This window comes from Pseudomonas sp. PSB18, from assembly GCF_014596565.1.
Taxonomy (GTDB): Bacteria; Pseudomonadota; Gammaproteobacteria; order Pseudomonadales; family Pseudomonadaceae; genus Aquipseudomonas.
Genome location: NZ_NOIN01000002.1, coordinates 282,911 through 395,098, shown reverse-complemented (window position 1 = coordinate 395,098; position 112,188 = coordinate 282,911). Strand labels below are relative to the sequence as shown.

The following is a 112,188-nucleotide window of genomic DNA, read 5'->3' as shown; positions in this document are numbered from 1 at the left end:
GCATTGTTCCACTTCCGAACCGTCGGCGTTGAAGATCCGATAACGAAAGTCCACGTCCGGGTTATTGGGCGCCTCGACGATCAGCAACTGGTCGAAACCGATACCGGTGTGCCGGTCGCCCCATTGCTTGGCGTGCTTGGGCAGAATGTGCGCGTGCTGGCTGACCAGGTCGAGAACCATGAAGTCATTGCCCAGGCCGTGCATCTTGGTAAAACGCAGCAGCATGGTTTTACTCCGGTAGCAGGCTTTCGCCGGCAAACAACTCGGCTACCGTCTCGCGGCGACGCACTTCGAATGCTTGATCACCGTCCACCAGCACCTCGGCGCAGCGGCCGCGGGTGTTGTAGTTGGAACTCATGACAAACCCGTAGGCACCGGCGGAATGCACCGCCAGCAGGTCGCCTTCTTCCAGTGCCAGCTCCCGGCCCTTGGCCAGGAAGTCACCGGTTTCGCAGATCGGACCAACGATGTCATAGCTGCGGGCGGCGGTATCGCGGGGGCGCACGGCGGTCACATCCATCCACGCCTGGTACAGCGCCGGGCGGATCAGGTCGTTCATGGCCGCGTCGACGATGGCGAAGTCCTTGTGCTCGGTGTGCTTGAGGTATTCGACCTGGGTCAGCAGCACGCCGGCATTGGCCACGATGTAGCGGCCCGGCTCGAACATCAGTGCCAGGTCGCGCCCGGCGAGACGCTCACGAACGGTCTTGATGTAGTCGGCTACCAATGGCGGCTCTTCATCGCGGTAACGCACGCCGACACCGCCACCCAGGTCGATATGACGCAGGTAGATGCCGCAATCGCCGAGGCGGTCGACCAGCGCCAGCAGGCGGTCAAGGGCATCGATGAAGGGGTCGAGGGTGGTCAGTTGCGAGCCGATGTGGCAATCGACGCCCAGCACTTCCAGGTTCGGCAGTTGGGCGGCACGCACATAGACGTCTTCGGCGTCGGCGATGGCGATGCCGAACTTGTTTTCCTTGAGACCGGTGGAAATGTACGGGTGGGTGCCGGCGTCGACATCCGGGTTCACGCGCAGGGACACCGGTGCGCGCACGCCCAGCTCGGCGGCGACGACCTGCAGGCGCTCCAGTTCGTCGGTGGATTCGATGTTGAAGCAATGCACGCCGACTTCGAGGGCGCGGCGCATGTCCTCGCGGGTCTTGCCCACACCGGAGAAGACGATCTTGTCGGGACTGCCGCCCGCCGCCAGTACACGTTCGAGCTCGCCGCCGGAGACGATGTCGAAACCGGCACCCAGGCGTGCCAGGATATTGAGCACACCCAGGTTGGAGTTGGCTTTCACGGCGAAGCACACCAGGTGCGGCATGCCGTCGAGTGCGTCGGCGAAGGTCCGGTATTGGGCTTCGATGTGGGCACGGGAGTAGACGTAGGTCGGAGTGCCGAAGCGTTCGGCAATGGCGGACAGGGCAACCCCTTCCGCGAACAGCTCCCCGCCACGGTAGTTAAAAGCGTCCATGGCGTTCCCTTAGTAGGTGGTGTGGGTGTCGTGCGAGTGGGACTTGGATTGCGACGACTTGGCCTGCTCTTCAGGGGACTTGCTGTCATCAGGCAGGTACAGCGGACCTTTTTGACCACAGGCTGTCACAAGGCAGGCAACCGCGACGAGCGCAGCAAGGGAAGAGATCAGGCGCTTCATGGCGAAATCCTTGAAAATGCGTTAATTGCGCCGGAGTATACCGGCCACCCGGCGGCTTGCCTATGCAACGGGGCTCCCGTCCGGCGGGGCTGGTGGCCTGTGTGGTCAGTTCCCGGGACATTTCGCGGCCCTCGGAAGTGGTTGTCGGTATATCCTTTGCAATCGTCGGGAAGCGCCCGTATCTTGCGGCGCTTGAGCATGAGCAGACATTTTCGAGGTTGTCGCAATGAGTTTGACTGAAGCCCGTTTTCACGATCTGGTCGATACCGCCCAGCAAATGCTGGAGGATATCTTCGATGAGAGCGAACTGGACATTGATCTGGAAAGCTCCGCCGGCGTGCTCACCGTCAAGTTCGAAAACGGCAGCCAGTTGATCTTCAGTCGCCAGGAGCCGCTGCGGCAGTTGTGGCTGGCGGCGGTGTCCGGTGGCTTCCACTTCGACTACGACGAGGAAAGCGAGCGCTGGATGTGCGACAAGAGCGAGGAGCAGTTGGGCGAAATGCTTGAGCGTATCGTCAAGCAGCAGGCCGGTGTGGAACTCGAGTTCGAAGGCCTGTGACAGCGTGAGCCAGACCGCCCCGGCGCGGCCCCCCAAGCCGCTCTACAGCAACGTCAGCCCTGCCGTGCCGTCGCCGTGTACCAGCGTGTGCAAGCTGGACGAGCAGAAGGTCTGCCTCGGCTGTTTCCGCCATGTGGAGGATATCCGTGAATGGCGCTCGGCCGATGACGAGCGGCGGCGGGAGATCCGGGCTGAGGCTCTCAAGCGCCAGAATCGAAAGTGAATGCATACACGTGGGAGCGAGCCTGCTCGCGATGGCGGCGTGTCAGTCACATCAATGCTGATTGATCGGACGCCATCGCGAGCAGGCTCGCTCCCACAGGAACTGTCTGGACCTGGCAATCGTGTATCTGTCTGGCCCGGGTTGTATATTTTTTGAGCTGTGATAGTGTCCGGCTACGCCTCGACTCACCGAGGCCTGTGAAAAACCCCGTCTTCCTGTGGCGGGGTTTTGCTTTTTTCGTGCAGAAGAAAGGAGTCTGCCTGGATCATGACCGCACCTTCCATCACTCTTACCCGCCTGGACGTACAGCGTCTGGAGCGCCTGATCGACAGTCTCGACGAAACGCTGCCGGGCGTGATTGCGTTGCAAACCGAACTGGACCGCGCCGAGACCCTGGTGAGCCACGAAGAAGTGCCCGCCGATGTCGTGACCATGAACGCGCGGGTGCATTGCCGCGAGGAAGGCATCGGCAAGGACTATCACCTGACCCTGGTTTATCCACAGGACGCGAATGCCGACGAAGGCAAGGTCTCGATCCTGGCGCCAGTGGGCAGCGCCTTGCTGGGGCTGAAGGTCGGCCAGCACATCGATTGGCCGGCACCGGGCGGCAAGACGTTGAAGCTGACGTTGCTGGCGGTGGAATACCAGCCCGAAGCGGGCGGCGACTTCCACCTCTGAGGGCTTCAGACCAGGGCCAGCGCTTCGTTCAGGGCGCGCTCCAGATCGGCCTTGTAGCGCAGGTACAGATTGCTTGAGCAAGCGCTATCACCCACCAGGCCCGAGAGGTCCAGGTCGGTGATGTAGCAGCGATAGCGTTCGGCCTCGCGGCGCTGCCCGACGATCTCGCTGGCGACCACACGGAACAGTTGGTCGCCATGCTCCAGTTCCGAAAACTCCTGTTGATTGCAATACAGGGTGACGTGTACCTGCCCATGGGTCGCCTTGCCGATGATGGCCTGCACGTCATAGAACGGCTTGTTCTCGGGTGTCTGCGGCGCCGGGCGCATGTCGATTCGGCGTGCGCGTCCGTTACCCGAGGGCAGGAGCTGGTAGTACAGGGTTTCCAGGCTCGACGGCGGATCGGTGTCCATCGACAGCAAGGCGTCCCGACGGTACAGCACCGATTGCAGGAAGCGCTGCAGCGGCACCAGCAGGCTGTGCTCGTCGTGATAAGGCAGGCGCTGTTGCCACAGGGCATTGAGTTCATCGAGCACATACAGCTCGGCGTCGTCCTCATTGACCCGGTAGAACACCTGGATGCATTCCGGCTGGCCCATGGGCAGGATCAGCGCCAGGTCGTGGTCTTCCAAGGCCATCGGGTCCAGGTGCAGCGGGCTGTAGCCGCTCAGCTCTTCGCCCAGGTAGTCCAGCAGCGCCGACAGGCTGCCCAGCGCCACGTGCCTGACCTGGCCAGGGACCAGCTCCAACACGTGATAATACTGCTGCACTTGCAGCAAGTAGCGGTGATTGAGTCTGCTCAGCAGCAGGGTCTGGGCCGTTCTGATGACTTCTTCGACCCTCCGCGCAATGAACTGCGCCCGGTTGTGGCAGAAACAGCGCACCTGCAAGCGCGGCGGGTGCTGCGTGGCGGGCAGATCGTTGAGGTAGTCGCGCAGGCAATCGAGCAACGCGTGCTCGCCGTCAAAACGGTTGACCAGCACTTCATTCCAGCTGTTGAGCGTGACCTGGTCGAGGGTCAGCACCAGGTTTTCCCGGACCCCTGAGTAGCTCAGGGAGTCGGTGCGCTCGGTGGTCATCAGGATGTTCAGGTCGCGGTGATGCTTGAGTGGGTCGACGCCGACGTTCACCAGGATCAGCACTTCACTGGGGACGCTGGCGTGCAGCAGCTGTTCTTCCTCGACCGTGACCAGGGGCAGGGCGATGGCTTGTTGCAGGCTGCCCAGCAGGTTGAATAGCTCGAACTCACTCAAGTCGCTGTCGCCTGGGTGCAGCGCCAAGTGCGTGCTGCTGTCGATCACGCCGTTGCGATGGCACCAGGTCAGCAGCTCCAGCAGTTCGCGGCTGCGCTTGATCGGTGCGAAGTTCTCCCACTCCAGGGCGTTGAGGCTGCCGTTGTAGAGCCCCCACTGATTCTGCCCAGGCTCTTTTTTGTTGGGTGACTGGACCAGCGTCAGGGTGTCCTCGGCCAGGTCCGGGGCGATGCCGGGATTGATGAACTCGACCTTGTCGGCTTTGCGTTCGAAGGCTGCATACAGGCGTCGGCCAAGGACGTTGAGGTCGCGCTTGTTGATCAGGCTGACGGTTTTTTCGGTACGGGCGAACTGGGTCAGGAAGCGGTAGCTGTAGGTCAGTTCGTTGACCAGCGCGCGACGTTCGTTGCTGACCTGGCGCACTTTCCACTGGCTGCGGCTGTCCAGCAGCGCCAGTTGGCGCGGGTCCCAGCCCCATTCCCCGGCCAGGCGTTCGAGCAGCCTGCGCTGCCAGCCGCTGCTGCGGCCTTGGCCGGTGAGCTTGCGATTGACCTTCAGGTACAGCGCGCGTCGGATCAGCTCCAGGCGCTCGGGTTCGCCGCGAGCGTTGAGGTACTCCTCGATGCGGCGATAGACCAGCATGTACGGGTCCAGCTCCTCCAGATCCAGGCGATTGGCGAACACGGCTTGCTTGAAGCGCAAGCTCAGGCACCGGACATTGGGGTGTTCGCTGGCGTAGACCTCGGTCAGCAGGAGTTTGAGCACGGACTTGTAGGGCGACTCGATGCCTTTGAACAATTGCCAGAGCCCGGCGCCAATGAACTCCCCCGGCGGGATGTAGGCCAGGTGCCCGAGGTCCAGGGTTTCATCGGCGCGGATGAAGCGCTTGGAAAGCAACGTATGGGTGTACGCCTCATAGTTGTCTTCCTCATAGACCGGCACCAGCCACCAGATCGGTGTACGCCCGGCCAACCAGATCGCAGTGCGATAGAACTCGTCCAGCAGCAGGTAGTGCTGAGTCGTGCCGCAATCGTCGGAACTGAGTTGATTGTCCCGTTCACCCAGTACGAACCGGGCCGGATCGATCAGGAAGAAATGGGCTTCGGCGCCCTGGGTCGCGGCCCAGGCTTCGAGCAATTGGCATTTTTTGCGCAGCTCGGCCAGTTCGTCGTCGCTCAGATCCGGCCCATGGCAGACCCACACATCCATGTCGCTCTGGTCCGCCTGGGCGAGCGTGCCCAGGCTGCCCATCAGATACAACCCCTGGATGGGACGCGGCGGGTTGCTGCCATGGCGTGGCTTGTAGGAAAACGAGCGGGTCAGTCGCTGGGCGTCGGCGAGGACGCTGGCGTCGGGCTCGTAGTTTGACAGCCCGGCCGGTGTACTGCCGGAGACGTAGCCTGGCAGCAGCGGATGGTTGACGTGGAAAAACAGCGGAAGCAGCGTCAGCACGCCTTGCTGGCGAGGCGACAGGCCCTCCAGGGCGCGATTCATCCGGACGGTGTTGAGCTTGAGAAAACGTGCGCGCAGCTGGCTGAGGACCTTACGGTCAATTCCCTCGTCCAGATCGGGGCGTATTTCGTGATTGCGGGTCATGTCGGCTCAAACCGGCTCGCGGCGTCGAACGTGGAAATCAGAGGTGATGGCAGTTTAGCGTCCGGGTTGGTGAATTCTTAAGCTGAAAGTAGGGTGTGGACGTCAGATTTTTCACGCAAGGCGCCTGCGCCTGCGGAAATCCGGCGAAGCAGATTTCCGTGGGCGACAGGGGGAGTCAGGCGGCTTCTTGGACGCTGAGTATCGTCAGAACGGTTTGTACATTTTGCGCGGCGTCACGACCCAGGCTGGTCAGGTAACCGCCGTCGGGTTGGGTGATCAGTTCTTTCTCGTACAGGCGTTGGGCAGCGGCAATGGCTTTAGGGGCAGCGGTCTGATGGATTTTCAGGCCTTCCTGGGAACTGTCCAGGTTGAAGAGTGCAAGGATTTCCAGTTCGGCAACCAGCTCAGGGGTAAGCGACATAAGGACTCCAGACTTTCTAGGAATATGGTCGATAGCGTCACTAAGGTGAGCGCACTCGGTCGAGCTGTCCAGTGTCAGAGGCAGGCTTTTTTGTTTTTGTGCGATGGAGCGTTTGTGGGAGCAAAGCTTGCTCGCGATGCAGGCGCCTCGATTCGTGGGCGATCGCATCGCTTTCATCGCGGTCAATCCTTGCTCCCACAGTGTTTGAGGCAGGCCCTCCCGGCGCAGCGGGTTCAGTTCTTTTCCGGTGGCAGCTCAGGTAGCTTGCGCAACGCCTCTTCATACCATTGGGTATTGAACGGGCGGTCTTCATCGAGCATGGCGTCGATCTCGAAGGCCAGCACATGGGCCATGAGGTTCAAGATGTCTTCGCGCTCGTAATTGACCAGGGTCAGTTTGTTGAAGGTGGCCTTGGCTGCTGGCGGGTTACCGCTTTCGATCTGGTTTTCAATGGCTTCGATCAGCGTCGACTCGACGAATTCTTCTTCGTCATTGTCGATGTCGGTTGGCTCGCTCATGGCAGGCTCCTGTGGGAAAGACGCCAGTTTACCTGCATTCAGCGGCGTGATGCGCCTGGCGCGAAACCTCCCGACAGTCTATAACGCAAGGCTGCCCACCCCACACGGACTGGAGGTATTTGCAATGCTCAAGCTTTATGGTTTCTGCGCCAGTAACTACTACAACATGGTCAAGCTGGCATTGCTGGAGAAGGGCGTGCCCTTCGAAGAAGTGCCGTTCTATGGCAAGCAGACCCCGGAAATACTCGCCATCAGCCCACGGGGCAAAGTGCCGGTGCTGAAAACCGACCAGGGCTTCATCAGCGAAACCAGCGTGATCCTCGAGTACATTGAGCAAACCCAACCCGGCAAGGCCCTGCTGCCCGCCGATCCGTTCGAACGTGCCCAGGTCCTGGCCCTGTGCCGGGAGATCGAGCTGTACATCGAGCTGCCTGGGCGCGCTTGCTATGCCGAGACATTCTTCGGCATGACGGTACCGGACGCCATCAAGGAAAAGAGCAGGGCTGAACTGCTGCTGGGGTTCGCCTCGCTGGGTCGGCACGGAAAGTTCTCACCTTATGTCGCGGGCGACAGCTTGAGCATTGCCGACTTGTACTTTCTCTACGGTGTTTCGCCAGCCTTACAGGTAGGCAAGAAGTTGTTCGATATCGACCTGTTCGCAGACATGCCGGCAGCCAAAGCGCTGATGGAACAGTTGGGGGCGAATCCGAATGTGCAGCGGATCGCGGCGGACAGGGAAGCGGGGATGCCAGAGTTTTTGGCGATGATCGCTGCCAAGAAGTGAATTTTATACTGTTCTAGCGATTGCTTTCGCGAGCAGGCTCGCTACCACAATGGATCTTCAGTGAACACAAACTTGTGAACATGTGGAGATCCCCTGTGGGAGCGAGCCTGCTCGCGATGCTTTTAGCTCTTAGCGACTGGCCAGGAGCGCCTGGCCACGTACCACGGCAGCCTTGACCTGCGCCGGCGCTGTGCCGCCTATGTGGTCACGGGCGTTGACCGAGCCTTCCAGGGTCAGTACCGCAAACACGTCCTGCTCGATCTGGTCGCTGAACTGACGCAGTTCGTCCAGGCTCATCTCCGCCAGATCCTTGCCGTTGTCCACGCCATATTTCACGGCATGACCTACGATTTCATGGCAGTCGCGGAATGGCAGGCCACGGCGCACCAGGTAGTCGGCCAGGTCTGTCGCCGTGGAGAAGCCGCGCAGGGCCGCTTCACGCATCACCGCGTGCTTGGGCTTGATGGCCGGGATCATGTCGGCAAAGGCGCGCAGTGAGTCGCGCAGGGTGTCCGCAGCGTCGAACAGCGGCTCCTTGTCTTCCTGGTTGTCCTTGTTGTAGGCCAGCGGTTGGCCTTTCATCAGGGTCAGCAGGCCCATCAGCGCGCCGAACACCCGGCCGCTCTTGCCCCGTACCAGCTCCGGCACGTCGGGGTTTTTCTTTTGCGGCATGATCGAGCTGCCGGTGCAGAAGCGATCCGGCAGATCAATGAACTGGAATTGCGCGCTGGTCCACAGCACCAGCTCTTCGGAGAAGCGCGACAGGTGCATCATCGCGATGCTCGCGGCGGCGCAGAATTCGATGGCGAAATCGCGGTCCGAGACGTTATCCAGCGAGTTGCCGCCCACGGCGTCGAAGCCCAGCAGTTGGGCGGTGTATTCGCGATCGATCGGGTAGGTGGTGCCGGCCAGCGCGGCGCTGCCCAGGGGCATGCGGTTGGTGCGCTTGCGACAGTCAACCAGGCGCTCATAGTCGCGGCTGAGCATTTCGAACCAGGCCAGCATGTGATGCCCAAACGTTACAGGTTGGGCGGTCTGCAAGTGCGTAAAGCCGGGCATGATGCTTTCGGCCTCACGCTCGGCCTGTTCCAGCAGGCCTTTCTGCAAACGGGTGATCTCGGCCAGGATCAGGTCGATTTCATCACGCAGCCACAGGCGGATGTCGGTGGCGACCTGGTCGTTGCGACTGCGGCCGGTGTGCAGTTTCTTGCCGGTCACGCCGATGCGATCGGTCAGGCGAGCTTCGATGTTCATGTGCACGTCTTCCAGATCGACACGCCAGTCGAACTGGCCGGCTTCGATTTCACCCTGGATGGTCTTCAGGCCATCAATGATGCTGTCGCGCTCGGCATCGGTCAGCACGCCGACCTTGGCCAGCATGGTGGCGTGGGCGATCGAGCCCATGATGTCGTGGCGATACAGGCGCTGGTCAAAATTGACGGAGGCGGTGAAGCGGGCGACGAAGGCGTCGACGGGTTCACTGAAGCGGCCGCCCCAGGACTGATTGGTCTTGTCAGTGCTCATGAATTCGCTCGTGATCGGCTGTGGAAAAAGTAGCGGTTAAAGGCTGCGGCGGATGATAGCAGGGTTGCCGGGGCTGGCGCTGGCACTGGTCGGCAGGTTTTTTGCGCACGAGCCGGGCGTTCAGGCAGGTTTTGCGCACAACGATATTTTCCGATTGAGCAATATCGTCTCGGCAACCGTCTACAGTGGACGATAGGAGTTTTGCTTTTCCATCATGGCGCATGGGTCGAATCAACCAGGGGGTGCTCAATATTGATCAGATCGAAAATGAACAATCCCTACGGCAACGCCGTGCGACAACGGGCCTCGAGCATCGGTCGGCAAGCGCTGGTAAAGATAGGCAACCGCCTCGCGGCACTTTTTGGCCCTCGAGCGAGTCTTAGCGTGGATCGCGGTGACGGATGTCACTTCCCCTGTCTACGCTATCCTTGTGCGAGACTCACGCAGGAATCCAGCGCAATATGAATGTCCTGATCGTTGATGACGAACCACTGGCCCGCGAGCGCCTGAGCCGAATGGTTGGCGAACTCGAGGGTTACAGTGTCCTGGAGCCGAGCGCCACCAATGGCGAAGAGGCATTGGCCCTTATCGACAGCCACAAGCCGGACATTGTGCTGCTCGACATTCGCATGCCTGGCCTGGATGGTCTGCAGGTCGCGGCGAAGTTGTGCGAGCGCGAGTCGCCCCCCGCCGTGGTGTTCTGCACCACCCGGGACGACTTCCCGCCCGAGGTATTGCAGGCCGGTGCCGTGGGCTATCTGGTCAAACCGGTGGCATCCGAGGCGTTGGTCGACGCCTTGCGCAAGGCCGAGCGACCCAACCGTGTGCAACTGGCGGCGCTGACCCGTCCGGCAGCGGAAAGTGGCAGCGGCCCGCGCAGCCACATCAGTGCGCGAACCCGCAAGGGCATCGAACTGATCCCGTTGAACCAGGTGGTCTACTTCATTGCCGACCATAAATACGTGACCTTGCGCCATGAGAGTGGCGAGGTGCTGCTGGACGAGCCCCTCAAGGCCCTTGAAGATGAGTTCGGCGAGCGGTTCGTGCGTATCCACCGCAATGCCCTGGTGGCCCGCGAGCGCATCGAGCGTCTGCAGCGCACGCCCCTTGGGCATTTCCAGCTGTTTCTCAAAGGCCTCAATGGCGACGCGCTGATTGTCAGTCGGCGACATGTGGCGGGCGTGCGCAAGATGATGCAGCAGCTTTAGTGGCCTGTGTGGCTAATTCGTGCAGGCCGCAAGCGCAATGCCCAACGGTATTGCACTTTTATTTTCCAGGACATTGACGGCCAGGGAGGCCTTGGGGTCGTGATTCAAGTCAAAGCGGATTTGGCTGAGCTGTTATTATCCGCCGTATCTTTTAAGTACGGATTGATCCATGTCCCCTCGCGAGATCCGCATCGCCACCCGCAAAAGTGCCCTGGCCCTCTGGCAGGCCGAATACGTCAAAGCCCGTCTGGAAGCCGCCCATCCCGGCCTGATCGTGACGCTGGTGCCCATGGTCAGTCGCGGTGACAAGCTGCTGGATTCGCCGCTGTCGAAAATCGGTGGCAAGGGTCTGTTCGTCAAGGAGCTGGAAACCGCGCTGCTGGACAACGAAGCCGACATCGCCGTGCATTCGATGAAAGACGTGCCCATGGACTTCCCCGAAGGCCTGGGCCTGTTTTGCATCTGCGAGCGGGAAGACCCGCGCGATGCGTTCGTTTCCAACGCTTTTGCCAGCCTTGAGGCGTTGCCTGCCGGGAGCGTGGTCGGCACGTCCAGCCTGCGTCGCCAGGCGCAACTGCTGGCCCGGCGTCCTGACCTGCAAATCCGCTTTCTGCGCGGCAACGTCAACACTCGCCTGGCCAAGCTCGACGCTGGCGAGTACGACGCCATCATCCTTGCCGCCGCCGGCCTGATCCGCCTGGGCTTCGAGGATCGCATCACCTCGGCCATCAGCGTCGACGACAGCCTGCCGGCCGGTGGGCAAGGCGCGGTAGGCATCGAATGCCGCAGCGCCGACAGTGAAATTCACGCGCTGCTGGCTCCTCTGCATCACGAAGACACCGCGACCCGGGTTTTCGCCGAGCGCGCCCTCAACAAACACCTCAACGGCGGCTGTCAGGTACCGATTGCCTGCTACGCCGTGCTGGAAGGCGAACAGGTCTGGTTGCGTGGCCTGGTGGGTGATCCGGACGGCGGCACGCTGCTCAGCTCCGAAGCCCGGGCGCCCCGGGGCGATGCCGAAGCGCTGGGGGTGCGGGTCGCTGAAGACCTGCTGAGCCAGGGCGCTGGCGACATCCTCAAGAAGGTCTACGGCGAGGCTGGCCACGCGTGATGGGCTGGCGGTTGCTGCTGACCCGACCGCAGGACGAGGCGTCGGCCCTGGCGGCTGTCCTGGCCGAGGCCGGCGTATTCAGCAGCAGCCTGCCGTTGCTGGATATCCAACCGATCCCCGTGTCCGATTCCGGCCGGGCGATGCTCCAGCGGCTCGACCAGTACTGCGCCGTGATCGTCGTCAGCAAGCCGGCCGCCCGGCTGTGCCTGGAACAACTGCGCGAACATTGGCCCGAGCCCCCGGAGCAACCCTGGTTCAGCGTGGGGGCGGCCACCGGGCAGATCCTGGCCGATGCGGGCCTCACGGTGTTTTATCCGGACGATGGCGACGACAGTGAAGCCTTGCTGGAGCACCCGGCGTTGCGTCAGGCTCTGACCCGGACCAATCCCCAGGTTCTGATCGTGCGTGGCGAGGGTGGCCGTGGCCTGTTGGCAGAGCGCTTGCGCGAGCAAGGTGCTAGGGTCGACTATCTGGAATTGTACCGGCGCGGCCTGCCGGAGTATCGCGAAGGCGAATTGCCGGCGAAGGTCGAAGCGGAACGCTTGAACGCACTGATGGTCAGCAGTGGGCAGAGCTTCGAGCAGCTTCACCGCCTGGCCGGCGCCGCGTGGCCCGATCTGGCGCGGTTGCCGTTGTTTGTTCCAAGCCCCAGGGTTGCCGAGATGGCGCGGGCCGCCGGGGCCCGATCAGTTGTGGATTGTCGTGGCGCCAGTGCCGCGGCTTTGCTGGCGGCGTTACGGGAACAATCCGTGCCGTTTTCTAATGCAAAGGATGGATACGTGAGCGAAACAGCCTTGCCAAAAGATCAAGACCAACCCGTGATCGATGCACCGGTGGAAACGCCGGCTCCGGTGGCGCCGCGTCGCGGTAACGGGTTGGCCATTGTCGCATTGCTGCTGGGGGCCGCTGGCGTGGCCGTTGGCGGCTGGGGTGTCTGGCAGGTGCGTCACCTGCAGGCCAACAACCAGCAACAATCCGCCCAGGTCCAGGCACTGAATGATCAGGCCCAGGACCTCAAGCTCAATGAGCAACGCCTCAGCGAGCGCCTCGCGCAGATGCCGGCGGCCGAAGAGCTGGAGGAGCGACGGCGTCAGGTCGCCCAGTTGCAAGGCGACCAGCAACACCTGAGCCAGCGTCTGGAAACCGTACTCGGTGCCAGCCGCAAGGATTGGCGATTGGCCGAGGCCGAGCATCTGTTGCGCCTTGCCAGCCTGCGTCTTTCCGCCCTGCAAGACATCAGCAGTGCTCAGGCCCTGGTCCAGGGCGCCGACGAAATCCTGCGGGAACAGAACGATCCGGGCTCGTTCGCGGCCCGCGAGCAACTGGCCAAGACTCTCGCGGCGTTGCGCAGCACCGAGCAGCCGGATCGCACCGGCCTGTTCCTGCAGCTGGGAGCCCTGCGTGAGCAAGTGCTGCAACTCACGGAGCTGGCGCCCGAGTACAAGGATCGTGGTGAATCCCTGCTCGGCCTGACGGCCGATGGCGATGGTGCCAGCCGCTGGGCCCAGTGGTGGGATCAGATCTCGCGCTATATCCGCATCGACTTCAATGCCGACGAGAATGTCCGTCCGCTGCTGGCCGGGCAGAGTCTGATGCAGGTGCGCCTGGCCTTGAGCCTGGCGCTGGAGCAGGCGCAGTGGGCGGCCCTCAACGGGCAGGCACCGGTGTATACCCAGGCGTTGGTCGAGGCCCGCGATGTACTGAAGAACAACTTCAACCAGGACAACCCACAGAGCAAAGTCATGCTCGAGCGAGTGGCTGAACTGGCCAGGCAGCCGGTGACGGTGGTCACGCCGGACCTGACCGCCACCCTGAGCAGCGTCCAGGCTTACCTAGAACGCCGCAACCTGAATGCCGAGGAATCGGTCAAGCCGCTGGCCAAGCCTGCTGGGCAGGAGGCTACGCCATGAAGCGTCTCTACGTGATTCTGTTCGTGGTCATCGCTGCCGCCGCCCTGTTGGGCGTGGCGATTTCCGAGCATTCGGGTTACGTGCTGGTGGCGTACAAGAACTTCCGCTACGAAGCCGGTCTGTGGGTCACCCTGGCGTTGGTGGCGGTACTCTGGCTATTGTGGCGGGGAGTGCGTGCCTTGATCGGCCTGGTGACCACCTCCGGCGGCGTGGTCAACCCGTGGTCGCGGCGCAATCGCAGCCGACGCGTGCAAGTGGCGATCGAACACGGTCAACTGGACCTTGCCGAAGGTCGCTGGGCCAGTGCCCAGCGGCATTTGCATCGCGCCGCGGAAGCCGAGCGCCAGCCGTTGCTGTATTACCTCGGCGCAGCCCGTGCGGCCAATGAACAAGGACTTTACGAACAGAGCGACAACCTGCTGGAGCGTGCCCTGGAACGCCAGCCCCAGGCGGAGCTGGCCATTGCGCTGAGCCACGCGCAGTTGCAGATGGACCGGGGCGACACCGATGGCGCCCTGGTCACGCTGCAAGCCATGCATGATCGTCATCCCCATAACGTCCAGGTCCTGCGCCAGATGCAACGGCTGCATCAGCAGCGCGGTGATTGGTCGGCGGTGATTCGCCTGTTGCCGGAACTGCGCAAGGACAAGGTCTTGCCGGCGGCGGAGCTGGCTGAACTGGAGCGTCGGGCCTGGGGGGAAAATCTCTCCCTGGCGGCCCATCGCGAAGAAGACGGCAGCGTCGGTTTGCAGTCGCTCAACCGCGCCTGGCAACAGCTGACTTCCGCGCAGCGCCAGGAACCGGCGCTGGTGTTGGCCTATGCCGAGCAACTGCGACAGCTGGGCGCACAGGGCGAGGCCGAGGAGGTATTGCGGGCCGCGCTCAAGCGTCACTATGACAGCCACTTGGCACGGCTGTACGGGTTGGTTCGCGGCAATGATCCGGCTCGACAGCTGCAAGCAGCCGAAGGCTGGCTCAAGGATCATCCGGCCGATTCCAGCCTGCTGTTGACGTTGGGTCGTCTGTGTCTGCAGAACAGCCTATGGGGCAAGGCGCGGGATTATCTGGAAGGCAGCCTGCGGATCCAGCGCAATCCCGAAGCCTGTGCCGAACTGGCGAGATTACTGGCACAACTGGGCGATGCCGAGCGCAGCAACCAGCTGTTCCAGGAAGGCTTGGGGCTGTTGGATGAGCGCCTGCTCGCTGCGCCGTTGCCGGTTCCGGCCCAGGCACTGTCCAGTTAAGGAATACTGATGAAACCCTGTGGTTCGAGTGGGTTTTGCCAAGAGGACGGTCGCCGATCGCTGCCCGATTCAAGGTCCAAATGACGTATTCGGGAAAGTCCTACAGGGGATTGCGCTGAATCCCCTCGTCTCTGTCGGGAATTCCCTACACCCTTGGTGAAGTGTCTGCGCGGGCCTGCCTTGAAAGGCCCGAGGGCTTTCCTCTACCGTACCTGCTTGTCTCTTCTGTTACGGAACCGCCATGTCTTTGGCTTGCTCTCGCTTCTTGTTTTTCATGGCTTCCGCCGCCGCGGCCCTGGCTTTGGGCATCGCCAGTTATCTGGAGTACGCAGTCGGTCTGACGCCTTGCAGCCTGTGTGTCTTGCAGCGTTTGTGTCTGGTGCTGTTCCTGGTGAACGGTCTCGCGGCCTGCATGCATGGCCCAGGGCGAAAGGGCAGCATCCTCTACGGGATGGCGGGACTGGTTTTCGTATCGGGAGGACTGGCGCTGGCATGGCGTCAGGTTCTATTGCAAAGCCATTCGCCCGATTGCCTGGCTCAAATGAAGGGCGTGGGCTCATGGTGGAGCGCCATGCAGCGTGTCCTCGACGGCGTGGTCGATTGTGCTGGCGTCACCTGGACATTGTTCGACCTGAGCATCCCCGAATGGAGCCTGCTGTTTTTTCTCGCCGTATCCATTGCGATGACCTACCTGCTGCTTCGCCTTGTCTGGAACGCTCTGATCCGACCGCTGGGCGACAAGACGTCGCAATTCGTCCGGGTAGCGGATTAAACACTTGTATGAACTTTGTCGCCTGCGTACCTTGAAGCGGCTGTCGTGCGGGCATAATCTGGCCCGCACGTATCATTGGAATTATGCCGCTCGATCATGTTGTGTCCGGCTTGCCATGAATCATCAAGGTGTATGCAGGCTGCGAGGGGCATGACTCACAAGGGAAGAAATCGCCATGCTCGAAAGTTGTCAGAATGCTCAGGAACGTTGGGGTGGGGTGCATCTGCTGATCGACCGCTGGTTGCAGGAGCGTCACGAACTGGTTCGGGCCTATGATGCTCTCGGTGATAAACCTGAAGCGTTGGGTGAAAGCCGTAAGCCGTTGCAGGAATTCTGCGGTGTGCTGGTGGACTACGTCTCTGCCGGGCATTTCGAGATCTACGAGCAGCTCACCGGCGAGGCCAAGGCCTTCAACGACAAGCGTGGCCTGGAGCTCGCCGAACAGATCTACCCGCGCATCGACGTCATCACCGAAAAACTGCTGGCGTTCAATGACCTGTGTGATGAAGGCAAATGCGTAGCGGAAAAATTCAAGGAACTGGGTGGCCTGCTGCACGAGCGGTTCGAGCTGGAGGACTGTCTGATCGAAGTGCTGCACAACGCCCATAAGGAAGAGGCTGCGGTCCAGGCCTGACGGTTCTGCTGCAAAAAAAAACGGTGCGCACTGCGCACCGTTTTTCGTTGGGGCAATATCAGCTCGTCGCACCCAGCAACTCGATCTCGAACACCAGCGGGGTGAAGGGTGGAATCACATCCCCGGCACCTTCGGCACCGTAGGCCTGGGTCGAAGGAATCACCAGTCGCCATTTCGCGCCTACGGGCATCTGCGGTAACGCGCTGCGCCAGCCATCAATCACGCTGTCGAGACTGAACCACTGCGCCTGGTGGTTGGAGTCGAACACGGTGCCATCGGGCAGTCGACCGGTATACAGCACCTGGACCTTGCCGTGGGGACCGGCTTTCGTGCCATGGCCTGGTTTGAGTTCAGTCAGCAGGATGCCGTCTTCCAACTGTTTTACACCTGGCCGGTTTCTTTCCTCGTTGAGAAATTTCTGCTCCGTCTTCAGTGCCACTTCAATCTGTGGGGGCGTCGATTGCGCAGTCAGTTGTGCCTGATGCTTGGCCAGGATCTGCTCGATGCGTTCATCCTTGAGCGCCAGTGGCTTGCCCAGGTAGGCCTGTTGCAGACCTTCCACCAACGCCTGGATCTGCAGGTCGGGCACGTCCTGGCGCAGGCGTTCACCCAGGCTCGCGCCCAGGCTGTAGGCCAGGTCGTGGGCATCGTTTGCGCTGGTTTTTTCAACGGCCTGGACCATGGAGCAAACCACGCACAGGAGGAAAAACAGGTGACGCGACATGTGTGCTCTCCGGGCTCGAATGGAGGAATTATGCCAGCGCCGATTGCTGTGAAGTGAGATTGCTCCGGCAATGGCGCAGAAGATTTTTTGTCTCTTGCAACGCAACGTCTTGTGTACTGTCAACATGCCCTAGCGGCGGTTGCAGCAGAGGTCTAGTATGAGCCGCACTCACGTCAGTCAGGAGGTAAACCATGTCGGCCCCCAAGAAGCCTGTAAACACTCCGTTGCACTTGCTCCAACAACTCTCGGGCGCCTTGCTCGAGCATTTGGAAAACGCCTGCTCCCAAGCCCTGGCTGATGCTGAAAAACTGCTCGCCAAACTGGAAAAACAACGCGGCAAGGCGCAGGAAAAACTGCACAAGTCGCGCACCAAACTGCAAGACGCAGCCACCGCCGGCAAGGCCAAGGCACAAGCCAAGGCCAAGGACGTCGTGAAAGAACTCGAAGACCTGCTCGATGCGTTGAAGGATCGTCAGTCCGAAACCCGCGCCTACATTCTGCAACTCAAGCGTGATGCCCAGGAGAGCCTGAAGCTGGCCCAGGGTGTGGGTCGCGTGCAAGAGGCGGCCGGCAAGGCGCTGACGCTTCGTGCTGCCAAGCCTGCCGCTGTATCGGCCAAGAAACCGGTAGCTAAACCCGTTGTGGCAAAAGCACCGGCCAAGGCAACTGCCAAGCCTGCCGCGAAAGCACCGGCCAAAGCGGCGAGCAAGCCTGCGGCTAAATCGGTCGCTGCCAGCGCTGCTAAACCAGCGGCTAAAAAACCGGCTGTCAAAGCTGCCGCCAAGCCAGTTGCAAAAACAGCGGCCGCCAAGCCTGCTGCGAAAGCTGCTGTGAAACCGGCCGCCAAAAAAGCCGCCGCCAAACCCGCCGCGGCGAAAACAGCGGCTGCTAAGCCCGCTGCCAAAGCCCCTGCAAAAGCTGTCGCGGCGAAGCCAGCTGCCAAACCAGCGGCGACAAAAACGGCTGCTGCCAAGCCTGCAGCGGCGAAAACCGCTGCCGCCAAACCTGCTGTAGCTGCCAAGCCAGCCGCTGCCAAAGCGCCTGCCAAGGCTGCAGCTAAACCGGCTGCCAAACCGGCTGCGGCCAAATCCGCCGCCAAGCCAGCTGCCGCCAAGCCAGCCGCTGCAAAACCTGCTGCTGCAAAACCGGCAGCGAAACCTGCTGCAGCCAAACCCGCTGCCAAGCCAGCCGCCAAACCCGCTGTGAAAAAGCCAGCCGCTGCAAAACCCGCGACTGCGCCAGCCGCCAAGCCTGCATCGTCGGCCTCGACAGCGACCCCTGCGCCAGCCGCCAGCACTCCGGCTTCGACGGTCAGCCCATCCGCTTCCGTTGCGCCGAGCACCAGCACCCCAACCAGCGCTTCCTAAGTGCTGGAGACCGCGACGCGCAGCTGATGCAGCGCGTCGTGGTTCGCTGGTTCGGCACTCGCCGCCAGCCCTTGCAGCCATCGCGCTGAATCGTTCTGTTGGCCCTCGGGCCAATCTGCAGCCACGGCCTCCAGTCGCTCCAACAAACACCGTTCGGCTTCCAGCTCCAGTTTCTTGACCTGCTCGCGCAAGTGCGTGAGGTCCGGGTCTTGAACGGCATCCGCTTTCCATTGGGTGCGAAGCGTCCGCAGTGGCTGGACCACCTGTTTATCCCAAGGCTCCGCCAGCCGCTGAAGTTGTTGCAGCCTTTGTTCATCGCACGCCACACCGCGCTGTTCCAGCCACAGGCCGCAAAGCAGCAGGCAGACGCTTGCGCCGGCCTCCTGCAATGCCAGGCAGCTCTGCTCCACGCCGGGCCGGGCATAGAGGTCGAGGGAGAAATTCCACAGGTCAGAGGACATCGTGCTACTCGCGCCAGTTGCGAGCGAAGCTGGTAGACTCCGCCGCCATTATGATCCGACTTCAGAACCTGACTTTACAACGTGGCCCGCAACGTCTGCTAGAAGACGCCGAGCTGACCCTGCACGCCGGTCACAAAGCTGGCCTCATCGGTGCCAACGGCGCTGGCAAATCGAGCCTGTTCGCCTTGTTGCGCGGCGAGCTTCATCCGGACTCCGGTGATTGCTCGCTGCCCGCTGACTGGCGTATCGCCCACATGCGCCAGGAGGTCGATACCCTCGAACGCCTGGCTGTGGACTACGTGCTCGACGGCGATATACGCCTGCGTCAGGTTCAGCGCGATCTGGCTGTCGCCGAAGCGGCTCATGACGGCGCCGCCCTGGCCCGGTTGCATTCGGAGCTCGACAGCGCCGACGGCTATACCGCCGATGCCCGCGCTCGCAAATTGCTCGCCGGGCTGGGGTTTACCAATGAACAGATGGACCGCCAGGTCGGGGATTTCTCCGGCGGCTGGCGGATGCGGCTGAACCTGGCCCAGGCCTTGATGTGTCCCTCGGACCTGCTGTTGCTCGACGAGCCGACCAACCACTTGGACCTCGACGCCATCATCTGGCTCGAGGACTGGCTCAAGAGCTACCCGGGTACGCTGCTGCTGATTTCCCACGACCGTGATTTTCTCGACGCGGTGGTGGACCATGTGGCCCACGTCGATCAGCGCAAGCTCGTCCTGTATCGCGGCGGCTACACGGCTTTCGAACGCGCCCGTGCCGAGCGCCTGGCCCAGCAACAGCAGGCCTACGAGAAGCAGCAGGCGCAACGTGCGCACATGGAAAGCTACATCGCCCGCTTCAAGGCCCAGGCCACCAAGGCCCGTCAGGCCCAGAGCCGGATCAAGGCGCTGGAGCGGATGGAGGAGTTGTCCGCGGCCCACGTCGATTCGCCGTTCGATTTCGTCTTCCGCGAGTCGACCAAGATCTCCAGCCCGTTGATCGACCTGTCCGACGCGCGACTGGGTTATGGCGACAAGACCGTACTGGAGAAGGTCAAGCTGCAGCTGACGCCCGGTGCGCGGATCGGTCTGCTGGGACCCAACGGTGCCGGTAAATCGACCCTCATCAAGAACCTCTCCGGTGAACTCCAGCCCCTGGCCGGGCGCCTGACCCGCGGCGAGAACACTGTGGTCGGCTACTTCGCCCAGCACCAGCTGGACTCCCTCGATGCCAAGGCCAGCCCGTTGTTGCACTTGCAGCGCCTGGCGCCGACCGAACGCGAACAGACCTTGCGTGACTTCCTCGGCGGTTTCGACTTCCGTGGCGCGCGCATCGACGAGCCGGTGCTGAATTTCTCCGGCGGCGAGAAGGCGCGCCTGGCGCTGGCCTTGATCGCGTGGGAAAGGCCGAACCTGCTCTTGCTCGACGAACCGACCAACCACCTGGACCTGGAGATGCGTCTGGCCCTGACCATGGCCTTGCAGGAGTTCAGTGGTGCGGTGCTGGTGGTGTCTCACGATCGGCATCTGCTCAAGAGCACCACGGACAATTTCTTCCTGGTGGCCGACGGCAAGGTCGAGGAGTTCGACGGCGACCTCGAAGACTATGCCCGTTGGCTGGTGGAGTACCGCCAGCGCAATGCGCCGGTCAGTACTGCATCAGTGAACCCGGACAAGACCGACAAGAAAGCCCAGCGTCAAGCCGCCGCGGCCCTGCGTCAGCAGCTGGCGCCGCACAAGCGTGAGGCCGACAAGCTCGAATCCGAGTTGGGCAAGCTGCATGAAAAACTGCATGAAATCGAAACCAGCCTCGGGGACAGTGGTCTCTACGAGGCAGCGCGCAAGGATGAACTGCGCGATCTGTTGGCCGAACAGGCCCGGTTGAAGGTTCGAGAAGCGGAGCTTGAGGAGGCGTGGATGCAGGCCCTGGAGTTGCTGGAAACCCTGCAAGCGGAGCTGGAGGCGCTGTCCTGATGGAAGCGTTGACCTTGCCCATCCCGGTCATGTGGATCGAGCCGCTCTGGCTCGGTGTGCAAGTCCTGCTGATCCTGCTGGTCGGTTATGTGATGCAGCGTGTCGTGGCGCGTGCGCTCACAGGACTCGGCGAGCGCTACCCGTTTCCGCCCCACCTGCTGATTGTCCTGCGGGGCGTGCTGCGCTGGCTGATCATGGGCAGCGCGGTGCTGGTGGTGCTCGAGCGCCTGGGGGTGTCGGCCACGGTATTGTGGACTGCGATTTCAGGCTTTGTCGCGGTGGCGGCCGTGGCCTTTTTCGCCATCTGGAGCGTGTTGTCGAACCTGCTGTGCGCCGTCCTGATCTACACCGTCGGGCCATTCCGCCTGGGCGATGTGGTCGAGCTGGTAGAGGCGACCGACAAGCCCGGCATCAAGGGGCGCGTGGTCGCGATCAACCTGCTTTACACCACCTTGATCGAGCCCGAGGAACTCGGCACCGGCAGTTCCATGGTGCAAGTGCCCAACAGCCTGTTCTTCCAGCGTTCGGTCCGGCGTTGGCGCGGCAGCGAGGCTTTTCCGGTGGGTGGTTTCGTCGAATAGCCAGCCCCCGGTACGCCATGGTTCTTTGAAAAATAACGATGGTCAGTTGCTCGGCGGCGCATTAGCTTAGTCGTCTAGATGAATCTCGGCCGAGGTGTGCAATGGTGCTGGAAACATGGCTGGCGTTTTTCGCCGCTTGTTGGGTGATCAGTCTTTCGCCGGGCGCCGGTGCCATCGCATCGATGTCCAGCGGTCTGCAGTACGGTTTCTGGCGTGGCTACTGGAATGCCCTGGGCCTGCAATTGGGCCTGGCATTGCAGATCGTGATTGTCGCCGCAGGCGTCGGCGCGATCCTCTCCACCTCAGCCACGGCGTTCTATGCGATCAAATGGTTCGGGGTCGCCTACCTGGTGTTCCTGGGCATCAAGCAGTGGCGAGCCATCCCCGGCGAGATCAGTGACGACGCCACCCCGCGGCCCATCGGCAAGCCCTTGGCGCTGATGTTCCGTGGCTTCCTGGTGAACATCAGCAACCCCAAGGCACTGGTGTTCATGCTGGCGGTGCTGCCGCAGTTCATCGACCCCCATGCACCTCTGCTCAAGCAATACCTGATCCTGGGCGTGACCATGATTTGCGTCGACCTCATCGTCATGGCCGGCTACACCGGGCTGGCCTCCAAAGTCCTGCGCCTGTTGCGCACGCCCAAGCAGCAACGGCGGATGAACCGGACCTTCGCCGGGTTGTTCATTGGCGCGGCGGGTCTGCTGGCGACGATCCGCAAAGCTGCCGTGTAAAGCTTTGCGGCAGCTTGAAACCCTGTGGGAGCGAGTAGGTATCAGCCTACAAATCCACCTTCTGACAGACCGAACTGGGGGTAAGCGCGGAATTTACTTATGCGGTGTTCGGATCGAGGCGGCATACGGCCCGCGTCGATTTTTCGATCATGGGGGCTCTCTCGTTCATCCGGTGACCGCCAATGCCCGCTCCCTCCACAGCCCAGTTCAGGTTCATGATCGACAGCCTGCCCGATGAGCTCGGTGTGCTCGCCTTCGAGGGCACGGAGGCCATCAGTCGGCCTTTCGAATTCAGGATCAGGCTCGTCAGCGAGCATGCCGGCCTGGCGCTTGAACGGTTTCTGCATCGTCCCGCCTTCCTGGCTTTCGATACGCTGGGCAATGGCATCCACGGACAAATCGCGGATTTCGCCGTGGGTGAGTCCGGGCAGCGGCTGACCCATTATCACGCGACGCTGGTACCGCGCCTGAGCAGTCTCGACCTGGCTTTCAATCGGCGAATCTTCCAGCGGCAGACCGTTCGCCAGATCATCACCGAGGTGCTCAAGCTGCATGGTCTGCTGGAAGATGCCTTTCGTTTTCAACTGGGTCCCACGGAGTATCCGCCCAGGGACTATTGCACCCAGTACGAAGAAAGCGATCTGGCCTTTATCCAGCGCCTGTGCGAAGAGGAGGGTTGGCATTACCACTTCGAACATGGGCCGCAGCAGCATGTTCTGGTGGTGGGTGATGACCAGTCCCGGTTCAGGACTCTGCCATCTACACCGTTCGTGCCTGACGGTGCGATGGTCGCCGAGGAGCCCACGATCAGGACCTTTTCCGTTCGGGTACGAGGTGCCACCAGCCGGGTCACCCGGCGTGCCCATGATTTCGAAAAGCCTCGCCTGACCCTGGAGGGTGCCGCTCGACATAACCCGTCTGGCGAAGTGGTGGCACAGCTGGATCGCGAGGATTATGCCTACGCATCAGGGCGTTTCCTGACATTGGCCCAGGGCCGACAGACGGCCCTGCGGGCCCTGCAGCGTCGGCAAAGAGACACCTGCGTTGCCGAAGGCACCAGCAACCAGCCAGTCTTGGTGAGCGGGCACTTCATGAGGTTGAAGAGTCATGTTCGGGCTTGCTGGAACCAACGCTGGTTGCTCACCTGGCTCAGGCATGAAGGCTCGCAACCCCAGGTCCTTGAAGAAGCCATTGGCAATGTGAGGGAGGGGGTGCCGGAGCAGGGCTATGGCAACCGGTTCAAGGCGATTCCGTGGGACGTGTTCTATCGCCCCTCCGTGAGGCATCGGCGACCGCTGCTGGTCAGTGAAACGGCCATGGTCAGCGGCCCGCAAGGCAGCGAGATTCATTGCGACGAGTATGGCCGGGTGAAGGTCCGATTCCATTGGGATCGCGCCGAAGGCAACCCGGAACGGAGCAGTTGCTGGGTGCGGGTCGCCACGGGGTGGGCGGGGGATGGCTTCGGCACCCAGTTGATCCCTCGGGTCGGCATGGAGGTCGTGGTCACCTTCCTGGCGGGCGATCCCGATCAACCGCTGATCACCGGCTGCGTGCCGAACAAGACCAACCCGGTTCCCCATGGATTACCCGTCAACGACACCCGCAGTGTCTTCAAGAGCCGGAGCTCGCCGGGAGGGGGCGGCAGCAACGAATTGCACATCGAAGACCGCAAGGGGGCTGAACGGATCTATCTGCGGGCCGAACGCGACCTGTTCGCCAAAGTGCGCAATGACCACACGTTGGAGATCGGCCGCGACCAGCGCATTACCCTGGTCGGGCAGCGCTACAGCGAAGTACGGGGCGAGGAGCATCACACCGTTGCAGGGCATCGCGTGACGCAATTGCATGCCGACGACTTTCTCAACATCAACGGCAGTCTCCATGCACAGGCCGGCGAGACTCTGGTGATTCGCGCCGGACAGGTCCTGCAGCTCGAATGCGCGGGTGCTCTGACAGTCAAGTCCGGATCGCAACTGACCCTGGAGGGCGGTGGGCATTTCCTGCGCATTGGGGCCGACGGCATTTTCAGCAGCACTCCCATCGAGCAGGGAGGTGGTCCGGGGCCCGGAGCAGCGCTGCGGTACAAACCTGCTCGCCTGCCGGGTGAAACCGATGAGCCAGCGGCCGGACGCGCAGGCACATCGACTGGCGTCGTCGCGATAAGCGAAGACGCCACCGGGCCGCCGCCAGGTAACTCGCCCTCGTCAACCGGCGTGTTGTGCAGACGTTGCTTTCAACAGGCCCAAGCTCAGGCCAGAGGTTTGGCCACCCGCCTCTGAGCGGATCAATTCTCAAGGATGATCATGTCTTCGACTGCCCTGCAATGGCTGCAACATCTATACGCTCAGGCCAAGGCCTGCGGCCTCACTCATGTGGATCTGCTGATCAACTGCGCGCTGTTCAATTACCCCTTGCTGCGACAGTTGAACGAGCTCGCACCGTCGCCGCGCTACCGGCTTCTGCTCCAGGACTCCCCCGAGCGGGCCTTCGCTGACCAGGGACCTGTGCTGGTGCGGGTGCTGCTTTTCAACACCGTGCAGAAGGCCTGGCTGACGGACTTTATCCAGGTGTGCTATCGCCATTCGCGGGTCCTGGCGCTGTTCAGCCGCTGGTCGTTCGATGCCCTTGGCGAGCGCCTGGGACGGTGTACCCAGGCCGAATGGGACCAAGGCCACAAAAGCGGTGTGCTGCGCTACTACGACACCCGCTTGTTCAGGCTCTTGTGTGAACTGCTCGATCCCGACCAGCTCAAGATGCTCCATGAGGGTGTCATCAGTTGGCAATGGATCGACCGCGATGGACAGGTCTGCCAGATGGCGGGGTTCGATGTCCGGCAGAGGGACGTGGGGCGGGGCGCGCCGGTGTTGCGGTTGAGCGATGAGCAGGTCACCGAAGTGGGCGCCCTCGGCGACGCGCAACAATGGTGTGTCCGGCAGGGAATCCTTCCGAGCACCTACGGTTTCGATTCGTTGGAGACGTTTATCTACCAGGCCTTTCGCGTTCATGTCGATGCAGACCACCAGCAGCTATTGGGGATGGCGCGGGAGCAGTTTCTTCAGGGATGGCTCGTGAAGTGTGCCGCACAAGCGAAGGGTGAACGAGGTATTGGCCAGTGATGCGCATGGGGACATGGGGGCTGCCGGTCTTCACCGCTCTGTGCGGTTGCATGCCTGCGCAAACCAGCCAGATCGGTGCGCCCATCGAAGGCTATAACCACACTTCGGCGGCTATCCATCACTTCAGCGTCAACGGCAACGGTGGGCCGGACATCGGGCCTTATAGCGGTGGAGGCAAGCAGAACTGCTGCGTTGCGATGCCTGCCCAATGGCGTCCGGGACTGAAGGTGTTGGTGGCGTGGGAAAAGGACCCGGCGCCCCACGCTTATGGCCGTTGGCCGGAGCGACGGCACACCGATGAATGGCGGGCGCGGATGAACGCACATCGGGCCGGCTACAGCCGACACAGCGTCTGGGCTGAGGTGGTGCCCTACGAGCGGCTCGGTGTGGTTGACGTGCACTTCCTGCCTTGTGATCGAGTGATCGTGGCCGCGGTGGCGATATTGCCAGGCAAGCCCGGCTATCCCTTCGATTTTCCCCGCAGGATGGAGGCGCCGTCGCCATGCCCAGTACACTGAGAAGCGGGCCGCAGGCCCTGGCCGTCACACCGTTCTTTACGAATCAGGGCATGTTGCCGCGAACGCCCCAAGACGTGGCGCGCAATCAGCTTGAACAGCAGCGAGCCCTGATCGAGGCCGCGAACATTTCCAGAGCGGCTTGCAGGGCGGCGAACGTTCCCTATTCCGGCCCACCCTGCATGGACGTGTTGCATATCACGTTGTGTTTTGACGGCACCAATAACCACGAACCCACAGACAAGCGGAACCACCCGCCGACCACCAGCAACGTGGCGCGGCTGTATCACGCCAGCCTGGGTGGGGGCACCGGTCCGGAGCAAAGCCGGGCTAATGAGGCAGGTTTCTATGCCTATTACATGCAGGGTGTCGGCACCGAGTTCCCGGAAGTGGGTGAGTTTGAACCTGATGCCATGGGGCTGGTGGCGGCCCGTGGTGGTGAAAACCGCATCAACTGGGGCCTGACGCGGCTGATCGATGCTTTGCGTCGACACTGTGGCGAGCCACGCCCGGAACCGGCGCAAGCCTTTGCGTGGGTCCGGCAGATGAGCAGTGGCTTCGGTGATGCATTCAACCCCGGACGAGAGCGTCGACGTGCCGCGCTGGAGGAACCGTTGAACGCCTTGCGCGGGACCGTCGAGCGCTTGCACGCCAGTCGTTCGATCCCACGGATCAAGGCCCTGCGCCTGTATCTTTATGGTTTCTCCCGTGGCGCCGCCCAGGCCCGGACGTTCACCCAGTGGTTACATCAGCTGACCGAAGTCGAGGAGAACGGCGAAACCTGCCACCTGTTTGCCGGTATCCCCATCAGCATCGGTTTCCTCGGTCTGTTCGACACGGTGGCGTCGGTGGGCATGGCGTACCTGGCGCCCTTTGTCAGCGGCCACATGGGGTGGGCGGACGGTTCGCTACGCTTGCCCGAGTCGCCGGTGTTCCTGGAGCGTTGTGTGCACCTGGTCGCAGCCCATGAGCAGCGTGGCAGTTTTCCCCTGGATTCGATCCGTCGAAAAGCCAACCCCGACGATCCCGATTGTCCATCCACCTATCGCGTGGGCACATTTGAATTCCTCTATCCGGGTGTGCATTCGGATGTTGGCGGGGGGTATCCGCCGGGAGACCAGGGCAAGGCGCTGGGAGGCAATCACGAGCTGCTGTCCCAATTGCCCCTGCAGCACATGTTCCATGAGGCCTACCAGGTCGGTGCTCCCTTACAGGCCCCTGCCGATGCCCTCAGCGATGAGCAGAAAGAGCGCTGGCCGTGGTTGGTCATGGATGGTGCGACGTACGATGCTTTCGACATCTCCCCCACGCTGATCCGTCGCTTCAACATCTGGCTCGATGCCCAGGACAATGGGCCGCTCGAAGAGGTGATGGCCCGGGAAGCGGGATTGATCACCGGTTGGCGCATCAGCCGCTATGCCAATTTTCTCTTTCGCACGACCTCGGCCTGGGCCCATGTGCAGGGCAAGGACATGAGCGAAGAGGAGCGCTCGGCCTTCGCCGCGCTGCACCGGCGACTACGGGAGGAGGATACTGCCCTGCGTGCCGGCAAGGAGCCTCCCGCTGCATCCGTCGATCATGAAAAACACCTGGCCCTGAAGCGTGCTTATGAACAACGGACCGGTGCGCACGAGATCGTGCTCAATCCGGCAAAAACGTTCGAGCCGAGCCTGGATCAGCGTCAGCTACACGACGCCATGCTGGAATTTCGCCGCGACTACATGCCTGAGTGGAGCCTGAATCCCTTCGGTTCGGGCCTGAGCCAAGGTCGCCTCATCAATGCGTCGGTAGGCGGCTTGGTGTACCTGCTCAACGAGCAGGATGAAGCCGAGGAATACCGTGACCTGCGCCGGGCTGGCAATCGGGAGGTCATGCGCTGGTTCGATGGAGATCTGGCGCCTCGCGATGATGAAGCGTGGGAATTGGTGCGGTTGTTCGATGAACATGTCCACGATTCTCGCGCCTGGTTCATGAATGCGGCGCTGGACGAGCGGGAAGTGTTCAGTGACTACTTTCGATATCGGGCGATTTTTTTCGATGACGCGTCCAATAAACGCCTGTCGCTGTTGGCAACGGCCGGCCAGGTCATTGGTGTGGGCGTGGCGCTCGCCAGCGTTGGCCTGAGTGTCAGCCGCCGCGATCCACGGGTGTTGGTAGGCCTGCTGATGCCGGGGCTCGGTATTCCGGTGTTCCGTGGCAAGCTCGGCATCGTTCCGACGATCGAGGCCTTTGATAGCGACACCGGCATCGCCCTGCCATTGGTCGAGGGGCTCGATGAGATTCGTGCCTACACGCGGCAAATCGCCAATGTCATGAAGCTGGTCCAGGCCTTGCCGTCCCCAACACCGCTGAGCGAACAAACGATGAGAAAGCCCGAGAGTGGCTGGTTGGGGCGGCTCGGGCAAACGCTTGATGACGCCACCAGGGCCCCTGTCCCCGACCTGGAGAGCAGAGGCCCTGATGCTTAGCGCAAGATCACCGGTGCGGTGTCCCGTGGCAGGTTATTGCGTGGTACCGGCTCGCCGGGTAGCTCATGGCTTGGACCGCCGAGCTGCTCGCTCAGTTGTCGTGCCACATCCTCGCCCAAGGCCTTGGACACGTCGCGTACCACGCGGGGACGATTGAGGCTGATGCGCGCGTCCCGGTGGTTCAGCAATTTGGTGTCCTGGCCTTCACCCATGGCGGTGAAGGCCGAGGTGATTTCGAAGGTCCGGGTGTTGATCAGGCTGAAGTCGGCCACCAGGGTCAGCCCAAGCACCGCCGAGTAGCTGTCGGTATTGGCCAGTTCATTGATGTCGCGGGTGAAGTCGATGTCCGATACCGTGCCGAACAACACGTAGTCGGCGCCTTTGAAGCGTCCGGCCTTGATGCGCTTGATCACGTCGTAGACGTCACCGGTGGAGGACTCGGTGTGAGGCGTGCCCTGTACCAGCTGGAACATGCCGCTGCGCAGGATTTCACCCTTGATGTCTCCGGTGAACTTGCGCAATTCGCCCTGCTCGATGTAGCTGCTGGTGGCTTCCATCTCATCGTAGCTCGACGACGCGCTGGCGCTGTAGGTGTTCGCCTGGAAGTTGCTCTGGGCCGAAACGGTGTGGATGTATTCCTCCACTCGTTGCTGGTAAGCCAGGTCAGTAACGGCGACTTTGGGGGCCGCCTGCGCACCGAATGCGCAGGCCAGGGCCATGATGCCTATCCATGTGCGCATGGCTTAGCGCTCCGTGGTCTTGCGGATTTCTTTTTCGTCCATCCACTCGGCCAGACCGCTTTCGACGTCGATCAATTGCAGGCTGAATTTGTAGAAGACGTCCTTGTAGTCGCTGCTGCGCTTGACGATCGAGCTGATGGAGCCCTCGAGGCGGTATTTGGCGGCGATCATGTTGCCGGTCTTGGCCACGGTGCTCTTCTTGTACAGGCCGCTCTGGTTCTGCAGCTTGAGCTGGTCGACCTGGCTGTCCATGGCGGTGTTGTCGCTGGCGAAGCGCGCCGCGCCGGTCTTCATCAATTGGGTCTTGATGCTGGTGGTGATCTCGCGGGTATCGATGTACTCGCTGGTCTTGTTCTTCACGTCATAGACCTGAACCACCGGGCGACCGTGCAGAATGCCGGACTGGGCCAGGGAACGGGTCATGGACTCGGCGATCATCTGCAGGTCGGTGGAGCCGAACTCGTTGGTCACGGTCTCCACGGCCTTGGTGTCGCCATAGGTGATGTTCTTGTTGCCCAGTACCGGGGAATTGTTGGCGCAGCCGCTGACCAGCAGGGCGGCGAGGGTAAGAAATGCAACGCGTGTGAACATGGAAGAACTCTCTAAAGCTGAAAGGGTTAACGCAAGTTGCCGGTCAGTCAAAGAACCTTGTGAGAGCGAGCCTGCTCGCGATAGCGATTTTCCAGCCACCGCTTCGCGAGCGGGCTCGCTCCCACAGGATATGTATCCGACTGTCGGTCATCAGGCTCAAGGCGTATTGATTTCCAACCGGAAGTCCACGGCCTTGGGTGTCGGCGCGATGGCCGGCAGGAAGCTGGTCTGTTCGCCGTACAGTGTCAGGCTTTTCCAGGTTTCCTCTTCGGCGATCGGAAAGCCTTCAGGCCCCAGCCAGGCAAAGCGGTAGTACATCGTCTTGTTGTTGTAGCTGGTGTTGCTCAGCTGCACGTTGACGGTCATGTAGCCGTTTTCCCGGGCCACGCGCATGGCACCGACCACGATGTTCTTTGTCTTGCCCATCGCCACGACCTTGCTGGCGGCGCTGCCCGGCTCAGGGGCGGGCGGGGTGGCGCAACCGGCCAGCAAGGCCAGGGCGCCGATGGCGATCAGTTTTAAACGCATGGGTACAAGACTCCGTTCTTAAGGTTGTTTGAGGCTGGCGACGGCGGTCGGGTTGGCACTCGGCATCACCTGGGCGGCCAGGCCACCGGCGAAGACCTGATTGCCCACGGCCCGCAGGGTGACAACCTGGTAGCGCTGGTCGACGACCACCTTGACCACCGAGCCGCCTACGGCGTTTGGCAAGGTGACCTGGTGTTCGCCCTTCTTCAGGCGCAGGCGCACCACTTGGGTGTAATCCGGCAGGGTGCGCCAGGTCCGGGTATCGGCGCCTTCGAGCACGGCCGAGGTGAGGCCCACGGCCAGGCCGGCCAACGGGTTGGTGTCGTTGATCTGTTTTTGCGCCACGCCACGGGTGACGGCTCGCACGGTGGTGCGCAGGATGATGCCGGGCATGTCGTCGCGAAGGGCGCGGCGGGACATGGCGGTGGTGCTGTTGAGCTGGGTCAGATCCATCTGGCGGCCATCGACACCGATCTGGGCGAAGGCGGCGGTGGAGGTGTCAGGCTTGATCACCGGGAACGACAGCGGCGTGATGACGAGATGGCCGCTGATAGGCAAGGGCAGGGGAATGCGGATCGAGTCACGGGACGGCGCCAGGCCGCTTTGCACCACGATCAGGATATCGCTGTCATCGTTCTTGGCGACAGGCTTGTCCAGGTTGAGCAGTGCCTGTTCCAGCAAGGGGGTGTTGGGACGCAGCTCGGCAGCCTTGCGATAACCCGGTGCGGCCAGGTCTTTTTCCCCCAGGGCTTCGTAGACGAAACCGGCCAGATAGTGGCTGAACGCGCTCTGGTAGCTGTTTTTCAGGCCCACCACTTCCGGTGCGTCGAGGCTGGCCACCGGGTAACCCTGAAGGTCTTTGTACTCGGTCTTGACCCCTTGCTGCTCGGCTTCTTCCTCGCGCTTGAGGTATTCCTTGTCGCGCAGATCGGCAATCACCGCTTCGCGTTCATGGGTCTTCTTGATCTGGGTCCGGGCACCGTCGAAGTCGTTCACCGCCAGCAGGTTCAGGGCCATCTGCGTGGTCAGCATGACCTTTTCGTAATCGTAGCCCTCGTAGCGCCGTACTTTATCGTTGACCAGGAAACTGCCGAACTGCGCCACGTACTTGGCGGTGTCCAGCTTGACCGCATCTTCCCACTGTCCGACCTGCCGATCGGCGTTGGTCCAGGCCGCCTGGCTGCCGGACAGATCGCCTTTGGCCCGCAGCAGCTCACCTTTTTCGAAGTAATACAGCAGATCCCGGTCTTGACTGGTGTTGTTCTTGTCCAACAGGGTCAACGCGGCGTCGACGTTACCGGACGCCAGCTGTTGATTGGTCTGGGTCAGTTCGCTGTCGTAGTTGCGAAAAACCGAACAGCCGGACAGTAAGGTGATCGCACCGAGGGCGACCGGAAAAGCGGCACGGGAGGCCATGAACATTTCTTCCCTGAGTAGCAGCCAGGTGGGCGGTTCGGGCTGGGTCGATCCACGGACGGCGTCGGGACGCTATCGGTTCCTCATAAGCGGAGGAGCTTTTATGCCAAGTTCTTATAAAAAGGCGGCGCGATTATAGACATGGCTGTTGGCTATGTAATGGCTTTTCAATCTCGAAACGCTGTTTTTGTGACATCACTTCCAAACCATGAAAATCCGATGAAAATGCGCCACCGGAGCACATTCGCTCTTGAGCCAAAGTCTATGTAAGTGAACAATGTGTTACTTCTTATTTCCAATTGAGAGTCATTCATGATTGCCCCGCTTCGTTTTCTGGCCTGGCTTGCACTGCCGTTGCTTGCCCTGTGCAGCAATCCATTGCTGGCCAACACCGTTGAGGGCGCTCCCCAGGCGCTGCACTTGCTGGATTACATCGGGGCGGATTACCCGGAGACCGTCGAAGCGGGCAAAGTCATCGACGAGTCCGAGTATCGTGAGCAATTGGAATTCACCCAGGTGCTGGAAGGGCTGATCGTTGCGCTGCCGGCCAAGCCGGAAAAGGCTGAGCTCACACAGGGCATCGGTGCCTTGCGCCAGGCGATCACCCAGCATCAGGACGGCGGCGATGTTGCCCGCCTGGCGCGTCAATTGGGGGCAAAGCTGGCAGTGGCCTATGAAGTCAGCCAGGCGCCGGTCATTACCCCGGACCCGACTCGCGGTGCGCCGCTGTACGCCCAGAACTGCTCGGTGTGCCACGGTGACAGTGGCGCTGGCGACGGCCCTGCCGGTGTCGGTCTGGTGCCGGCGCCTTCCAACCTGCGCGACGGTCGGCGTCTCGATCACCTGAGTCTCTACGCGATCTACAACACCCTTGGCATGGGCATTGAAGGCACCGACATGCCGGCCTTCGCCGACCAGCTCGATGAGCGTCAGCGCTGGGACCTGGCCACCTACATCGCCGGTTTCAGTGCGGACCCGGCGGCGGCCAAAAGCGAGCAGACCTTCAACCTTGCCGACCTGGCCCGCCAGACCCCGGCTGAAGTGCTGGCGGCCCAAGGCCCCGCCGCGGCTGCAACGTTCCGTGCCCAGCGTGCCCAGCCGCCGCAGGTGCAGCGTGGCCCGGCGCAGTTGCTCGACTACACCGCCGCCACCCTGGACAAGAGCATCGCGGCCTATCGCGCCGGTGATCACGACCAGGCCTATGACTTGTCGGTAGCGGCTTATCTGGAAGGCTTCGAGCTGGTGGAAAGCTCGTTGGACAATGTCGATGCCACTGTGCGCAAGGACACTGAAAAGGCCCTGATGGCTTACCGTCAGTCTCTGCAGGACGGCTTGCCGGTGGAGCAGGCCGAGCAGCGTCTGGCCACGGCGAAGGCCAAGCTGAAGATGTCGGCGGGGCTGTTGGGCGGCGATGGCCTGAGCTGGTCGCTGAGCTACCTTTCGGGCTTGCTGATCCTGTTGCGCGAAGGGCTGGAAGCAATCCTGGTGCTGGCGGCGATTCTGGCGTTCCTGCGCAACACCGGTCAGGAGTCGGCGGCTCGCAGTGTCAACGTAGGTTGGGGCCTGGCGTTGTTGGCCGGTCTGGCGACCTGGGGCCTGGCTGCCTATGTGATCGACGTCAGCGGTGCCCAGCGGGAATTGCTTGAAGGCGCAACGGCGTTGTTCGCCAGCGTGATGGTGCTGTGGTTGGGGGTGTGGATGCACGATCGCCGTCACGCGGCGGCCTGGCAGGATTACATCAAGAGCAGCCTGGTCGGTGGTGGTGGCCGTTTCGGCTTCGCCGTCCTGGCGTTCTTCTCGGTGTATCGCGAACTGTTCGAAGTGATCCTGTTCTACGAAACCCTGTGGCTGCAAGCCGGTCCCGCCGGACATAACGCCGTGCTGGCCGGTGGCGCCACGGCGCTGGTGCTGCTGGTAGGACTGGCCTGGATAATCCTGCGCGGGTCGGCACGACTGCCGTTGGCGCTGTTCTTCAGCATCAACGCCGCGTTGCTGTGCGCGCTGTCGGTGGTCTTCGCCGGACATGGCGTGAAGGCCTTGCAGGAAGCCGGGATCTTCGGCACCCGTCCAGTGGCGTTCTTCGATTTCGATTGGCTGGGTATTCACGCCGATGCCTATTCGCTGACCGCTCAAGTGATCGCGATCCTGGCGATCGTGGTGCTGTACGGTCGTAGCTGGGTGGCGGAGAAGCGCAGGGTGCAAGTCTCCTGATGCGTGTCTGGATCGATGCTGACGCCTGCCCCAAGGCGGCGAAGGAACTGGTGGTCAAGTTCGCCTTGAAGCGCCAGTTCGAGGTGGTGTTGGTGGCCGGGCAACCGCAGATCAAGCCAGGTCTGGCCTGCGTCAAGTTGATCGTGGTCCCCAGCGGCCCTGACGCGGCGGACGATTATCTGGTGGAGCACGCGGGACCGGGTGAGCTGGTGATCTGCAGCGACGTGCCCCTGGCCGACCGGTTGGTGAAGAAGGGTGTCGCCGCCCTGGACCCGCGGGGCAAGGAGTTCAACGCGCAGAACATGGGGGACCGGCTGGCGGTGCGCAACCTGTTCACCGATTTGCGTGAGCAGGGCCAGATGGGCGGCGGTCCTGCGGCCTACAGTGAGCGGGACAAGCAGGGGTTCGCCAATGCGTTGGATCGGATCCTTACGCGCTTGAGCCGGATGTCCTGAGCCTGACAGTTCCCCTGTGGGAGCGAGCCTGCTCGCGATGACGGTGTGTCAGCCAACCAAAGTATCAACTGAACCGACGCTATCGCGAGCAGGCTCGCTCCCACATTGGCTGGGTGCTGCTCAGGCGTCGTTCTCGTGGGTCAGTTCGAGTACCCGATCCACCAGTTTGTTGATCCCCGAGGCTGCTTCGCTGATGTTCTGCGCCAGCATGTAGGCTGGAGTGCTGACCAATCTGCGTGCGCGGTCTTCGACGATGTCGGTGACGGCGCAGTCTTCATGCGTGCCGCCCATCTTGGTCACAGCGGCAGCGGTGTCGACATCCGTGCCAATGGTGCAGGTCACGCCAGGGCCATAGATTTTCGCCGCCAGGGCCGGGGAAATGCAGATCAGGCCCACCGGCTTGCCGGCCTCGGCGAAGGCCTCGGTCAGCGCCAGGAGTTCGGGCTGGACGGTGCAGTCCGCGCCTTCGACGGCAAAGTTTGAGAGGTTTTTCGCCGAACCAAAGCCACCCGGTACGATCAGGGCGTCGAAGTCCTCGGCCCTGGCTTCGCGCAAGTCCTTCACGTTACCGCGGGCGATCCGCGCCGACTCCACCAGCACGTTGCGGCTTTCGGGCATTTCTTCGCCGGTGAGGTGATTGATCACATGCAGTTGGGCGATGTTGGGGGCGAAGCACTGGACCTGCGCCCCCCGTTGGTCCAGGCGCAGTAGGGTGATCACGCTTTCGTGGATCTCGGCGCCGTCGTACACGCCACAGCCGGAAAGGATCACTGCAACTTTTTTGCTCATGGGTTTTTCTCCAGATTCATGGCGTTAAATGTCCACTAATTTGTCACTCGTTGCCATAGGGTTATCCGGCGGCTAAACCTAATCTGCCGACTATCTCCTGCCCGGGTCGCATCATGAATTTCATTCTGTATGCCGTGCCGTTCTTCTTCGTGCTGATCGCCGTCGAGCTGTTGGCCGACCGCTGGCGCGGTGTGAGTCATTACCGCCTGGCCGATGCGATCAACAGCCTGAGCACCGGTGTGTTGTCGACCACTACGGGCCTGCTGACCAAGGGCGTGGGGCTGGTGACTTACGCCTTTGCCTTGAAACATCTTGCGCTTGTCCGGTTGCCTGCCGAACAGGCCTGGGTCTGGGTGTTTGCCTTTGTGTTCTATGACTTCTGCTACTACTGGCTGCATCGCATGGGCCATGAGCGCAACATCCTCTGGGCGGCTCATTCGGTGCATCACCAGAGCGAGGACTACAATCTCTCCACGGCGCTGCGCCAGACCAGCACCGGATTCCTGTTGAGCTGGGTGTTCTACCTGCCGCTGGCCGTACTGGGCGTGCCGCTGACGGTGTTCGTCAGCGTCGCGGCGCTGAACCTGCTCTACCAATTCTGGGTACACACCCAGCACATTCCCAAGCTGGGCTGGCTGGAGTGGTGCTTCGTCACGCCGTCCAATCATCGTGCCCACCATGCGCAGAACCCTCTCTACATGGATCGCAACTACGGCGGGGTGTTCATTATTTGGGACCGTCTGTTTGGCACCTTCCAAGAGGAAGATGACCGCGAACCGGTGATTTTTGGCGTCACCACGCCGCTGTCGAGCTGGAACCCGTTATGGGCCAACCTGCAGTTCTATGTGCAGCTATGGACAGATGCCCGACGGGCCGGACGGCGGTGGGACAAGCTGCGGATCTGGTTCATGCCCACCGGTTGGCGACCCGCAGACGTGGCGGCGAGGTACCCACTGAACAAACCGGACCTGGGCTGTTTCCGCAAATTCGAAGTGCCGCTGGATGGACGTCAGCAAGGCTACGTGGCGCTGCAGTTCTGCGTCTACATCGCGCTGGGCAGTTACTTGATGAACCTGGAGAACAGTCTGCCCATCGCCGCCCTGGTACTGGGGTGGGGGGCGGTGGCGTTCGGGCTGTTCGTATTGGGCATGACCCTGGAGAATCGCCCGTGGGCGCTGAGGCTGGAGCTGCTGCGACTGGTTTCGAACCTGCCGCTGGTGTGGCTGGCGCCGCTGGCCGGATTGTGGCCGGCGGGCCCTGTGGCCTGGGTCGGTTTACTCAGCTACAGCCTGCTCAGCGTCATGGGGCTCTATTGCTGTCGCAACCGGCTTGCTCGGTTGGCGTCGTAGGTTCGTCGGACTTGGTTCGCTCCAGCCGCTCGGCTTCGAGGACTTTTTTCGCCAGTCGCGCGTTCTTGATGCGTCGACGCAACCACAGGCACAAGCCCAGCAACAGCAATGCGCCGAGTACCCACAACTCATATTTCTTGATACTGCCCAGCATGCCTTCGAGTACGGCGCCGAAGTGATAGGCGGCGGCAGCCAGGGCGGTCGCCCAGATCGCCGCGCCAATGCCGTTGAGCAGTAGGTAACGCCCCGGTGGATAGCCTGACAGGCCGATAGCCACCGGCATCACTGTGCGTAGGCCGTAGACGAAGCGAAAGCTCAGGACCCAGATGTCCGGGTGCTTGCGGATGTGCTCCAGCGCACGATCACCCATCAGTTGCCAGCGAGGTTTGCGCGCCAGCAGCTTGCGCCCGTGCTTGCGTCCCAGGAAATACCACAGCTGATCCCCCGCGTAGCTGCCGCAGAATGCCACGACCACTACGAGATTGATGTCCATGTAGCCACGGAACGCCAGGAAACCTGCGAGCACGAGGATGGTTTCGCCTTCGAAGAACGTGCCGATAAAAAGGGCCAGATAGCCGAAGTCATGTAGAAATTGTTGGAGCATTGTCTGGGTGCTGGCGAAATGAACGCGCAGCCTAACCCTTCGGGCACATTCAGGAAAGTGTCGAAATGTGTCTCGACGTGAACATTTCCTACAACGACAATGACTGAGACGAAAGGTCACAGGTGCACATAACTGTCATACGTTGGTCATAATGGCCGCTTATAACTGTCACGCTCGCCCGTCAGTGGGCTCAGGAGTCTGCCGTGAGCTTTACCCCCGCCAATCGTCTGTTCCCTGCTACCCGTCTGCGTCGCAATCGCCGTGACGAGTTCTCTCGTCGGCTGGTGCGTGAGAATGTGCTGACCACCGACGACCTGATCCTGCCGGTGTTCGTGCTGGACGGTGAGAACCGGCGCGAAGCGGTGGCATCGATGCCCGGAGTGGAACGCCTGACTATCGACCTGCTGCTCGAAGAAGCCGCCCAATGGGTGGAACTGGGCATTCCGGCGCTGGCGCTGTTCCCGGTGACGCCGCCGGGTCTCAAGTCCCTGGACGCCGCCGAAGCCTGGAACCCGGACGGCATTGCCCAGCGCGCGACCCGTGCCCTGCGGGCACGCTTCCCGGAATTGGGGGTGATCACCGACGTGGCGCTGGATCCGTTCACCACCCACGGGCAGGATGGCATCCTCGACGAAGACGGCTATGTGCAGAACGACATCACCGTCGACGCCTTGGTCAAGCAGGCGCTGTCCCATGCCGAGGCCGGTGCCCAGGTGGTGGCGCCGTCGGACATGATGGACGGTCGTATCCAGGCGATCCGCGAAGCCCTCGAGGTGGCCGGTCACGTCAACGTGCGGATCATGGCCTATTCGGCCAAGTACGCCAGCGCTTACTACGGCCCGTTCCGCGATGCGGTCGGCTCGGCCCTGAACCTGGGCAAGGCCAACAAGGCCTCTTATCAGATGGACCCGGCCAACAGTCAGGAAGCCTTGCACGAAGTGGCGGCCGACTTGTCAGAAGGGGCAGATATGGTCATGGTCAAGCCTGGCATGCCTTACCTCGACATTCTTTGCCGGGTCAAAGACGAATTCAAAGTGCCGACCTTTGTTTATCAGGTCAGCGGCGAGTACGCCATGCACATGGCCGCGATCCAGAACGGCTGGTTGAGCGAAGGGGTCATCCTCGAATCCCTCACCGCTTTCAAGCGCGCAGGCGCTGATGGAATCCTGACTTACTTTGCCGTGCGCGCCGCCCAATTGCTACGAGAGCAGAAATAGCCTCCCAGGAACTTGCGATGAATACCGAAGGACTTTCTGAAGTTGCCGTAAAAGACGCTCAGCCCGTGGTCGAGCAGATCGCTGAAACGCCACCGGAGCTGGAGCCCGCTCCCCCGGTGGTGGTCGCCGAACCCGCCCCGGCCCCGGCGATTGCGATCCCCAGCCTGGATGACAGCAGCCTGTACATCCATCGCGAGCTGTCGCAACTGCAGTTCAACATCCGCGTGCTGGAGCAGGCGCTGGACGAGTCCTATCCCTTGTTGGAGCGCTTGAAGTTCCTGTTGATCTTCTCCAGCAACCTGGATGAGTTCTTTGAAATCCGCGTCGCCGGCCTGAAGAAACAGATCACCTTCGCCCGTGAGCAAGCCGGTGCGGATGGCCTGCAACCCCATCAGGCCCTGGCGCGCATCAGCGAGCTGGTCCATGGGCATGTCGACCGCCAATACGCGATCCTCAACGACATCCTGTTGCCGGAACTGGAAAAACATCAGGTCCGCTTTATCCGTCGTCGCCACTGGACCACCAAGCTCAAGACTTGGGTACGCCGCTATTTCCGCGACGAGATCGCGCCGATCATCACGCCGATCGGCCTCGACCCGACGCACCCGTTCCCGCTGCTGGTCAACAAGAGCCTGAACTTCATCGTCGAGCTGGAAGGCATCGACGCCTTCGGCCGCGATTCCGGCCTGGCGATCATTCCCGCGCCACGCCTGCTGCCGCGCATTATCCGCGTACCGGAAGACGTCGGCGGACCTGGCGACAACTATGTGTTCCTGTCATCGATGATCCACGCCCACGCCGATGACCTGTTCCAGGGCATGAAGGTGAAGGGGTGCTACCAGTTCCGCCTGACGCGTAACGCCGACCTGTCGGTGGACACCGAGGACGTCGAAGACCTGGCCCGTGCCCTTCGTGGCGAGCTGTTCTCCCGTCGCTACGGCGATGCGGTGCGCCTGGAAGTGGCCGACACTTGCCCGAAACACTTGTCCGATTACTTGCTCAAGCAGTTCAACCTGCATGAGACCGAGCTGTATCAGGTCAACGGTCCGGTCAACCTGACCCGGCTCTTCAGCATCACCGGCCTGGACAGCCATCCGGAGCTGCAATATTCGCCGTTCACGCCGCAGATCCCGAAGCTGCTCCAGAACAGCGAGAACATTTTCAACGTGATCAGCAAGCAGGACATCCTGTTGTTGCACCCGTTCGAGTCGTTCACGCCGGTGGTCGATCTGCTGCGCCAGGCTGCCAAGGACCCTCATGTCCTGGCGGTGCGCCAGACCCTGTACCGCAGCGGCGCCAACTCGGAAATCGTCGACGCCCTGGTGGATGCGGCGCGAAACGGCAAGGAGGTCACGGCGGTGATCGAATTGCGTGCGCGCTTCGATGAGGAGTCCAACCTGCAACTGGCAAGCCGTCTGCAAGCGGCCGGCGCGGTAGTGATCTATGGCGTGGTCGGCTTCAAGACCCACGCCAAGATGATGCTCATCCTGCGGCGCGAGGCCGGCGAGATCGTGCGTTATGCGCACCTGGGCACGGGTAACTACCACGCTGCCAACGCCCGCCTGTACACCGACTACAGCCTGCTGACCTCCGACGATGCCTTGTGTGAAGACGTCGGCAAGCTGTTCAGCCAGTTGATCGGCATGGGCAAGACGCTGCGCATGAAGAAACTGCTGCATGCGCCGTTCACCCTGAAAAAGGGCATGCTCGACATGATCACCCGGGAGACCCAGTTCGCCCTGGACGGCAAACCGGCGCACATCATTGCCAAGTTCAACTCGCTGACCGATCCGAAGATCATCCGCGCGCTGTACAAGGCCAGCCAGTCGGGCGTGCGGATCGACCTGGTGGTGCGCGGCATGTGCTGCCTGCGGCCAGGTATTCCGGGGGTTTCCCATAATATCCACGTGCGTTCGATCATCGGGCGCTTCTTGGAGCACACGCGGGTGTTCTACTTCCTCAACGGCGGCGAGGAGCAGATGTTCCTGTCCAGCGCCGACTGGATGGAGCGCAACCTCGACAAGCGCGTCGAGACCTGCTTCCCGGTGGAGGGCAAGAAGCTGATCCTGCGAGTCAAGAAAGAGCTGGAAAGCTACCTCACCGATAACACCCACAGCTGGAGCCTGCAGTCGGATGGCCGTTACATCCGCAACACGCCGACCGGCAACCAGAACCCACGCAGCGCCCAGGCGACGTTGCTGGATCGCCTGAGCAGCCCGGTGTTGGCGGTCAATTAAGGGGAGGGTGGAGTGGGCTTTTTGTGGCGAGGGGATAAATCCCCTCACCACAAAAGATCTCTATTGCTGTCCGATCAGTGGATGTTCAGCACAATCCCGACCCGGGTCAGCCATTCCGCTTCCTGGGCAAAGTCGGCCTGGGTCAGTTGGTTTTCTTCCAGCCAGCCCTCGGGGAACATGACGTCAAGTTGATCGCCATCGGCGTGCAATGCCACCTGGGGCATTTCCTGGGTGCCGCGGATGTGGTGGAACAGGATCGCGAACCGTAGCAGCACGCACAGGCGGATCAGCTTGATGCCTTCATTGCCGAATTCGGCAAATTTATCCTTGGGAATGTTGCGTCGGTGGCCGCGCACCAACAGGGCGAGCATCTGCTGGTCTTCCCGGGAGAAGCCCGCCAGGTCCGAGTGCTCGATCAGATAGGCGCCGTGCTTGTGGTAGTGATAGTGGGCGATGTCCAGGCCCACTTCATGGACCTTGGCGGCCCAGCCCAGCAATTCGCGCCAGACGCCGTCGTTGAGGTCCCAGTCGTCGGCCACCTGGTCGAAGGCATGCAGCGCCTTGCGCTCGACCCGCACCGCCTGTTCCTGATCGACGTGATAGCGCTCCATGAGCGAGCCGAGGGTGCGTTCGCGGACGTCTTCGTGATGATGGCGTCCCAGCAGGTCGTACAGCACACCTTCGCGCAGGGCGCCTTCGCAGTGGTCCATGCGTTGCAGCTCGAGGGCGTCGAAAATGGCTTCGAGGATCGCCAGGCCCGCAGGGAAAATCGCCCGACGGTCGGGTTTGATGCCTTCGAAATCGATCTTGTCCGATTCACCGAGCTTGAACACCTTGCGCTTGAGCCAGGCCAGGCCCTCGGCGTTGACCTCGCCGCTGCCATGGCCGCCAGCCTTGAGGGCCAGGCCGATGGCGCGAATGGTGCCTGAGGAGCCGATGGCTTCGTCCCAGGTCAGGCGGTGCAGGGCGTGCTCGATGCTCATGATTTCCAGCCGCGCCGCGGTATAGGCCTGGGCATAGCGGGCCGGGGTGATCTTGCCGTCGCGGAAATAGCGCTGGGTGTAGCTGACGCAGCCCATCTGCAGGCTTTCGCGCAACAGCGGCTCGAAGCGCTGGCCGATGATGAATTCGGTACTGCCGCCGCCGATGTCCGCCACCAGCCGCTTGCCCGGGGTATCGGCCAGGGTATGGGAGACGCCGAGGTAGATCAGGCGGGCCTCTTCCCGGCCGGAGATGACTTCCACCGGATGACCGAGGATCTCTTCGGCGCGGCGGATGAACTCGCCACGGTTGCGCGCCTCGCGCAGGGCGTTGGTACCGACGATCCGCACGGCGCCCAGCGGCATGCCGTTGATCAGTTGGGCGAATCGCTTGAGGCAGTCGAGCCCGCGCTGGATGGACTCTTCGCTCAGTTTGCGCTCTTCATCGATGCCGGCGGCCAGCTGGACCTTTTCACCGAGTCGCTCAAGAATGCGGATTTCCCCGTTCTGGGCCTTGGCGACAACCATGTGAAAACTGTTGGAGCCCAGGTCAATGGCGGCAATCAGGGACAGATTCTTGGCTTGGGATGGCGGCATGTCGGAAGGTCTCGGTCGATAACCCTGCCATCCTGCCACGATCAACCGCTTACGCCAACGAGCCTGAACCAAACCCTTGAGCCAGAGCAGGTTCGTTGTGGCGAGGGAGCTTGCTCCCGCTGGGCTGCGAAGCGGCCCCAAAGCCATTCAATTCGGCTCATCAGGAAATCCCGGTTTTACGACTGCTGCGCAGCCGAGCGGGAGCGAGCTCCCTCGCCACGGGACCTCTTCTGGCAGCGTGGATCAGGCAGGCTCGACCATCCCAATAAAGTTCGCCAATTCCGTGGTCTGCGGCTCGGCGAACAGGACCTTCGGATCCCCCACCTCATGCACCTTGCCCTGGTGCATGAACACCAGTTTGTCCCCCACCTCGCGGGCGAAGCGCATCTCGTGGGTGACCATGATCAGCGTCATGCCTTCCCTGGCCAGTTGCCGCACCACGCCGAGCACTTCATTGACCAGCTCCGGGTCCAGGGCCGAGGTGATCTCATCGCAGAGCAATACCTTGGGTGACATCGCCAGGGCCCGGGCAATCGCCACCCGTTGCTGCTGGCCGCCGGACAGACGGTCGGGGAACGCGTCAAATTTTTCACCGAGCCCGACCCGCTCCAGCATCTGCCGCGCCAGTTCGGTTGCCTTGGCCTTGGATACTTTTTGTACAACCTGAGGCGCGAGCATCACGTTTTCGCCAACGGTCAGGTGTGGGAAGAGGTTGAACTGCTGGAACACCATCCCGACTTTCTGTCGCAGGCTGCGCAGATCGGCGCGAGCGGCATCGAGGTACTCGCCGTCCACTTCGATCACGCCATCGTTGATCGACTCCAGGCCATTGAGCGTGCGCAGCAAGGTGGACTTGCCCGAGCCGCTGCGCCCGATGATCGCGACCACCTGGCCTTCTTCGACGGTCAGGTCGATACCTTTGAGCACGTGATGATCGCCGTAGTATTTATGCAGGGCGGAAATTCTAAGCAGAGGCATGCAGTCTCCTTTCCAGGTAGCGCGCGCTGAGGGACAGGGGGTAGCAGAGGAGGAAGTAGCCCAGGGCAACCAGGCCATAGACCATGAAGGGTTCGAACGTGGCGTTGGCAAGCATGCCGCCGGTCTTGGTCAGTTCGGTAAAGCCGATGATCGAGGTGACGGCCGTGCCCTTGACCACTTGCACCGAGAAGCCCACGGTCGGCGCCACGGCGATGCGCAGGGCCTGGGGCAGGATCACGTAGCGCAACTGCTCCAGACGATTCAGTGCCAGGCTCGAGGACGCCTCCCATTGGCCATTGGAGATCGCTTCGACGCAACCGCGCCAGATCTCCGCCAGATAGGCACTGGTAAACAGCGTCAGGGCAATGGCCGCCGCCATCCACGGCGAAATCTCCACCCCGGCCAGGGCCACGCCAAAGAACACCAGAAACAGCTGCATCAACAAAGGCGTGCCCTGGAACAACTCGATGTAGGTGCGGGCGACATGGCGGGGCAGGGGGCCTCTGGCGATGCGCATCACCATGACCAGCAACCCGATCACGCCGCCACCGATAAACGCCACCAGCGACAGTGCCAAGGTCCATTGCAGGCCCGTGAGCAGGTTGCGCACCACATCCCAGAAAGTGAAGTCGCTCATCGGTCGCTCCTGGCGCTGCTCTTGTACAGGCAACGACGACCCACCCAGTTCAGTAGCTGGCGGATCAACAGCGCCATGCACAAATAGATCAGCGTGGTCAGTGCATAGGTTTCAAAGGCGCGGAAATTGCGCGACTGAATGAAGTTGGCGGCAAAGCTCAGTTCTTCGGTGGCAATCTGCGAACAGACTGCCGAGCCGAGCATCACGATGATGATCTGACTGCTCAGGGCCGGCCAGACTTTGCCCAGTGCCGGTAGCAGCACCACGTGGCGAAAGGCCTCGAAGCGACTCATCGCCAGGGCCGCGGCGGCTTCCAGCTGCCCATGGGGGACAGCCTGGATGCCGGCGCGAATGATTTCGGTAGAGTAGGCGCCGAGGTTGATCACCATGGCCAGGACCGCCGCCTGCCATTCGGAAATCTGCACGCCCAGGGACGGCAGGCCGAAGAAGATGAAAAACAGCTGCACCAGGAACGGCGTATTGCGGATCAGCTCCACATACACCCCGAATATCGCCGCGAACGGCCGGATCTTCCACGCCCGCACCACGGCGCCGACGATGCCCAGCGCAACCCCGAGCAACGCGCCGATGGCCGTCAGTTCCAAGGTGAACAGCGCACCGCGCAACAGCAGCTCGGTGTTTTGCATCACCGGCAGAAAATCGAACTGATAAGCCATGCTCAGCCTCTCGAATGGCGGTCAGAGATCGGCCGGCAGCGGCTGCTTGAGCCAGGTCTGGGCGTTTTTCTCCAGGCTGCCATCGGTCTTGGCTGTGGCAAGGATCTGGTTGACCTTGTCCAGCAGCGCGGGCTCGTTCTTGTTCACGCCGACGTACACCGGCGAGTCCTTGAGTTTCACTTTCAGCGCCGGGACACGCTTGGGATTGCGCTCACTGATGGCGACCATCACCACGTTGCCGCTGGCGATCAGGTCCACCTGGCCGGCGAGGTAGGCCGCGATGGTCGAGTTATTGTCTTCGAAACGCTTGATGGTGGTGCCTTCCGGGGCGACCTTGGTCAGTTCGATGTCTTCGATGGCGCCCCGGGTGACGCTGATGGTCTTGCCCTTGAGATCGTCCAGGCCATTGATTGCGGCCTCGGGTGGGCCGAACACGGCGAGGTAGAACGGTGCGTAGGCACTGGAAAAATCGATGACCTTCTCGCGCTCCGGGTTCTTGCCCAGGCTGGAGATCACCAGGTCGACCTTGCCGGTGGTCAGAAACGGAATGCGATTGGTACTGTTGACCGGCGTAAGCTCAAGCTTGACCTTAAGCTGGTCGGCCAGCAGCTTCGCAGTATCGATGTCCAGGCCGCGGGGCTTCATGTCCGGGCCTACCGAGCCGAACGGCGGGAAGTCCTGGGGCACCGCGACTTTGAGGGTGCCGCGCTTGACCACGTCTTCCAGCCCATCGGCGTGGGCGGGTAACTGGCAGAGTATCAGGCTGGCAAACAGGACGGTGAGCAGGGCGCTGCAACGCTGGATCATGGCGAATCTCCGCGGTCGGTAATGTGATTTCTGCGTTCGGACAGAGCACAGGCCATGCCAACGCGATTTCAAACCCTCCCAGGCCGCGGATTTGCTGGTGGGGCTCGGTCTGACTGGTCTGAACAGTTGGGCCGCGTTTCGCACCTTTATCGGGCGTCGGTATTGGCCGCCGAACCCTGCTGGGGCACGACTTGCCGGGCGCGGCGAATAGTTTTACAACTAGTCGCTCACTGGCCTGATATACCCGAAAAAACATGAATTCCATCTCCCGTGCAGTTCCCGAAGTGGCCTTGCAAGGCATCCGTAAACTGATCGCCGATGAAGGCTTCGGCCCGGGGGATGCGTTGCCGTCGCAACGGGATCTGGCACTGCAACTGGGCGTGAGTCGGGCGTCCTTGCGCGAGGCCCTGTCGTCGTTGAGTGCGCTGGGGATGATCAGCGTGCAGCCAGGCAAAGGGGTATTCGTACAATCGTCGGTGGAGGTTACGCCCAATGAGTCGACAGCGGGCTGGCCGTTCGCGGCCCAGGTCTCGCCGCTGGATATCTTCCAGTTGCGCTATGCCCTGGAAGGCTTCGCCGCCGGAATGGCCGCGGCGACGCTGAGCCCCGATGAGCTCGACGCGTTGGGTGACAACGTCGAGGCCATGCGCCGGGAACTGAAATCAGGGGATTTCGATGCGGCGGCACGGCTGGATTTCGAGTTTCATCGGCGAATTCTGCAGGCCGGCGGCAACCAGGCGATGCTGAACATCCTCACCGCCAGCGCCGAGATTTTCCTGGAGAGCCAGAAATTACCGTTCATCAGGGCCGAACGGGCCATGGAAACCTGGCAGGAACATCGAAAAATCCTGCGGGCGTTGTCCCGGCGCTCCTCGGGCTCCGCCCAGAAAGCCATGCAGGAACATGTCCGTAACGCTGCGCTGCGCACCGGAATCTGCTTCGTCGCCCCGGCCGCCCCATGACCCGGGTCATGTCCAAATGCATCCGTCGCCATAGCAAGACTCAATCGACAGTGACTTCCTGAACCCGGGAAGGGCAGCTATGATGGGCCACGTTTTTTGCTGACAACCCCGGAGATTTCCATGAGCAGCGATCTGATCAAACACGTTACCGACGCTAGCTTCGACGACGAAGTACTCAAGTCCGAAGGCGCGGTACTGGTCGACTATTGGGCTGAGTGGTGCGGTCCCTGCAAGATGATCGCTCCGGTTCTGGACGAAATTGCCGAGACCTACAAGGGCAAGCTGACCGTCGCCAAGCTGAACATCGACGAAAACCAGGAAACCCCGGCCAAGCACGGCGTGCGTGGTATCCCGACGCTGATGCTGTTCAAGAACGGCAACGTCGAAGCCACCAAGGTCGGTGCGCTGTCGAAGTCGCAACTGGCTGCTTTCCTCGACGCCAACATCTAAGCGCCGAATGCCAGTGAAAAAGCCCCGCCAATCGCGGGGCTTTTTCGTTATTCGGGGCTAGACGCTCGCAAATCCAGGTGGTACATTCGGCCCCGCACTGGTTTCTCCATTGCCCCCTGCAAGCCGTCGCCGACGCACTCCTTTCGAATAAGTACGCGATCCTGTCGCCTTCTCTGCGGCGCGGCCTCATTAAGCCAAAAGCTTAATTTCCCCTCCATAAATGATTACGTCATTCCTATATGAATCTGACTGAACTCAAGCAAAAGCCGATTACCGAACTGCTCGAATTGGCCGAACAGATGGGCATAGAAAATATGGCCCGTTCGCGCAAGCAGGACGTGATTTTCTCCCTGCTCAAGAAGCACGCGAAGAGCGGCGAGGAAATCTCCGGTGATGGCGTGCTGGAGATTCTCCAGGACGGCTTCGGCTTCCTCCGTTCCGCGGACGCTTCCTATCTCGCCGGCCCGGACGATATCTACGTCTCGCCGAGCCAGATCCGTCGCTTCAACTTGCGCACCGGTGACACCATCGTTGGCAAGATCCGCCCTCCAAAGGAAGGCGAGCGTTACTTCGCGCTGCTCAAGGTCGACACGATCAACTTCGACCGTCCGGAAAACGCGAAGAACAAGATTCTTTTCGAAAACCTGACTCCGCTGTTCCCGACTGTGCGTATGAAGATGGAAGCCGGCAACGGCTCCACCGAAGACCTCACCGGTCGTGTCATCGACCTGTGCGCACCTATCGGCAAAGGCCAGCGTGGTCTGATCGTGGCGCCGCCGAAAGCGGGCAAGACGATCATGCTGCAGAACATCGCGGCCAACATCGCTCGCAACAACCCTGAAGTTCATCTGATCGTGCTGCTGATCGACGAGCGTCCGGAAGAAGTGACCGAGATGCAGCGTACCGTGCGCGGCGAAGTAGTTGCCTCCACCTTCGACGAGCCGCCGACCCGCCACGTGCAGGTTGCCGAAATGGTGATCGAGAAGGCCAAGCGCCTGGTCGAGCACAAGAAGGACGTGGTCATCCTGCTGGACTCAATCACCCGTCTGGCCCGTGCCTACAACACCGTGATTCCGAGCTCCGGCAAGGTACTGACCGGTGGTGTCGATGCCCACGCCCTGGAAAAACCGAAGCGTTTCTTCGGTGCCGCGCGCAACATCGAAGAAGGCGGCTCGCTGACCATCATCGCCACCGCACTGGTTGAAACCGGTTCGAAGATGGACGAAGTGATCTACGAGGAATTCAAGGGTACCGGCAACATGGAACTGCCCCTGGACCGTCGCATCGCCGAGAAGCGCGTGTTCCCGGCCATCAACATCAACCGCTCCGGCACTCGTCGTGAAGAGCTGCTGACGGCCGATGACGAGCTGCAGCGCATGTGGATCCTGCGCAAGCTGCTGCATCCGATGGACGAAGTGGCTGCCATCGAGTTCCTGGTCGACAAGTTGAAGACGACCAAGACCAACGATGAGTTCTTCCTGTCGATGAAGCGCAAGTAACACGAAGTCAGATTGTAGAAAAAAGGGCGCCTCAGATTAGGCGCTCTTTTTTTTGCGAATTTTTGTATCAAAATAGACAACTTTCGTAGGCCGGCTGTGTCCGTGTTCATCATGGGTCTTCAAAGCGACAAGGAGCGTTATGCATACGTTTGGCAACCGCCGTGACATTGACGGCTTAAGGGCGCTGGCCGTTATTCCGGTGGTTCTGTTTCACTTCGGTTTTGGCGCGTTTAGTGGCGGTTTCGTCGGCGTCGACATCTTCTTCGTCATTTCCGGGTTCCTGATCACCAGCATCCTGTTCCGCGATATCAGTGCGCAGCGTTTCAGCTTCGTCGATTTCTGGGCGCGTCGGGCGCGCCGTATCCTCCCGGCCTTGAGCGTGGTACTGCTGGCTTCGTTGGCCGTGGGCTGGTTGCTGCTGACGGCCAAGGACTTTTCAGAGCTGGGCAGGACGGTTCGTTATCAGTCGTTGTTCATCTCGAACATCTTGTTCATGCGTGAAGATGGCTATTTCGCGCCTGCCTCGGACCTGAAGCCGCTGCTTCACACGTGGTCCCTGGCTGTCGAGGAGCAGTACTACATCTTTTTTCCACTGCTGATGGTGCTGTTGTTGCGCCACGTTCGCCATTGGCGTTGGATGCTGTTTGCCCTGTTGCTGATTTCTTTCGGGCTTAATATCGCTTACATCGACCGCAAACCTGACGTCGCTTTCTTTTCGCTGCCGACCCGCGCCTGGGAGCTTTTGTGCGGGGCGATGCTCGCGGTCTTGCCTGCGCCCAGGCAGGCTGTTCGGCCATGGGTCTGTCAGTTCGCCGCCGGGGCTGGTTTGGTGGCGGTGCTAACAGCGGTTTTCACTTTCGACGAAACAACGGTATTTCCCGGCTGGGCCGCGTTATGTCCCGTGCTCGGTACAACAGCATTGATCTGGTCAGGCGCTCGGTGTTCGACCTGGGTCGCGCAGGTGTTGAGTAGCAGGGCTATGGTCTGGGTTGGTTTGCTTTCCTACTCCTTTTACCTGTGGCATTGGCCGGTCTACGTCTATGCCAATGCCATCTCCATCGACGGAATCCAGCCCTGGGAGGCGGTGGGCTGGATTTTGCTGGCGCTGATGCTTGCCTGGCTGAGCTGGCGTTTCGTTGAGCTTCCGTTCCGTGAGAAGCGCCTGCTGGCTGGACGTAAACCCGTGTTGGTGGGAGGTCTGCTGGCCATGGCTGTCCTGGCTGTAACCGGGTCGGTGGTGCGGTCGGCGGATGGCTTTCCCCAACGCCTTACCGGGAAAGCCATGGAGTACGCACAGGCGCGGGAATGGCGAGCGGGGCAGATGAAATGCATGCTGGTGACTTCAGACAAACGTCCGGACAAGGCATGCCTGCTGGGCGGGCAAAAGGATGCCCCGGTGACCCGGCTGTTCTGGGGCGACAGTCACGCTGCGGCGCTGTTGCCGGCGATTGAAAGTAGCGCCGCGCGCGGTGGAGGCCCGGTATGGCTTTACAGTATGAGCGCCTGCCCGCCAATCCTCAGCGATGATCCGAGGCCGCGCTGCAAGGATTTCAATGAGCGGACCATGGAGCAGGTTCGTCGCCTGCAGATCAAGGACGTAGTACTGGCATCCAACTGGAGCCTTTATGTCTACGGTCGTGAGGACGGCGACAAGAAGGTGCTGCTCGATCCTCGTGACAATACCGCCGAAGCCGAGGCGCGCATGGCCGCAGGGCTCAAGGCGCGGGTGGCAGCGATCAGGGCGACGGGTGCGCAGGTCTGGTTGTTCAAGGAGGTGCCATTGCAGCGTAAGGGTGCCATCGGTCGACTGACGAGTCTGGCGCGGATAGGGCGTTCAGCCGAGGGGCTGGGCCGCCCTCTCTCGGAGCACATGGCACGCCAGCGCTTCCTGAGCGCCTTGTTCGACTCGATGAAGGCTGCCGACCCTGGGGTACATGTCATCGACCCTACGCCGTTGATGTGCTCGGATCGTGTCTGCCCAATTGAGGCCAATGGTTACTCGCAATACCGGGATGAGGATCATTTGTCGGACGTCGGTAGTGCTCGCCTGGGACCGTTGTTTGCTCCGCTGCTGCTGGGTACTGCCGATAATTGACCGCTCTGCGCACGTGCGGGCTGCTGTTCGGGCGCTGGAGAAGGTAGGATGTACGCCTATTTTCGGGGTGGCATCTCAATGAAATTCAAGGATCTTCGGGATTTCGTGCAGCAGCTTGAGCAGCGCGGCGAGTTGAAACGCATCCAGGTTCCCATCTCTCCGGTGCTGGAGATGACGGAAGTCTGCGACCGCACGCTGCGGGCCAAAGGCCCGGCGTTGATGTTCGAGAACCCAACAGGCTACGACATACCGGTACTGGGCAACCTGTTCGGCACGCCTGAGCGCGTGGCCATGGGCATGGGCGCCGAGTCGGTCGACGAGCTGCGCGAGATCGGCAAGCTGCTGGCGTTCCTCAAGGAACCCGAGCCGCCCAAGGGCCTGAAGGACGCCTGGTCCAAGCTGCCGATTTTCCGCAAGATCATTTCCATGGCGCCGAAAGTCGTCAAGGATGCGATTTGCCAGGAAGTGGTGATCGAGGGTGATGACGTCGACCTGGCGATGCTGCCGGTGCAGACCTGCTGGCCGGGCGATGTGGGGCCGCTGATCACCTGGGGCCTGACCGTCACCAAGGGTCCGAACAAGGATCGCCAGAACCTCGGCATCTATCGCCAGCAGGTGATCGGCCGCAACAAGGTCATCATGCGCTGGCTGAGCCATCGTGGCGGAGCGCTGGACTATCGCGAGTGGTGCGAAAAACACCCCGGCCAGCCCTTCCCGGTTTCCGTGGCGCTGGGCGCGGATCCGGCGACCATTCTCGGGGCCGTCACGCCAGTGCCGGACAGCCTCTCCGAATACGCCTTCGCCGGCCTGCTACGCGGCAACCGTACCGAACTGGTGAAATGCCGCGGCAACGACCTGCAAGTCCCGGCCACCGCCGAGATCATCCTCGAAGGCGTGATCCACCCCGGCGAAATGGCCGATGAAGGTCCGTACGGTGATCACACCGGCTACTACAACGAAGTCGACAGCTTCCCGGTGTTCACCGTCGAGCGCATCACCCATCGGATCAAACCGATCTACCACAGCACCTACACCGGCCGTCCGCCCGATGAGCCGGCCATTCTCGGTGTGGCGCTGAATGAAGTATTCGTGCCGATCCTGCAAAAGCAATTCCCGGAGATCACCGACTTCTACCTGCCGCCGGAAGGCTGCTCGTACCGCATGGCCGTGGTGACCATGAAGAAGTCGTATCCAGGGCATGCCAAGCGGGTGATGCTGGGTGTCTGGTCGTTTCTGCGACAGTTCATGTACACCAAGTTCGTTATCGTCACTGACGACGATATCAATGCACGGGACTGGAACGATGTGATCTGGGCCATCACCACGCGCATGGATCCCAAGCGCGACACGGTGATGATCGAGAACACGCCCATCGACTACCTCGACTTCGCTTCGCCGGTCTCCGGCCTGGGGTCGAAGATGGGACTCGATGCCACGCATAAATGGCCCGGTGAAACCACCCGTGAGTGGGGCCGGGTTATCGTCAAGGATGAAGCCGTTACCCAACGGATCGATGCCATTTGGAATCAGTTAGGAATAGATTGATGCGTGTGACCTTGCAGCCGTCCGGCGCGGTGCTGGAGATACGGCCCGCCGAGCGGATTCTCGATGGTGCGCGGCGCCTGGGCTATGAGTGCCCGCAAAGCTGCCGCAACGGCAACTGCCATGTCTGTGGCGCGTTGCTGGTGGAGGGGCGCGTGCAGCAGGCTGGCGATGTGCGTGATCACGGAGAGATCTTCACCTGCATCGCCGAGCCCCTGGAGGACTGTGTGGTGTTGTGGGACGGGGTGTTGGCGCCGGGCGAGTTGCCGGTGCGTCGCCTGGCGTGCCAGGTCACTGGCTGCGTCGATGTGGGCGGCGATGTCTGGCGGGTCAGCCTGCGGGCGCCGGCGGGGAAGCCGCCGCGCTACCATGCGGGGCAGTACCTGATGATCGAGCGGGAGAATGGCGATAAGTCGGCTTTTTCCCTCGCTTCGGCGCCGCATTCGGGGCGCGACCTGCAATTGCATGTGCTGGTGCGCGAAAACAGTGCGAAGGCGCTGCTGGAGCAATTGCAGCGCAACCCCAACGTTCATGTCGAAATGCCTTTTGGCGATACTCACTTGTCCGAATTGCCGGACGGCCCCTTGGTGTTGATTGCCGCCGGCACCGGCATGGCGCAAATGCACAGCCTGATCGAGCACTGTCGGGCAGAAGGTTTCAAGCATCCGGTGCATCTCTATTGGGGCGTGCGGCGGCCGGACGATTTCTATGAAATCGAGCATTGGGACGAGTGGAAGAAGTTACCGAACCTGTTCCTGCACAAGGTCGTCAGCGACCTGTGTGGCTGGGAAGGTCGCTGCGGAATGCTCCACGAAGCGGTGTGCGAGGACATCAGCGACCTGTCGGGCGTGCACGTCTACGCCAGCGGCTCGCCGGCCATGATCTATGCCACCCTCGACGCGCTGGTGGAAGCCGGGATGGATGCCCACCAGATGCGCGCCGACGTGTTTGCCTACGCACCACGCGCCTGAGCACAGAGTTATAACTCCCTATATTTCGTTTCGATATTTAGTCTTTCGGCGAGATACCGATAACGTATATAGGGCGCGCATGGCATCCAACTTGCCTGGGTTCGGATAAGTGTCAGTCCCATGACGCGCGCCCATCCATTTTTGATCCTCGCGAGGAGCCTTCCGCTACCGGCCATGACCGCTATCGAAACCGCCATTACCTGCGCCCCATATCCACCAAGACTCGACTTGGGCGCGCAACTGACCCGAGAACAATTGCTCGCTTCGATGCAATCGACCATGAGCCTTCACCAGGGCGGCCCGGTCTGGCTGTTCGCTTACGGTTCATTGATCTGGCGGCCGGAATGCACGGCAGTGGAGCGGATGCGCGGGCGGGTCCATGGTTATCATCGCGGCTTGTACTTATGGTCCCATGAGCATCGCGGCACGCCGGAGTTGCCGGGACTGGTGTTCGGGCTGGATCGCGGCGGCTCATGCAGCGGTTTCGCCTACCGATTGCCGGAGGAGAATCTCGAGGACTCGTTGTTTGCCTTGTGGCAGCGGGAGATGCCGGTACCGTCCTATCGCCCGCACTGGCTTAGTTGCCGGCTCGAGAACGGCAATCGCGTGCAGGCCTTGGGCTTTGTGCTGGAGCGACACCTGCCCAGCTATGCCGGCAACCTGCCGGACCATGTGCTGAGCCAGGTGTTCGAAAGCGCCTGCGGGCGTTTCGGCACGACTCGCGATTATGTCGAGCAGACCGTGCATGCCCTGCGCAGCCACGCCATGCCGGATCGGAATCTGGAGGCGCGGCTCAAGCGTTGCAGATCAACTCTCGATCAGGCCACCGCTTCGCGGCTCTGACTGCTGACTTGCTTGTGCCCCAGGGTTGGCGCGAGGAACGCCATGGCCAGCAGGCACGCGGCGATCAGCAGGATGAAACCGCCATTCCAGCCGAAATAATCCACCGTGTAACCCATCAGGGCACTGGCCGCGACTGAACCGCCCAGGTAACCGAACAGGCCGGTAAAACCGGCAGCCGTACCGGCCGCTTTCTTGGGTACCAATTCCAGCGCCTGCAGGCCCACCAGCATCACCGGGCCATAGATCAGGAAGCCGATCGCGAACAACGAGATCATGTCGATCATCGGGTTGCCCGGCGGATTCAGCCAATACACCAGGGTCGCGACCGTCACCAGCGCCATGAACACCATACCCGTCAGGCCACGGTTGCCCCGGAAGATCTTGTCCGACATCCAGCCGCACAGCAGCGTGCCGGGAATCCCTGCCCATTCGTAGAGGAAGTAAGCCCAGGACGTCTTGTCGAAGTCGAAGTGCTTGACCTCTTTCAGGTAGGTCGGGGCCCAGTCCAAGATGCCGTAGCGCAACAGGTAGACGAAAACGTTGGCCAGTGCGATGAACCAGAGCATTTTGTTGCGCAGCACGTATTTGACGAAGATGTCCTTGGCGCTGAATTCGTTCTCGTGGCTGGCGTCGTAGCCTTCCGGGTAATCGTTCTTGTACTTCTCGATGGGCGGCAACCCCGTTGATTGCGGGGTGTCGCGCATGACAATGAAGGCAAACGCCGCTACCAGCAGGGCCACGGCGGCCGGTACGTAGAACTTGCTGTGCCAGTCGTTGAACCACCCCATGCCGAGGATTGCCAGCGGGCCGATCAGGCCACCGCCGACGTTATGCGCCGTGTTCCATACCGAAACCACGCCGCCGCGTTCCTTCTGTGACCACCAGTGCACCATGGTTCGTCCGCTCGGCGGCCAACCCATGCCTTGCGCCCAGCCATTGATGAACAGCAGGATGAACATGATGGTCACGCTGGACGTCGCCCACGGTGCGAAACCGAACACGAACATCACCGCGGCGGACATCACCAGGCCAAAGGGCAGGAAGTAGCGTGGATTGGAACGGTCGGACACGATGCCCATCAGAAACTTGGAAAGACCGTAGGCGATCGCGATCGCCGATACCGCCACGCCGAGCTGACCCTTGGTATAGCCTTGGGCGATGAGGTCTGGAAACGCCAGGGTAAAGTTCTTGCGTAGCAGGTAGTAACCCGCATACCCGATGAAAATCCCGGCAAAAATCTGCCAGCGAAGGCGTCGGTAGGTGCTGTCTATTTTTTCTTCAGGCAAGGGTGCCTGGTGTGCGGCAGGACGAAAGAAAGCAAACATTCAAGGACTCCGGATTCTTGTTATGACTGCGAATGCGAATGTTACAGTTTCGTTACCGAAAATAGCATCGCTTGTTTAGCTCTGCACAGGGGAAATGTTGCCGGAGGGATGTTCATAAACGAACGCGTCGTCAGGTATAGGTCGGCGACGTCGTGGGCCTTGGTGCTGCAAGCACTTCGATACCATGGCAGTCGCGGCCCGACGCTATTGGCGTTCGGGCCGCATCGATGCAGTCAACGCACCTGCACGACCACCTTCCCAACGGCCTTGCGCTGGGCGAGGTCGTTGATCGCCTGGGCGGCGTTGTCCAGTGGATACAGCTGCGAAACCAGCGGCTTGAGCCTGCCCTCGGCGAACCAGCCGAACAATTGCTGGAAGTTGGCGGCGTTGTCCTGGGGCTGGCGCTGGGCAAAGGAGCCCCAGAACACGCCCACCACTGCAGCACCTTTAAGCAGGGCCAGGTTCACCGGCAGTTCGGGAATGTGCCCACTGGCGAAACCGACCACCAGCAGCCGGCCATTCCAGGCGATGGAGCGGATGGCCTGGTCGAACAGATCGCCGCCCACCGGATCGTAGATGACATCGGCGCCCTGACCGTCGGTGAGGCGCTTGATCTCGTCCTTGAGACTGCTTTCGTTGTAGTTGATCAATTCATCGGCGCCGGCGGCCTTGGCCACGGCAAGCTTTTGCGCGCTGCTGGCGGCGGCGATCACCCGGGCGCCCATGGCCTTGCCGATCTCCACCGCCGCCAGGCCCACGCCGCCGGAGGCACCGAGCACCAGCAGGGTTTCGCCGGGTTGCAGGTTGGCGCGCTGCTTGAGGGCATGCATCGAGGTGCCGTAGGTCATGCTGAAGGCCGCGGCGGTGTTGAAATCCATGGCCGCCGGGATCGGCAGCACGTTGTAGCCTGGCACCGCGACCTGTTCGGCAAAGCTGCCCCAACCGGTCAGCGCCATCACTCGGTCGCCGATTTTGAGGTGACTGACCTTTTCACCCACTTCCCTGACGACACCCGCCGCTTCGCCGCCGGGCGAAAACGGGAAGGGTGGTTTGAATTGATATTTGCCCTCGATGATCAGCGTGTCGGGGAAGTTCACCCCGGCGGCGTGCACGTCCAGCAGCACTTCGTTCTTCTTCGCGACGGGGCTGGCGACGTCTTCCAGCACCAGCGATTCGGCAGGGCCGAATTCTTTGCACAGCACGGCTTTCATCAGGGCTATTCCTTTGGGAGTGATGGCCGATAAGTGTAGGTGTGAGAGACAACGGGTCAACGAGCATGCCCCGCCCTGATAGCCGGCCATAAGCTTGTGCTTGAACGGCGGGTCGGTATGCTGGGCCGCAAAACCGGATGAGGAGTCGAATGTGAAAGCGTGGATCGTGTTGATGCTGGCCCTGTCGTTGCCTGCGGCAGTGATGGCCGAAGAGGCCAAGGAAGCAAAAGAAGGGGAGGCGCCGAAGGTCAGCTATATCACCCTGAGCCCGCCCTTCGTGGGCAACTACGGTCTGGACGGCACGGCGAAACTGAAGGTCTACAAGGCTGACGTGGCCCTGCGCGTGACCGGCGATGCCGCCGTAGCTGCGGTGAAGGCCAACGAACCGCTGATTCGCAACCAATTGGTTGCGCTGTTCGCCCAGCAGACCAGCGAGACCATGAACAGCCTTGAAGCCAAGGAAAAGTTGCGCCAGGAAGCGTTGAAGCAGACCCAGCAGGTAATGAACGACGAGACCGGCAAGCCGATGGTGGATGATCTGTTGTTCAACAACCTGATCATTCAGTAAGGCGCCTGCTGTCTGAGCGGGCCTCATCGCGAGCAGGCTCGCTCCCACATTGAATCTCCACTCGATGAAGATCCCTGTGGGAGCGAGCCTGCTCGCGATGGCGGACCGAGGGGTGCCGATAGCGCTAGGGTTTCAGCGCCATCACCGCCGCCCACTGCTCTGCCGTCACCGGCATCACCGACAGCCGTGAACCCTTCTGCACCAGCGGCATTTCGGCCAGGGCGGTTTGCTGTTTGAGGTAGTCGAGTTTCAGCACGCGGGAAAAAGTCTCGACATGGGTGACGTCGATCGCGGTCCAGGGGTTTTTATCCGGACTGGCCTTCGGGTCGAAGTAGTGGCTGTCGGGCTCGAGCGCCGTCGGGTCCGGGTAGGCCGTCCGGGCGATCTGCCCGATCCCGGCAATGCCTGGCTCCGGGCAACTGGAGTGGTAAAAGAAGAAGGTGTCGCCTTGTGTCATGGCTCGCAGGAAATTGCGCGCCTGATAGTTGCGGACCCCATCCCACCGGGCCTGGCCGAGCTTTTCCAGGTCCTGGATGGACAATTCGTCGGGCTCGGATTTCATCAGCCAATAGGCCATGACCTCTACTCCTGGGCGGTGTGCTAAAAAATAGTTCAGCGATTTTATGACAAACCGACGGTCGGTTGACGCCAGCGTTTGCGTGGCGGTCAAGGTTGTCGCAAAATGCCGGCCTTCCAAGCTTGACGCTGCTGCACGGCCAATAAGAAAACCGCTGCTGTCATCGTGTGTGATATGCCTTGAGGGGGGCAATCGATGAAACGCAAACCGGATTTGTTGTGGATTCTGGTCATTCTGTTCGGTCTGGGTGTCGTGACCACGGGTTACGCCCAAAGCCTGTGGGCGAACAAGACCGAGGCGCCGATGGACATCACCCAACCCGCGCCAACGCTTAAACGCTGAGTCTGTCTCCCAGGCGCCGTTGAGTTTCGCGGCGTCTATCCTGCGATATACCAATGCCTGTCACTGACCGTTCCTTGCAACGGTACATCCCAGCTCGCCTGGGCCAGCCTTTCGACTTTCTGACATTCGTGTGCCAACCCCAGCAACGTTGGCTTTCGCCATGACTTGCGTCGCGCCAGATACGCCAGGCTGCGATCATAGAACCCGCCTCCCATGCCCAGCCGACCGCCTGCATCGTCGAAGCCCACCAGCGGCAGCAATACCAGATCCAGCGCCCAGACCTTGCGTTGCCGGGCGACATCGATCCGTGGTTCGAGAATACGAAAACGATTGGGGTGCACTTGTTCCCCGGGACGGATGCGTTGGAAAACCATCTTGGTCCGCGGCCATGGGCTGAGCACCGGCAGGTAAGTGGCCTTGCCCCGACGCTGGGCGGCACGCAGCAGCAGGCGCGGGTCGATCTCGCCATCGTTGGGCAGGTACAGGGCGATATGCCTGGCGCGGCGAAACATTGGATGCTGGGCCAGTTGCCGGTAGAGCCCTTGGGCGGCTTGTCGTTGTTGGGCGGGTGTCAGGGCGCGACGGGCCTGGCGTAGCAGGCGTCGAAGTTGAGGGCGGGGCAGCAACGCGGGTTCGGACATGGTCGATGCTTCGAGTCTGGCTTGGATGACACAGCGTAACCGCAAATGTTGCCGCCAGAAATGCCTGTGCCAGACACGACAATGCCAGTCCTGGAGACTGGCATTGTCTGGAAAATCAGGCTCCCCGGATGAACCGCTGCCGGCTTAGCCCTTGAACCCGAGAGTTCAAGGTGGAAGTTGCAGGAGGCGTTAAGGCTTTCCGTCAAGCGGACATGCACACCGGCCCCAACGTGCAACCCCCGTGGTTGTGCGTATCGGCTCAGGGACATCACCAACTGGCAAGCACCCCAGGGAGTGACGCAAGTATACCCCAGGCAGCTTCGCGAATCAGCCCTTGCTGACGTCCGGATCGGTGGCCAGCACCAGATCCACCCGTTCCAGCAGGTCGCGCACCTGTTCACGGGTCGATCCGCTGACCTGCACGTCCGGCGTATCCTGGCGATGCAGCAGGTCGTGGGTGATGTTCAAGGCAGCCATCACGGCGATACGGTCGGCGCCGATGACTTTGCCGCTGCTGCGGATTTCGCGCATCTTGCCGTCCAGGTAGCGGGCGGCACTCACCAGGTTGCTGCGCTCTTCCTGGGGGCAGATGATCGAATATTCTTTGTCGAGGATCTGCACGGTAACGCTATTGCTTGAACTCATGAGTCTTGCTCCAGGGCCTTGAGGCGCGAAATCATCGATTCGACCTTACGCCGGGCGATTTCGTTTTTTTCAATGAGGTGAGCGCGTTCCTCGCGCCAGGTTTTTTCCTGAGCTAATAAGAGTCCGTTCTGGCTCTTTAGTTGCTCGACCCGGTCAATTAGCAATTCGAGTCTGGCCATCAGCGCTTGCAGGTCGGTGTCTTCCATTGTGTCCACTGAAGATTGTGTCTGATGGGGAGGTGGGTCGCACAGCCTCTGATAGTCTTGGCGAGTCTGTCGATGTAGGATACAAGGCCTCCATTCTAGACATAGCGCCGTCTGGCGCCTAGCTGCCCATGCCCATTCAGAATTCTCCGTATCAAGCCTTTGCCACCCTGCTGAGCACCAGCGGCCACCCCGTATCGCCTGCCGAACTGCACGGCCTGTTGCTCGGCCGTAGCTGCGCAGGTGCCGGCTTCGACGCCGAAGGCTGGCTGGCCGACGCTGCCGAGCTGCTCGAAGGCGAGCCTGCGGACAATGTCCGCAACGCGCTCATTGGCCTGCAGGAAATGGTCAAGGGCGAGCTGACCAGCGATGACATGACCGTTGTCCTGCTGCTCCCCACCGACGATGCGCCGCTGGCCGAGCGCGCCGCGGCCCTGGGCCAGTGGTGCCAGGGCTTCCTCGCCGGCTTTGGCCTGACCCGCCGCGCCTATGCGCTGAGCGCCGAGGCCAACGAGGTGTTGCAGGACCTGGCCGCGATCTCTCAGGTCCAGGATGCCCTGGAAGAGTCCGATGACGGCGAAAGCGACTACATGGAAGTGATGGAATACCTGCGGGTCGCGCCACTGCTGTTGTTCACCGAGACGAAGAAAACCGCTGAGCCAGCCGCCAAACCGTCCTTGCACTGATTGCTTGAAAGGGAACACCGTCTGCCCATGATTCATATCCCGAAATCGGAATACAGCCGTCGCCGAAAGGCCCTGATGGCGCAGATGGAGCCCAACAGCATCGCAATCCTGCCCGCCGCCGCCGTTGCGATCCGCAACCGCGACGTCGAGCATGTCTACCGCCAGGACAGCGATTTCCAATACCTCAGCGGCTTTCCCGAGCCGCAGGCGGTGATCGTGCTGATGCCCGGCCGGGCCCATGGCGAATACGTCCTGTTCTGCCGCGAGCGCAACGCCGAGCGTGAGTTGTGGGATGGCCTGCGTGCCGGGCAGGAAGGCGCGATCCGTGATTATGGCGCCGACGACGCATTTCCTATCACCGACATCGACGACATCCTGCCGGGCCTGATCGAAGGCCGGGACCGGGTGTATTCGGCCATGGGCAGCAACCCGGAATTCGACCGGCACCTGATGGAGTGGATCAACGTGATTCGCTCCAAGGCCAACCTCGGCGCCCAGCCGCCGAACGAATTCGTTGCCCTGGATCACTTGCTGCATGACATGCGCCTGTATAAATCGGCGGCGGAAGTGAAGGTCATGCGTGAAGCGGCGCGGATCTCCGCCCAGGCGCATATCCGGGCGATGCAGGCGGCGCGTCCCGGACTCTACGAATACAGCCTGGAAGCCGAACTGGATTACGAGTTCCGCAAGGGCGGGGCGAAAATGCCGGCCTATGGCTCGATTGTCGCGGCGGGCCGCAATAGCTGCATCCTGCATTACCAGCAGAACGACGCGCTGCTCAAGGATGGCGACCTGGTGCTGATCGATGCCGGTTGTGAAATCGACTGCTACGCCAGCGATATCACGCGCACCTGGCCGGTCAACGGCAGGTTTTCCGCCGAACAGAAGGCGATCTACGAGTTGGTGCTGGCGGCCCAGGAAGCGGCGTTTGCCGAGATCGCGCCGGACAAGCACTGGAACCAGGCCCATGAGGCGACGGTTCAGGTCATTACCGAGGGCCTGGTGCGCCTTGGGCTACTAGCGGGTGAGGTGGACGAGTTGATCGCCAGCGAAGCCTACCGGGCGTTCTACATGCACCGCGCCGGCCACTGGCTGGGCATGGATGTGCATGATGTGGGCGAATACCGGGTAGGCGGTGAATGGCGGGTACTGGAAGTCGGCATGACACTGACCGTGGAGCCGGGCATCTACATTGCCCCGGACAACCGCAGCGTAGCGAAAAAGTGGCGCGGCATTGGCGTGCGCATCGAGGATGACGTGGTGGTGACCAGAAGCGGTTGTGAGATCCTGACCCGAGGCGTGCCCAAGACCGTTGCCGAAATCGAGGCCCTGATGGCCGACGCACGGGATCAAGTGGCATGAGTCGGGTCAATCTGGCGATCATCGGCGGTGGCCTGGTCGGCGCGAGCCTGGCCTTGGCCCTGCAAGCGGGTGCCAGGGCCCGGGGCTGGAAGATCGTCCTGATCGAGCCCTTCGCCCCAGGCCATACCTGGCAACCGAGCTACGATGCCCGTTCCTCGGCCTTGTCCTTCGGCGCCCGGCAGATCTATCAGCGCCTCGGGCTGTGGCAGAACATTTCCCAGCGTGCCGAGCCAATCAAACAGATCCATGTGTCCGATCGCGGACGGTTTTCCACGGCCCGGCTGTCGGCCAGCGAGGAAGGTGTCCCGGCCTTGGGCTATGTGGTGGAAAACGCCTGGCTTGGCCAGTGCCTGTGGCAAGGCCTGGACAAGGACGTGGTCAGTTGGCGCTGCCCGGCGCAAGTCACGCGGATGGAGCCGCTGGTTGACGGTTATCGCCTGACCCTGGATGACGAAACGCTCCTGGAGTGCGACCTTGCGGTACTGGCCGACGGCGGTCGTTCCGGTCTTCGGGAACAACTGGGCGTCGGTGTGAGCAATCGTCCGTATGACCAGAGCGCGTTGATCGCCAACATCACCCCCAGCGAAGCCCATGATGGCATGGCCTTCGAGCGCTTCACCGATGACGGCCCGATGGCCCTGTTACCGCTGCCGGAGAATCGCTGTGCCCTGGTCTGGACCCGCCAGGGTATGGATGCGCAGCGGCTGGCTGGCCTCGACGAGCGCAGTTTCCTCAGCGAATTGCAGAGCGTGTTCGGTTATCGCCTGGGTGCCTTGAAACAGGTGGGCGTGCGACATCTGTACCCGTTGGCGCTGGTGGAGGCCGAAGAGCAGGTGCGCCCGCATCTGGCGATCCTGGGCAATGCCGCCCACAGTTTGCATCCGATTGCCGGGCAGGGCTTCAACCTGTCGCTGCGCGACGCCCAGGCCTTGGCCGATGCCTTGCTGGACAGCGAAAGCGTACCGGGGGATTTTGCCGTGTTGCAGGCTTATCGCGAGCGGCAGCGGATGGACCAGACCTTGACGGTGGGCTTCTCCGACCAGGTCACGCGGCTGTTCAGCAGTCGCCTGCCTCTGGTGTCGGTGGCCCGTAACCTCGGCCTGCTCGGTCTCGACGCGCTGCCCCCCGCCAAGCGCTGGTTCGCCCGCCAGGCCATGGGCCTTGGGACCCGGCCCGATGTGTAGGCATGGGGTTGAACATTCTTTTCTTGGGCGGCTCATGTCGCCCGCAAAACAGGCTTAAAGCATGGAATTGCGTGCAGATCTGCTGATTGTCGGTGCCGGTATGGTCGGCAGCGCCCTGGCGCTGGCATTGCAGGGCAGCGGCTTGCAGGTGCTGTTGCTCGACGGCAGCCCGATGAGCGTCAAACCCTTCGATCCCCAGGCGCCCTTCGAACCCCGGGTCAGTGCCTTGTCGACGGCCAGCCAGCGGATCCTCGAGCGCCTTGGCGTCTGGGACGGCATCGCCACCCGCCGCGCCAGTCCCTACACCGACATGCACGTCTGGGACGGCAGTGGCACTGGGCAGATTCATTTTTCCGCCGAAAGCCTGCACGCCGACACCTTGGGGCATATCGTTGAAAACCGCGTGGTGCAGGACGCCTTGCTGGATCGGTTGCATGATTGCGACCTGGGCCTGCTCGCCAACGCGCGACTCGAGCAGATGCGTCGCTCCGGCGATGACTGGCTGCTGACCCTGGCCGATGGTCGCACCCTGCGGGCACCGCTGGTCATCGCCGCGGACGGCGCGAATTCCGCCGTGCGACGCCTGACGGGGGTCGCCACCCGCGAGTGGGATTACCTGCACCATGCCATCGTCACCAGCGTGCGCAGCGCCAAACCCCATCGAATGACGGCGTGGCAGCGCTTCACCGACAACGGTCCGCTGGCTTTCCTGCCCCTGGAGCGCGACGGTCGGCACGATTGGTGTTCGATTGTCTGGTCCACGACCCCTGGCGAGGCACAGCGCTTGATGGCACTGGATGACGGCGGTTTCTGCAACGAGCTGGAGCGGGCCTTCGAAGGCCGGCTCGGCCAGGTGGTCAGTGCCGACCCACGCCTGTGCGTACCGCTGCGCCAACGCCACGCCAAGCGCTACGTGGCCGAAGGCCTGGCCTTGATCGGCGACGCGGCCCACACCATTCACCCGTTGGCCGGGCAGGGCGTGAACCTGGGGTTCCTCGACGCGGCTGTGCTGGCCGAGGTGCTGTTGCAGGCTGCCGCACGAGGCGAGCGGCTGGCCGACGTCAAGGTGCTGAGCCGCTACGAGCGCCGGCGAATGCCTCATAACCTGGCGCTGATGGCGGCGATGGAAGGTTTTGAGCGGCTGTTCCAGGCCGATCCATTGCCGGTACGCTGGTTGCGCAATACCGGGTTGAAGCTGGTGGACCGCCTGCCCGAAGCCAAGGCGCTGTTCGTGCGCGAAGCGCTGGGGTTGATCGGGGATCTGCCGGATCTGGCCAAGGCTTGAGACTTGGGTTGGAGCTTATGGTCTCATCGCGAGCAGGCTCGCTCCCACAGGGCATGCAGTCCAATGTGGGAGCGAGCCTGCTCGCGATTGCGTCGGGACAGGTACCACACCTCCAACTGCCGCAACATTTGGAAATGTCTCCACCCACTGTTTGATTGAGCTGCCAAATGTGAGTCTTTATCATTTGCGCTCGTTCACCCACCGAGAGACCGCTTCCATGTCGGCACCCAAGCGCCTGCTGTCCGCCCTCGCCCTGACCCTGGTCGGCTCCACTGCCGTGCAGGCCGCCGATGAGGTGGTGGTCTACTCCTCGCGCATCGATGAGCTGATCAAGCCGGTCTTCGATGCCTACACCCAAAAGACCGGTGTATCGGTGAAGTTCATCACCGACAAGGAAGCGCCGTTGATGCAGCGCATCAAGGCCGAAGGTGAAAATGCCACCGCCGATCTGCTGCTTACCGTGGACGCCGGCAACCTCTGGCAGGCCGAACAGATGGGCATTCTCCAGCCGTTCACCTCCCCGGTGATCGATGCCAACATCCCATCTCAATACCGTGCTTCCTCCCATGCCTGGACCGGCTTGAGCCTGCGGGCACGGACCATTGCCTACTCCACCGACCGAGTCAAACCCGATGAACTGACCACCTACGAAGCCCTGGCGGACGATCAATGGGAAGGTCGCCTGTGCCTGCGCACTTCGAAGAAGGTCTACAACCAGTCCCTCACCGCCACCCTGATCGAAACCCACGGTGCGGAAAAAGCCGAGAAGATCCTCAAGGGCTGGGTCAGGAACCTGTCCACCGACGTGTTTTCCGACGACACCGCATTGCTCGAAGCGATCAACGCCGGGCAGTGCGACGTCGGTATCGTCAACACCTATTATTACGGCCGTCTGCACCAGCAGAAGCCGGACCTGAAAGTGAAGCTGTTCTGGCCGAACCAGGCTGACCGAGGCGTGCACATCAACCTGTCGGGCATCGGCCTGACCCGGCACGCACCGCACCCCGAGGCGGCGAAGAAACTGGTGGAGTGGATGACCACGCCCGAGGCGCAAAGCATCTTTGCCGACGTGAACCAGGAGTTTCCGGCCAATCCCCAAGTGGAGCCGTCAAAGGAAGTCGCAGCCTGGGGCAAGTTCAAGGCCGACACGCTGCCGGTGGAGGTGGCGGGCAAGCGCCAGGCCGAAGCCATTCGCATGATGGACCGGGCGGGTTGGAACTGACATACGGGGCGAGGTTCCCTGTGGCGAGGGATTCATCCCCGCTGGGTCGCGGAGCGACCCTGATGGAAGCCATGCGGTGTCAGGCGGACTGAGTTGTTTTCCATGGGCTTGCTTCGCAAGCCAGCGGGGATAAATCCCCTCGCCACAGGTTTTGTTTGCGCCTGCCCACGCATCCTTTGAACGAGCGCCTTCCTTGAGCCATCCCGCCCAACGCCGCTGGTACCCCCTGGTCTTCGCCATCGCCGCGCTGGTCCTGTTGCCCTTGAGTGTGCTGCTGCTGTCCTGGCAAAGCATCGATGTGCAAATCTGGTCCCACCTGTGGGAAACCCAGATGCCGCGCTTGCTGGGCAATACCCTGACGCTGATCGTGGGCGTGGGGCTAGGTGTGACGGTGCTGGGCGTCAGTCTGGCCTGGCTTACCAGTCTGTGTGAGTTTCCGGGCCGGCGTTGGCTCGACTGGGCGTTGATGTTGCCGTTCGCGATTCCGGCCTACGTGCTGGCGTTTGTCTTCGTGGGCCTGCTGGACTTTGCCGGCCCGGTGCAAACCCTGTTGCGTGACTGGTTCGGCAGTGGCCTGCGCATGCCCCGGGTCCGTTCCACCGGTGGGGTCATCCTGGTACTGGTCCTGGTTTTTTACCCTTACGTGTACCTGCTGGCGCGCAGCGCGTTCCTGGCCCAGGGCAAGGGTTTGATGGAGGCGGCTCGGGTACTCGGGCAATCACCGTGGCAGGCGTTCTGGCGGGTGGCATTACCGATGGCCCGTCCGGCCATTGGGGCGGGCGTGGCGCTGGCGTTGATGGAAACCCTGGCGGATTTCGGGGCGGTGTCGGTGTTCAACTTCGACACCTTCACCACTGCCATCTACAAGACCTGGTACGGCTTCTTCAGCCTCTCCAGTGCTGCTCAATTGGCCAGCCTGTTGTTGCTGGCGGTGATGCTGGTGCTCTATGGCGAACGCCGTGCCCGGGGCGCCCAGCGGGCCAGTAACGAACGGCCCAGGGTCAAGGCCTTGTACGCCTTGCGCGGCCTCAAGGCAGCGGCGGCCAGCGGTTGGTGCCTGCTGGTATTCGCCTGTGCATTTGTCATCCCGGTCTTGCAACTGGTGGTGTGGTTTTGGCAGCGCGGCCGTTTCGATCTGGATGAGCGCTATGCCGGGTTGATTATCCACACCCTTTACCTGGGGGGGCTGGCGGCGCTTGCCACCGTTTGCGTGGCCTTGTTGCTGGCTTTCGCCCGGCGCCTGGCCCCGACCCGGGCCATTCGCGCCGGCGTGGGGCTGGCGAACCTGGGATATGCCTTGCCTGGCTCGGTGCTGGCGGTGTCGATCATGCTTGCGTTCAGCTACTTGGACCGTGAACTGGTTATCCCGCTGTCGACCTGGCTCGGCGGCGCGGGCAAGCCCCTGCTGCTGGGCAGCCTGTCGGCCCTGTTGCTGGCCTATCTGGTGCGTTTCCTGGCCGTGGCGTACGGGCCTCTGGAAAGCAGCCTAGGACGAATCCGCCCGTCGTTGCCTGAAGCCGCACGCAGTCTCGGTGTCAGTGGGCCGCGACTGTTTTTCAAAGTGTATCTGCCGCTGCTGTTGCCCGGCACCCTGAGCGCCGCGTTGCTGGTGTTCGTGGACGTGCTCAAGGAAATGCCCGCGACCCTGCTCATGCGTCCGTTCGGCTGGGACACGCTGGCGGTGCGGATCTTCGAAATGACCAGCGAAGGGGAGTGGGCCCGGGCCGCGTTGCCAGCGCTGACGTTGGTACTGGTGGGGTTGTTGCCGGTCATCGGATTGATACGACGTTCGGCCCATCGAAACAGCTAGGTGCCAGTCCTACCTCATGCGGCTACAATGCGCGGCATTCGGTGCGGTCCGTCTGTCGGACCGGACAACTGAGAGCGTCAGAAAACTCCTTTTTTCAGACGCTCGCGCTACGCAGTGTCCATCCGCACCTTCGCCAAGCCCGGAAGGAGAAACCCATGGGACAGCGTACGCCTCTGTATGACCTTCATCTCGCCCTTGGCGCGAAGATGGTCGATTTTGGCGGTTGGGATATGCCTCTGCATTACGGCTCGCAAGTCGAAGAGCACCACCAGGTGCGTCGCGACTGCGGTGTGTTCGATGTATCCCACATGACGGTGATCGATGTCGCCGGTATCCAGGCCAAGGCCTGGCTGCAGCGCTTGCTCGCCAACGACGTCGACCGCTTGCGGGACACGGGAAGTGCCCTCTACAGTGCCATGCTCAATGAGCAGGGCGGCATCGTCGACGACATGATTGTCTACCGCGTCGACGACGGTTACCGGCTGGTCTTCAACGCCTCGACCCGGGATCAGGATCTGGCCTGGATGCAGGCGCAGCTTGGGGAGTACGACGTGCAACTGCGCGAGCGTCCCGAACTGGCGATGCTGGCCATCCAGGGACCCCAGGCCCGACACAAGATTGCCGAGCTGGTCTCGCAATCGCGCGGTCAGTTGATCCAGCAGCTCAAGCCCTTCGAAGGCCGTGCCGACGGTGACTGGTTCATTGCGCGCACGGGCTATACCGGTGAAGACGGCCTGGAGATTGTCCTGCCCGCCCACGAGGCGCCGAGCTTTTTCAATGATCTGGTGGGGGCGGGCATTTCCCCCATTGGCCTCGGTGCTCGCGATACCTTGCGGCTGGAGGCTGGCATGAACCTCTACGGCCAGGACATCCACCAGGACATTTCCCCGCTGGCCTCGAACATGGCCTGGAGCATTGCCTGGGAGCCGGCGAGCCGTCAGTTCATCGGGCGCAGCGCGCTGGAAGCCGAGTTGGCGGGGGGCGTGCAACACAAACTGGTTGGCCTGGTGCTGGAAGAGCGCGGCGTCTTGCGCGCCCATCAGGTGGTTCGCATTGCCGATGTGGGCGAAGGTGAGATCACCAGTGGCAGTTTTTCTCCTACGCTTAGCAAGTCAATCGCCCTGGCACGTGTTCCGATGGCTACCGCCGACCGTGCCGAGGTGGAAATTCGTGGTAAGTGGTACCCGGTACGGGTGGTCAAACCGACCTTCGTCCGCCATGGCAAGACCCTGATTTAACCTTTCACGGCGGGCCGCTGGCCGCTGACACTTTCTCTTGAGGACACAGAATATGAGTGATATCCCTGCCGAACTGCGTTTTGCCGAAAGTCATGAGTGGGCGCGTCTGGAAACTGACGGGAGCATCACCGTAGGCATCTCCGACCATGCCCAGGAAGCGCTGGGTGATGTGGTGTTCGTCGAGCTGCCGGAAATCGGTAAGGTTTTTAAAGCCACTGACGCCGCAGGAGTGGTGGAGTCGGTGAAGGCCGCTTCTGACATTTATGCGCCAGTTGGCGGTGAAGTGATCGCTGTCAACGAAGAGCTGGCCGGTTCGCCGGAGCTGTTGAACTCCGAGCCGTACAGCGCCTGGATCTTCAAGCTCAAGCCTTCCGATGCCGCTGCTGACCTCGGCAAGTTGCTTGATGCGGCTGGCTACAAGGCTGCCATCGGCGAATGATGAACAGCTAATGTGGAAGCGAGCTTGCTCGCGATGGCGGTTCGTCAGTCAGCATGAATATTGCTGACTTGCCGCTATCGCGAGCAGGCTCGCTCCCACAAGAGATGACTTGCAAGGCAAAAAAATGCCGCTCGATCGAGCGGCATTTTTCATGGGGCTGGATCAGTCCTGGGCGACGGCGTTTTTTGCCAGGATCGCGTTGGCCAGTTCCATGTCGGTGGCCTGCAGGCCTGGGTTATCGGCACGGACCTTCTGCATCGCGGCTTCCAGGTATGGGCCGCGGATGTTGCCGTCACTGGCGACAAAGCTGCCGGCGTCGTCCTGAGCGGCAACGATCAGTTTGTGATCCTTGAAAGTCAGATAGGTGGAACCGGTGGTTGCACCGGATGAGATGACGTTACGCCAAAACGTGTCGGCCATTGCCGAGCCAACAGGAAGAGAAAGCAAGGCTAGGGTAGCGACAGCAAGTTTGAGACGCATGATGGTGACTCCACTGGGTTAACTATGACTTTGGATTACCTGCGCCTGGATTCAGTTCCGTGACTTACCGGTCAAGCATCACCGGGTTCACTTGTGCTCGCTTTGCGGTGTTACCCGCAACACCTCCTCTACAGTCGTCAGCCCGGCGGCGATTTTCTGTGCGCCTGACAGCCGCAGGCTGCGCATGCCTTCCTTGAAGGCCTGGCGGCGTACTGCCAGCAGATCGGTGTCGGCATGGATCAGTCCCTTGATGCTGTCACTCAGTTGAAGTATTTCGTACACCCCGGCGCGTCCGCGATAACCGGTATCACGGCACTCCAGGCAACCGACGGCTTGTTGGGCATTGCTCGGCAACGGGGCCTGCCAGGGCCGGGTCAGGGTTTGCCAGTCGTCCTCGTCCAGGGTCAGGGGCGCCTTGCAATGAGGGCACAGCGTGCGCACCAGGCGCTGGGCCATGATCCCGAGGACCGTGGCCTTGATCAGATAGTGGGGCACGCCGAGCTCAAGCAGGCGACTGATGGCGCTCGGTGCATCATTGGTATGCAACGTCGAGAGCACAAGGTGTCCGGTGAGTGCCGCCTGGATCGCCATCTCGGCGGTTTCCAGGTCACGGATTTCGCCGATCATGATGATGTCCGGGTCCTGCCGCATGAGCGCCCGCACGCCGGCGGCGAAACTCAGGTCGATGTTGTGCTGAACCTGCATCTGGTTGAAGGACGACTCGACCATTTCGATCGGGTCCTCGATGGTGCAGAGGTTCACCTCCGGCGTCGCCAGTTTTTTCAGGGTGGTGTAGAGGGTGGTGGTCTTGCCGGAGCCGGTAGGACCGGTCACCAGGATGATGCCATTGGGCTGGCGCGTCATGTCCTGCCAGCGGCGCAGGTCGTCGGCGGAGAAGCCGAGCTGGTCGAAATCCTTGAGCAGGACTTCGGGGTCGAAGATCCGCATGACCATTTTTTCGCCGAACGCCGTGGGCAATGTCGACAGGCGCAACTCCACTTCGTTACCGTCCGGGGTCTTGGTCTTGACCCGGCCGTCCTGGGGTTTGCGTTTTTCCGCGACGTTCATCCGTCCCAGGTTCTTCAGGCGACTGATGATCGCCATCGTCACCTGGGGCGGGAACTGATAAACGGTATGCAGCACGCCGTCGATGCGAAACCGCACCGTGCCCTGCTCGCGACGCGGCTCGATGTGGATGTCACTGGCGCGCTGCTGGAAGGCGTACTGGAACAGCCAGTCGACGATATTGACGATATGCGCATCGTTGGCGTCCGGCTCCTGGTCGCTGGCCCCCAGGTTGAGCAACTGTTCGAAGTTGCTGAGGTTGCTCGGCTGCTGTTCGGTCGTGGTGGCGCCGCTGACCGATTTGGCGAGGCGATAGAACTCCACGCTCAGGCGCTGGATGTCCACGGGGTTGGCGACCACACGCTTGATTGGCAGCTTGAGCACATGGGTCAGGTCCGATTCCCAACTGCTGACGTACGGTTGGGCGCTGGCGATGGTGACGGCGTCGCGATCGACTGCCACCGCCAGGATCTTGTGGCGCTGGGCAAAGGCATAGGACATTAGTGGCGTAACGGCGGCGACATTGATCTTCAGCGGGTCGATGCGCATGTACGGTTGACCGGCCTGCTGGGACAACCACAGGGTCAGGCTCTCCAGGTCCAGGCGCTTGCCGGGGCGGCTGAGATCGTCCAGATGCTGGTTGGCGATGAACTCCAGCGGGTGCAACTGGCTGTTGGTGTTGTGGCGTCGCCGGGCATTGAGCGCGGTTTCGGCCGAGTCCTGGCTGATGAAGCCTTGGGTGACCAGTTGGCGCAGCAGGTCATTGAGGTCCAGCCAGCGGTCCTGAGTGGCGTGTTTGGTGGACATGCGGGTTCCTATTGGACAATTGCAGCAAAGCCGCGATACAGACGCTTGCGCGTCCTGAGTCGGTCTGCAAAAGCATAGTCCCGACCCTATGAACCGTTGGGCCACTACCCGACCAATGCGTTTCGAATTCTTGCATTTGTGCCCTTCAAGCGGTCGCCTGGACTGGCTCAAGCCACGCGTCGTCAGTGTTCTGCAGGTCCACCGAGCACACGCTGATCAGGTTACGCAATTTTTCGGCGAGCACCTGGGCACGGTGCCAGCTCAGTCCTTCGATGAGGATCTCCATCACCAGCAGCTCATCCTGGCGTTCGACGTGAACCTGCTCCGGCATCAGGCCCTGCAGGGCGAACAGATTCAGGGCCCGGCAGAGCAAATCGGCTTCGGCTTCGGCCAGCAACCGGTATTGCACGCGGCAATGGGCATTGGCGGTGTGCCAGACATCGGCGCGAGGGGCGACGGCTTCGAATGTGAGCATGGACGGTCTCCTTGAGTGGAGAGAAATGTTTACATGCACGAAGGGGAATTTCTTATCTAAGATGCATGAATTAGCCGATTATCCGAATCGTTTTATTCTTTATTTAACTATTTACGGGTTTATTTATGCATAGCGAGCTGGACAGCTACGACCGCAGGATACTGGCGCTTCTGCAAGAGGACGCTTCGCTGTCCAGCGCGCAAATCGCGGAACAGGTGGGCCTGTCGCAGTCGCCGTGCTGGCGACGGATCCAGCGGATGAAGGAGGAGGGGATCATTCGCGGTCAGGTGACGCTGCTTGATCGCAAGAAAATCGGACTCAACACGCAGATATTCGCCGAAATCAAACTCAACGCCCACGGTCGTTCGAACTTCACCGAATTCACCGAGGCGATTCGCGGCTTTCCCGAGGTCCTGGAATGTTATGTGCTGATGGGGTCGGTGGATTTCCTGCTGCGCATCGTCACAGCGGACATCGAGGCGTATGAGCGATTCTTTTTCGAGAAGCTGTCGCTGGTGCCGGGGATACAGGAAGTGAACTCGATCGTGGCGCTTTCGGAGATCAAGTCCACGACGAGTTTGCCGGTGGTGCGCTGATTTTTGCTGTGTCTGTTCCGGCCCCATCGCGAGCAGGCTCGCTCCCACCTAGGAACTCTGTGGGAGCGAGCCTGCTCGCGATGGCGGCATTACAGACGCAAGAGCATCTTCCAGGCCCGATTCTGGTACACGGCAATCGCCTGATGCTTGCGTGCATCCAGGGCTTCGTCGGTAATGGGCTCGTTCGCCAGCTGCGCCAGTTTGTTCAGCTCACCGTAGAGGCGGTCCATCTCCGGTATCTCCAGCACCGCACGGGCGTGGTGCAGCCAGACCTGGATGCGCTCGATGCGTGGCAGTTGTTCGGCCAGGTCTTCCGGTTGCTGCTGGTAGCGTTGCAGCTGCAGGGACGAGGCTTCCTCGCCCAGCAGGCGTGGCAGCCAGCTGTTGAGTTGCGCCGCGCCCTGGCGATTGCCGCGGGTGTTGCGTTCGGTCGTCCAGCCGCGGGCCAGCAGCCAGCGCGAAGCGTTCAGGGAGAACAGGCCCCAACGCGGGTCCTGCAGCTCTTCAAGGAACTGCTCCGGCGCTGCCTTGCGCACGTCTTCGTCATCCAGGCCGGCCTGGACCAGTGGGCGCCAGTCTTCCAGCAGGGCATCGAGGGCGACGCGCAAGTCGTGGGTCGATTGGCGCGGCGCGGCCTGGCCGAGGCTGCTGAGCAAGGCACGCAGTTCGGCGAGGTTTTCGACCCAATCCAACAGCAGGCGCCAGTGGCCGTTGAACCGATATTGCTCGGCCAGGCGTTGGCTGCTGCCCAGCAAATGCCAGCTCAGTGCGGCGAAGGCTTCGTCCAGCGGCATCTCGGCGGTCAATTGCGGGGCGGGCAGGCTCAAGGCGTAGCTGCTTGCATCGTGCAGGCGGTAACCACGTTCGGCCTTGCTGATGTCGCAGGGCATCAAGGGTAGGGTCGCGGCCAGTTCGGCGGCCAGTTCCAGCAGCGCGGCGGGCTCGCCTTCGCGCAGTTCCAGCTCCAGTTCGCAGATTTCTTCCTTCTGCTTGCCGACCACGACATGCCCCAGGTCCAGCGCGGCTTCGATGACCACTTTGCTTTTGCCGCGACCCCAGGCGATTTCGGCGCGTTCGCGGACGAAATCCGTGGTGAAGATGGCCTTGAGGGTTTTCTTGTCCAGTTCGGCCAAGGCCTCGGGCCAGCATTCGCCGTCGAGCTTCTTCAGGTCCAACTTGGCCTTGGGCAGGTGCCAGTCGTATTCGTTGCGCTCGGACAGGCCGGCGATGCTCTGGCCACGGGTCTTGAGGGTCTGGATCACCTCTTCACCGTCGCGGCGCAGGCGCAGGGCGACCTTGGCCCGGGCCAGGTCACGCTCGGGCGTGTCGAAATACTGGTTCATCAGCTCACGACGTTCCCAGCCGCCTTTATTGCGTTTTTTCAGCAGAGGATGCTCGCGCAAGGCTGCCAGGGTCTCGCGGCTGACGCGGAGTTTGATTTCGGTTTCTTTCTGCATGGCCGGAAAATCCAGGGATCGGGTGCGCAGCCGGGGAAGGTGTGGCTGCCAAGGCCGTGCAGTGTACAGGAGTCCTCCGTCCTACGCGCCGCGACGAGTCATAGCCCGCTATGGCGAGGAGCGGCAACGCGGCATGACGGCAACGGACACCGTCAAAAAAGAACAGTATTTGTGATACAGGACACCAGCACCGGATGGTTCTATGATGGGTGTCAATTTGTGAGTCCGGAGCCAGCGATGCCTTTGCCGTCCATGAAAGATCAGTTCGCTGCCCTGATCGCCGCGCCTTCGGTCAGTTGCACGCAGCCTGGGCTGGACCAGTCCAACAGCGCCGTGATCGAGCTGCTGGCGGGCTGGCTTGGCGACCTCGGGTTCTCCTGTGATATCCAGCAGGTCAGCCCCGGCAAATTCAACCTGCTGGCGAGTTTCGGCAGTGGCCCCGGCGGCCTGGTGCTGGCCGGGCACAGCGACACGGTACCGTTCGACGGTGCCTTGTGGCAGACCGACCCGTTGAAGCTCACCGAAGTCGATGGACGCTGGGTCGGACTGGGCAGTTGCGACATGAAAGGCTTTTTCGCCCTGGCCATCGAAGCGCTCAAGCCACTGCTGGAACAGCCGTTCAAGCAACCGTTGCTGATCCTCGCCACCTGCGACGAGGAAAGCTCCATGGCCGGTGCCCGTGCACTGGCCGAGGCCGGACGTCCCTTGGGGCGCGCAGCCGTCATCGGTGAGCCGACCGGCCTGCGGCCGATTCGCCTGCACAAAGGCGTGATGATGGAGCGCATCGACATTCTCGGGCGCAGCGGTCACTCCTCCGACCCGAGCCTGGGTCATAGCGCCCTTGAAGCCATGCACGACGCCATGGGCGAACTGCGCGGCCTGCGCCTGCAATGGCAGCGTGAATTCCGTAACCCGCAGTTCACCGTGCCGCAACCGACCCTGAACTTCGGGTGTATCCACGGCGGCGACAACCCCAACCGGATCTGCGGCCAATGTTCCATGGAGTTCGACCTGCGTCCCTTGCCGGGTATGGATCCGCAGGTGTTGCGGGCGGCCATCCTGCAGAAGCTCAACCCCATCGCCGAGCGGCACAAGGTCAAGATCGACTATGCGCCGCTGTTCCCTGAAGTGCCGCCGTTCGAGCAGCCCGAGGACGCCGAACTGGTTCGCGTGGCCGAGCGACTCACCGGCCATCGTGCCGAAGCAGTGGCGTTCGGCACCGAAGCGCCTTATCTTCAGCGCCTCGGTTGTGAAACCCTGGTGCTGGGCCCTGGCGATATTGCCTGTGCCCACCAGCCGGGCGAACACCTTGAAATGTCACGTCTGCAACCTACCGTGCAATTGTTGCGGCAGTTGATCGAACACTATTGCCTGACACCGGCCACTGCCGGCTACTAGATCGCCCCTACCCGGGCCCATGTTCAAGAGGAGAGCGCGCGTGTCGCCAAGCCTGTTCCGACGATAACCATCAGCCTGCTGTGCGTTCCGTTTCGTCTTTTTTCGGCTGTTATTTATTACAGGTCCAGGTTCATGCCCGAATACGTCAATTGGCTTCGTCACGCTTCGCCCTATATCAATGCCCACCGCGACTGCACCTTCATCGTCATGCTGCCCGGCGACGGGGTGGAACACCCCAATTTCGGCAACATCGTCCATGACCTGGTGCTGCTGCACAGCCTCGGTGTGCGGCTGGTGCTGGTCCATGGTTCGCGCCCGCAGATCGAAACCCGTCTCGCCGCGCGGGGGCTGACCCCGCACTATCACCACGGCATGCGCATCACCGATGCCGCGACCCTGGAATGCGTGATCGACGCGGTTGGCCAGCTGCGCATTGCCATCGAGGCTCGCCTGTCGATGGACATGGCTTCTTCGCCGATGCAGGGCTCGCGGTTGCGGGTCGCCAGCGGCAACCTGGTCACCGCGAGACCCATCGGCGTGCTGGAAGGCGTGGACTATCACCACACCGGCGAAGTGCGCCGGGTCGACCGCAAGGGCATCAACCGCCTGCTGGACGAGCGTTCCATTGTCCTTCTGTCGCCGTTGGGCTATTCGCCCACCGGGGAAATCTTCAACCTCGCCTGTGAGGATGTTGCCACCCGGGCCGCCATCGACCTGGCGGCCGACAAGCTGCTGTTGTTCGGCGCCGAGCAGGGCTTGATCGGCGAGGACGGACGCCTGGTGCGCGAGTTGCGCCCACAGCAGGTCCCGGCCCATATGCAGCGCCTGGGCAGCGACTATCAGGCCGAACTGTTGGACGCTGCCGCCCAGGCCTGCCGTGGCGGCGTGGCTCGCAGTCACATTGTCAGCTACGCCGAAGACGGTGCGCTGCTGGCCGAGCTGTTCACCCGCGATGGCAGCGGTACGTTGGTCGCCCAGGAGCAATTCGAAGTGGTACGCGAAGCGGCCATTGAAGATGTCGGTGGCTTGCTGGACCTGATCAGTCCGCTGGAAGAGCAGGGCATCCTGGTGCGTCGCTCCCGCGAAGTGCTGGAGCGGGAAATCGAGCAGTTCAGTGTGGTCGAGCGCGAAGGCATGATCATCGCTTGCGCGGCGCTTTACCAGATCGCCGATTCGGACGCCGGGGAGCTGGCCTGCCTGGCGGTGAATCCTGAGTACCGACATGGTGGCCGGGGCGACGAGCTGCTGGAGCGGATCGAGACCCGTGCCCGCGCCAAAGGGCTCAAGACCCTGTTCGTGCTCACCACCCGTACCGCCCACTGGTTCCGTGAGCGGGGTTTCGAGCCCAGCAGTGTCGAGCGTCTGCCGGCGGCACGGGCGTCGCTGTACAACTATCAACGCAACTCGAAGATTTTCGAGAAGGCCCTGTAGGTCCCGTAATCCATGCGCCCCGTTTAGGGGCGATGGGTTGCACTTTTCTTGATTTCAAACAATAAGATTTTTGTCTCAAAACCTTCACAATTCTGGTCTATGCTGCTCCGGACGCATTGAGACAAGACATTGAGGCTCGCACTCCGAGCCTCGATATCCAAGTCCTCTGCCCTGAAAAAGTGCACAAAAAATAACCATTCAGTAATTCGCAGGCTGGCCGATATGCCAGTTCTGGAGTGAAGACGTGCTTATGGCACCTATATGTCCAAAACGACTGAAAACTTATGAAACAATTCTTTTTGGAATTATAAATAATCCATTATTCTTCCGCCCGGTGTCGTGGGGTTAGACCTTGGTCGTAGTCATAAATGGTTACGATTGACTTGTCGGTCACGGTCTGGCGCTAATCGCGCATCCGCGGATTCCGGACGTTCGATCCAGAACCAAAGAAACACAAGAATTAGAAAACGAGAGGAGCGAAGCATGAACAAGTCCACCTTGGCCCTGGCTGTGGCCGTTGGGGTTCTGGCGCAGCAGGCAGGCGCCGCCGGTTTTATCGAAGACAGCAAGGCGTCTGTCAGTTCTCGTACGCTGTACTTCAATAACGATAACCGCGATGGTAATGAGGATCTGCGCGAAACGGGCACCGGCCTCAAGTTCGACTACAAGTCCGGCTTCACGCAAGGCGTTGTGGGTTTCGGTATCGATGCTCAGGCGCTGGTGGGTATTCGTCTCGATGGAGGCCGGGGTCGTAACAATGGCTCCTACATGCCAAGCGATACCGATGGCTCGGCGGTACATGACTGGAGCCGTCTGTCGGGTAATGTGAAGGCTTTGTTCTCCAAAACCGAGGCTCATTTGGGTGGTGCACTGGCACCAAACCTGCCGATCCTGGTCGCCAACGACAGCCGTCTGCTGCCGCAGACCTTTGAAGGTGGCACCATCACCTCCAAGGAAATCGACAATGTGACCTTCAACGCCGGTCAGCTGGAACACGCTACCGGTCGTGCATCGAGCAACAGCACCGGTCTGGCGATCGCAGGTGGTACTGAAGACAGCAACCAGTTCCGCTTTGGCGGTGCCGATTGGAAGGTCACCAAAGACCTGACCCTGCAGTACTACTACGCCAACCTGCAGGATTACTACAAGCAGCACTTCCTGGGTGCGGTACACGTTTTCCCGATCAGCGAAGGCCAATCGTTCAAGACTGACCTGCGCTACTTCGACAGCAGTTCGGATGGCCGTAATGGCGACGCCGGCTATCGCTTCAACAACAACGGTGGCTATGCCAAAAAACCTGGCGAGGTCGATAACAAGACCTGGAGCGCCATGTTCACCTACACCCTGGGTGGCAGTGCTTTCCTGTTGGGTCACCAGCAAGTCGGTGATGACGGTGGCTTCGTCTACCTGAACCAGGGCAACGTGGTAAACAGCAACGGTCGTCCTGAAGGCGCTGGCGGTTCGAGCTTCTACCTGTTCACCGACAGCATGATCAACGGGTTTGTCCGTGCTGGTGAAAACACCACGTTCGGCCAGTACTCGTATGACTTCGCCTCGGCTGGTGTTCCAGGTCTGAAAGCGTCGATTGCCTACCTGCGTGGTGACGATGTCAAAACCGCCAGCGGTGGAAGTGACTACTCCGAGTGGGAACGTGACATGCGTGTGGATTACGTGATCCAGCAAGGCGCATTGAAAGGCTTCGGCACCACCCTGCGTCAGGGTACCTACCGCAGCAGCGGCGTGGGCGACAGCCAGGATCAGACCCGTCTGATCTTCAACTACACTTACAACTTCATGTAAGACGTAGAGCCGTAAAAAAGCCCCGTCCGGCACACGCCGGGCGGGGCTTTTGCGTTTTCGGGTCAGGCCCACCCCTGTAGCCCTCCTCGAAGCTTCTCCTCTTTACAGCAACTCGAGGCCTTCTCGAAACCTCGTCGAGGATGTTGAGCCCATAGGTACGTCAGGGCCAGTGAACAGTTTTTTATATTCACAAAAAATCTAGAGAGATCAATATTCATTCTTTTTAAAACCGCCGGAACCGAGGCACAGTCAGGCTCCACAAGATCTCATCCAGGAGCCACACCATGAGCCTCAGACTGGGCGACATCGCCCCTGACTTCGAACAGGAATCCAGCGCCGGCAAAATCCGTTTCCACGAATGGCTCGGCAACAGCTGGGGGGTGCTGTTTTCTCATCCGGCGGACTTTACGCCGGTCTGCACCACCGAGCTGGGCCTCACCGCCAAGCTCAAGGATGAATTCGCCAAGCGCGGTGTCAAGGCCATTGCCCTCTCGGTCGATCCGGTGGACTCGCACCACAAATGGATCGACGACATCAACGAAACCCAGAATACCGTCGTCAACTTCCCGATCCTGGCTGACGCCGATCGCAAGGTGTCGGACCTGTACGACCTGATCCACCCCAATGCCAGCGATACCTTGACCGTGCGTTCATTGTTCGTGATCGATCCGAACAAGAAGATTCGCCTGACCATTACCTATCCGGCCAGCACCGGGCGCAATTTCAACGAAATCCTGCGGGTGATCGATTCCTTGCAGTTGACCGACAACTATAAGGTTGCCACGCCGGCCAACTGGCAGGACGGTGATGAAGTGGTGATCGTGCCGTCGCTCAAGGATGAGGAAGAACTCAAGCAGCGCTTCCCCAAAGGTTATCGCGCCGTGAAGCCATACCTGCGCCTTACTCCGCAGCCCAATCGCTGACGCAAAACCTTTGTGGGAGCGTGCCTGCTCGCGATAGCCATGGATCAGCCATATTCATGCTGACTGACACGCCGCTATCGCGAGCAGGCTCGCTCCCACAGGTTCTCCACGCACCAAGGGTTTTGGCCGTTTCGACGGCCTTTTTTTATGCCTTGGAAAAAGATGTCTGCATATTTCTATATTGAATAACTAAATGAATAAATATGATTTATGGATATATGAAGGCCCTGCTATGGTTTGACCCATCCAGCGAGATCGCCCACTGCGATTCGCACAGAACGTTAAAGGAATGGCAGGCATGTTGGTCGTCTCACTCGGTGGCAGTCCCAGCCAGCGCTCCCGCTCCGGGGTACTGCTGGAACGCTCGCAGCGCTGGTTGCAGCAACACGGTGTGGAAGTGGTGAGCTATCAGGTGCGCGATTTTCCGGCCGAAGACCTGCTCCATGCCCGCTTCGACAGCCCAAAGGTCATCGACCTGCTCCAGCAGATCGAGAATGCCGATGGCTTGTTGATCGCCACCCCTGTCTACAAGGCGTCTTTTTCCGGTGCGTTGAAGACCGTGCTGGACCTGCTGCCTGAGCGCGCCCTGAGCCATAAGGTGGTGTTGCCCATGGCGACCGGCGGCAGTATCGCCCACATGCTGGCGGTGGATTACGCCCTCAAGCCGGTGCTGTCGGCGCTCAAGGCCCAGGAAATGCTCCAGGGGATTTTTGCCGAAGACAGCCAGATCGCCTATGGCGAAGGCAGCGCCCAAGCGCAGTTGGCGCCGGCACTGCAGCAACGGCTGAATGAGGCGCTGGAGCAGTTTTTCAGCGCCATGGCCCGTCGACCCAAGCCATTGGAGCCAAGCGTGTTGAACGAACGTCTGTTGAGTGCTCGCTGGAGCATCTGAACCCCCCATACCCTGATTCAACTCACCTTACTCAGCCGCCAACGGCCCAGCAGGTGCAGCCAAACCCCACAGCAAAAAGGAGAAGCGCCATGCGCTCTGTCATTTTGCGTCGCGGGCTGGTCGCTCTGTTTGCTGCGGCTGTGTCCTTCGGCGTCATTACCCAGGTTCAAGCCGAGACCTTGCGGATCGGTTATCAGAAATACGGCACCCTGGTGCTGCTCAAGGCCAAGGGCACGCTGGAAAAGCGCCTCGCCGCCCAAGGCGTGAACGTGCAATGGACCGAGTTCCCGGGCGGCCCGCAATTGCTTGAAGGGCTGAACGTCGGCTCCATCGATTTTGGCGTGACGGGTGAAACCCCTCCGGTGTTCGCCCAAGCCGCAGGTGCCGATCTACTCTATGTCGCCTACGAACCGCCGGCCCCCGACAGTGAGGCCATCCTGGTGCCCAAGGGCTCGCCGATCCAGTCGGTGCAGGACCTCAAGGGCAAGAAGGTCGCGCTGAACAAAGGCTCCAATGTCCATTACCTGCTGGTGCGGGCGCTGGAGGATGCCGGCCTCGCATATACCGATATCCAGACCGTGTTCCTGCCGCCGGCCGACGCCCGTGCCGCGTTCGAGCGGGGCAGCGTCGACGCCTGGGTGATCTGGGATCCGTACCAGGCCGCCGCCGAACAACAGTTGCAGGCGCGTACCCTGCGCGACGGCAAAGGCATCGTCGACAACCATCAGTTCTACCTCGCTACCCGAACCTATGCGCAGAAAAATCCCCAGGTCATCAGCGCCCTGGTGGAGGAAGTTCGCGCGGTGGGGGAATGGTCCAAGGCCAACCCCGAAGACGTGACCCGACAAGTGTCGCCACTGCTCGGCCTGCCTGAGCCGATCACTCTGACGTCGATGAAGCGCCAGGGGTTCGGGGCCCTGTTCCTCACGCCGGAAGTGGTCGCGGCGCAGCAGAAGATTGCCGACACCTTCTATCAACTCAAGCTGATTCCCAAGCCCCTGAGTATCCGGGACGTGATTTGGACGCCGCCGGCGGCCGTTGCGAACGCGCAGTAATTTGCCCCTTTAGGAGACCACTCCATGAGCCTCAATATTTTCTGGTTCCTGCCCACTCACGGCGATGGCCATTACCTGGGCACTGTCGAAGGCGCCCGCGCCGTTGATCACGGTTACTTGCAGCAGATTGCCCAGGCGGCGGATAGGCTGGGTTTCGGTGGCGTGCTGATTCCCACCGGACGTTCCTGCGAAGACTCCTGGCTGGTGGCCGCGTCGTTGATTCCGGTGACCCAGCGCCTGAAATTCCTCGTTGCCCTGCGCCCCGGGATCATTTCCCCGACAGTCGCGGCGCGCCAGGCCGCGACCCTGGACCGGTTGTCCGGCGGCCGGGCGCTGTTCAACCTGGTGACCGGCGGTGATCCGGAAGAACTGGCCGGTGATGGCCTGTTCCTGGATCACGAGGCGCGCTACCAGGCTTCGGTGGAGTTCACCCGCATCTGGCGCCGAGTGCTGGAAGGCGAAACCGTGGATTACGACGGCGAACACATCAGCGTGAAGGGCGCCAAGTTGCTCTATCCGCCCATCCAGCAACCGCGTCCGCCGCTGTATTTCGGCGGCTCATCGGAGGCGGCCCAGGACCTTGCTGCCGAGCAGGTTGAAATGGTGCTGACCTGGGGGGAGCCGCCCGCCGCCGTGGCAGAAAAGATCCAACAGGTGCGTGCCAAAGCCGCGAAGCTCGGCCGTACCGTGCGCTTCGGCATACGCCTGCATGTAATCGTGCGCGAAACCAATGCCGAAGCCTGGCAAGCCGCCGACCGGCTGATCTCCCATCTGGACGACGACACCATTGCCCGCGCCCAGGCTTCCCTGGCGCGCTTCGATTCGGTGGGCCAGCAACGCATGGCCGCACTACATGGGGGACGGCGTGACAAGCTGGAGGTCAGCCCCAACCTCTGGGCCGGCGTCGGACTGGTGCGTGGCGGTGCCGGTACGGCGCTGGTGGGCGATGGCCCGACGGTAGCTGCGCGGGTCAAGGAATACGCTGACCTGGGGATCGACACCTTTATTTTCTCCGGTTATCCACACCTCGAAGAGTCGTATCGCGTGGCGGAGTTGTTGTTTCCACACCTGGACGTGGAGCGCCCGGAGCAGCCGAAAAGCCAGGGCTACGTGAGCCCGTTCGGGGAAATGGTCGCCAATGACATTCTCCCCAAAGCCGCTTCCCAGAGCTGAGGCGGCCATGAAGAAACTTATCCACAACCTGACACCCTGGGCGCTGCCGCTGCTGTTGCTGGCGGTATGGCAACTGTCGGTGTCGGCGGGCTGGTTGTCCACGCGAATCCTGCCTGCCCCGGTGGCCGTGATCGAGGCCGGAGTCAACCTGGTGCGCAGCGGCGAGATCTGGACCCACCTGGCGATCAGCGGTTGGCGGGCGACGGTCGGTTTCCTGCTCGGCGGAAGTATCGGGTTGGTGCTGGGCTTTATCACCGGCCTGTCGAAATGGGGCGAGCGTCTGCTGGACAGTTCGGTGCAGATGGTGCGAAACGTGCCGCACCTGGCGTTGATTCCGCTGGTGATCCTGTGGTTCGGCATCGATGAGTCGGCGAAGATTTTCCTGGTCGCGCTTGGCACGCTGTTTCCGATCTACCTCAACACCTACCACGGCATCCGCAATGTCGATCCGGCGCTGGTGGAAATGTCCCGCAGCTACGGTTTGTCCGGCTTCAGCCTGTTTCGCCAGGTGATCCTGCCGGGCGCGTTGCCTTCGATCCTGGTGGGGGTGCGGTTTGCATTGGGTTTCATGTGGTTGACGCTTATCGTCGCGGAAACCATCTCCGCCAACTCCGGCATCGGCTACCTGGCGATGAACGCCCGGGAGTTCCTGCAGACCGACGTGGTGGTGTTGGCGATTCTGTTGTACGCCGTGCTCGGCAAGCTGGCCGACCTCGCGGCCCGCGGGCTTGAACGGGTCTGGCTACGCTGGCATCCGGCGTATCAGGTGAACAAGGGGAATGCCCCATGACCGCCCAACAACCCCCGCGCCTGTTGCAAGGCATTCCGCTGGCGGTGCGCAAACTGCAGAGAACCTTCGGCTCGCGCCAGGTGCTGCGGGACATCGACCTGCACATCCCCGCTGGACAATTCGTGGCGGTGGTCGGTCGCAGTGGCTGCGGCAAAAGCACCTTGCTGCGCCTGTTGGCTGGCCTCGATCAACCCTCGGATGGTCAACTGCTGGCAGGCTCGGCGCCGTTGAGCGCCGCGCAACAGGACACTCGCTTGATGTTCCAGGAAGCGCGCCTGTTGCCTTGGAAAAAAGTCATCGACAACGTCGGCCTGGGGCTCAAAGGCAACTGGCGCGCCCAGGCATTGCAGGCGCTGGACGCCGTCGGCCTGGCCGACCGTGCCGATGAGTGGCCGGCGGCCTTGTCCGGCGGCCAGAAACAGCGGGTGGCCCTGGCCCGCGCGTTGATTCATCGGCCGCGCCTGTTGTTGCTCGACGAACCCCTGGGAGCGCTCGACGCCCTGACCCGCATCGAAATGCAGCAACTGATCGAACGCCTGTGGCAGCAACACGGCTTTACCGTGCTGCTAGTGACCCATGACGTCAGCGAAGCGGTGGCAATCGCCGACCGGGTGATCCTGATCGAAGACGGCCGGATCGGTCTCGACCTACCCATCGATCTGCCACGCCCGCGGGTTCGCGGCTCCCATCGCCTGGCGACCCTGGAGACCGAAGTCCTCAACCGCGTGCTGTCCCTGCCCGGCCAACCGCCGGAACCCGAACCCGTTTCACCCTTGCCCACGCAACTGCGTTGGGCGCAATAACACCCTCCAGATAGGAATCGACACCATGACCATCAAAGCCATCAACGTGCGTAACCAGTTCAAAGGCATCATCAAGGAAATCGTCGAAGGCGACGTACTCTCGGAAATCGACGTCCAGACCGCCTCCGGTATCGTCACCTCGGTCATCACCACCCGTTCGGTCAAGGAGCTGGAACTGGCGATCGGCAGCGAAGTGATCGCTTTCGTCAAATCCACGGAGGTGTCCATCGCCAAGTTGTGAGCGGTGCTCACCTCGATGCCCCGAACGGCGTTGGCCTTTTGGGGCTCGTTCCCACGCTCTTTGTTTGGGAGTGCGCTGCGGACACTCTGTGTTCGACTCTTTGGGACGCGAAGCGTCTCTGGCTGCGCTCCCGCGTAGAGCGTAAGTTTGATTTAAGAGGTATTTAAATGCGCTTTAAATAATATAAGGAGACTTATAAGGATGTTAATGCCTGACCTTCTTTAACGGTTATTGTCTTTAAGCGGTGCTATAGTTCGTTTTAGCATGTCTTAGCAGCCTCTGAGCGCCGTTTATGAATGAGTTTTTCCCTATCGACTGTGCCGACAGCCTCCACGCCATTGGGATCTTGGTGAAAAGCAGGCGCTTGCAAAACCGACAGCGACAAAAAGATCTCGCCGCGTCATTGGCCGTTTCGGAAAGAACGGTACGCAAGATTGAGGCCGGTGACCCGTCCGTGGAATTGCGATCATTCATGCTGGTTCTGTGGCAATTGGGGTTGACCCAGGAAGTGTTTCAGAGCCGCCAGCAAATCGAAGCCTCATCCCTTACGACCGTTCAAACACCACCAAAAGCCCGGGTGCGGCTGGCCGGTGCTAAGGGGGACTTCTGATGCCCAAGGCTTATATCTATGTCGAAGATCCCGAAACTGGAGAGATTCAAACATTGGGCCGGTTGAGCATCGAGAATGGTCAGGGGGAGTTTATTTACGACCCCGATTATGTCGCCGGCCATGTCTGGGTACCTGACCCGATCCGTTATCCACTTCGTGTACAACCCTTTGTTGGCATCACCGCTAACCGTGGCGTACCGGGTTTCATCAACGATGCAATGCCTGATGGCTGGGGGGAACGCGTTTTGCGGGACCTTCATCGAACGGATCTGAGCCCTGTCGGGTATTTCGAATGAAATGAAGCGGCGGGGAGTCCCGGATGACGACTTGCGTGAACTATTCAAGCGCATGTGTTTTAACGCGTTGGTTGGCAATGACGACGATCATCCGAAAAACCATGCAATCCTTTGGCTCAAAGGGCGATGGCGGTTGGCGCCGATGTACGACGTGGTGCCAGGACTCGATGGTTCTTCGCCGCCCTATCTTTCGATGGCGGTCGGTCGGAGTGGACGAGCCATCACCCGCGATAACCTGCTCAGCCACTGTAAGCACTTCGCCTTGACGCCCGAGCAGGCAGCCAACGTCCTGGACGAAGTGATCGGGTGGGAAGATGAGCTTGGCGCCCATTACGGTTGCCACCTGAATGGCGCCGAGCTGGATCTCGCTCTAGGCGCAATGGGTGCCATGCGTATGAAAGTCTGAGATCAGACCGCTTCGCGCTTGGGCAGATACGGCGGCAGGTACAATCCCAGATACGCATCGAACACCCGCATGCCTTCTTCGGCCATGCGTGGAGTGATCTGGCCGTGTTGTTGTACCGAGCGGGCGTAGACCCGGTCGCCCAGCTCCATGGCGAGGGCGAAGACGTCGACGTCATTGGGCAGTGTCGGCAGCTCGAAATGCCGGGAGAAGACTTTGTGCATCAGGTCCCCCAGTTCAAGATCGTGCTGGCGGTCGGCCTGGGTGACTTCGGTTAGGCCATGCTGGGCCAGGATCAACTGGCGGGCGGCGGCGTCCTGGTCGTAGATCGTCAGCATGCGCTGTTCCACCAACCGCGACAGGTCGTGCCAATGGTGCAGCGCGTCGTGATCGATCGGTGCCTGGAGGCAGGCGCGGAAGGCGGCGTGGACATCGGCGGTGAGCGCTTCGAGCAGGGCCGGCACGCTGGCGAAAAAGTGATACACGGAGGAGGGCGGGATGTCGGCGCGCTCGGCCACGCTGTAGATCGACAGGCTGGCCACGCCTTCCGCCGCCAGCAGCGTGCGGGCGGCATCGAGGATCGAGTCGATCCGGGCCTGGCTGCGTGCGCGGGGTTTGCGAGGGGTGGCGGTGCGTGTCATGGGGCTCTCCTGCAGGGTTGCGCGCATTGTACGCAGAGCAAGCCGATGATCCATACGCTTTTGTGGCGAGGGGATTTATCCCCGCTGGGGCGCGAAGCGGCCCTTCTTTTTTGGGGCTGCTGCGCAGCCCAGCGGGGATAAATCCCCTCGCCACAACGCCATAAAAAAACGCCGCGGCCCTGAGGGCGGCGGCGTTTCTTTTTACTGCAACCGCTTAAACGGTATGCAGGTACCAGTTGTACTCAAGGTCGGAGATGGAGTGTTCGAACTCTTCCAGCTCGCTTTCCTTGCAGGCCACGAAGATATCGATGTACTTCGGATCGATGTACTTGGCCATGACTTCGCTGTCGTCCAGCTCGCGCAGGGCATCGCGCAGGTTGTTCGGCAGGCTTTGCTCGTTCTGCTCGTAGCTGTTGCCTTCCACTGGTGCGCCCGGCTCGATCTTGTTGACCAGGCCATGATGCACCCCCGCCAGCACGGCGGCCATCAGCAGATACGGGTTGGCATCGGCACCCGCTACGCGGTGTTCCAGGCGTACGGCGTCGGCGGAGCCGGTGGGTACGCGCAGGGCCACGGTGCGGTTGTCCAGGCCCCAGGTCGGCGAGTTCGGCACATAGAACTGTGCGCCGAAACGACGGTAGGAGTTCACGTTCGGGCAGAGGAACGCCATCTGCGCGGGCAGGGTCTCGAGCACACCGCCGATCGCGTGACGCAGCGCGGCGTTCTGCTCGGGATCCTCGCTGGCAAAGATATTCTTGCCATCCTTGTCCAGAATCGAAATGTGGACGTGCAGACCATTGCCTGCCTGGCCCGGATACGGCTTGGCCATGAAGGTGGTGTCCATTTCATGGTCGTAGGCGATGTTCTTGATCAGGCGCTTGAGCAGTACCGCATAGTCGCAAGCCTTGATCGGGTCGGCGACGTGGTGCAGGTTCACTTCGAACTGCGCCGGAGCACTTTCCTTGACGATGGCGTCGGCGGGAATGCCTTGCTCCTTGGCACCTTCCAGGATGTCCTGGAGGCAGTCGACGTATTCGTCCAGGTCGTCGATCAGGTAAACCTGAGTCGAGTGCGGGCGTTTACCGGAGATCGGCGAGCGTGGCGGTTGGGGACGTCCATTCACGTTCTCCTGGTCGATCAGGTAGAACTCCAGCTCGAATGCCGCGCAGATGGTCAGGCCCAGCTCGTCGAACTTGGTCACGACCTGGCGCAGGACTTCGCGAGGGTCGGCGAAGAAAGGCTCGCCTTCCAGTTCGTGCATGGTCATCAGCAGTTGCGCGGTAGGGCGTTTCTGCCAGGGTTCGTTGGAAAGGGTGCCCGGGATTGGATAGCAGATCCGATCGGCGTCGCCGATGTCCAGGCCCAGGCCGGTGCTTTCCACCGTCGAACCGTTGATATCCAGGGCAAACAGGGAGGCCGGCAGGTTGATGCCTTTCTCGTAAACCTTGTGGAGGCTGGTGCGTTCGATGCGCTTGCCGCGCACCACACCATTCATATCCGCAATCAGAAGGTCAACGTACAGAACCTCAGGATGTTCCTTAAGGAACGCGTTCGCTTCGTTAAGCTGAACGGCACGCGGGGGTACCGACATGATGCAACACCTTTGTTGTTAAAAATATCAATCATTGATCTCTTCGAAAGCCAGTCAACCCGAACGGCATGCCGAAGTCAAGCAGGGGCTTTTTTGCCCTAAAAAAGCACCTGTGGGGCTTTTTTGAGGCAGTTTGGGGCGTTTTTTTCCCTTTGAGGGAGTTGGCGCCCGCAAGCTTGAGCGGGCCGTGTTGTATTTTTTACGGGGGTGTTGTGTAAAAAAATGAACAAGGCTAAGCTCGATTCAAACCCATAACAGCAATAATACCGGGGTGCTTCATGTCTCGCCTGCCGTACCAACGGCCTCACCAACTGTTCCAGCAGATCGGTTGGCATGCTCGTCGCAATGCTCATGGCATCAGTGGCGACACCTGCTCCCCGGCCATGACGAGGGCCGCCAAGTGCTTGCCCATGCTGATGTCGCTCCCGGCGGATCAGTCGTCATCATCGTCCAATATTCTGGACGCCCTGGACGAATTTCTCTTTAGCGGCTCTCCTTCAACTTTAGAACCTTTTTCCCGCCGACTGGCGGGCAAGGGCAACACAACGCGACGCCGATGCGTCAAACAACGCCTGGCTTCTGAAAACAGCCAGGAAACTCACGCCTAGAGGCATTTATGAGTAACAACCTCGACCAGCTCACCGATTGGTTGAAAAACCATAAGATCACAGAAGTCGAATGCATGATTGGCGACCTGACCGGTATTACCCGGGGCAAGATTTCGCCGACCAACAAGTTCATTGCCGAAAAAGGCATGCGCCTGCCCGAGAGCGTCCTGCTCCAGACCGTTACGGGCGACTATGTCGAAGACGACATCTATTACGAACTGCTCGACCCTGCCGACATCGACATGATGTGCCGCCCGGACGAAAACGCAGTGTTCCTCGTGCCCTGGGCCATCGAGCCCACCGCCCAGGTGATCCACGACTCCTACGACAAGCAGGGCAACCCCATCGAGCTGTCGCCGCGCAACGTGCTCAAGAAGGTGCTCAAGCTCTATGCCGACAAGGGTTGGCAGCCAATCGTCGCGCCGGAAATGGAGTTCTACCTGACCAAACGCAGCGACGACCCGGATTTCCCGCTGCAGCCGCCCGTAGGTCGTTCCGGCCGCCCGGAAACCGGACGCCAATCTTTCTCCATTGAAGCGGCCAACGAATTCGACCCGCTGTTCGAAGACGTTTACGACTGGTGCGAATTGCAGGAGCTGGACCTCGATACCCTGATCCACGAGGACGGCACGGCACAGATGGAAATCAATTTCCGTCACGGCGATGCGCTGTCCCTGGCCGACCAGATCCTGGTGTTCAAGCGCACCATGCGCGAGGCGGCGCTCAAGCACAACGTAGCCGCGACCTTCATGGCCAAGCCCATGACCGGTGAGCCTGGCAGTGCGATGCACCTGCACCAGAGCATCATCGACAAGGACACCGGTAAGAACGTCTTCTCCAATGAAGACGGGACCATGAGCGAGCTGTTCCTGCACCACATCGGTGGCCTGCAGAAATTCATTCCCGAGCTGCTGCCGCTGTTCGCCCCCAACGTCAACTCGTTCCGCCGCTTCCTGCCGGACACGTCGGCACCGGTGAACGTGGAGTGGGGTGAAGAGAACCGTACCGTGGGCCTGCGAGTGCCGGATGCCGGGCCACAGAACCGTCGGGTGGAAAACCGCTTGCCGGGCGCCGACGCCAACCCGTACCTGGCGATTGCCGCCAGCCTGTTGTGCGGCTTTATCGGTATGGTCGAAGGCATCAATCCGAGCGCACCGGTGGTGGGTCGTGGTTACGAGCGGCGCAACCTGCGCCTGCCGCTGACCATCGAAGACGCCCTGGAGCGCATGGAAAACAGCAGCACCATCGAGAAATACCTGGGCAAGAAATTCATCACGGGCTACGTCGCAGTCAAGCGGGCCGAGCATGAAAACTTCAAGCGCGTCATCAGTTCGTGGGAGCGGGAATTCCTGCTCTTTGCCGTCTGAGGCGCCGGGCGGGGTTGCCTCCGGCAGCCTCGCCCCCACCGATATAAAGGAGAATTCGCATGACCCGCAACAACCCGCAAACCCGTGAATGGCAGGCCCTGAGCAGCGATCATCACCTGGCCCCGTTCAGCGATTTCAAGCAGCTCAAAGAGAAAGGCCCGCGCATCATCACCCACGCCAAGGGCGTCTATCTCTGGGACAGTGAAGGCAACAAGATTCTCGATGGCATGGCCGGCCTCTGGTGCGTGGCCGTCGGCTACGGCCGCGATGAACTGGCCGACGCCGCCAGCCAGCAGATGCGCGAGTTGCCGTACTACAACCTGTTCTTCCAGACCGCCCACCCGCCAGCGCTGGAGTTGTCCAAGGCCATCGCCGACATTGCCCCTGAAGGCATGAACCATGTGTTCTTCACCGGCTCCGGCTCCGAAGGCAACGACACCATGTTGCGCATGGTCCGTCACTACTGGGCGATCAAGGGGCAGCCGAACAAGAAAGTCATTATCAGCCGCAAGAACGGTTATCACGGTTCCACCGTGGCCGGCGCGAGCCTGGGTGGCATGACCTATATGCACGAGCAGGGCGACCTGCCGATCCCGGGCATTGTCCACATCGCCCAGCCCTACTGGTACGGCGAAGGCGGCAACATGAGCCCCGAGGAGTTCGGCGTGTGGGCGGCCAATCAACTGGAAGAGAAAATCCTGGAGATCGGCGTGGACAACGTCGGCGCTTTCATCGCCGAACCGATCCAGGGCGCGGGCGGCGTGATCGTGCCACCGGACAGCTACTGGCCTCGCATGAAGGAGATTCTCGCCAAGTACGACATCCTGTTCGTGGCCGACGAAGTGATCTGCGGTTTCGGTCGCACCGGTGAGTGGTTCGGTACCGACTTCTACGGGTTGAAGCCGCACCTGATGACTATCGCCAAGGGCCTGACCTCCGGCTACATCCCCATGGGCGGCCTGATCGTGCGTGACGACGTGGTCGAGGTGCTCAACGAAGGCGGCGACTTCAACCACGGCTTCACCTACTCCGGTCACCCGGTGGCCGCCGCGGTGGCCCTGGAAAATATCCGCATCCTGCGTGAAGAAAAGATTATCGAGCGGGTCCACAGCGAAACGGCACCCTATTTGCAGAAACGCCTGAGGGAACTGAACGACCATCCGCTGGTGGGTGAAGTGCGCGGTGTCGGCCTGCTGGGGGCGATCGAACTGGTCCGGGACAAGGCCACGCGTCAGCGCTACGAAGGCAAGGGCGTGGGCATGATTTGCCGGCAGTTCTGCTTCGACAACGGGCTGATCATGCGTGCCGTGGGCGACACCATGATCATTGCTCCGCCGCTGGTCATCAGCAAGGCCGAGGTGGATGAGCTGGTGACCAAGGCAAGGCAGTGCCTGGACCTGACCCTCAGTGCGTTGCAAGGCTAAGTGCTAGGCTCTGTGCGAGGCGCTTTCAAGGGCCTCGCACAGTCTGAACAAAAGGTTGGGCGTGTGTTGAAAGCCTGCCCTGTAACTTGCCAGACTACCGCCTGTTCAAGTTGCCCGCGAGCCGGCTACTGAACTGTGGCTAAAAAGAATAACTGGAGCATCATCCATGAAGGCAATAGGTATGAAGATAGCTGGCAAGACCCTCCTCGCCATGTCCCTGATGGGCGTGATGGCGAGTGCCGTTCAGGCGGACGATAAAGTGCTGCATGTCTATAACTGGTCCGACTACATCGCACCGGACACGGTCGCCAAGTTCGAGAAAGAGTCGGGGATCAAAGTGGTCTACGACGTCTTCGACAGCAACGAAACCCTGGAAGCCAAGTTGCTCGCCGGCAAGTCGGGTTATGACATCGTGGTGCCGTCGAACAACTTCCTGGCCAAGCAGATTAAGGCTGGCGTCTACCAGCCGCTGGACAAGTCCAAGTTGCCGAACTGGAAGAACCTCGACACCGACCTGCTCAAGGCCGTGGGCGATGCCAGCGACAAGGGCAACCAGCACGCCTTCCCTTATATGTGGGGCACGATCGGCATCGGCTACAACCCAGAGAAGGTCAAGGCCGCACTGGGCGTCGACAAGATCGACTCGTGGGACACCCTGCTCAAGCCGGAAAACATTGCCAAGCTCAAGGGTTGCGGCGTGAGCTTCCTCGATTCGCCGACCGAAATGATTCCGGTGGCATTGCACTACCTGGGCTACCCGACCGACAGCCAGGACAAGAAACAACTGGCCGATGCCGAGGCGCTGTTCCTCAAGATCCGTCCTTCGATCAGCTATTTCCATTCGTCCAAGTACATCTCCGACCTGGCCAACGGCAACATCTGCGTAGCCGTGGGTTACTCGGGTGATATCGAGCAGTCGAAGTCCCGTGCGGCCGAAGCGGGCGGCAAGGTCAAGGTGGCCTACGCCATTCCAAAAGAAGGCGCCGGCTCGTTCTACGACATGGTCGCTATTCCAAAGGATGCCGAGAACGTCGAGGCTGCCTACAAGTACATGAACTTCCTGATGAAGCCGGAAATCATGGCCGAGATCACCGACAACGTGCGCTTCCCGAACGGCAACAAGGCTGCTACGGCGTTGGTGGACAAGGAAATCTCCGGTGACCCGAACATCTATCCGTCTGACGAAGTGAAGGCCAAGCTCTACGCGATCAGTGACTTGCCGCCGGCCACCCAGCGGCTGCTGACCCGCAGCTGGACCAAGATCAAATCCGGTAAATAAACCGGCCTGAGGCATCTTCCTGTTGTCACGGTCATCGCGGCGGTGGCAACAGGAGCAATTAAAAATAACTAAAAGTTTTGCTGGATCGGTTTATCGAGGGTAAGTTGCGCGCCGGTTTTGTTGCAGGGCCCAGCGCGGCCAGGCAACGGGGGCAACTTGGGCCCGACTATTTAAGAGGACCTCCACGTGCCAGTCTTTTCTTTGTTACGCAACGCCTTGCTGGTCGGTGCAGGCCTGACGCTCGCGGTCAGCGTCCAGGCTGCTTCCACCGTGCATATTTATAACTGGTCGGACTATATCGGTGAGACCACCCTGGCGGATTTCGAAAAAGCCACCGGGATCAAGCCGGTCTACGACGTGTTCGATTCCAATGAAACCCTGGAGGGCAAGTTACTGGCCGGCCGTACCGGCTATGACGTGGTCGTGCCGTCCAACCACTTCCTGGGCAAGCAGATCAAGGCCGGAGCCTTCCAGAAGCTCGACAAGGCCCAGTTGCCCAACTATGCCAACCTCGACCCTGCGCTGCTCAAGCGCCTGGAGCGTAACGATCCGGGCAACCAGTACGCGGTACCGTACCTGTGGGGCACCAACGGTATCGGCTACAACGTCGAGAAGATCAAGGCGGTCCTGGGTGTCGACAAGATCGACTCGTGGGCCATGCTGTTCGAGCCGGAGAACATCAAGAAACTCTCCAGTTGCGGCGTTTCGTTCCTCGATTCGGGGGATGAGATGATCCCGGCGATGCTCAATTACCTGGGCCTGAACCCCAACAGCGAAGACCCCGAAGACTACAAGAAGGCCGAGGCCCAGCTCCTCAAGATCCGGCCTTACGTGACCTACTTCAATTCCTCCAAGTACATCTCCGATCTGGCCAATGGCGAGATCTGCGTGGCGGCCGGTTTCTCCGGCGATATCTTCCAGGCCCGTTCACGCGCCAGCGAAGCCGGCAAGGGCGTCGACATCGCCTACGTGATCCCCAAGGAAGGCGGCAACCTCTGGTTCGACATGCTGGCGATCCCCCGCGACGCCACCAACATCAAGCAAGCCCATGCCTTCATCAACTACCTGCTCAAGCCTGAGGTGATCGCCCAGGTCAGCGACACCGTCGGTTATGCCAACCCGAACCCGAAGGCTGGCGAGCTGATGGACCAGAAAGTCCGTACCGACGAGGCGGTTTACCCACCGCAAGCAGTCGTCGACAAGCTCTACGTCAACTCCGAGTTGCCGCCCAAGATCCAACGACTGATGACCCGCAGCTGGACCAAGGTCAAGTCGGGTAAATAACCGCTCTAACCAAGGTTCGTCCGCATGGGGCGAACTGTAAATTCTGTGGGAGTTTCGTAAATGGCTGTTGCCTCCGGCGCCTATAAGAAAGCCCTCGAGGGCGACCAGACACCCAAGCAGGTGCTGGTCAAAATCGACCGGGTCACGAAGAAGTTCGACGAGACGATTGCCGTGGACGATGTGTCCCTGGAAATCAAGAAAGGCGAAATCTTCGCCTTGCTCGGCGGTTCGGGTTCGGGCAAATCCACCTTGCTGCGCATGCTTGCCGGCTTCGAGCGGCCCACGGAGGGGCGGATTTTCCTCGACGGTGAGGACATCACTGACATGCCACCCTATGAGCGGCCGATCAACATGATGTTCCAGTCCTACGCCTTGTTCCCGCACATGACCGTGGCGCAGAACATCGCTTTCGGCCTGCAACAGGACAAGATCCCGAAGGCCGACATTGACGCCCGCGTGGCCGAGATGCTCAAGCTGGTGCAGATGAGCCAGTACGCCAAGCGCAAGCCGCACCAGCTCTCCGGCGGCCAGCGCCAACGCGTGGCCCTGGCCCGTTCCCTGGCCAAGCGTCCGAAGCTGTTGCTGCTCGACGAACCGATGGGTGCTCTGGACAAGAAGCTGCGCTCGCAAATGCAGCTTGAGCTTGTCGAGATCATCGAGCGGGTCGGCGTGACCTGCGTCATGGTGACCCACGATCAGGAAGAGGCCATGACCATGGCCGAGCGTATCGCGATCATGCACCTGGGCTGGATCGCCCAGATCGGTAGCCCGATCGACATCTACGAAACCCCGACCAGCCGTCTGGTCTGCGAGTTCATCGGCAACGTCAACATCTTCGAGACCGAAGTGGTGGACGACGCCGAGGGCCACGCGGTACTGACCTGCAAGGACCTGGACCGCAACATCTACGTGGGCCACGGCATCAGTACCTCGGTGCAGGATAAGTCGGTGACCTACGCCATTCGCCCGGAAAAACTGCTGGTGACCGTCGAGCAGCCGACCTGCGAGCACAACTGGTCCAGCGGCAAGGTCCATGACATCGCCTACCTGGGCGGGCACTCGGTGTTCTACGTCGAGCTGCCGAGCGGCAAGCTGGTGCAGTCCTTCGTCGCCAACGCCGAGCGCCGTGGCCAGCGACCGACCTGGGGCGACCAGGTGTTCGTCTGGTGGGAAGACGACAGCGGTGTGGTGCTTCGCTCATGAACATGCGCAAATTCAAACGCCGACTTGATCGAATAACGCCCGGTGGCCGTCAACTGGTCATCGGGGTGCCCTTCATCTGGCTGTTCCTGTTCTTCATGTTGCCGTTCTTCATCGTCCTGAAGATCAGCTTCGCCGAAGCCGATGTGGCCATTCCGCCGTACACCGAGATCTACAGCTACGTCGATCAGAAGCTGCAGCTGCTGCTCAACTTCGCCAACTACGCGATGCTCAGCGAGGACGAGCTGTACATTGCCGCTTACCTGGGCTCGCTGAAAATGGCCCTGATCAGCACCGCCTTGTGCCTGCTGATCGGCTACCCGATGGCCTACGCCATCGCCAATGCCCGCAAAGAGACGCAGACGGTGCTGGTGCTGCTGATCATGATGCCGACCTGGACCGCGATCCTGATCCGCGTCTACGCGTGGATGGGCATCCTCAGCAACAACGGCCTGCTCAACGGCTTCCTGATGAGCATGGGCTGGATCAGCGAACCGCTGCAGATCCTCAACACCAACCTGGCGGTCTATATCGGCGTGGTCTATTCGTACCTGCCGTTCATGATCCTGCCGCTGTACGCCAACCTGGTCAAACATGACCCCAGCCTGCTGGAGGCCGCCTCCGACCTGGGGTCGAGCACCTTCAACAGCTTCTGGAAAATCACCGTGCCGCTGTCCAAGAACGGCATCATCGCCGGCTGCATGCTGGTATTCATTCCGGTGGTGGGCGAGTTCGTGATCCCCGAACTGCTGGGCGGCCCGGAAACCCTGATGATCGGTAAAGTGCTGTGGCAGGAGTTTTTCAATAACCGTGACTGGCCGGTGGCGTCTGCCCTGGCGGTGGTGATGCTGGCGATCCTGATCGTGCCAATCATCCTGTTCAACCGTAGTCAGGCCAAAGAAATGGAGGGCAAGGAATGAAGCGCTTCAGTTTTTCAAGCCTGATGCTGGTGCTGGGATTGCTGTTCATCTATGCGCCGATGTTGATCCTGGTGATCTATTCGTTCAACGCGTCCAAGCTGGTGACGGTATGGGGCGGTTGGTCGGTCAAGTGGTACGTCGGCCTGCTGGACAACACCCAGTTGATGGGCTCGGTGGTGCGTTCGCTGGAAATCGCCTGCTACACGGCGGTCGCCGCGGTGGCCCTGGGTACGTTGGCGGCCTTCGTGCTGACTCGCATCACCCGTTTCAAGGGACGCACGTTGTTTGGCGGCCTGGTCACCGCGCCGCTGGTGATGCCGGAAGTGATCACCGGTCTGTCGTTGTTGCTGCTGTTCGTGGCCATGGCGCAGATGATCGGCTGGCCCCAGGAGCGTGGCATCGTCACGATCTGGATTGCCCACACCACGTTCTGCGCGGCCTATGTGGCGGTGGTGGTCTCGTCACGCTTGCGTGAGCTGGACCTGTCCATCGAAGAGGCGGCCATGGACCTCGGTGCGCGGCCGTGGAAGGTGTTTATCCTGATCACCATCCCGATGATCGCGCCATCGCTGGCGGCGGGGGGCATGATGTCGTTCGCGCTGTCGCTGGATGACCTGGTACTGGCGAGCTTCGTGTCGGGCCCGGGTTCGACGACCTTGCCGATGGAAGTGTTCTCGGCGGTGCGCCTGGGCGTGAAGCCGGAGATCAACGCCGTGGCGAGCCTGATCCTGCTGGCGGTGTCGCTGGTCACCTTCCTGGTGTGGTACTTCAGTCGCCGCGCTGAAGAAAACCGCAAGCGGGCGATCCAGCAAGCCATCGAAGAAAGCGCTGCCGACTCCTGGAAACAACCGGAAGTACGCCGGGCGGTGGCTGAGCCAGTCTGACCGCACGCAGGCCTTGTGGGAGCGAGCCTGCTCGCGAAGGCGGTGTGACAGTCGACGAAAATGTCGATTGTCCATCCGTCATCGCGAGCAGGCTCGCTCCCACAGGGCTCATGAGTTCCAAGGGGATGTGCGGATGATTTCCACGAAGTTCGTCGGTTTGAACCCCGGCTCCTGATCCATTAGGACATCGGTCTTCACATTGCCGAAGGTCGTCTGCGGGCGATGCCGCAAGCCGTTGGCGAATGCGCAGATGATGCACTCCTTGAATCCCTCCCCACGTGGATGGGCATGCACCACGGCTTCGCGCTGTGCTGCCGGGAAGGCGGCGTAGTCCATGCCCAATACATCCATCTCCACCCCGGCGGTCACCAAGGCGACGGTAGGACGCAGGTGTTTCGGTATGCCCGGCGTGGTATGCAGAGCGATGGACAGCCACACCTGTTCGATATCGTCATCACTCAGCCCATAGGGTTTGAGAAACGCTGCGGCAGCATTTGCACCATCCACTTCAAAGCGTTCATCGTCGCTGCGATGGCCTTCCACCAGGCCAATGTCATGGAACATCGCACCGACGTACAGCAGCTCCGGCTCGTAGGCCAATTGCCGACGCTGGCCGCTCAAGGCGCCGAACAGAAATACCCGCCGGGAATGGTGGTACAGCAGATCGGACTCAACGTCGCGGATGTATTCGGTAGTGGCGCGGGCAAGGGCGCTGTCGGGGATCTTGACGCCGGCGATGCTGTTCATACTGCTCTCCTCTTGACGATGCGCCAGGGCGGCGCCGAGGGTACAAGTCTGGTTGCGGGGATGCAGCGCAACAATCTCTCCATGGCTGCGATCCATGCCAATGAACCTCGGTTTCGTGCCAGGTGGCGTCTTGCTGATGGATTGGCTAGCGTAGGCTGTGATCCCGTTCAACTCGAAGGCAAGCAAGCACCCATGGAAAAAACAGTTGCGGTCGTGGTATTCGCTGGCGTCCAGTCGCTGGACGTGAGCGGTCCCATGGACGTGTTCTGCGAGGCCAATCGGTTCCTGGCGCCGGAGGATCACTATCGGCTTGAGGTCATCGGGATCGAGCCGGGGGCGGTTCCCTGTTCCAACGGTCTGTCCCTCAATGCCCATCGCCAATTCAGTGAAGCTACGCAGGCGTACGACCTGCTGTTGGTGGCGGGCGGGCCGCATTTGCCATTCATGGATTTCGGCGCGACATTCGATACCTGGTTACGTGGGGCCTGTGGGCGGGCGCGGCGCTTTGGCTCGATCTGCAACGGCGCGTTCATGCTCGCCCGGGCCGGGTTGCTGGAGGGGCGGACCGTCACCACCCATTGGGGCGATGCCGGGGCGCTGGCGCAGTTGTGTCCCTCGACCCGGGTCGAAGCGGATCGCCTGTACGTGCAGGACGGCGCGCTTTATACCTCGGCCGGTGTCACCGCAGGGATCGATCTGTCGTTGTTCCTGCTGGCGCAGGATCATGGGGCGGACGTGGCGTTGAGCGTAGCCAAGCGGCTGGTGGTATTTACCCAGCGTTCAGGCGGGCAATCGCAGTTCAGTCCTTTTCTTGCGCCTCATGCCGCGCCGACGTCTGCCGTGGCCCGGGTCCAGGCCTATGTGCTGGCGAACCTGAACGGTGACTTGGGACTCGCCGATCTGGCCAATGCCGCGAACATGAGCCAGCGCAACTTTTCCCGGGTGTTCACTCGGGAGGCCAAGGTCACCCCGGCGGAATTCGTCGAGCGGGCCCGGGTAGACGCAGCGCGCGTAATACTGGAAAGCACCCGGGCCCCGCTCAAGACCGTGGCTTGGCAATGCGGCTTTCGCGATGCTCAACACATGCGCAATGTCTTTAATCGCAGGCTGGGGGTGACGCCGCAACAGTTCAGGCTCAATTTCGCAGCAATGGCCTAGTTCATTTCTTCAGCGTGTCATGGGCTTCCAGCGCTCGCAGCGAGTAGATGTAGGCCGCGCCGGCATTCAAGGACACTGCGGTAGCCAGGGTCGCGGCGATTTCTTCGCGGGTGGCGCCGGCCTTGATGGCGGCATCGGTGTGCACGCCGATGCAACCGTCACAGCGGGTCGTGATCGCCACGGCGATGGAAATCAGCTCCCGGGTCTTGGCATCGAGCACATTGTTCTCGGCAGCGGCTTCATCCAGGGCCATGTAGGCCTTGACCATTTTCGGGTTGCTCTTGCCCAGGGCACCAAAGGCGCTCTTGATGGTGGGCAGCAGTTCGGACCAGTTATTGAACATCGCGATGACTCCATTGGGGGTGGACGGAGAGGAACCCTCTGTAGTCTTGACCAACAATGATGATCAAGCCTGTCGGTGGTGAAAAAAAGTGAATGTCGCCCGGCTCAGGGCGCAGTCCTGGCCGGCAACAGTTTCAGGGTGTCATGGGTGTTGGCGGTCACTTCTTCCTCAGCCAGGTGCGCCTGGTGATACAAGCCCTCGATGTAGGCTTCGGCCTGATCGGCGTAATATTTGTCGAACGGCACGCCACTCTGGCCGACCGGGTTGATGGTGACGCTGTGGGTCGGGTCGGCGAAATCGATGATGCGCCGGGTAGACGGGCCATAGATGACCGGCCAGGGTGCCGGGCCGATCCTGGCGGAGAGATTGTTGGGGACTTCATGGGTACCGGGTGCGGCGAACGGGCCGACGTTGAAGATCCGGTCCAACGGCTTTTGCATGCCCAGTGGATGTCCGTGTGTAAGGGTATGGGCATTACCCCATTGCCATTGCGTGGCATCGTCACCGAAGGTGGCCTTCAGGTGCGCCAGGCTGTTGCTCCAGGCTGTTTTCACGATGTCGGCACGGGTTTCCTTGCCCAGGGTCGTGCGATCGTCCCACCAGGGCGAGTCCGCCGAGGCGGCCAGGCGCGGCAGCGCGGCGTCGATCTCTCGGGTGGACAGGGCAGTATCGAAAAATCCGTCCCCCAGTTCATCATGCAGGGCGGCATCCGCCAGGTTGAACAGGAATTGGTTGAACAGCGTGGCGCTGACGGAATCCAGCGGGTAATCCCCCGGCCACTGCGCCAGTTGTTCCACCCACTTGCGTTCCTGCGGGTCGTTGACCACTTCCCTCAACACCGGCAGCAAAGGTGCCAGCAAGCGCGGGCCATAGGCAGTGGTGGTGCCCAGTTGCAGCTTGCGGGTGGTTTCGATGTCCCACTTTGTCTGTTTGTCGCTGAGTTGGAGATAGAGTTGCTGCCCGCGATCGGGGAGGTTGTAGTAGCCCGGGATCTCGATACCGCCGGGTGAAGCCGGCTGGACATTCGCCGACACGATATAGCCGCGGGCAGGGTTCTCTTCCTGGGGATTATTGCTGAAGGGGTAGAAACCTTCCTTCTCCGCCTCCGGGCTGCTGCCATCCAACAGAAAGTCGGGTTTCCCCCCCGCCGGCCGCTTGGGCAGTTGGGCGGCGGCCCACCAGCCGATATCGCCCTTGGCATTGGCCCAGACGACATTCAACCCCGGTGCATGGATCTTGGCTGACGCTCCACGCGCCTTGGCCAGTGTGTCGGCACGGTTGAGCTGGTAGAAGGCTTCGAGGATCGGATTTCGGCTTTCCAGGAAACCCCACCACATGGCAATCGGTGTGTGGCCGGCATTGGCGCCGAGCACATCGTTGACGATCGGGCCGTGGGGCGACTGGCGCAGCACCAGCGTTACCGGTGCCTGGCCCTTTACCGCGATTTGCTGTTCGCTGCGGGTCATGTCCACCCACTTGTCGCGATACCAGACCTGTTCGGGGTTGTCCGGGTTGATCTTCTCGGCAATCAGGTCCAGGTCGTCGTTCTGGAACATGGTGACACTCCAGCCGAAATCCTTGTTCATGCCCAGCGTCGCAAACGGCAACAATGCCTGGTAGTGCCCGTAGAGTTCGAAGCCCGGCGCCGAAAGGTGCGCCTCATACCACACCGAGGGGGCGGAAAAACGGATGTGCGGGTCCCCCGCCAGCAAGGGTTTGCCACTGCGGGTATGGCTGCCGGCAACGGCCCAGGCGTTGCTGCCTTCGAATTGTGGCAGGCCGTTTCCGACCAGGGCCTGTTCGCTCAAGCGAGCCAGGGCGTCGAGGCCTTTCCAGTCAGCGTCGGCCAGGGGCAGGGCGGTTTTGCGGTGCTCGCCCAGCACCCCCTTGGGCTGCCAGTCGAGGTCGAAAATATTCAGATAATCAGCGCCCAGTTGATCGCGCACGTAGGTCAGCAGCGGTTCGGTACGAAAGGCGGCGGCGAAGCTGTAGGCCATGTAACCGGTGATGCTCACGGTGTCTTCGGCGGTGAATGGGCGCTTGGGGATGCCCAGGACATCGAACTCCACCGGCCGGACGTGGCTGTCCTGGTAGCGGTTGATGCCGTCGAGATACGCCTGCATCGCGATCCAGGCCGGGGATTGTGGGTCCTGTTCCGCCACGTAGCGGGCGGCGCGCTCGCGGATACGCAGGCTGCGCATCAGTTTATCGGTGTCGAGCAGTTTCGGCCCCAACACCTCGGCGAGTTCACCACGAGCGAGGCGACGCATGACCTCCATCTGGAACAGCCGGTCCTGGGCATGGACATAACCCAGTGCACGGTACAGGTCGGTTTCGTTCTCGGCGCGGATATGGGGCACGCCACGTTCGTCGTAGCGCACGGTCACCGAGCCTTGCAGCCCCTGCAACTGCACCGTGCCCTGGCGGGTGGGCTGCTTGCTGTAGAGGTAGCCGCCGGTGACGATGATGGCGGTGACGACCAACGACAGAAATGCGATGAGGCTGCGTTTCATGGTGTTCCCTTATTCGGATGATGCGTCCTTGCCCCATGGACAATAACAGCCCACCGCCATCGTGTGGGTTGCATTGACGGCGCGCCCCACGTTCAAGGCCTCGAGAATCGGTTCGATGAAGCTGTTGCTCGAATTGCAGGTCAAGCCTTCGCTGTAGGGACCGAAGTAAGCCAGTTCGCCGGTGCGATTCCAGATCGCCACGGCGGGGCTGGCGGGAATCTGCTCCGAGCCGAGCAATGCCGGAAGCGACTTGAGGCTGCTCAGCGTGGCCGGTAGCCGGCCTTGAGTGCCGCTTTTCTGTATCGCATAAAACTCGACACCTTGCGGGGCATATTTGTCGACCAGTTCGGACAGGTGCTGCTGATTGCCGACGTTGCACGGACAGGCCGGATCCCAGAAGTGCACCAGGCGGATCGGGCCGGGCCCGGCCAGCTCGGGCGGCAGGCGCAGAGGGTCGCCGGAAAATACCGCCGTGTGTTGGCTGAAAGCGCGCAGGAAACGTCCCTGGAACCAGTCGTAGGCGATCCACAATACGACGGCGCACCCAAGGGCAAGCAGACCGGCAAGCAGCGTTGTGCGGTGGGACGGGCGCATGGATTCATCCTCTGAAGCCGCGTAGCTTGCCATGCCTGTCGCGACAGATGAATATCGCAGGTCTACAAAGTCTGTTTCGCGCCTTGCGCATTTGCCTGGAAATATCGATGCCTGCCACTTTCGACCCTGATCGCCTGCGTGCCAGTTTGCAACCGTTGGCCCAGTGGCAGCCGCTGTCTGCGCAGGCGCAGGCTTATCAACACTTCTATGGATTGGATTTCCCCCAGCGGACCTTGCGCAAGGGCCTTGGGCGTTTTGAGATCGATGGGTATGAGTTGGTCGGTCAGGTCTGGTGTCCGGAAAAAGCCGTGGCGACGTTGTTCGTGTTCCACGGTTACTACGATCACATGGGGCTTTACCGGCATTTGATCGAATGGGCGCTGGAGCAGCAGTTCGCGGTGATCGCCTGCGATCTGCCGGGCCATGGACTGTCCAGCGGTGAGCGCGCCAGCATCGGTGATTTCGCCGAATACCAGGCCACGCTGCAGAAGCTGCTGGCGGAGGCCGGGACGCTGGAGCTGCCACAGCCCTGGCACCTCTGCGGACAAAGCACCGGCGGCGCAATCGTGGTCGATCATGTGCTCAACCAGGGCGCAAGCAGCCCGGCCCAGGGCCAGGTCATCCTGTTGTCGCCTCTGGTGCGGCCTCGGGCCTGGGGCTGGTCACGGCTGAGTTATTACCTGCTCAAGCCCTTCGTGACCGGCATCGCCCGGCGCTTCAGCGAAAACTCCACCGATCCGCAGTTCCTGCCATTCCTGCAAGCCGACCCACTGCAGCCGCTACGCCTGCCTACTGCCTGGGTGGGCGCCTTGGGGCGCTGGATCAAGCGTATCGAAGCCGCCCCGAGCAGCCCGCGCCAGCCACTGATCGTGCAGGGGCAGGCGGACATGACGGTGGATTGGAAACACAATCTGCAGGTGTTGCAGGGCAAGTTCGACCGGCCCCAGGTGCTGATGCTGCCCGAAGGCCGGCATCACCTGGCCAATGAAGTACTGGCGATGCGGCAGGAGATGTTTGGGTTTCTGACCAGGCGGATGAGCCGGATCCGGCGGTGACTGCAAGGGCCCTATCGCGAGCAGGCTCGCTCCCACAATGAATCTCGGCGGGGCCGTGTACACACCCGATTCCCTGTGGGAGCGAGCCTGCTCGCGATGGCGGAATCTCAGGCGCTGAAGTGTCTACTGCCCGAGAGTCTGCCCCACCGCCAACCCCGCCCGGATCGCCGCCAGGGCCGCCTGGTAATAGGCCTGGCCCTCGGCCGATTCGGCAAACGTGGAGAACTCCTCCAGCTCGGTATCGGTCAGGTCACGGTAGACGTACAGCAATGTGTTGTTCAGGTCGGCGCCGATCTGATCCATCAGCCGCTGGCGCTGGCCGTTCAGCATGCCCTGGGCCTGGCCGCCGCCCAGCAGGCCGGGGATCATCGAGCTCAGGCTGTCGGCCGCCACCCCGGCGATGGCCAGGCTGACTTCGGCGCCGGCCTCGCGGGCGGGCAGGGCCTGGGCCAGGTGGCCGATGATCAGCAGGCGGTTGTCGCTGGCCTGCATCTTGGGCAGACCCTTGGCGTTCTTTGCCAATTGGTCGCGACGGGTCGCCAACAGCTCGGCGGCCACGACCTTGCGTCCCAGCGGCGACTGGAAAAATGCCAGGGCCGGGTTTGGATCACGAAGATTCCTGCGCATCTGCGCCTCGGCCCGTTGATCCATGGCCTGGGGGGCGAAGCGTTGATTGCTGTTGTTGACCAGGGCCTGGAACACCGCCGGCGGCAGGCTGTTCTGGTAACGCTGCTGCGCGGCGCTCAAGGCATCGTTGAAATGCGCCCGCTGTTCCGGCCAGCCGGCGACCTTGTACAACTGGTCATAGCTGTCTGCCCAGGCGGGCAAAACGCAGAACATCAACAGTGAGAAAAGCAAACGGCGCATAGGGACTCCTGTCAGCAGCCGACTATTCTCCGTGGGGTGTGGGGACTTGTCGAGAATTCGTATCAAGTTCGTACGGCAGTGCCACCTGGCGTTGCAAACCCGCTGCGTGGCGCTGTCGATTTTGCGGGTACAGGCATACTATGCGCGCCATGCAAATACCTTCCGATCACCCGTTGCTATTACGTATCGTCGACGACCTGGCCGAGCGCGGCTGGTCGCAGCAGAACATCTTCCTGCCGGATGCGTTGACCCGCGCCCTGGCGGCCGAGTGCCGCCAGCGTGCCGTCGAAGGCGAACTGGCCCCGGCTGCGGTCGGGCGCGGCTTGTCTTCGGAGATCCGCGAAGGCATACGGGGTGATCGCATCCAGTGGATCGAGCCCGGCCAGGCCGAGGCCTGCGACCGTTACCTGGGGTTGATGGACAGCCTGCGCGAGGCGTTGAACCGTGGGCTCTTCCTGGGCCTGGAGGATTTTGAAAGCCACTTTGCCCTGTACCCGCCCGGCGCGTTCTACCTCAAGCACGTCGACCGCTTTCGCGATGATGACCGGCGCATGGTGTCGGCGGTGGTCTACCTCAATGACGCCTGGTTGCCGGAGCATGGTGGCCAGTTGCGTATGTACCTGGATGAAGGGGCGGAGCATGACGTGGTCCCCACCGGCGGCTGCCTGGTGGTGTTCCTGTCGGGGAACGTCCCCCATGAAGTCCTGCCGGCCACGCGGGATCGCCTGTCCTTGACCGGCTGGTTCCGACGTCGTGGCAACGAGTTGTTCTAAGCATGGAAAAGATCCTGGTCAGTCGTTGCCTGCTTGGACATCGCGTGCGTTACGACGCAGGTGCGAGCGGGCCTTTCGAGCAACTCCAGCGCTGGGTCGATGAAGGCCGTGTCGTGCCGCTGTGCCCGGAAGTCGCCGGGGGTTTGCCCACGCCTCGGGCTGCGGCGGAAATTCCCGGCGGGCAGGGTACGCAGGTGCTCGATGGCCAGGCGGCAGTGATGACCTGCGATGGGGAGGACGTGAGTGCGCAGTTCCTGTCGGGTGCGTACCAGGCGCTGGAGTTGGTGCGTGAACACGCTATCCGGATCGCCGTGCTCAAGGCCAACAGCCCGTCCTGCGGCAACCTGCTGACGTATGATGGGACGTTCGGCGGCGTGAAGGTCCCTGGCGAAGGCGTGACGGCAGCGTTGCTCAAGCGTCACGGGGTGCGGGTGTTCAGCGAGTTGGAGTTGGCTGAGGCTGCGGCGGCGCTCAAAGCTTTGATCAACTGCTGATCTCCACCTGACACAACCTCTTTTGTGGCGAGGGGATTCATCCCCTCGCCACAGGGACCGGGTCGCCTATAACTGCGCGGCAAGCTGCTCGATCTGCTCCTGCCGCTCGGCCTGGCTCAACCTTGGATGGGCGTTGAGCGACGACCACTGCGGATACGCCCGAGCCTTGTTCAAGGCTTCGGGCAGTTTGCCCTCGCGCCAGCTCTTGTCTTGGGGCGTGTCGATCCGAATGCTGTCCAGTGCCGCATGGCCGCGTTGGTTCAGGGCTTGCAGCAGTTGTCGTTGGCGCAGGGCCAGCAGGCGCAGCACGCTGTCGTCCACCGTCAGTTCCCGCTGGCCCTTGAACTTGCCCATCAACCGGTTGCCATAGCCGCGGGCGGTTTGCAGGGCGCCGCCGGCAATGGCGCCGGCCAGGGCGGCGGCGCCGAGGGTCAGGCCGCCCACCAGCAAATCCACACCGGCACCGGCCGCGGCACCGGCCGCGATACCGCCGCCGACCCGAACGCCCAGTTGCTTGAGGGTGGCCGGGTTGAACAGGTCATCGCCCCAGCGTCCATCGAGCAGCGGTAGGTCACTGGCCGCGGCGTCCCGGGGACGGAAGGCGTAGAGCTTGAGCAGGGCCTCGACGCAGCGCTGTTCCCGTTGGCGCACCGCGTTGTGCAGCTCAGTGATGGCTTGGCGCTCCAGTTCGGTGTCGCTGGTCACGCTGCGTCGGCAGGCGGCGCAGTCGATCAGCAACTCGGCGATCAAGCGCGCCGCGCTCTGCTGGCGAGCCAGGCGCTGGGCCTGTTGATCGGCAATCAGCCTTTCCAGTTGGCCGCGAGCGTTTTCCAACAACAGTGCAAGACTTTCATACAGGCGCCGCTCGCCATCTTCGGGCGGCGCGACGCTGTCGAATCGCACCAGGGCGTGCAGCCCCAGGCGGGCCAGAGCCTCGCGCCAATCGGGTTCGCGGTGGTGGGCGCTGCTGACGAAATTCAGCACCGGCAGCAGCGGTTTACCGCAGCTGGCGAGGACTTCCAGTTCATCGCGGTATTTCGCCAGCACCGGCTCACGGGCGTCGATCACGTAGAGCCCGGCATCGCTGGCCAGCAGTTGCCGCAGCACCTTGGCTTCCTGCTCGAAACGTTGTCGCGCCTCGCTGCCCTCCAGGAAACGGGCCAGGCGCGCCGGGCCGTCCAGGCGTTCACCGGGACGTTCCAGGCGCTCGAGGTAATCGAGCAAGGCAATGGCATCCTCCAGGCCTGGCGTGTCGTACAGCTCCAGCAGCGCTTCGCCGTCCACCGACAGGCGCGCACCCTCGACGTGCCGGGTGGTGCTCGGGCGATGGGACACTTCGCCAAAGCCGACGTCGCGGGTCAGGGTGCGCAGCAGCGAGGTCTTGCCGACGTTGGTGTGTCCGACCACGGCCAGTTTCAACGGCTTCATGGGCTCAGTCATGGCCGGTCTCCAGCCAGTTCAAGGGCGCACAGTCGGCGAAGGGCAACTGCAACTGTTGCAGCGCGTTGTGCCAGTCGCCCAGGCGCTCGGCATCCAGGGCCTCGCCCGGGGGCGCCTGCAACAGCCAGACGCGGGTCGCACTGGCGCTGCGGGCCAGTTCGGCGATCAATGCCAGGCTACCGCGGTCAGGGGAGCGTCGCGGGTCGCAGGCAATCGCCAGGCGCGCCGGAGGAAAGCGCGACAGCTGTTCGAGGAGTTTGTGACGTGATTCGCGGCTGTCGAGGACGCCGGCGTTGTTCACCGAGTCCGGCAGCTTCGGCGGCCACGGCCGCTCGTCCAGTTCGATCGCCACCAGCAGCGCCCCCGCGCTGTCCAGCGTACCGTCAGAGCGCTCGATCTGATGCAATTGTCCCGGCGCGGCATCATTGACCCCCAGCCGTTCACTGCTGGGCATCAGGTGTTCGCGCAGTTGCGCGTAGCCCGGCAGGTTCAAATCCAGGCGCAGGGAGGCGCGGCCGCGCCGCCAACGCCACAGGCACAGCAGTGCCAGGCCCAGGCGCGGCAGCACGCCATACACCAGCACCACGCCCACCAGCCACGCAGCCCAGGCCTGGCGGGCGCTTTCGATGTTCAGGGCACCGTCGCCGCTGGCGCGAATCATCTCGACGGTCGGGACACTGAAACCCAACAGCGCCGGCAACGCACCAAGAGTGCGGGTCAGGGTGACGAAGGTTTCGCCCCCGAGAATGGTGGTTTCCCAGACAAAGCCATAACGTCGGGTCGCCATCAGCAGCAGTAGGATGACCAGCGCGCTGAGCATCGCCAGCAGCCACAGGCCGTTCACCAGCATGCCGAGGGCCCAGCGATTGAGCTTGTGTCGTTGCAGCAAGAGCAGCAAGGCCGGCGCCAGTTGGGCAGCCTTGGCATCCCGGGCGAGTTTTTCGCTGAGCCACAGCCACAGACGCCCCAGTGTCGCGCCTTGGTCCCCGGCGAATATCAGGCCCAGGGCCCAGCCGATGAGCAGGATCAGGTTCAGCCCCAACAGGCTGCCGAGGGCCCAGAACACGTTGACGGGCGTCCGGCCGTCGCCGAGTGCGGCAACCCCCAGGCCGGCGCCGCTGAGGAGGGCGAAGACTGCCAGTACGATCAGCGCCAGACGTGCCCCTTGCAGCCAATGGCGCAGGGCTTCGGTGAGACCGTCGCGCTCGGCCAACCGGCGGGCACGATGGTGAATGCGAGTCGAGAGATCGCCACCCGCCGCACGGGCCAGGCGATTGGCTTCCTGGTCTTCGAGCGGACCTGCGTGCTCTTCACGCAGGCGTACCGTCTCGGTCAGCCAGAGGTTCTGCAGTTCAGTCTGGGGAGCAGTCACAGGCGCTTCCGTCGCAAATGAGGGTTGAGGATAACCGCTGGAGCGCCTGTCGGGGTACGTTGAGCCTCTGCTATCCTCGGCACCATGAAAAAAACTCTCCCCTTAAGCCTGATCGCAGCCCTCGGTGAAAACCGTGTGATCGGCATCGACAACAGCATGCCCTGGCACTTGCCGGGGGATTTCAAGTACTTCAAGGCCACCACCCTGGGCAAGCCGATCATCATGGGACGCAAGACCTGGGACTCCCTCGGCCGACCACTGCCGGGGCGCTTGAACATCGTGGTCAGTCGTCAGCCAGATCTGGTGCTCGAGGGCGCGGAAGTCTTTTCCTCGCTGGAGGCAGCGGTGGAGCGGGCCGAGGCATGGGCGCTGGCGCAAGGTGTCGATGAGCTGATGTTGATCGGCGGTGCCCAGCTGTATGCCCAGGCCCTGGATCAGGCGGATCGGCTGTACCTGACCCGTGTGGCGCTGAACCCGGAAGGGGATGCATGGTTTCCGGAGTTTGATGCGAGCCGGTGGAAACTGGTTTCGAACCAGCCGAACCCGGCGGAGGGGGATAAGCCGGCGTACAGTTTTGAGGTTTGGGAGAAGCTTTAAAGTTCAGGCTCCAAGCAAAGTGTCGCGCTGGTTGTGGGAGCAAGGCTTGCCCGCGATTCAGGCGATGCGGTCTATTGGTCAAACCGCATAACCGTCATCGCGAGCCAGCTTTGCTCCCACAGCTATCAAGCATCAAGCGTGCACCAGCTCGCCTTGCTCCTCCGCGTCCAGCAAGGCCTTGTCGGTCTGCTGCATCACCTGGCTGGTAATCGCCCCGGCGGTGATCGAGCCGCTGACGTTCAACGCCGTGCGGCCCATGTCGATCAGAGGCTCGACGGAAATCAGCAACGCCACCAGCGAAACCGGCAAGCCCATGGCCGGCAACACGATCAACGCGGCGAACGTCGCGCCACCACCGACCCCAGCCACACCGGCCGAGCTCAAGGTCACGATGGCAACCAGGGTTGCGATCCACACCGGATCCAACGGGTTGATGCCCACCGTTGGCGCAACCATCACAGCGAGCATCGCAGGGTAGAGTCCGGCGCAACCGTTCTGGCCGATGGTGGCTCCGAATGACGCGCTGAAGCTGGCAATGGCTCGGGGAATGCCAAGGCGACGGGTCTGGGCTTCGATGCTCAGGGGGATGGTCGCGGCGCTGGAGCGGCTGGTGAAGGCAAAGGTCAGCACCGGCCAGATCTTGCGGAAGAAGCGCAGGGGGTTGATCCCGGCGGCGGACACCAGCAGGCCGTGGACCACGAACATCAGGCCCAGCCCCAGGTAGGACACCACCACGAAACTGCCCAGCTTGATGATGTCCTGCAGGTTGGAGCCGGCCACCACTTTGGTCATCAACGCCAGCACACCATACGGAGTCAGCTTCATCACCAGGCGCACCAGACGCGTGACCCAGCTTTGCAGGGTGTCGATGGCGTTGATCACTTTCTGACCTTTCTCGACGTCATCCTTGAGCAGTTGCAGCGCCGCGACACCGAGGAATGCCGCAAAGATCACCACGCTGATGATCGAGGTTGGCTTGGCCCGGGCCAGGTCGGCGAAGGGGTTCTGTGGAATGAACGAGAGCAGCAACTGCGGGATATTCAGATCAGCGACCTTGCCGGCGTAATCGCTCTGGATCACTTGCAGGCGCGCCAGTTCCTGAGTACCGGCCACAAGGCCTTCGGCCGTGAGGCCGAACAGATTGGTCAAGCCAATACCAATCAGGGCCGCGATGGCGGTCGTGAACAGCAGCGTGCCGATGGTCAGGAAGCTGATCTTGCCCAGGGACGAAGCGTTATGCAGCCGGGCCACGGCGCTGAGAATCGAGGCGAAGACCAGCGGAATCACGATCATCTGCAGCAACTGCACGTAACCGTTGCCCACTAGGTCGAACCAGCCGATGGAGGCTTTGAGCACCGGGCTGCCGGCGCCATGGATCGTGTGCAGGGCAATTCCGAATCCCACGCCCAGCACCAGTGCCAGCAGCACTTTCTTCGCCAGGCTCCAGTTGCGGTGACGGGTTTGTGCCAGGCCGAACAGCAGGGCGAGGAACACCAGCAGATTGAGGAACAGCGGCAGATTCATCAAAAAAGCTCCGTTAAGACTTGCCAGTCGCCTGAAGCTGCGACTGCGAGCAGGAAAGCCTAACAGCCTGAAAACTAATGAATTAATACTAAAAAAGCATGTTGAATGTCGTTTATGGAATAAGGACGTGGCGTTTGCAGATACGTCGCTGGCGTTATCGAGACGCAAGCGGTCGTGGACAGGCGAGGACTGTCACAAGCATTTGTTAGCGTCGGGTTCTTTGAACCTGGGAGAAATGCCGATGAAGCTCGTACCTCGTTTTCTCGCTGTTGCCTTGAGCCTTGGTCTCGCCGGCCAGGCACTTGCCACCGAACTCAAGCACTGGCCGGCGGAACAGGCCAAGGCGCTGGAGGCAATGATCGCGGCCAACGCCAACAAGGGTAACTTCGCGGTGTTCGACATGGACAACACCAGTTACCGTTACGACCTTGAAGAGTCGTTGCTGCCGTTCATGGAGAACAAGGGCCTCATCACCCGGGAAAGCCTGGATCCCTCCCTGAAGTTGATTCCATTCAAGGACACTGCCGATCACAAGGAAAGCCTGTTCAGTTACTACTACCGCCTTTGCGAAGTGGACGACATGGTCTGCTACCCATGGGTGGCCCAGGTGTTCTCCGGCTTCACCCTCAAGGAACTCAAGGGCTACGTCGACGAGCTGATGGCGTCTGGCAAACCTGTACCGACCACGTATTACGACGGCGACAAGGTGGTCAACTACAACGTCAACCCACCGAAAGTCTTCACTGGCCAGGCCGAGCTGTACAACAAGCTGATGGAAAACGGCATCGAGGTCTATGTCATGACCGCGGCGTCGGAAGAGCTGGTGCGCATGGTCGCCGCCGATCCGAAATACGGCTACAACCTCAAGCCGCAAAACGTCATCGGCGTGACCACGCTGCTCAAGGATCGCAAGACTGGCGAGCTGACCACCGCTCGCAAGCAGATCACTGCCGGCAAGTATGACGAGAAGGCCAACCTGGACCTGGAATACACGCCTTACCTGTGGACCCCGGCCACCTGGATGGCCGGCAAGCATGCGGCGATCCTGACGTACATCGATGAGTGGAAGAAACCGGTCCTGGTAGGGGGTGATACGCCGAGCAGTGACGGCTACATGCTGTTCCACGATGTGGACGTGGCCAAGGGCGGTATCCACCTGTGGGTCAACCGCAAGGACAAGTACATGACCCAGATCAACGGCATGATGGCCAAGCACGCTGCCGCCCAGGCCAAGGAAGGGTTGCCGGTTACGGCGGACAAGAACTGGGTGATCGTGAAGCCTGAGGACATTCAGTAAACCCAGTAACTCCTGTGGGAGCGAGCCTGCTCGCGATAACGGTGTGTCAGGCACATCGATGCAGCTGATCCACCGCTATCGCGAGCAGGCTCGCTCTCACAGTTGATCACCATTTGCCACGGGATATCAGGCAATAAAAAGCCCCGCATTTGCGGGGCTTTTTATTGCGGCGCTAAACGCTTACAGACCGTCCAGCATCGCCTTGTTACGCACCGCGCCCTTGTCGGCGCTGGTGGCGAGCAGGGCATAGGCCTTGAGTGCGGTGGTCACTTTACGTGGACGCACTTCTACCGGCTTCCAACCTTTCTTGTCCTGTTCGACGCGGCGCGCGGCCAGTTCTTCGTCGCTGATCAACAGGTTGATCGAGCGGTTCGGAATGTCGATCAGCACTTTGTCACCGTCGCGCACCAGGCCGATGGCGCCGCCAGCGGCCGCTTCAGGCGAAGCGTGGCCGATGGACAGGCCCGAGGTGCCGCCGGAGAAACGGCCGTCGGTCAGCAGGGCGCAAGCTTTGCCCAGGCCCTTGGACTTGAGGTAGGAGGTGGGGTAGAGCATTTCCTGCATGCCCGGGCCACCTTTCGGACCTTCGTAGCGGATGATCACGATATCGCCGGCCTTTACTTCGTCGGCAAGGATCCCGCGCACGGCGCTGTCCTGGCTTTCGAAGATCTTGGCGTTTCCTTCGAACACGTGGATCGACTCGTCGACGCCCGCGGTTTTCACCACGCAGCCGTCCAGGGCGATGTTGCCGTAGAGCACGGCCAGGCCGCCCTCCTTGGAGTAGGCATGTTCGACGCTGCGGATGCAGCCATTTTCACGGTCGTCGTCCAGGGTTTCCCAGCGAGTCGACTGGCTGAACGCGGTTTGCGTCGGAATGCCCGCCGGACCGGCCTTGAAGAAGTGGTGCACGGCTTCGTCGGTGGTCTGGGTGATGTCCCATTTGGCGATGGCGTCGGCCATGGTCTTGCTGTGTACGGTCGGCAGGTCGGTGTGCAACAGGCCGCCACGGGCCAGGGAGCCGAGGATGCTGATGATCCCGCCGGCGCGATGCACATCTTCCATGTGGTACTTCTGGATGTTCGGCGCAACCTTGCACAGCTGTGGCACGTTCCGGGACAGGCGGTCAATGTCGCGCAGGTCGAAATCGATCTCGGCTTCCTGGGCGGCGGCCAGCAGGTGCAGGATGGTATTGGTGGAACCGCCCATGGCGATGTCCAGGGTCATGGCGTTTTCGAACGCCTTGAAGTTGGCGATGTTGCGTGGCAACACCGACTCGTCGTTCTCGCCGTAGTAGCGCTTGCACAGTTCGACGATGGTCCGGCCGGCCTGCAGGAACAGCTGTTCGCGATCACTGTGGGTGGCCAGGGTCGAGCCGTTGCCCGGCAGGGCCAGGCCCAGGGCTTCGGTCAGGCAGTTCATCGAGTTGGCGGTGAACATGCCGGAGCACGAACCGCAGGTCGGACAAGCGCTGCGCTCGTACTCGGCGACCTTCTCGTCGGAGGCGCTGGAGTCGGCAGCGATGACCATGGCATCCACCAGGTCCAGGCCGTGGCTGGCGAGCTTAGTCTTGCCGGCCTCCATCGGGCCGC

Annotated in this window: 108 protein-coding genes, 1 other RNA gene and 2 pseudogenes (2 of these 111 only partly in view); 69 read left to right on the top strand and 42 right to left on the bottom strand. The window is 61.5% G+C overall.

Annotated features, from left to right (window positions below; translation table 11 throughout):
* The 3 genes in view from dapF to lptM are tightly spaced (at most 9 nt apart) and all read right to left on the bottom strand, a layout consistent with a single transcriptional unit that may run on beyond the window.
* Positions 1-225, bottom strand: the 5' portion of a protein-coding gene (dapF, locus tag CGA22_RS05925; protein ID WP_041024541.1) for a diaminopimelate epimerase. Its footprint begins 606 nt before the window's first position; only the first 225 of its 831 coding nucleotides appear in the window; the start codon lies at positions 223-225; its stop codon lies beyond the left edge, outside the window.
* A 4-nt stretch (positions 226-229) separates the two neighbouring features.
* Entirely contained in the window at positions 230-1,477 is a 1,248-nt protein-coding gene (gene lysA / locus CGA22_RS05920; protein ID WP_041024540.1) for a diaminopimelate decarboxylase, read from the bottom strand.
* A 9-nt stretch (positions 1,478-1,486) separates the two neighbouring features.
* The gene (lptM, locus tag CGA22_RS05915; protein WP_041024539.1) at positions 1,487-1,657 is read right to left on the bottom strand and encodes an LPS translocon maturation chaperone LptM; all 171 of its coding nucleotides are present in this window, start codon (positions 1,655-1,657) and stop codon (positions 1,487-1,489) included.
* Positions 1,658-1,883: 226 nt separating this feature from the next.
* On the opposite strand from lptM, the gene cyaY reads away from it, so the two are divergent.
* The 3 genes from cyaY to rnk all read left to right on the top strand — a co-directional run bounded on the left by cyaY (position 1,884) and on the right by rnk (position 3,117).
* Entirely contained in the window at positions 1,884-2,216 is a 333-nt protein-coding gene (gene cyaY / locus CGA22_RS05910) for an iron donor protein CyaY (RefSeq protein WP_041024538.1), read from the top strand.
* Between the two features lie 4 nt (positions 2,217-2,220).
* The gene (locus tag CGA22_RS05905) at positions 2,221-2,439 is read left to right on the top strand and encodes a DUF1289 domain-containing protein (RefSeq protein WP_041024537.1); all 219 of its coding nucleotides are present in this window, start codon (positions 2,221-2,223) and stop codon (positions 2,437-2,439) included.
* Positions 2,440-2,706: 267 nt separating this feature from the next.
* Positions 2,707-3,117 (top strand): nucleoside diphosphate kinase regulator, encoded by a 411-nt coding sequence (gene rnk, locus CGA22_RS05900; protein WP_041022653.1) that lies wholly within the window; start codon positions 2,707-2,709, stop codon positions 3,115-3,117.
* A 5-nt stretch (positions 3,118-3,122) separates the two neighbouring features.
* Here rnk and CGA22_RS05895 read toward each other — a convergent pair whose 3' ends face one another.
* The 3 genes from CGA22_RS05895 to CGA22_RS05885 all read right to left on the bottom strand — a co-directional run bounded on the left by CGA22_RS05895 (position 3,123) and on the right by CGA22_RS05885 (position 6,905).
* Positions 3,123-5,966 carry a class I adenylate cyclase gene (locus tag CGA22_RS05895; protein ID WP_041022652.1) on the bottom strand — a complete coding sequence of 948 codons (2,844 nt, stop codon included), beginning with the start codon at positions 5,964-5,966 and terminating at the stop codon, positions 3,123-3,125.
* Positions 5,967-6,141: 175 nt separating this feature from the next.
* On the bottom strand, positions 6,142-6,387 hold the full coding sequence (locus tag CGA22_RS05890) for a TIGR02647 family protein (protein ID WP_041022651.1): 246 nt from the start codon (positions 6,385-6,387) through the stop codon (positions 6,142-6,144).
* 233 nt (positions 6,388-6,620) lie between these two features.
* The gene (locus tag CGA22_RS05885; RefSeq protein ID WP_041022650.1) at positions 6,621-6,905 is read right to left on the bottom strand and encodes a hypothetical protein; all 285 of its coding nucleotides are present in this window, start codon (positions 6,903-6,905) and stop codon (positions 6,621-6,623) included.
* A 124-nt stretch (positions 6,906-7,029) separates the two neighbouring features.
* Between CGA22_RS05885 and CGA22_RS05880 the strand changes: the two genes are divergently transcribed.
* Complete coding sequence (locus CGA22_RS05880; protein WP_041022649.1) at positions 7,030-7,689, top strand: glutathione S-transferase family protein; 660 nt, start codon at positions 7,030-7,032, stop codon at positions 7,687-7,689.
* A 129-nt stretch (positions 7,690-7,818) separates the two neighbouring features.
* Here CGA22_RS05880 and argH read toward each other — a convergent pair whose 3' ends face one another.
* Entirely contained in the window at positions 7,819-9,213 is a 1,395-nt protein-coding gene (gene argH, locus CGA22_RS05875; protein WP_041022648.1) for an argininosuccinate lyase, read from the bottom strand.
* A gap of 315 nt (positions 9,214-9,528) precedes the next feature.
* Here argH and CGA22_RS27095 point away from each other — a divergent pair.
* From CGA22_RS27095 to CGA22_RS05845, 8 genes and pseudogenes are all read left to right on the top strand, one after another.
* Positions 9,529-9,678 (top strand): annotated as a pseudogene (locus CGA22_RS27095) (sensor histidine kinase); the annotation flags it as partial.
* Positions 9,675-10,421 (top strand): LytR/AlgR family response regulator transcription factor, encoded by a 747-nt coding sequence (locus CGA22_RS05870; protein WP_041022647.1) that lies wholly within the window; start codon positions 9,675-9,677, stop codon positions 10,419-10,421. The pseudogene CGA22_RS27095 and the gene CGA22_RS05870, both read left to right, overlap by 4 nt.
* Before the next feature lie 169 nt (positions 10,422-10,590).
* Positions 10,591-11,532 (top strand): hydroxymethylbilane synthase, encoded by a 942-nt coding sequence (hemC, locus tag CGA22_RS05865; RefSeq protein ID WP_041022646.1) that lies wholly within the window; start codon positions 10,591-10,593, stop codon positions 11,530-11,532.
* Positions 11,532-12,275 (top strand): annotated as a pseudogene (locus CGA22_RS27090) (uroporphyrinogen-III synthase); the annotation flags it as partial. The gene hemC and the pseudogene CGA22_RS27090, both read left to right, overlap by 1 nt.
* 36 nt (positions 12,276-12,311) lie before the next feature.
* Entirely contained in the window at positions 12,312-13,442 is a 1,131-nt protein-coding gene (locus tag CGA22_RS27085; RefSeq protein ID WP_041022658.1) for a uroporphyrinogen-III C-methyltransferase, read from the top strand.
* The gene (locus CGA22_RS05855; protein WP_041022645.1) at positions 13,439-14,686 is read left to right on the top strand and encodes a heme biosynthesis protein HemY; all 1,248 of its coding nucleotides are present in this window, start codon (positions 13,439-13,441) and stop codon (positions 14,684-14,686) included. The genes CGA22_RS27085 and CGA22_RS05855 overlap by 4 nt, the downstream gene beginning before the upstream one ends.
* A 241-nt stretch (positions 14,687-14,927) precedes the next feature.
* Complete coding sequence (locus CGA22_RS05850) at positions 14,928-15,458, top strand: disulfide bond formation protein B (RefSeq protein ID WP_041022644.1); 531 nt, start codon at positions 14,928-14,930, stop codon at positions 15,456-15,458.
* A gap of 175 nt (positions 15,459-15,633) precedes the next feature.
* Positions 15,634-16,092, top strand: a complete 459-nt coding sequence (locus tag CGA22_RS05845; RefSeq protein WP_041022643.1) for an Rsd/AlgQ family anti-sigma factor — start codon at positions 15,634-15,636, stop codon at positions 16,090-16,092.
* A gap of 58 nt (positions 16,093-16,150) precedes the next feature.
* Here CGA22_RS05845 and CGA22_RS05840 read toward each other — a convergent pair whose 3' ends face one another.
* Complete coding sequence (locus tag CGA22_RS05840) at positions 16,151-16,816, bottom strand: FKBP-type peptidyl-prolyl cis-trans isomerase (RefSeq protein WP_041022642.1); 666 nt, start codon at positions 16,814-16,816, stop codon at positions 16,151-16,153.
* A 191-nt stretch (positions 16,817-17,007) separates the two neighbouring features.
* Here CGA22_RS05840 and CGA22_RS05835 point away from each other — a divergent pair, with 191 nt between their 5' ends.
* A complete protein-coding gene (locus CGA22_RS05835; RefSeq protein WP_188258505.1) occupies positions 17,008-18,183 on the top strand; it encodes an AlgP family protein in 1,176 nt (391 codons plus the stop codon).
* On the opposite strand, the gene CGA22_RS05830 is transcribed toward CGA22_RS05835, so the two are convergent.
* A complete protein-coding gene (locus tag CGA22_RS05830) occupies positions 18,180-18,644 on the bottom strand; it encodes a TIGR02444 family protein (RefSeq protein WP_041022640.1) in 465 nt (154 codons plus the stop codon). The genes CGA22_RS05835 and CGA22_RS05830 overlap by 4 nt on opposite strands.
* 50 nt (positions 18,645-18,694) lie before the next feature.
* On the opposite strand from CGA22_RS05830, the gene CGA22_RS05825 reads away from it, so the two are divergent.
* The 7 genes from CGA22_RS05825 to CGA22_RS05795 all read left to right on the top strand — a co-directional run bounded on the left by CGA22_RS05825 (position 18,695) and on the right by CGA22_RS05795 (position 28,019).
* On the top strand, positions 18,695-20,605 hold the full coding sequence (locus CGA22_RS05825) for an ATP-binding cassette domain-containing protein (protein ID WP_188258504.1): 1,911 nt from the start codon (positions 18,695-18,697) through the stop codon (positions 20,603-20,605).
* Positions 20,605-21,186 (top strand): mechanosensitive ion channel family protein, encoded by a 582-nt coding sequence (locus CGA22_RS05820; RefSeq protein WP_041022638.1) that lies wholly within the window; start codon positions 20,605-20,607, stop codon positions 21,184-21,186. The genes CGA22_RS05825 and CGA22_RS05820 overlap by 1 nt, the downstream gene beginning before the upstream one ends.
* 101 nt (positions 21,187-21,287) lie before the next feature.
* Positions 21,288-21,920 (top strand): homoserine/homoserine lactone efflux protein, encoded by a 633-nt coding sequence (gene rhtB, locus CGA22_RS05815; RefSeq protein ID WP_041022637.1) that lies wholly within the window; start codon positions 21,288-21,290, stop codon positions 21,918-21,920.
* Between the two features lie 182 nt (positions 21,921-22,102).
* Positions 22,103-24,199 carry a type VI secretion system tip protein TssI/VgrG gene (gene tssI / locus CGA22_RS05810; protein ID WP_084213761.1) on the top strand — a complete coding sequence of 699 codons (2,097 nt, stop codon included), beginning with the start codon at positions 22,103-22,105 and terminating at the stop codon, positions 24,197-24,199.
* A 24-nt stretch (positions 24,200-24,223) separates the two neighbouring features.
* On the top strand, positions 24,224-25,036 hold the full coding sequence (locus CGA22_RS05805; RefSeq protein ID WP_052435124.1) for a DUF4123 domain-containing protein: 813 nt from the start codon (positions 24,224-24,226) through the stop codon (positions 25,034-25,036).
* A gap of 50 nt (positions 25,037-25,086) precedes the next feature.
* Entirely contained in the window at positions 25,087-25,554 is a 468-nt protein-coding gene (locus CGA22_RS05800; RefSeq protein WP_223194683.1) for a DUF3304 domain-containing protein, read from the top strand.
* A complete protein-coding gene (locus tag CGA22_RS05795; RefSeq protein WP_223194682.1) occupies positions 25,539-28,019 on the top strand; it encodes a T6SS phospholipase effector Tle1-like catalytic domain-containing protein in 2,481 nt (826 codons plus the stop codon). The genes CGA22_RS05800 and CGA22_RS05795 overlap by 16 nt, the downstream gene beginning before the upstream one ends.
* On the opposite strand, the gene CGA22_RS05790 is transcribed toward CGA22_RS05795, so the two are convergent.
* The 4 genes from CGA22_RS05790 to CGA22_RS05775 form a co-directional block, all read right to left on the bottom strand.
* A complete protein-coding gene (locus tag CGA22_RS05790; protein WP_041021879.1) occupies positions 28,016-28,759 on the bottom strand; it encodes a hypothetical protein in 744 nt (247 codons plus the stop codon). The genes CGA22_RS05795 and CGA22_RS05790 overlap by 4 nt on opposite strands.
* A gap of 3 nt (positions 28,760-28,762) precedes the next feature.
* A complete protein-coding gene (lpoB, locus tag CGA22_RS05785; protein WP_041021878.1) occupies positions 28,763-29,350 on the bottom strand; it encodes a penicillin-binding protein activator LpoB in 588 nt (195 codons plus the stop codon).
* A 156-nt stretch (positions 29,351-29,506) separates the two neighbouring features.
* Complete coding sequence (locus CGA22_RS05780; RefSeq protein ID WP_041021877.1) at positions 29,507-29,878, bottom strand: YcfL family protein; 372 nt, start codon at positions 29,876-29,878, stop codon at positions 29,507-29,509.
* Positions 29,879-29,896: 18 nt separating this feature from the next.
* A complete protein-coding gene (locus tag CGA22_RS05775; protein WP_041021880.1) occupies positions 29,897-31,294 on the bottom strand; it encodes a COG3014 family protein in 1,398 nt (465 codons plus the stop codon).
* Positions 31,295-31,606: 312 nt separating this feature from the next.
* Between CGA22_RS05775 and CGA22_RS05770 the strand changes: the two genes are divergently transcribed.
* Together CGA22_RS05770 and CGA22_RS05765 are read left to right on the top strand one after the other, a co-directional pair.
* Positions 31,607-33,505 carry an FTR1 family protein gene (locus CGA22_RS05770; protein ID WP_041021876.1) on the top strand — a complete coding sequence of 633 codons (1,899 nt, stop codon included), beginning with the start codon at positions 31,607-31,609 and terminating at the stop codon, positions 33,503-33,505.
* The gene (locus CGA22_RS05765; protein ID WP_041021875.1) at positions 33,505-33,960 is read left to right on the top strand and encodes a YaiI/YqxD family protein; all 456 of its coding nucleotides are present in this window, start codon (positions 33,505-33,507) and stop codon (positions 33,958-33,960) included. Before CGA22_RS05770 ends, CGA22_RS05765 begins: the two co-directional genes overlap by 1 nt.
* 120 nt (positions 33,961-34,080) lie before the next feature.
* On the opposite strand, the gene elbB is transcribed toward CGA22_RS05765, so the two are convergent.
* Complete coding sequence (gene elbB, locus CGA22_RS05760) at positions 34,081-34,749, bottom strand: isoprenoid biosynthesis glyoxalase ElbB (RefSeq protein WP_041021874.1); 669 nt, start codon at positions 34,747-34,749, stop codon at positions 34,081-34,083.
* A gap of 113 nt (positions 34,750-34,862) precedes the next feature.
* Here elbB and CGA22_RS05755 point away from each other — a divergent pair, with 113 nt between their 5' ends.
* The gene (locus tag CGA22_RS05755) at positions 34,863-36,098 is read left to right on the top strand and encodes a sterol desaturase family protein (RefSeq protein WP_188258503.1); all 1,236 of its coding nucleotides are present in this window, start codon (positions 34,863-34,865) and stop codon (positions 36,096-36,098) included.
* Here CGA22_RS05755 and CGA22_RS05750 read toward each other — a convergent pair.
* The gene (locus CGA22_RS05750) at positions 36,049-36,702 is read right to left on the bottom strand and encodes a DedA family protein (protein ID WP_041021872.1); all 654 of its coding nucleotides are present in this window, start codon (positions 36,700-36,702) and stop codon (positions 36,049-36,051) included. The genes CGA22_RS05755 and CGA22_RS05750 overlap by 50 nt on opposite strands.
* 203 nt (positions 36,703-36,905) lie before the next feature.
* Here CGA22_RS05750 and hemB point away from each other — a divergent pair, with 203 nt between their 5' ends.
* A complete protein-coding gene (hemB, locus tag CGA22_RS05745) occupies positions 36,906-37,919 on the top strand; it encodes a porphobilinogen synthase (RefSeq protein WP_188258502.1) in 1,014 nt (337 codons plus the stop codon).
* A 17-nt stretch (positions 37,920-37,936) separates the two neighbouring features.
* Positions 37,937-40,156: a polyphosphate kinase 1 gene (gene ppk1 / locus CGA22_RS05740; RefSeq protein ID WP_041024485.1), complete on the top strand. Its 2,220-nt coding sequence runs from the start codon at positions 37,937-37,939 to the stop codon at positions 40,154-40,156.
* A gap of 74 nt (positions 40,157-40,230) precedes the next feature.
* On the opposite strand, the gene ppx is transcribed toward ppk1, so the two are convergent.
* The 5 genes from ppx to CGA22_RS05715 all read right to left on the bottom strand — a co-directional run bounded on the left by ppx (position 40,231) and on the right by CGA22_RS05715 (position 44,832).
* The gene (gene ppx / locus CGA22_RS05735; RefSeq protein WP_041024484.1) at positions 40,231-41,733 is read right to left on the bottom strand and encodes an exopolyphosphatase; all 1,503 of its coding nucleotides are present in this window, start codon (positions 41,731-41,733) and stop codon (positions 40,231-40,233) included.
* A 243-nt stretch (positions 41,734-41,976) separates the two neighbouring features.
* On the bottom strand, positions 41,977-42,711 hold the full coding sequence (locus CGA22_RS05730) for an amino acid ABC transporter ATP-binding protein (protein ID WP_041024483.1): 735 nt from the start codon (positions 42,709-42,711) through the stop codon (positions 41,977-41,979).
* Complete coding sequence (locus CGA22_RS05725; RefSeq protein WP_041024482.1) at positions 42,698-43,348, bottom strand: amino acid ABC transporter permease; 651 nt, start codon at positions 43,346-43,348, stop codon at positions 42,698-42,700. The genes CGA22_RS05730 and CGA22_RS05725 overlap by 14 nt, the downstream gene beginning before the upstream one ends.
* Positions 43,345-44,025 carry an amino acid ABC transporter permease gene (locus tag CGA22_RS05720; RefSeq protein WP_041024481.1) on the bottom strand — a complete coding sequence of 227 codons (681 nt, stop codon included), beginning with the start codon at positions 44,023-44,025 and terminating at the stop codon, positions 43,345-43,347. Before CGA22_RS05720 ends, CGA22_RS05725 begins: the two co-directional genes overlap by 4 nt.
* Positions 44,026-44,046: 21 nt before the next feature.
* Positions 44,047-44,832 carry a transporter substrate-binding domain-containing protein gene (locus CGA22_RS05715; RefSeq protein ID WP_041024480.1) on the bottom strand — a complete coding sequence of 262 codons (786 nt, stop codon included), beginning with the start codon at positions 44,830-44,832 and terminating at the stop codon, positions 44,047-44,049.
* A 254-nt stretch (positions 44,833-45,086) separates the two neighbouring features.
* Between CGA22_RS05715 and CGA22_RS05710 the strand changes: the two genes are divergently transcribed.
* The 7 genes from CGA22_RS05710 to CGA22_RS05680 all read left to right on the top strand — a co-directional run bounded on the left by CGA22_RS05710 (position 45,087) and on the right by CGA22_RS05680 (position 53,194).
* Positions 45,087-45,794 (top strand): FadR/GntR family transcriptional regulator, encoded by a 708-nt coding sequence (locus CGA22_RS05710; RefSeq protein WP_041024479.1) that lies wholly within the window; start codon positions 45,087-45,089, stop codon positions 45,792-45,794.
* 120 nt (positions 45,795-45,914) lie between these two features.
* Positions 45,915-46,244 carry a thioredoxin TrxA gene (trxA, locus tag CGA22_RS05705; protein WP_024780513.1) on the top strand — a complete coding sequence of 110 codons (330 nt, stop codon included), beginning with the start codon at positions 45,915-45,917 and terminating at the stop codon, positions 46,242-46,244.
* A gap of 239 nt (positions 46,245-46,483) precedes the next feature.
* Complete coding sequence (gene rho, locus CGA22_RS05700) at positions 46,484-47,743, top strand: transcription termination factor Rho (protein ID WP_003206716.1); 1,260 nt, start codon at positions 46,484-46,486, stop codon at positions 47,741-47,743.
* Positions 47,744-47,882: 139 nt separating this feature from the next.
* Positions 47,883-49,838, top strand: coding sequence for an acyltransferase family protein (locus CGA22_RS05695; RefSeq protein WP_041024478.1), 1,956 nt, complete (start codon positions 47,883-47,885; stop codon positions 49,836-49,838).
* A gap of 78 nt (positions 49,839-49,916) precedes the next feature.
* The gene (ubiD, locus tag CGA22_RS05690; protein ID WP_041024487.1) at positions 49,917-51,383 is read left to right on the top strand and encodes a 4-hydroxy-3-polyprenylbenzoate decarboxylase; all 1,467 of its coding nucleotides are present in this window, start codon (positions 49,917-49,919) and stop codon (positions 51,381-51,383) included.
* Positions 51,383-52,351 carry a CDP-6-deoxy-delta-3,4-glucoseen reductase gene (locus CGA22_RS05685; protein WP_041024477.1) on the top strand — a complete coding sequence of 323 codons (969 nt, stop codon included), beginning with the start codon at positions 51,383-51,385 and terminating at the stop codon, positions 52,349-52,351. Before ubiD ends, CGA22_RS05685 begins: the two co-directional genes overlap by 1 nt.
* Before the next feature lie 174 nt (positions 52,352-52,525).
* The gene (locus CGA22_RS05680) at positions 52,526-53,194 is read left to right on the top strand and encodes a gamma-glutamylcyclotransferase (RefSeq protein ID WP_041024476.1); all 669 of its coding nucleotides are present in this window, start codon (positions 52,526-52,528) and stop codon (positions 53,192-53,194) included.
* Here the strand turns inward: CGA22_RS05680 and glpT are convergent.
* Positions 53,170-54,519 (bottom strand): glycerol-3-phosphate transporter, encoded by a 1,350-nt coding sequence (gene glpT, locus CGA22_RS05675; protein ID WP_041024475.1) that lies wholly within the window; start codon positions 54,517-54,519, stop codon positions 53,170-53,172. The genes CGA22_RS05680 and glpT overlap by 25 nt on opposite strands.
* A gap of 233 nt (positions 54,520-54,752) precedes the next feature.
* Positions 54,753-55,730 carry an NADPH:quinone oxidoreductase family protein gene (locus CGA22_RS05670; RefSeq protein WP_041024474.1) on the bottom strand — a complete coding sequence of 326 codons (978 nt, stop codon included), beginning with the start codon at positions 55,728-55,730 and terminating at the stop codon, positions 54,753-54,755.
* Between the two features lie 151 nt (positions 55,731-55,881).
* Between CGA22_RS05670 and CGA22_RS05665 the strand changes: the two genes are divergently transcribed.
* Positions 55,882-56,298, top strand: coding sequence for a flagellar basal body-associated protein FliL (locus tag CGA22_RS05665; RefSeq protein ID WP_041024473.1), 417 nt, complete (start codon positions 55,882-55,884; stop codon positions 56,296-56,298).
* 124 nt (positions 56,299-56,422) lie between these two features.
* Here the strand turns inward: CGA22_RS05665 and CGA22_RS05660 are convergent, their stop codons facing one another.
* Positions 56,423-56,875 carry an EVE domain-containing protein gene (locus tag CGA22_RS05660; protein ID WP_041024472.1) on the bottom strand — a complete coding sequence of 151 codons (453 nt, stop codon included), beginning with the start codon at positions 56,873-56,875 and terminating at the stop codon, positions 56,423-56,425.
* A gap of 195 nt (positions 56,876-57,070) precedes the next feature.
* On the opposite strand from CGA22_RS05660, the gene CGA22_RS05655 reads away from it, so the two are divergent.
* Positions 57,071-57,217: a hypothetical protein gene (locus CGA22_RS05655; RefSeq protein ID WP_177329292.1), complete on the top strand. Its 147-nt coding sequence runs from the start codon at positions 57,071-57,073 to the stop codon at positions 57,215-57,217.
* A 35-nt stretch (positions 57,218-57,252) separates the two neighbouring features.
* Here CGA22_RS05655 and CGA22_RS05650 read toward each other — a convergent pair whose 3' ends face one another.
* The 4 genes from CGA22_RS05650 to CGA22_RS05635 form a co-directional block, all read right to left on the bottom strand.
* Complete coding sequence (locus tag CGA22_RS05650; protein WP_041024471.1) at positions 57,253-57,858, bottom strand: 5-formyltetrahydrofolate cyclo-ligase; 606 nt, start codon at positions 57,856-57,858, stop codon at positions 57,253-57,255.
* Positions 57,859-57,975: 117 nt separating this feature from the next.
* Positions 57,976-58,155, bottom strand: a non-coding RNA gene (gene ssrS, locus CGA22_RS05645) — 6S RNA.
* Positions 58,156-58,185: 30 nt separating this feature from the next.
* Complete coding sequence (locus CGA22_RS05640; RefSeq protein ID WP_024780504.1) at positions 58,186-58,503, bottom strand: cell division protein ZapA; 318 nt, start codon at positions 58,501-58,503, stop codon at positions 58,186-58,188.
* A complete protein-coding gene (locus CGA22_RS05635) occupies positions 58,500-58,709 on the bottom strand; it encodes a TIGR02449 family protein (RefSeq protein WP_003177365.1) in 210 nt (69 codons plus the stop codon). The genes CGA22_RS05640 and CGA22_RS05635 overlap by 4 nt, the downstream gene beginning before the upstream one ends.
* A gap of 128 nt (positions 58,710-58,837) precedes the next feature.
* Here CGA22_RS05635 and CGA22_RS05630 point away from each other — a divergent pair, with 128 nt between their 5' ends.
* The 8 genes from CGA22_RS05630 to gcvH all read left to right on the top strand — a co-directional run bounded on the left by CGA22_RS05630 (position 58,838) and on the right by gcvH (position 67,932).
* Positions 58,838-59,392 (top strand): YecA family protein, encoded by a 555-nt coding sequence (locus CGA22_RS05630; protein ID WP_041024470.1) that lies wholly within the window; start codon positions 58,838-58,840, stop codon positions 59,390-59,392.
* Between the two features lie 27 nt (positions 59,393-59,419).
* Positions 59,420-60,754, top strand: a complete 1,335-nt coding sequence (gene pepP, locus CGA22_RS05625; protein WP_041024469.1) for a Xaa-Pro aminopeptidase — start codon at positions 59,420-59,422, stop codon at positions 60,752-60,754.
* Positions 60,751-61,938 (top strand): 2-octaprenyl-6-methoxyphenyl hydroxylase, encoded by a 1,188-nt coding sequence (gene ubiH / locus CGA22_RS05620; RefSeq protein WP_041024468.1) that lies wholly within the window; start codon positions 60,751-60,753, stop codon positions 61,936-61,938. Before pepP ends, ubiH begins: the two co-directional genes overlap by 4 nt.
* A gap of 67 nt (positions 61,939-62,005) precedes the next feature.
* Positions 62,006-63,223 (top strand): 2-octaprenyl-3-methyl-6-methoxy-1,4-benzoquinol hydroxylase, encoded by a 1,218-nt coding sequence (locus tag CGA22_RS05615; protein ID WP_177329293.1) that lies wholly within the window; start codon positions 62,006-62,008, stop codon positions 63,221-63,223.
* A 217-nt stretch (positions 63,224-63,440) separates the two neighbouring features.
* The gene (locus tag CGA22_RS05610) at positions 63,441-64,445 is read left to right on the top strand and encodes an extracellular solute-binding protein (protein ID WP_041024466.1); all 1,005 of its coding nucleotides are present in this window, start codon (positions 63,441-63,443) and stop codon (positions 64,443-64,445) included.
* Between the two features lie 193 nt (positions 64,446-64,638).
* Entirely contained in the window at positions 64,639-66,255 is a 1,617-nt protein-coding gene (locus CGA22_RS05605) for an ABC transporter permease (RefSeq protein WP_041024465.1), read from the top strand.
* 155 nt (positions 66,256-66,410) lie between these two features.
* Entirely contained in the window at positions 66,411-67,493 is a 1,083-nt protein-coding gene (gcvT, locus tag CGA22_RS05600) for a glycine cleavage system aminomethyltransferase GcvT (RefSeq protein ID WP_041024464.1), read from the top strand.
* Between the two features lie 52 nt (positions 67,494-67,545).
* A complete protein-coding gene (gene gcvH / locus CGA22_RS05595) occupies positions 67,546-67,932 on the top strand; it encodes a glycine cleavage system protein GcvH (protein WP_041024463.1) in 387 nt (128 codons plus the stop codon).
* Between the two features lie 162 nt (positions 67,933-68,094).
* Here the strand turns inward: gcvH and CGA22_RS05590 are convergent, their stop codons facing one another.
* The 3 genes from CGA22_RS05590 to CGA22_RS05580 form a co-directional block, all read right to left on the bottom strand.
* The gene (locus CGA22_RS05590; RefSeq protein WP_173668678.1) at positions 68,095-68,415 is read right to left on the bottom strand and encodes a DUF2388 domain-containing protein; all 321 of its coding nucleotides are present in this window, start codon (positions 68,413-68,415) and stop codon (positions 68,095-68,097) included.
* An 84-nt stretch (positions 68,416-68,499) separates the two neighbouring features.
* Entirely contained in the window at positions 68,500-70,284 is a 1,785-nt protein-coding gene (locus CGA22_RS05585) for a GspE/PulE family protein (RefSeq protein ID WP_041024462.1), read from the bottom strand.
* Between the two features lie 145 nt (positions 70,285-70,429).
* Positions 70,430-70,759 (bottom strand): hypothetical protein, encoded by a 330-nt coding sequence (locus CGA22_RS05580; RefSeq protein ID WP_041024461.1) that lies wholly within the window; start codon positions 70,757-70,759, stop codon positions 70,430-70,432.
* A 125-nt stretch (positions 70,760-70,884) separates the two neighbouring features.
* Here CGA22_RS05580 and CGA22_RS05575 point away from each other — a divergent pair, with 125 nt between their 5' ends.
* Positions 70,885-71,355, top strand: a complete 471-nt coding sequence (locus CGA22_RS05575) for an Lrp/AsnC family transcriptional regulator (RefSeq protein WP_041024460.1) — start codon at positions 70,885-70,887, stop codon at positions 71,353-71,355.
* Between the two features lie 89 nt (positions 71,356-71,444).
* Here the strand turns inward: CGA22_RS05575 and CGA22_RS05570 are convergent, their stop codons facing one another.
* The gene (locus CGA22_RS05570; RefSeq protein WP_041024459.1) at positions 71,445-72,812 is read right to left on the bottom strand and encodes an inorganic triphosphatase; all 1,368 of its coding nucleotides are present in this window, start codon (positions 72,810-72,812) and stop codon (positions 71,445-71,447) included.
* Positions 72,813-73,049: 237 nt separating this feature from the next.
* Between CGA22_RS05570 and argE the strand changes: the two genes are divergently transcribed.
* The 13 genes from argE to CGA22_RS27075 all read left to right on the top strand — a co-directional run bounded on the left by argE (position 73,050) and on the right by CGA22_RS27075 (position 84,630).
* Positions 73,050-74,210, top strand: a complete 1,161-nt coding sequence (gene argE / locus CGA22_RS05565) for an acetylornithine deacetylase (protein WP_041024458.1) — start codon at positions 73,050-73,052, stop codon at positions 74,208-74,210.
* 132 nt (positions 74,211-74,342) lie between these two features.
* On the top strand, positions 74,343-75,641 hold the full coding sequence (argA, locus tag CGA22_RS05560) for an amino-acid N-acetyltransferase (protein ID WP_041024457.1): 1,299 nt from the start codon (positions 74,343-74,345) through the stop codon (positions 75,639-75,641).
* 483 nt (positions 75,642-76,124) lie between these two features.
* Positions 76,125-77,441 (top strand): OprD family porin, encoded by a 1,317-nt coding sequence (locus tag CGA22_RS05555; protein ID WP_041024456.1) that lies wholly within the window; start codon positions 76,125-76,127, stop codon positions 77,439-77,441.
* A 284-nt stretch (positions 77,442-77,725) separates the two neighbouring features.
* Positions 77,726-78,364, top strand: coding sequence for a peroxiredoxin (locus CGA22_RS05550; RefSeq protein ID WP_024780487.1), 639 nt, complete (start codon positions 77,726-77,728; stop codon positions 78,362-78,364).
* 298 nt (positions 78,365-78,662) lie between these two features.
* The gene (gene ssuE / locus CGA22_RS05545) at positions 78,663-79,256 is read left to right on the top strand and encodes an NADPH-dependent FMN reductase (RefSeq protein ID WP_041024455.1); all 594 of its coding nucleotides are present in this window, start codon (positions 78,663-78,665) and stop codon (positions 79,254-79,256) included.
* Positions 79,257-79,345: 89 nt separating this feature from the next.
* Positions 79,346-80,311, top strand: coding sequence for a sulfonate ABC transporter substrate-binding protein (locus CGA22_RS05540; RefSeq protein ID WP_041024454.1), 966 nt, complete (start codon positions 79,346-79,348; stop codon positions 80,309-80,311).
* Between the two features lie 24 nt (positions 80,312-80,335).
* On the top strand, positions 80,336-81,484 hold the full coding sequence (gene ssuD / locus CGA22_RS05535; protein ID WP_041024453.1) for an FMNH2-dependent alkanesulfonate monooxygenase: 1,149 nt from the start codon (positions 80,336-80,338) through the stop codon (positions 81,482-81,484).
* 7 nt (positions 81,485-81,491) lie between these two features.
* The gene (gene ssuC, locus CGA22_RS05530; protein ID WP_041024452.1) at positions 81,492-82,274 is read left to right on the top strand and encodes an aliphatic sulfonate ABC transporter permease SsuC; all 783 of its coding nucleotides are present in this window, start codon (positions 81,492-81,494) and stop codon (positions 82,272-82,274) included.
* A complete protein-coding gene (gene ssuB, locus CGA22_RS05525) occupies positions 82,271-83,077 on the top strand; it encodes an aliphatic sulfonates ABC transporter ATP-binding protein (protein ID WP_041024451.1) in 807 nt (268 codons plus the stop codon). Before ssuC ends, ssuB begins: the two co-directional genes overlap by 4 nt.
* Positions 83,078-83,102: 25 nt before the next feature.
* Entirely contained in the window at positions 83,103-83,318 is a 216-nt protein-coding gene (locus tag CGA22_RS05520; protein WP_024780485.1) for a molybdopterin-binding protein, read from the top strand.
* 292 nt (positions 83,319-83,610) lie between these two features.
* Positions 83,611-83,928 carry a transcriptional regulator gene (locus CGA22_RS05515; RefSeq protein ID WP_041024450.1) on the top strand — a complete coding sequence of 106 codons (318 nt, stop codon included), beginning with the start codon at positions 83,611-83,613 and terminating at the stop codon, positions 83,926-83,928.
* Positions 83,928-84,224, top strand: coding sequence for a HipA N-terminal domain-containing protein (locus CGA22_RS27080; RefSeq protein WP_041024449.1), 297 nt, complete (start codon positions 83,928-83,930; stop codon positions 84,222-84,224). The genes CGA22_RS05515 and CGA22_RS27080 overlap by 1 nt, the downstream gene beginning before the upstream one ends.
* A 31-nt stretch (positions 84,225-84,255) precedes the next feature.
* A complete protein-coding gene (locus CGA22_RS27075; protein ID WP_256223176.1) occupies positions 84,256-84,630 on the top strand; it encodes a HipA domain-containing protein in 375 nt (124 codons plus the stop codon).
* Between the two features lie 2 nt (positions 84,631-84,632).
* Here CGA22_RS27075 and CGA22_RS05505 read toward each other — a convergent pair whose 3' ends face one another.
* Together CGA22_RS05505 and CGA22_RS05500 are read right to left on the bottom strand one after the other, a co-directional pair.
* Positions 84,633-85,268 (bottom strand): TetR/AcrR family transcriptional regulator, encoded by a 636-nt coding sequence (locus tag CGA22_RS05505; protein WP_041024447.1) that lies wholly within the window; start codon positions 85,266-85,268, stop codon positions 84,633-84,635.
* Positions 85,269-85,482: 214 nt separating this feature from the next.
* The gene (locus CGA22_RS05500; protein ID WP_024780479.1) at positions 85,483-86,859 is read right to left on the bottom strand and encodes a glutamine synthetase family protein; all 1,377 of its coding nucleotides are present in this window, start codon (positions 86,857-86,859) and stop codon (positions 85,483-85,485) included.
* Between the two features lie 616 nt (positions 86,860-87,475).
* Here CGA22_RS05500 and CGA22_RS05495 point away from each other — a divergent pair.
* From CGA22_RS05495 to CGA22_RS05465, 7 genes are all read left to right on the top strand, one after another.
* Positions 87,476-88,834 carry a glutamine synthetase family protein gene (locus tag CGA22_RS05495; RefSeq protein ID WP_041021475.1) on the top strand — a complete coding sequence of 453 codons (1,359 nt, stop codon included), beginning with the start codon at positions 87,476-87,478 and terminating at the stop codon, positions 88,832-88,834.
* A 59-nt stretch (positions 88,835-88,893) separates the two neighbouring features.
* Complete coding sequence (locus tag CGA22_RS05490) at positions 88,894-90,258, top strand: aspartate aminotransferase family protein (protein WP_041021474.1); 1,365 nt, start codon at positions 88,894-88,896, stop codon at positions 90,256-90,258.
* Between the two features lie 181 nt (positions 90,259-90,439).
* Entirely contained in the window at positions 90,440-91,537 is a 1,098-nt protein-coding gene (locus tag CGA22_RS05485) for a polyamine ABC transporter substrate-binding protein (protein ID WP_041021473.1), read from the top strand.
* A 186-nt stretch (positions 91,538-91,723) separates the two neighbouring features.
* Positions 91,724-92,821 carry a polyamine ABC transporter substrate-binding protein gene (locus tag CGA22_RS05480; RefSeq protein WP_041021472.1) on the top strand — a complete coding sequence of 366 codons (1,098 nt, stop codon included), beginning with the start codon at positions 91,724-91,726 and terminating at the stop codon, positions 92,819-92,821.
* A gap of 60 nt (positions 92,822-92,881) precedes the next feature.
* Complete coding sequence (locus tag CGA22_RS05475; RefSeq protein WP_041021471.1) at positions 92,882-94,024, top strand: ABC transporter ATP-binding protein; 1,143 nt, start codon at positions 92,882-92,884, stop codon at positions 94,022-94,024.
* A complete protein-coding gene (locus CGA22_RS05470) occupies positions 94,021-94,941 on the top strand; it encodes an ABC transporter permease subunit (protein ID WP_041021470.1) in 921 nt (306 codons plus the stop codon). The genes CGA22_RS05475 and CGA22_RS05470 overlap by 4 nt, the downstream gene beginning before the upstream one ends.
* Positions 94,938-95,825, top strand: a complete 888-nt coding sequence (locus tag CGA22_RS05465) for an ABC transporter permease subunit (RefSeq protein ID WP_041021469.1) — start codon at positions 94,938-94,940, stop codon at positions 95,823-95,825. Before CGA22_RS05470 ends, CGA22_RS05465 begins: the two co-directional genes overlap by 4 nt.
* A gap of 108 nt (positions 95,826-95,933) precedes the next feature.
* Here CGA22_RS05465 and CGA22_RS05460 read toward each other — a convergent pair whose 3' ends face one another.
* Positions 95,934-96,572: an HD domain-containing protein gene (locus CGA22_RS05460; protein WP_041021476.1), complete on the bottom strand. Its 639-nt coding sequence runs from the start codon at positions 96,570-96,572 to the stop codon at positions 95,934-95,936.
* A 192-nt stretch (positions 96,573-96,764) separates the two neighbouring features.
* On the opposite strand from CGA22_RS05460, the gene CGA22_RS05455 reads away from it, so the two are divergent.
* Positions 96,765-97,730, top strand: coding sequence for a GlxA family transcriptional regulator (locus CGA22_RS05455; protein ID WP_041021468.1), 966 nt, complete (start codon positions 96,765-96,767; stop codon positions 97,728-97,730).
* Between the two features lies 1 nt (position 97,731).
* Here the strand turns inward: CGA22_RS05455 and CGA22_RS05450 are convergent, their stop codons facing one another.
* The 3 genes from CGA22_RS05450 to CGA22_RS05440 form a co-directional block, all read right to left on the bottom strand.
* A complete protein-coding gene (locus CGA22_RS05450) occupies positions 97,732-98,073 on the bottom strand; it encodes a carboxymuconolactone decarboxylase family protein (protein ID WP_024780471.1) in 342 nt (113 codons plus the stop codon).
* Between the two features lie 104 nt (positions 98,074-98,177).
* Positions 98,178-100,586, bottom strand: a complete 2,409-nt coding sequence (locus CGA22_RS05445) for a penicillin acylase family protein (RefSeq protein ID WP_041021467.1) — start codon at positions 100,584-100,586, stop codon at positions 98,178-98,180.
* A 9-nt stretch (positions 100,587-100,595) separates the two neighbouring features.
* Positions 100,596-101,180, bottom strand: a complete 585-nt coding sequence (locus CGA22_RS05440; protein WP_041021466.1) for a DUF6436 domain-containing protein — start codon at positions 101,178-101,180, stop codon at positions 100,596-100,598.
* 107 nt (positions 101,181-101,287) lie between these two features.
* Here CGA22_RS05440 and CGA22_RS05435 point away from each other — a divergent pair, with 107 nt between their 5' ends.
* Positions 101,288-102,235 carry an alpha/beta hydrolase gene (locus CGA22_RS05435; RefSeq protein WP_041021465.1) on the top strand — a complete coding sequence of 316 codons (948 nt, stop codon included), beginning with the start codon at positions 101,288-101,290 and terminating at the stop codon, positions 102,233-102,235.
* Positions 102,236-102,358: 123 nt separating this feature from the next.
* Here CGA22_RS05435 and CGA22_RS05430 read toward each other — a convergent pair whose 3' ends face one another.
* Entirely contained in the window at positions 102,359-103,102 is a 744-nt protein-coding gene (locus tag CGA22_RS05430; RefSeq protein WP_041021464.1) for a DUF2059 domain-containing protein, read from the bottom strand.
* Between the two features lie 140 nt (positions 103,103-103,242).
* Here CGA22_RS05430 and CGA22_RS05425 point away from each other — a divergent pair, with 140 nt between their 5' ends.
* Positions 103,243-103,875: a 2OG-Fe(II) oxygenase gene (locus CGA22_RS05425; protein WP_041021463.1), complete on the top strand. Its 633-nt coding sequence runs from the start codon at positions 103,243-103,245 to the stop codon at positions 103,873-103,875.
* Between the two features lie 2 nt (positions 103,876-103,877).
* On the top strand, positions 103,878-104,369 hold the full coding sequence (locus CGA22_RS05420) for a DUF523 domain-containing protein (protein WP_041021462.1): 492 nt from the start codon (positions 103,878-103,880) through the stop codon (positions 104,367-104,369).
* Between the two features lie 66 nt (positions 104,370-104,435).
* On the opposite strand, the gene CGA22_RS05415 is transcribed toward CGA22_RS05420, so the two are convergent.
* Both CGA22_RS05415 and CGA22_RS05410 read right to left on the bottom strand, forming a co-directional pair.
* Positions 104,436-105,809, bottom strand: a complete 1,374-nt coding sequence (locus CGA22_RS05415; RefSeq protein WP_041021461.1) for a GTPase/DUF3482 domain-containing protein — start codon at positions 105,807-105,809, stop codon at positions 104,436-104,438.
* Positions 105,802-107,181 carry a DUF2868 domain-containing protein gene (locus tag CGA22_RS05410; RefSeq protein ID WP_041021460.1) on the bottom strand — a complete coding sequence of 460 codons (1,380 nt, stop codon included), beginning with the start codon at positions 107,179-107,181 and terminating at the stop codon, positions 105,802-105,804. The genes CGA22_RS05415 and CGA22_RS05410 overlap by 8 nt, the downstream gene beginning before the upstream one ends.
* A gap of 84 nt (positions 107,182-107,265) precedes the next feature.
* Here CGA22_RS05410 and CGA22_RS05405 point away from each other — a divergent pair, with 84 nt between their 5' ends.
* A complete protein-coding gene (locus CGA22_RS05405; protein ID WP_041021459.1) occupies positions 107,266-107,778 on the top strand; it encodes a dihydrofolate reductase in 513 nt (170 codons plus the stop codon).
* Between the two features lie 132 nt (positions 107,779-107,910).
* On the opposite strand, the gene CGA22_RS05400 is transcribed toward CGA22_RS05405, so the two are convergent.
* Entirely contained in the window at positions 107,911-109,302 is a 1,392-nt protein-coding gene (locus CGA22_RS05400; protein WP_041021458.1) for an L-cystine transporter, read from the bottom strand.
* Between the two features lie 241 nt (positions 109,303-109,543).
* Between CGA22_RS05400 and CGA22_RS05395 the strand changes: the two genes are divergently transcribed.
* Positions 109,544-110,599 (top strand): phosphorylcholine phosphatase, encoded by a 1,056-nt coding sequence (locus tag CGA22_RS05395; protein ID WP_041021457.1) that lies wholly within the window; start codon positions 109,544-109,546, stop codon positions 110,597-110,599.
* 180 nt (positions 110,600-110,779) lie between these two features.
* Here CGA22_RS05395 and ilvD read toward each other — a convergent pair whose 3' ends face one another.
* Positions 110,780-112,188: the 3' portion of a dihydroxy-acid dehydratase gene (gene ilvD / locus CGA22_RS05390; protein WP_041021456.1), read on the bottom strand. 433 nt of this gene lie beyond the right edge of the window; only the last 1,409 of its 1,842 coding nucleotides appear in the window; its start codon lies beyond the right edge, outside the window — the gene reads right to left on this strand; its stop codon occupies positions 110,780-110,782.

Coding starts and splice junctions, on each gene's coding strand:
- rnk (WP_041022653.1), top strand. CDS start 2,707: ATGACCGCACCTTCCATCACTCTTACCCGCCTGGACGTACAGCGTCTG.
- CGA22_RS05790 (WP_041021879.1), bottom strand. CDS start 28,759: ATGCGCACATGGATAGGCATCATGGCCCTGGCCTGCGCATTCGGTGCG.
- CGA22_RS05870 (WP_041022647.1), top strand. CDS start 9,675: ATGAATGTCCTGATCGTTGATGACGAACCACTGGCCCGCGAGCGCCTG.
- CGA22_RS05460 (WP_041021476.1), bottom strand. CDS start 96,572: ATGAACAGCATCGCCGGCGTCAAGATCCCCGACAGCGCCCTTGCCCGC.
- CGA22_RS05830 (WP_041022640.1), bottom strand. CDS start 18,644: ATGTCCTCTGACCTGTGGAATTTCTCCCTCGACCTCTATGCCCGGCCC.
- ppk1 (WP_041024485.1), top strand. CDS start 37,937: ATGAATACCGAAGGACTTTCTGAAGTTGCCGTAAAAGACGCTCAGCCC.
- argA (WP_041024457.1), top strand. CDS start 74,343: ATGCCCGAATACGTCAATTGGCTTCGTCACGCTTCGCCCTATATCAAT.
- CGA22_RS05820 (WP_041022638.1), top strand. CDS start 20,605: ATGGAAGCGTTGACCTTGCCCATCCCGGTCATGTGGATCGAGCCGCTC.
- argH (WP_041022648.1), bottom strand. CDS start 9,213: ATGAGCACTGACAAGACCAATCAGTCCTGGGGCGGCCGCTTCAGTGAA.
- CGA22_RS05825 (WP_188258504.1), top strand. CDS start 18,695: ATGATCCGACTTCAGAACCTGACTTTACAACGTGGCCCGCAACGTCTG.
- tssI (WP_084213761.1), top strand. CDS start 22,103: ATGCCCGCTCCCTCCACAGCCCAGTTCAGGTTCATGATCGACAGCCTG.
- CGA22_RS05640 (WP_024780504.1), bottom strand. CDS start 58,503: ATGAGTTCAAGCAATAGCGTTACCGTGCAGATCCTCGACAAAGAATAT.
- CGA22_RS05885 (WP_041022650.1), bottom strand. CDS start 6,905: ATGAGCGAGCCAACCGACATCGACAATGACGAAGAAGAATTCGTCGAG.
- rhtB (WP_041022637.1), top strand. CDS start 21,288: ATGGTGCTGGAAACATGGCTGGCGTTTTTCGCCGCTTGTTGGGTGATC.
- CGA22_RS05880 (WP_041022649.1), top strand. CDS start 7,030: ATGCTCAAGCTTTATGGTTTCTGCGCCAGTAACTACTACAACATGGTC.
- pepP (WP_041024469.1), top strand. CDS start 59,420: ATGATTCATATCCCGAAATCGGAATACAGCCGTCGCCGAAAGGCCCTG.
- CGA22_RS05800 (WP_223194683.1), top strand. CDS start 25,087: ATGCCTGCGCAAACCAGCCAGATCGGTGCGCCCATCGAAGGCTATAAC.
- CGA22_RS05555 (WP_041024456.1), top strand. CDS start 76,125: ATGAACAAGTCCACCTTGGCCCTGGCTGTGGCCGTTGGGGTTCTGGCG.
- CGA22_RS05430 (WP_041021464.1), bottom strand. CDS start 103,102: ATGCGCCGTTTGCTTTTCTCACTGTTGATGTTCTGCGTTTTGCCCGCC.
- CGA22_RS05710 (WP_041024479.1), top strand. CDS start 45,087: ATGAATTCCATCTCCCGTGCAGTTCCCGAAGTGGCCTTGCAAGGCATC.
- CGA22_RS05650 (WP_041024471.1), bottom strand. CDS start 57,858: ATGTCCGAACCCGCGTTGCTGCCCCGCCCTCAACTTCGACGCCTGCTA.
- CGA22_RS05765 (WP_041021875.1), top strand. CDS start 33,505: ATGCGTGTCTGGATCGATGCTGACGCCTGCCCCAAGGCGGCGAAGGAA.
- CGA22_RS05680 (WP_041024476.1), top strand. CDS start 52,526: ATGACCGCTATCGAAACCGCCATTACCTGCGCCCCATATCCACCAAGA.
- CGA22_RS05660 (WP_041024472.1), bottom strand. CDS start 56,875: ATGGCCTATTGGCTGATGAAATCCGAGCCCGACGAATTGTCCATCCAG.
- CGA22_RS05750 (WP_041021872.1), bottom strand. CDS start 36,702: ATGCTCCAACAATTTCTACATGACTTCGGCTATCTGGCCCTTTTTATC.
- cyaY (WP_041024538.1), top strand. CDS start 1,884: ATGAGTTTGACTGAAGCCCGTTTTCACGATCTGGTCGATACCGCCCAG.
- CGA22_RS05415 (WP_041021461.1), bottom strand. CDS start 105,809: ATGACTGAGCCCATGAAGCCGTTGAAACTGGCCGTGGTCGGACACACC.
- CGA22_RS05805 (WP_052435124.1), top strand. CDS start 24,224: ATGTCTTCGACTGCCCTGCAATGGCTGCAACATCTATACGCTCAGGCC.
- ubiH (WP_041024468.1), top strand. CDS start 60,751: ATGAGTCGGGTCAATCTGGCGATCATCGGCGGTGGCCTGGTCGGCGCG.
- CGA22_RS05505 (WP_041024447.1), bottom strand. CDS start 85,268: ATGACACGCACCGCCACCCCTCGCAAACCCCGCGCACGCAGCCAGGCC.
- CGA22_RS05835 (WP_188258505.1), top strand. CDS start 17,008: ATGTCGGCCCCCAAGAAGCCTGTAAACACTCCGTTGCACTTGCTCCAA.
- CGA22_RS27080 (WP_041024449.1), top strand. CDS start 83,928: ATGCCCAAGGCTTATATCTATGTCGAAGATCCCGAAACTGGAGAGATT.
- CGA22_RS05840 (WP_041022642.1), bottom strand. CDS start 16,816: ATGTCGCGTCACCTGTTTTTCCTCCTGTGCGTGGTTTGCTCCATGGTC.
- CGA22_RS05455 (WP_041021468.1), top strand. CDS start 96,765: ATGGAAAAAACAGTTGCGGTCGTGGTATTCGCTGGCGTCCAGTCGCTG.
- CGA22_RS05500 (WP_024780479.1), bottom strand. CDS start 86,859: ATGTCGGTACCCCCGCGTGCCGTTCAGCTTAACGAAGCGAACGCGTTC.
- hemC (WP_041022646.1), top strand. CDS start 10,591: ATGTCCCCTCGCGAGATCCGCATCGCCACCCGCAAAAGTGCCCTGGCC.
- CGA22_RS05405 (WP_041021459.1), top strand. CDS start 107,266: ATGAAAAAAACTCTCCCCTTAAGCCTGATCGCAGCCCTCGGTGAAAAC.
- ppx (WP_041024484.1), bottom strand. CDS start 41,733: ATGCCGCCATCCCAAGCCAAGAATCTGTCCCTGATTGCCGCCATTGAC.
- CGA22_RS05895 (WP_041022652.1), bottom strand. CDS start 5,966: ATGACCCGCAATCACGAAATACGCCCCGATCTGGACGAGGGAATTGAC.
- ubiD (WP_041024487.1), top strand. CDS start 49,917: ATGAAATTCAAGGATCTTCGGGATTTCGTGCAGCAGCTTGAGCAGCGC.
- lpoB (WP_041021878.1), bottom strand. CDS start 29,350: ATGTTCACACGCGTTGCATTTCTTACCCTCGCCGCCCTGCTGGTCAGC.
- trxA (WP_024780513.1), top strand. CDS start 45,915: ATGAGCAGCGATCTGATCAAACACGTTACCGACGCTAGCTTCGACGAC.
- CGA22_RS05725 (WP_041024482.1), bottom strand. CDS start 43,348: ATGAGCGACTTCACTTTCTGGGATGTGGTGCGCAACCTGCTCACGGGC.
- rho (WP_003206716.1), top strand. CDS start 46,484: ATGAATCTGACTGAACTCAAGCAAAAGCCGATTACCGAACTGCTCGAA.
- ssuB (WP_041024451.1), top strand. CDS start 82,271: ATGACCGCCCAACAACCCCCGCGCCTGTTGCAAGGCATTCCGCTGGCG.
- CGA22_RS05755 (WP_188258503.1), top strand. CDS start 34,863: ATGAATTTCATTCTGTATGCCGTGCCGTTCTTCTTCGTGCTGATCGCC.
- CGA22_RS05855 (WP_041022645.1), top strand. CDS start 13,439: ATGAAGCGTCTCTACGTGATTCTGTTCGTGGTCATCGCTGCCGCCGCC.
- ssuE (WP_041024455.1), top strand. CDS start 78,663: ATGTTGGTCGTCTCACTCGGTGGCAGTCCCAGCCAGCGCTCCCGCTCC.
- gcvT (WP_041024464.1), top strand. CDS start 66,411: ATGGGACAGCGTACGCCTCTGTATGACCTTCATCTCGCCCTTGGCGCG.
- CGA22_RS05780 (WP_041021877.1), bottom strand. CDS start 29,878: ATGCGTTTAAAACTGATCGCCATCGGCGCCCTGGCCTTGCTGGCCGGT.
- CGA22_RS05730 (WP_041024483.1), bottom strand. CDS start 42,711: ATGCCTCTGCTTAGAATTTCCGCCCTGCATAAATACTACGGCGATCAT.
- CGA22_RS05485 (WP_041021473.1), top strand. CDS start 90,440: ATGAAGATAGCTGGCAAGACCCTCCTCGCCATGTCCCTGATGGGCGTG.
- ssuC (WP_041024452.1), top strand. CDS start 81,492: ATGAAGAAACTTATCCACAACCTGACACCCTGGGCGCTGCCGCTGCTG.
- CGA22_RS05845 (WP_041022643.1), top strand. CDS start 15,634: ATGCTCGAAAGTTGTCAGAATGCTCAGGAACGTTGGGGTGGGGTGCAT.
- CGA22_RS05685 (WP_041024477.1), top strand. CDS start 51,383: ATGCGTGTGACCTTGCAGCCGTCCGGCGCGGTGCTGGAGATACGGCCC.
- CGA22_RS05520 (WP_024780485.1), top strand. CDS start 83,103: ATGACCATCAAAGCCATCAACGTGCGTAACCAGTTCAAAGGCATCATC.
- ssuD (WP_041024453.1), top strand. CDS start 80,336: ATGAGCCTCAATATTTTCTGGTTCCTGCCCACTCACGGCGATGGCCAT.
- CGA22_RS05425 (WP_041021463.1), top strand. CDS start 103,243: ATGCGCGCCATGCAAATACCTTCCGATCACCCGTTGCTATTACGTATC.
- lysA (WP_041024540.1), bottom strand. CDS start 1,477: ATGGACGCTTTTAACTACCGTGGCGGGGAGCTGTTCGCGGAAGGGGTT.
- CGA22_RS05465 (WP_041021469.1), top strand. CDS start 94,938: ATGAAGCGCTTCAGTTTTTCAAGCCTGATGCTGGTGCTGGGATTGCTG.
- CGA22_RS05715 (WP_041024480.1), bottom strand. CDS start 44,832: ATGATCCAGCGTTGCAGCGCCCTGCTCACCGTCCTGTTTGCCAGCCTG.
- argE (WP_041024458.1), top strand. CDS start 73,050: ATGCCTTTGCCGTCCATGAAAGATCAGTTCGCTGCCCTGATCGCCGCG.
- CGA22_RS05445 (WP_041021467.1), bottom strand. CDS start 100,586: ATGAAACGCAGCCTCATCGCATTTCTGTCGTTGGTCGTCACCGCCATC.
- CGA22_RS05610 (WP_041024466.1), top strand. CDS start 63,441: ATGTCGGCACCCAAGCGCCTGCTGTCCGCCCTCGCCCTGACCCTGGTC.
- CGA22_RS05580 (WP_041024461.1), bottom strand. CDS start 70,759: ATGCTCACATTCGAAGCCGTCGCCCCTCGCGCCGATGTCTGGCACACC.
- CGA22_RS05515 (WP_041024450.1), top strand. CDS start 83,611: ATGAATGAGTTTTTCCCTATCGACTGTGCCGACAGCCTCCACGCCATT.
- CGA22_RS05495 (WP_041021475.1), top strand. CDS start 87,476: ATGAGTAACAACCTCGACCAGCTCACCGATTGGTTGAAAAACCATAAG.
- CGA22_RS05890 (WP_041022651.1), bottom strand. CDS start 6,387: ATGTCGCTTACCCCTGAGCTGGTTGCCGAACTGGAAATCCTTGCACTC.
- CGA22_RS05395 (WP_041021457.1), top strand. CDS start 109,544: ATGAAGCTCGTACCTCGTTTTCTCGCTGTTGCCTTGAGCCTTGGTCTC.
- CGA22_RS05695 (WP_041024478.1), top strand. CDS start 47,883: ATGCATACGTTTGGCAACCGCCGTGACATTGACGGCTTAAGGGCGCTG.
- glpT (WP_041024475.1), bottom strand. CDS start 54,519: ATGTTTGCTTTCTTTCGTCCTGCCGCACACCAGGCACCCTTGCCTGAA.
- CGA22_RS05450 (WP_024780471.1), bottom strand. CDS start 98,073: ATGTTCAATAACTGGTCCGAACTGCTGCCCACCATCAAGAGCGCCTTT.
- CGA22_RS05655 (WP_177329292.1), top strand. CDS start 57,071: ATGAAACGCAAACCGGATTTGTTGTGGATTCTGGTCATTCTGTTCGGT.
- gcvH (WP_041024463.1), top strand. CDS start 67,546: ATGAGTGATATCCCTGCCGAACTGCGTTTTGCCGAAAGTCATGAGTGG.
- CGA22_RS05540 (WP_041024454.1), top strand. CDS start 79,346: ATGCGCTCTGTCATTTTGCGTCGCGGGCTGGTCGCTCTGTTTGCTGCG.
- CGA22_RS05775 (WP_041021880.1), bottom strand. CDS start 31,294: ATGGCCTCCCGTGCCGCTTTTCCGGTCGCCCTCGGTGCGATCACCTTA.
- CGA22_RS05770 (WP_041021876.1), top strand. CDS start 31,607: ATGATTGCCCCGCTTCGTTTTCTGGCCTGGCTTGCACTGCCGTTGCTT.
- CGA22_RS05470 (WP_041021470.1), top strand. CDS start 94,021: ATGAACATGCGCAAATTCAAACGCCGACTTGATCGAATAACGCCCGGT.
- CGA22_RS05585 (WP_041024462.1), bottom strand. CDS start 70,284: ATGTCCACCAAACACGCCACTCAGGACCGCTGGCTGGACCTCAATGAC.
- lptM (WP_041024539.1), bottom strand. CDS start 1,657: ATGAAGCGCCTGATCTCTTCCCTTGCTGCGCTCGTCGCGGTTGCCTGC.
- CGA22_RS05420 (WP_041021462.1), top strand. CDS start 103,878: ATGGAAAAGATCCTGGTCAGTCGTTGCCTGCTTGGACATCGCGTGCGT.
- CGA22_RS05570 (WP_041024459.1), bottom strand. CDS start 72,812: ATGCAGAAAGAAACCGAAATCAAACTCCGCGTCAGCCGCGAGACCCTG.
- CGA22_RS05435 (WP_041021465.1), top strand. CDS start 101,288: ATGCCTGCCACTTTCGACCCTGATCGCCTGCGTGCCAGTTTGCAACCG.
- CGA22_RS05795 (WP_223194682.1), top strand. CDS start 25,539: ATGCCCAGTACACTGAGAAGCGGGCCGCAGGCCCTGGCCGTCACACCG.
- CGA22_RS05490 (WP_041021474.1), top strand. CDS start 88,894: ATGACCCGCAACAACCCGCAAACCCGTGAATGGCAGGCCCTGAGCAGC.
- CGA22_RS05720 (WP_041024481.1), bottom strand. CDS start 44,025: ATGGCTTATCAGTTCGATTTTCTGCCGGTGATGCAAAACACCGAGCTG.
- CGA22_RS05635 (WP_003177365.1), bottom strand. CDS start 58,709: ATGGAAGACACCGACCTGCAAGCGCTGATGGCCAGACTCGAATTGCTA.
- CGA22_RS05400 (WP_041021458.1), bottom strand. CDS start 109,302: ATGAATCTGCCGCTGTTCCTCAATCTGCTGGTGTTCCTCGCCCTGCTG.
- elbB (WP_041021874.1), bottom strand. CDS start 34,749: ATGAGCAAAAAAGTTGCAGTGATCCTTTCCGGCTGTGGCGTGTACGAC.
- CGA22_RS05850 (WP_041022644.1), top strand. CDS start 14,928: ATGTCTTTGGCTTGCTCTCGCTTCTTGTTTTTCATGGCTTCCGCCGCC.
- CGA22_RS05575 (WP_041024460.1), top strand. CDS start 70,885: ATGCATAGCGAGCTGGACAGCTACGACCGCAGGATACTGGCGCTTCTG.
- CGA22_RS05630 (WP_041024470.1), top strand. CDS start 58,838: ATGCCCATTCAGAATTCTCCGTATCAAGCCTTTGCCACCCTGCTGAGC.
- CGA22_RS05475 (WP_041021471.1), top strand. CDS start 92,882: ATGGCTGTTGCCTCCGGCGCCTATAAGAAAGCCCTCGAGGGCGACCAG.
- CGA22_RS05440 (WP_041021466.1), bottom strand. CDS start 101,180: ATGCGCCCGTCCCACCGCACAACGCTGCTTGCCGGTCTGCTTGCCCTT.
- CGA22_RS05670 (WP_041024474.1), bottom strand. CDS start 55,730: ATGAAAGCCGTGCTGTGCAAAGAATTCGGCCCTGCCGAATCGCTGGTG.
- CGA22_RS05550 (WP_024780487.1), top strand. CDS start 77,726: ATGAGCCTCAGACTGGGCGACATCGCCCCTGACTTCGAACAGGAATCC.